Source organism: Arhodomonas sp. AD133, assembly GCF_051195215.1.
Taxonomy (GTDB): Bacteria; Pseudomonadota; Gammaproteobacteria; order Nitrococcales; family Nitrococcaceae; genus Arhodomonas.
In genome coordinates this window covers 1-114,553 of record NZ_JBNAZM010000004.1, presented here as the reverse complement: position 1 = coordinate 114,553, position 114,553 = coordinate 1, and the positions used below count along the sequence as shown (strand labels likewise).

Here is a 114,553-nt window from a genome sequence, read left to right as displayed (position 1 = left end):
CAGCCGTGACGTTCTTCGCCTCCACGTAGGTCATGCTTCCGGCCCTGTCGGCGAGGCGGAAATCGGCACGCATGTGCTCGTCCGGCACCGACACCTCCCTTCGGACCGCGGCGGGCTCGCCGAGTTCAGGAAACCAGCCCGCCCGGATGGCTTCCTCGACTACATCGTTGGTTCTGCCGGTGTGAATACCGACGCGCGCGCCCCCATCCGCGGTCACCTGCTCCCAGGTCCACGGATACTTGCGCCCGGGCCGATCGGAGTGGCTGAGCCACACGCCCGCCCCCTCGGTCGTACAGCCAAGCATGGAGCCCGTGTTGGGGCAGTGAGCGGTAAGCGACTCGCCATCGTCGCAGACGACGTCCGCGAGAAAGCGTTTGTAGCGCCTGATCAGGCGGCCCCTGCGCAGCGGGCCGGGATAATTCATGCCAACCCCTTCGGTTTTGCCGCCCACGCGCCGGTGCTATAGTGGCGCCTCGAAAACAGGGAGTCAGTTTCTATGCGGAGCACGACGATTTCCTTGCTCCTTCTTCTGGTTGTCGCGTCCACTCCCGCGGCCGCGGACACGCTGCTCGTGGACAAGGTGAAAGCCGGAGAAGGCGCTGAGCCGGTCAACGGCACGGCAATGTCGACGGTCGAGAGCCGCTACGGTGAACCCGAATCGCGCGAGGGCCCGGTCGGCGACCCGCCGATCACGCGCTGGGATTATGCGGAATTCAGCGTCTACTTCGAACACGATAGCGTCATTCACACCGTGGTCCGGCGCTGAGTGCGTCACCGCCGGAACCCGCGGGCGAACGCTTCGGCATAACCGGCGAGCCCGGTGACATCGTAACCGCCTTCCAGCAGGATGAGAACGCGTTCGCGCCGGCGCGCGAGGCGAGCGCCCATCGCCTCGAAACCAGGGGCATCGAGCCCCACCGGCGCATCCTGAATACCATCCGTCGCGGCGGTATCGAATCCCAGTGACAGCACGATGGTGTCGGCCGCCACCGTGTCGACGCGGGCAAGGACATCGTCCAGCAACGCGAGATAGCCGTCGCGGCCCACACCCGCCGGCAGATCGGTGAGATCCACGTGCGGGCGCCGGTAGCCGTCCCAGCGCGCGTCCAGGTGCGGATAGTTGGCCCACGGGTCGGCGTGCAGGGAAAAGTATGGGGCCTGCTCGCTCGCGAACTCGACGCTGCCGTCGCCGAGGTGGTAATCCACGTCCAGCACGGCGCAGCGGCCGCCACCGGCGCTCAGCACCGAGGCGGCAACGTAGGCGTTGTTGAAGAAGCAATACCCACCGTAACGCCGCCGGCCGGCGTGATGGCCCGGCGGACGGCACAGCGCCACCGCGTCCTCGCCGCTTGCGCGCATCCACTCGGCAGCACGACGGGCTGCCTCGGCGGAATTGAGCGCCGCGGCGATGGTCGCTGGCGTAATGGGTGTCCCGATTTCCGCGGTGAACATGCCGCCACGAAAGCGCACCGTTGCCTTGCTCAAATCGCCGTGGAAGATGGACGGGATGTACTCTTCGTCGGGCTGCAGGGCGGCAGTGATGTCACCGAGGAACTCGCGGTAGTCGGCATCGTGGAGGCCGGCCACGGCGTCTTCGGCTTCCGCGGTCACCCGCTCCACCGTGAGCTCCCAACCCCGCTCGAAGCCGGCCATGACCGCAGCTACCCGAGCGGGAACCTCCGGGTACTCGATGGGGGGATACCCATCCGAGAAGTCCCACCGCGGTCGATGATCCTCATGGGCAACGGGCAGGAACGCCCGCAATGGGCTACTCATAGTCCACCTCCGTCTGACTGCCGCCTGCGGCACGCTCGCGGTAGCCATGACGCAGCCCCCACCGTGAAATCATCTTCTGACTGAGCTTGGCGGCGACCATGTCGGACACACAGCTCGGCTCGGGAATGAGCTCCATGATGTCGCACCCTCTGAGATCCACCGCCGGGTTGTCGATCACCGCCTCGACCAACTCGAGCACCCGGTACCAGTCAAGTCCGCCGGGCTGCGGCGTACCCACACCGCCGACCTCGGCCGGGGTGAACACGTCCATGTCCACGGTGAGCCAAACCGGTCCTTCGAGCCCCTGAAGCGTCTCCAGCAGCGTCTGCCAGCGATCCGGGCGGCGCAGCTCCCGGTCGCGATAGCATTCGATCCCCGGATCCGCGTCGACGCGTCGGGCCTCGTCCTCGTAGAGCGACCGCACCCCCGCCATCACCAGTCGGTGCCCGGCACGACGGACGTGATGCATGGGGCAGGCGTGACTGTACTCGCTGCCCTCGAACCGCTCGCGCAAATCCGCATGGGCATCGAGCACGACCACCGTACCCGGCATGGACATCCGGCCGGCGACGAGCGAGGCGGTAACGGAATGCTCGCCGCCCACAGCCAGCAGCAGCGCGCTGGACGGCAGCTCACCGGCGACACGGGTCAGCCTCTGGTGGTAATCGCCCGCGTTTTCGTAGAGCTGCTTTTCCAGAGGCGGCAACACGGCTACGCCCATGTGCAGGAACGGCGACCAGTCCGCGTCCTCGTCGTAGTACTCGAGCTGGGAACTGGCGTCGAGCAACGCCTCCGGGCCATTACGGGTGCCGGGTTTATAGGAGACCGTGAGCTCGTGGGGCACAGGCAGCACCAGGACGTCGGCCTCGTCACGCGGGCGGTTGGGCAGCAGTTGATATTGCAGGTCGCTCATGAGAATTATCGGTTAGTGGACTGTTATGACAAGATTTTTTCCCGAATCGAATGAGGTATGGCGAAGGCGGCTGCAAGGCTGGCAGCGCCCGTGCCGGGAAGATCGAGCCCCCGCGCCAGCGCACGCGTGTGGAAGGTCTCCAGCGGCGGCTCCCCCGTGTTGGGCAGGGGTGCATCCGAGGCCAGCACGAAGCTCCACAGATGATAAAAGCTCGGGACCACGGCGGCATAGCTCGTCACCTCCGCGAACGCCTCGCCCAGGGTACGGCGAACTCGCCGGTGACCGGCCACGCTGGTCGCGGTCAGGCCGCCGGTCTGGGTCGCGACGATGGCACGCTCGTTCAGGCGCCGGCGCAGCCGCGTATACAGATCCTGGCTGTAGAGAGCGGCAGCCGGATCGTCCTCGTCACTGAAGTCGACCAGATCGCCGATGACGACATCGAACCCCGCCCCGGCCTCCTCCAGGTACGCGTTGATGTCTCGGCACTGAACGTCCAGCCGGGTATCGGCAAAGGCGCGCGCGTTCCAGCTCGCCAGATGGCGCCGGCAGAGATCGACGAACGCCGCATCGATATCCACCATGACCACCTCTTCCACGCTCGGATGGCGCAGCGCTTCACGCGCAGTGGCACCCTCGCCCCCGCCCATGATGAGCACGCGCCTCGGCCGCGGATGCAGCAGCATGGCCGGATGCACCAACGCCTCGTGATAGAGGGCCTCGTCCACCTCACAGGACTGCACGTCGCCATCCAGTGCCACGCATACGCCCTGCGAGGGTGAACGGAAGAACACATACGATTGGTACTCGGTGCGCCCCTGGGCGATGACCTCGTCAACCGAATGCTCCAGGCGGTCGCCGTCTTCACTGATCTGGCGATAGCTCAGCATCACTCACCCTCACCTGATACGGAATGCGCCGGCATTGCGCGGCGAGCCTGGGATCATCCGCGCGCACGCCGTAGCCGTCGATGAACATGTGCCTGACGAGCGCCGCCGCCCGGGTGCCGGGCACGTTTGCCGGCCACTCGCCACGTGGCAGGAACATGAGCGACATGGGCTGAGTCCCCATGGCGCAGTCATAATGCGGAACGCGGTAGTCCAGCGCCAGGGGGCGGAAACCACAACGCCGGTACAGTCGCGCCGGCCGAGGCTCTGCCTCGACGTACAGGCCGTCGGCGCGCTCGTCGCGGCGAAACCGTGCCACGGCGGCGAGTACCAGCCGCTCGCCCAGGCCCCGCCCCCGCCAGTCACCGGCAACCGCGACGAACGTCACCACCGCGGCCCGCACCTCGGTGACGAAGTCGACGATGGCGAACCCGATGACTCCGCCGCCGGCATCGAGCAGCACGTCGCCACCGTAGCGCCCGCTGGCGAGCCGGGCGAGCACCTGTTCCGTCGGCTCGCGCTCCCAGGCCGGGAAGACGGTCTCGTAGAGCGACCGCAGCCCCACCTCGCGGCGACCGTCATATGGCAGCAACGCCGGAGCGTCGATCACCGCTCTCCCGCCTCGGCGACAGTCTCGACCATCACGCGTGTGAGCGTATCGAGGTCCGAGTCCTCCATGACGTAGGCGGGCATCACGTAAAGCAGACGGCCGAACGGCCGCACCCATACCCCCCGCTCCACGAGCCGCGGCTGCATCCAGGCCATGTCCGCCGGCTCGTGCATCTCGATCACGCCGATTCCACCGAATACGCGCACGTCACGCACGTTCGCGAGCTCCCGCGCCGGCGCGAGGCCGCGCTCCAGCGCGCGGCCGAGTCCGGCAACCCGCTCCTGCCAGGGCCCGGCGAGCAGCAGGTCGATGCTCGCGTTGGCGACCGCACATGCCAGCGGATTGCCCATGAACGTGGGGCCGTGCATAAGGACACCCCGAGCGGAGATGCCCCGGGCCACATCGGGTGTGCACAGCGTCGCCGCGAGCGTCATATAGCCGCCCGTGAGTGCCTTGCCCACGCTGAGAATGTCCGGGGTGACGCCGGCCGCGTCGCTGGCGAACAGCGAGCCGGTGCGACCGAAGCCGGTGGCGATCTCGTCGAAGATCAACAGCACGCCATGCTCGTCACAGAGCCGGCGCAACGCCCTCAGATAGGCGCCGCAGTAGAAATGCATGCCGCCGGCGCCCTGCACCAAGGGCTCGGCGATCACGGCTGCGATCTCGTCGCCATGGGTTGCGAGCAGCTCGCGCATCGGCGCGATATCCGCGTCCGTGAAGTCTTCGTCGCGGCGGCACTCGGGGCGTGGCGCGAAGAGCTGCTCCGGTATCAATCCACTGAACAAGCGATGCATGCCGTTGACCGGATCGCAAACGGACATGGCGCCGAGGGTATCGCCGTGATAACCGCCACGCAGGCTCACCAGCCGCGGTCGATGCTCGCCGCGCCCCTGCCAATACTGCAGGGCCATTTTGATGGCCACCTCGATGGATACCGACCCGGAGTCCGCCAGGAACACATGCTCGAGGCCTGTCGGCGTGATGCTCACCAGGCGTTCGGCAAGGCGCGTGGCCGGCTCATTCGTTAGCCCGCCGAACATGACGTGGCTCATCCGGTCGAGCTGCTCGGTTGCCGCCGCATTGAGTGTGGGGTGGTTATAGCCATGGATGGCGCACCACCAGGAAGCCATGCCGTCGATGAGCTCGCGACCATCGGCAAGACGCAGCCGTACGCCTTCCGCGCTCTCCACGGGGAACACGGGCGCCGGTTCCGTAACCGACGCATAGGGATGCCAGACATGGGCGTGATCGAGGTCGAGCCACGGCGGTTGCGTCTGGTCACTCATGAGATCAAGTGTCCTACTGCGCTGAGTGTCGAAAGGCGCGCCTACCGGCCATGGGCGCCGTTGACGACGCACACGCCGGATGCAGCGCACCCGGAAACTGTACAACAGGCCCTGCACCGGAGGCCGCGCATTCTAGCAGGGCTCAGCCGGAAATTTGCACGCGTTCCGCCAGAACCGGGGTCGTGAGCCCTGCCGGGGCAGCAGCGACGAAGACCACCGTGGACGCCAGCACTCTCCAATGCTTCCACCCACGCTCACCCTTTGAGTACACTCACCGTCCGCGAGCCACCATGGCCGTACCCTGCCGCAGCCCGTTACAGCGAGCATGCCGACGAATCATTACAGTCCGCTTGAACCCCAGTTGCCCACCCGTTCCGGCGAGCGCCGGGAGTGGCACGACCTTGCCGGCGACAGCGCGGCGCTTGCGATGGCGAGTGCGGCCGCGCACCACGGTGGCTTGACGCTCATCGTCACCGCGACCGCCCACGAGGCCCAGATGCTGGATGCGGCGATACGCTTCTTCGCCGTCGACGGGCTACCGGTGCATACGCTGCCGGACTGGGAGACACTACCGTACGACGTCTTCTCCCCGCATCAGGACATCATCTCCGAGCGTCTGCGCACCCTCCATGCACTCCCCCGTACCGAGCGTGGCGTTCTGCTGGTGCCGGGGGCGACGCTCATGCAGCGCATCGCCCCACCGAGCTTTCTCGAAGGCACCACGCTGCTACTCGCCGAAGGCGACCGCCTGGACCTCGGTGCCATGCGCGAGCGCCTGGAACGGGCCGGCTACCGCTGCGTCTCCGAGGTCATGGAACACGGCGAGTTCGCCGTGCGCGGCTCGATCCTCGACCTCTTTCCCATGGGCAGCGACGCGCCCTACCGCATCGATCTCTTCGACGACGAGGTCGACACCATCCGTCGCTTCGACCCGGAGAGCCAGCGCAGCAGCGGCCGCGTGGAGCGCATCGAGCTGCTCCCGGCCCGGGAGTTCCCCACCGGCGAGGACGGCGTCAAGCGCTTTCGGCGCAACTGGCGCGCCCACTTCGAAGGCGACCCCACTGCCAGCCTGGTCTACCGCGAGGTAAGCGACGGGCATCTGCCCAACGGCGTGGAATACTACCTGCCGCTGTTCTTCGACGAGACGGCGACACTTTTCGACTACCTGCCCGGCGACACCCTGATCCTGCGCACCGACGGGCTCGACAGTGCGCTGGACGCGGACTGGGAGCACATCGCCACGCGCTACGAACAGCGGCGCCACGACCGCGAACGCCCGCTGCTGCCGCCGCAAGCGCTCTATCTGCGCCCGGACGAGCTGCGCGAAAGGCTGAATGCCCTGCCCCAGGCCTCGGTATCCGGCAGTGCACCGGCGAGCGAGCGTGCCGCCACTGTACGCCACAACGTCGAGCCTTTGCCGGCACTGCGCAGCGTCCCCGCCGCCGAACGGCCGCTCGCGGCCCTGGAGGCGTTCGTCGCCGAGCACGAAGGCCGCATTCTGTTCGTCGCCGAGACGGCCGGCCGCCGCGAACGGCTCATGGAACACCTCGCACCGCTGAACATAAAGCCGCGGGTGGCCAACGGCTGGCAGACGTTCCTCGCCGGCGCGGATCTGCGCGCGATCACCACGGGTCCGCTGGAGGCAGGCTTCGTACTGGCTGATAACCCGCCGGTGGCCGTGATCCCGGAAGCGGCCCTGTTCGCCGATCGGGCGAGCCAGAAGCGCCGCCGCCAGCGTGCGGAACGCGACCCGGACGCCATCATCCGCGACCTCACCGACCTCCACATTGACGCTCCGGTGGTCCACGAGGACCACGGCGTGGGCCGCTACAAAGGGCTCCAGACCCTGGAGGTCGGCGGAGTCGCCACGGAATTCCTGACGCTCGAGTACAGCGGCGGCGACAAGCTCTACGTCCCGGTATCGTCGCTGCACCTTGTCACCCGCTACACGGGCATGGACAGCGATCATGCGCCCATGCACCGCCTCGGCGGCGAGCAATGGGACCGGGCCAAGCGCAAGGCGGCGGAACGCGCCCGGGACGTGGCCGCCGAGCTCCTGGACATCTACGCGCGCCGGGCCGCGCGCAAGGGGCACGCCTATCGCTACGAGCACGACGAATACCGCCGCTTCGCCGAGCAGTTCCCCTTCGAGGAGACGCCGGACCAGGAAACGGCCATTGCCGCGGTGATCCGTGACCTGGAGTCGGAGCAGCCCATGGACCGTGTCGTCTGCGGCGACGTGGGCTTCGGCAAGACCGAAGTGGCCATGCGCGCGGCGTTCGTCGGCGTGCAGGAAGGCCACCAGGTGGCCGTACTGGTGCCCACGACGCTGCTGGCCCAGCAGCACTACCAGAATTTCATCGACCGTTTCGCCGACTGGCCGGTGCGCATCGAGCTGCTTTCGCGCTTTCGCTCGCAGAAGGAACAGTCGGCAACGCTCCGCGACCTCGCCGATGGCAAGGTGGACATCGTCATCGGCACCCACAAGCTGCTCCAACCCAGCGTCAAGTTCCGCGAGCTCGGTCTGGTGATCATGGACGAGGAGCACCGGTTCGGCGTGCGCCAGAAAGAGCGGCTCAAGGCGCTGCGGGCACAGGTCGATGTGCTCACGCTCACCGCCACGCCCATTCCTCGGACGCTCAACATGTCGCTCGCGGGCATGCGCGATCTATCCATCATCGCCACGCCGCCGGCACGGCGGCTGGCCGTGCGCACCTTCGTCAACGAGTGGAACGACGCCCTGGTCCAGGAGGCGTGCCTGCGCGAGCTCCACCGCGGCGGCCAGGTGTACTTCCTGCACAACGACGTGGACTCCATCGACCGGATCGCCCGCGACGTGGAGGCGCTCGTGCCCGAAGCACGCGTTCGCATCGCCCACGGGCAAATGCCGGAGCGAGAGCTCGAGCGCGTGATGCTCGATTTCTATCACCAGCGCTTCAATGTCCTGGTTTGTACGACGATCATCGAAAGCGGCATCGACGTACCCTCCGCGAACACCATCGTGATCAACCGCGCTGACCGCCTGGGCCTCGCCCAGCTCCATCAGCTTCGCGGCCGAGTCGGCCGCTCGCACCACCGCGCCTATGCCTACCTGATCGCACCGCCACGGCGCAGCATGACCAGCGACGCAGCCAAACGGCTGGACGCCATCGCCGCCCACGAGGACCTGGGCGTGGGCTTCACGCTGGCCAGCCACGACCTCGAGATCCGGGGCGCCGGCGAGCTCCTCGGCGAGGATCAGAGCGGACAGATCCAGGAGGTAGGCTTCACGCTCTACACGGAGCTTCTCGAGCGCGCGGTGCGGGACATCAAGACGGGCAAGGAGCCCGAGCTGGACCGGCCCCTGCATCACGGTACCGAAGTGGACCTGCGCATCCCGGCCCTGCTGCCGCACGACTACCTTCCCGACGTCCACACCCGGCTGGTGCAGTACAAGCGCATCGCCAACGCCACGAACACGGAAGCGCTGCGCGAGCTGCAGGTGGAGATGATCGACCGTTTCGGCCTGTTGCCGGAGCCGGCCAAGAACCTCTTCCGTCTGACCGAGCTCAAACTGACTGCCCAGCAGCTCGGCATCCGCCGGGTCGAGGCCGGCCCCGGCGGCGGTATGCTCGAATTCGGCGACGCCCCGCGGGTCGATCCCGCCGCTCTGGTCCGATTGGTTCAGGAACAGCCTGGCGTGTATCGTCTCGAAGGTCAGGAGAAACTGCGCTTCCGCGTGCCCACGGAAGACGCTGATAGCCGCCTGCAGCAGGTCGACCGCCTGCTGGATACGCTCGCAGCCTAGTGTCGTTCCACGGCACTAACCACCGGGAGAACTCCATGTCACTCGCGCGCACCAGCCTGCTCGTTGTCGTGATCGCGCTGATCGCGGTTCCCGGCATCGCCTCCGCCCGGGACTACGCGGTGGAGGTGGTGGTTTTCCGACAGTGGGAGCAAGGCGGCGCCGACAGCGAACGCTGGCCCGCCGATCCGCCGCCCCTGGAGCTGGACAGCCGTGCCGTTGCGCCGGGCGAAGGGGGCGTACGCCGTCTTTCACCGGACGCGTTCCAGCTGGGCGGGGTACGGGCGCGGCTCGAAAGCGCCGGTCAGTACCGGGTGATTGACCACTTCGGCTGGATCCAGGCGGGACGCCCGCGGTCGCAGTCCCCCTATGTGCTCGTGCCGGGAAGCTGGCGGGCGACCATGCCCCTGCCCGACACGGCCGGGCTCTATGGCGCCATCAAGCTGTACGCCGGCCGTTATCTGCACATCGCCGCGGACCTGCGCTACCGCCGGGAACACCAGGGCACGATCTACCCCATGCACAGCCAGCGACGCCTGAGAAGCGGGGAGCTGCACTACCTTGATCACCCTGTTCTGGGCATCATCGTCCAGGTCCGCGCTCGTTAGTGTCCGTCAACAGAAGTTCGTCGTATCTCTGAGGAACGCAGCGGCCCCAGGGCCAGGCCCGGCGAGACTCGCTCACTGAGAGAAATACGACGAAATTCCGAGACAGAACACCCGCAAAGCGTCCTCGCCCGTCGCTGCGGAGGTCGCTGTACGCCCCCGGGCCGGCTATATTTGGCACACGGATATCGCAGCCGAGGGCTTGCAGCCAGCCCTGTATCAGTGCCGCGGGGACGACGACAGAACACCTATGGCCGGTTCCTCCTCCGACAACGTTGCCGCCACGCGCGGCCCTCTCGTGGCGATCGGCGGTGCCGAGGACAAAACTTCGGAACTCGAAGTCCTCACGCGCGTATTCACGCTCGCCCCCGAGGGTGAAGAAGAGATTACGCTGATCGCCACCGCCAGCGGCGAGCCCGAGGAAGTACTGCCCGTCTACCAGGCAGCATTCGACCGGTTGGGTGCCGACCGGGTTCATGCGCTTGACATCCGCGAGCGCCAGGACGCCGCCAATGCCAGAAACGTGCGCCTGGTGCAGACAAGTGGCTGCATATTCTTTACCGGCGGTGACCAGCTCCGCCTGACCAACGTGCTCGGCGGATCCCCCATGCTGGGGGCGATACGTGAACGACTCGACGCAGGCGCCGTTGTCGCGGGCACCAGCGCCGGCGCGATGGCACTGACGGCGACGATGATCTATGACGGTGCGGCTGCCGACGCGTTGCACAAAGGCGCCGTGAAAATGACCGCCGGCCTCGGCCTGGTGGACGGGCTCATCATAGACAGCCATTTTCTGGAACGCGGGCGATTCACCCGACTCATGGAAGTGGGCGCGACCAACCCGGAGCATCTCGGCGTGGGCCTCGGCGAAGATGCCGCGGTCATCGTCCACGCCAACGGCACTCTCGAAGCCGTGGGTCCGGGGCACGTGATCATCATCGACAGCCGCGGAATGGCGAGCTCCAACGTGGCGGAGCTGTCGATGGGCGAACCCGTCGCAGTGGAGAACATGGTCATGCACGCATTGATCAGTGGCCACGGCTTCGACGTCGGAGCACGGCGTTACCTGGTTCCCGATGCCCTTCGCGACTATCTGGCCGATACCCCGTGAGAATCCTGGCACACCGTGCCCTTCGCGGTCCCAACTACTACAGTCGCTACCTCACGATCGTCATGCGGTTGGACATCGGCGCGCTCGAGCACCAACCGAGCAATACCGTAGAGGGCATCGCCGACCGTCTCGTGGCGCTACTGCCCGGCCTGGCCGAGCATCGCTGCTCCGTCGGCCGCCCCGGTGGTTTTCTCGAACGCTTGCGCCGCGGTACCTGGGCGGGCCACATAGTCGAGCACGTCTGCATCGAGCTGCAGAATACCATCGGTTTCTCAGTTGGCTTTGGCAAGACGATCGATACCGCCGAGGCCGGCGTCTACACGGTTGTCTATCGTTATCGCGACGAAGCGTGCGGGCTGGCCGCCAGAGACGAGGCCGTCGGCCTGGTCGCGCGAGTGTTCCGGGGCGAGGATGTCGACATGCCAGCCGTTCTCTCCCGGCTCAAAGCAGTGCGCGAAGCGCACATGCTGGGACCATCCACCGCCGCGATCGTCGACGCCGCCGGGCATCGCGATATTCCCTACATGCGCCTGAGCGAACCGAGCAGCTACCTGCAGCTCGGTCACGGCCACCTGCAGCAACGCATCCAGGCAACCGTAACGTGGCGCACCGGGCTACTGGGTAGCGGCATCGCCGATGACAAGGACTGGACCAAGCAACTGCTCGGCGATGCCGGTATCCCGGTGCCCGAGGGGCGGGTCTGTAGTTCGTTCGAAGAGGCGCTGGAAGCTGCACAGAGCCTCTCCTGCCCGGTGGCGGTCAAGCCCCTGGTGGGTAATCACGGCCGTGGCGTGAGCACCGGCGTGGCCGATCCGGAAGCGTTGCGCGAGGCGTACGACGCAGCTGCCGTTAGTCACGAGTCGGTCATAGTCGAGCGCCACATCGCCGGCGACGACCACCGCCTGCTCGTCATCGACGGCAAACTAATTGCTGCAGCACGGCGTCGCGCCGCCCATGTGGTCGGCGACGGTCGCTCCACGCTGCAGGCACTAATCGACAGGGAGAACCGCGACCCCCGCCGAGGCGTGGGCCACGAGAACCTGTTGACCCGAATCCGTACCGACGATCAGGCGCAACGGCTGATCGCGCAACAGGGATGGTCGCTCGACAGCTGCATCCCCTGTGGCGGGATCGTCTACCTCAAGTCCACCGCGAACCTGAGTACCGGCGGCACCGCAACGGATGTCACGGACGACGTTCATCCGGAGGTGCGCTACGCCGCCGAGCGCATCGCACGGTTGATCGGCCTCGATATCATCGGCATCGACCTGGTCGCCGAGACGCTCACGCGGGCGCTGGAAGATCAGGCAGCAGGTGTCGTCGAGGTCAACGCGGGGCCCGGCTTTCGCATGCACATAGCGCCCACGCACGGCCAGCCCCGGGACGTGGGCACGCCTGTCATCGACATGCTCTTCCCAGCCGGCGGCAACGCCCGCATCCCGATCACCGCTGTTACCGGCACCAACGGCAAGACGACTACCGTCCGGCTGATCGCGCACCTACTGCGCCACGCCGGCCGTCAGGTGGGCATGGCATGCACGGGCACCGTCGAGATCGATAACCACGTCATCATGCGTGGCGACTATTCCGGCCCGGAGGCCGCCGGTATCGTGCTGCGCGAGCCCACCGTGGAACACGCCGTGCTGGAAGCGGCGCGCGGCGGCATCATGCGCCGCGGTCTTGGCTTCGACGCCTGTGACGTCGGCGTGCTGCTGAACATCAGCAGCGACCACCTCGGCGAGTACGGCATCGAGACCCTCGATGACCTCGCCCGCTGCAAAACGGTGGTGATCGACGCCGTGCGCGAAAGCGGTACCGCAGTGCTCAACGCCGACGACCCGCGCGTGCTGGAAGCACGCGAATGGGGCCGGGGCGCGATCATCTTCTTCAGCCTCGACCCGAATTCGGCACCGGTTCGCGAACACGTGCGCGCCCAAGGCGTTGCCTTCACGGTGGCCGGTGAGCGCATTGTCATGCGTCAGGGCCATGTGGAGGCGGAGATTCTGCCCATCGCCAACGTGCCCATCGCTTTCGACGGACATGCGCGATTCAATCTGGCCAACGCCCTCGCGGCGAGCGCTGCGGCCCACGCGCTGGGGCTGAGCATCGCCGACATTCAGATGGGTCTGCAGACCTTCCATCCGACCCCGGGTCAGAACCCGGGACGGACCAATCTGATGGAGGCGTCGGGGCTGCACGTGCTCATCGATTACGCCCACAACGTTCCCGCCCTGCGCGCGCTGGACGAGCTCGTGCACAGCCTCCCCGCGCATCGCCGGATCGCTGTGGCCAGTGCTCCCGGCAACCGCCGCGACGAGGATCTCGTTGCGCTCGGTACCCAGCTCGCCCGCATGCACGACGTGTTGCTCATCTGCGAAACCCAGCCGCGGGGACGCCCGACCGGGCAGGCCGCGGAACTGCTCAGACGCGGCGCGGAAACGCTGCCCGGCGACCGGCACTGCCACGTCGAGATCATCATGGAAGAGGCACGCGCCATCGACCGGTCGTTCGATCAGGCGGTATCGGGAGATCTGCTGGTGCTCCTGGTCGACGATGTGGACGGCGCCATCGATCGACTCAAGGGCAGTCGCTTCTCCGCCCCCGGGGCCGAGACCGAATAGGGCCCGCCGATGCCGACCAGTCCCGATTCGGCCCCGCTCATAACGCTGCTGCGCGCGGGCCGCTTGTTCGCTCCGCAACCGCTCGCGGAAACGGATATTCTCATTGCCGACGGACGAATCGCGGCCCTCGGCAACGGGTTGGAGGTCCCGGCCGGCTGGCCACTGACAGTCGTCGATGCCGGTGCGCTCACCGCCGTGCCGGCTTTCATCGATCAGCACGTCCACGTCACCGGCGGCGGTGGCGAAGGCGGTTGGGGAACCCGCTGCCCCGGCATCAGCGCCGCCGAGATCGTCTCCATGGGAATCGCCACCGTGGTGGGCGTGCTCGGCACGGACAGCGTCAGCCGCTCGCCCGCCGACCTCCTTGCCGCCGTTCGCGGCCTGCGCGCCGACGGCGTCTGCGCCTACATGTACACTGGCGCCTACCGCGTTCCCCCGCCGACGCTCACCGGCGACCTCCAGCGCGACCTCGCCTGGATTCCCGAGATTATCGGCCTCGGCGAGATCGCGCTGTCGGACCACCGCTCGAGCCAGCCATCGCCGCAGGAGCTCGCGCGCCTGGTAAGCGACACGCGGGTAGGCGCCATGCTCGCGGGCAAGCGCGGCATCTGCCATTTCCACCTGGGCGACGGCGACTCCGGGCTGGAACCGTTGCGGCGCCTGCTGACGGATACGGAGATCCCCCCCGAGCAGGTAATCCCGACCCATGTCAACCGCAGCCCCGCGCTGCTCGACGACGCGGCCGACTACGCACGGACCTTCGACGCCTGTGTGGATGTCACTGCCTTCGAAGACCCCGGCGACGGCCTGGGTGCCTACGACGCCGTCGCCGCGCTGCTCGCGAGGGGCGTGCCGGCGGAACGAATCACCATGAGCTCGGACTGCAACGGCAGTCTCCCCGAGTTCGATGCCGCCGGCCGCTACCAGGGCATGCGCGTAGCAAGGAACACCGCTTTGATCGCCGACTGGCAGCGACTCGTGCAAGAAGCCGCGCTCCCCATGGAACAGGCGATCGGACTCATCAGCACCCGGGTAGCCTCCGTGCTCGGGCTCCAGGGCCGCAAAGGCCGGATCGCGGCCGGCTACGATGCCGACATCGCGCTCCTCGACGACGATCTGCAGCCGGTGAAAACCCTCGTCGCCGGCCGTTGCATCTTCGGCCCGGGCACCACCGGAGCGACCAGGTGACCGCGGAAACGACATCCAGGATGCCACCGCGTCGCGGGCCGTGTCCTATCGGTCAAATTCCACGGCGCCTGGATTGTTGGCTTGCCGAGTCCGCAAACTCAGCATTCATCAGAATGTCCCCGTGGACAGCCGCCTGCGAATTCACGACTGGAGTCTCGGGATCAACGCTCCGAGCACCTGCCGCACATCGGCCATGCCGTCCTTGAGAACGGCCTCGACGGCTTCCATGGAAATGGGCTTGCCGCCGTCCATGCCCGCCGCCCAGTTGGCCACCACGCCGCAGGTCGCGTACGGCAGCTCCAGCTCGCGGGCCAGCACGGCTTCGGGCATGCCCGTCATGCCGACCATGTCGCACCCGTCGCGGCGCATGCGCTCGATCTCGGCGGCGCTCTCCAGGCGCGGACCCTGGGTCGCGCCATAGCAACCGCCGTCGTGCATGCTTACGCCGCAATCGCGCGCGCCCTGGAGCATACGCTCGCGCAGGTCATCGTCGTAAGGCCGGCCGAACTCGACGTGGGTGACGTGGGTGAGGTCCTCCTCGAAGAACGTATTGGCCCTGCCCCACGTGTAGTCGATGATCTGGTCCGGTGCGACCAGGCGCCCGGGCGACAATACCGTGTTGATACCGCCGACTGCGGCCACGGCGAGCACGCACGTGGCACCAGCCTGGCGCAGTGCCCAGATGTTCGCGCGATAGTTGATACGGTGCGGCGGTATGGTATGCCCGTAACCGTGGCGGGCGAGGAATATCACCTGCTGGTCGTTGAGGTGGCCGTGGGTCAGCGGCCCGGAAGGCTCGCCGTAGGGGGTATGCACCATCTCGCGGCGGTCGATCTCGAGCCCCTGGAGTGAGGTCAGGCCGGTGCCACCGATAATCGCAAGCGTCATTCGTGCTCCCTTGTCTGTTTCACGTTGCCCGGGCACGCGCCCTGCGTTCAGGCGGACTCGTAGTCTGAATGCACCGCGTACACCCCCGCGAGATTGCGGAAGTAACCCCGGTAGTCCATGCCCGCGCCGAATACGTAGCGGTCGGTCACGTCCAGGCCCACGAAGTCCGCCTGCAGCCCTTCGTGGCGCCGGTCGTGGCGCTTGTTGAACAGCATCGCCGTGTAGACATCGTCGGCGCCCTCGGTGCGGCACTCTTCGATGATTCCCGCCAGCGTGTGCCCCTCGTCGAGGATGTCGTCCACTACCAGCACGGTGCGCCCCTTGAGCGGGGTCTGCGGACGTGCCAGCCAGACGACGTCCCGTCCCACGGTCGAGCCGTGATAGCGCGTGGCGTGAATGTAATCCACCTCTAGCGGGAACTGCAGGCGCGGCAGCAGGCGGCCGAGGGGTACGATGGCACCGGTCATCACGCCCAGTACCACTGGCATGGCACCCCCCAGGCGTGCTTCGATGTCTCCCGCCATACGGTCCAGCGCGCTCTCGACATCGGCATCGCTGTACAACAACTCGGCGGTGCTCAGGATCTCGTCGAGGTGCTGCGGTGTGACGGGGCTGTAGTCGCTCATCTTCGATGTCCCTGTCCCAGGAGTTCATTGCGCCGGAGCGCGCGATTATAGGCTCGCATGCCTTGGTCAACCACCAGCGGCGTGACCGGCTACTTCGTCAGCCTGGCTAGGGCCTCACGTGCCTGCTGCCACTCGCGGCTCGCGCGCAATTGCTCGAGCGGCGGCGCGGCGCGCCCGTGCAGACGCATGCGCCGCATGGCGGCGACCGGATCGCGTTCCCGCCAGGCCGGCAGCACCGGGTCCACGTCGCGGCCCTCGTTGCCAAGCACCGCAATATCGCAGCCGGCGTCGAGCGCCGTGCGCACACGCTCACCGATACTACCGGCGACTGCCGCCCCGGCCATGCCCAGGTCGTCGCTGAACACTGCGCCCTCGAATCCGAGCCGCCGGCGCACGATGCCCTGGATCCAGCGTGCCGACAAACTCGCCGGTGCGCTGTCCTCCCGCGGGAAAACGACGTGCGCCATCATCAGGCCTTCCAGGCCATTGATCATCAAGCGGCGAAACGGCAGCAGATCGGTCTCGTGGAGATCCTGGTAATCGCGGCCGTCCTCGGGAAGCGCCTCGTGGGAGTCCGGCGCGACACCGCCGTGGCCGGGAAAGTGCTTGGCGACGGCGGCCATGCCCCCGCGACGCAGACCCCGCGCGAGGGCGAGGCCGAGCTCGGCCACCGCCTGGGGACGATCGCCGAGCGCGCGATCACCGATGACCGCACTGACACCGTGATCGATGTCGAGCACCGGCCCCAAGCCCAGATCCACTCCCGCGCCGCGCAGCTCGGCGGCCACAAGCCAGCCGAATTGCTCGGCGAGCGCCGCCGCTGCACGGCGATCCCGCCGCCACCATGCACCCAGCGCCCTCGCGGGGGGAAGGGCCGTGAAACCGTCGCGAAAACGCTGCACACGACCACCTTCCTGGTCGGCGGCGATCAACAGTGGCGGGGTCCGAAGCGCGCGAATGGCCTCGGTCAGGGCCGCAAGCTGCTCGACATCGTGGAAGTTGCGCGCGAACAGAATGACCCCGCCCACTGCCGGATCCCGTAGCCGTTCACGCTCCTCGCCGGTGAGCTCGGGCCCGGCGATTCCGATCATCAGGGGCCCCAGGGTCATGCTTGCTTCTCCTCGGCAGCGCTCACGTGGCAGCCCGACCGCGTCATTCGATCAGTACCCGGGTGCCGACCGGCGTGCGCCCGAACAGCTCGATCACGTCATCGGGCCGCATGCGTATGCAACCGTGAGACACCGGCTGGCCGATGGGAGACTCCGGGGGCGCTCCGTGTATGTAGATATAGCGACGCATGGTATCCCGCGCACCGAGGCGATTGCGTCCGTGCTCCAGTCCGCTCAGCCAGAGTATGCGCGCCAGAATCCAGTCGCGCTGCGGATAGGCCGCGGCCAGGGCCCGGGAATAGCGCTCGCCGGTATCCCGCCGCCCCACGAATACGGTCTCCGCCGGCAGTCCGTCGCCCACGCGCGCGCGAACGACGTGCCAGCCTCGGGGCGTGCAACCACTGCCATTGATCTCGCCCAGACCGTTCCGCCCCGTGGAGACGGGCCAGGTTTCCAGCACGTCATCGTCGCAGCAAAGGCTGAGCCGTTGCGCCCGCGCATCCACCCGCAACCACACCCGGCTTCGGTTACTCGCCGGCACGTTCCGCCTCGCTCCAGTCCCGGTACGGGTAACCAACGAGGCAGACGTTGTAGTAGCGCGCCAGCCCCGAAACCTCCGCCCCGGCCCAGGGCGGCTTCTCGAACCGTTCGTCGGGATCGGCGAGCTCTACCTCGGCGACCACCAGTCCGGCGTTGGCGCCTTCGAAAACGTCCACCTCCCAGAAGTGGCCACTCACGGGCACACGGTAGCGGGTCTTTTCCACCAGCGGCTCACGGCAGAGCGTCTCCAGCATCTCCCGGGCATCGGCCAGCGGTATCTCGTATTCGTACTCCTGGCGTTCCACGCCCAGCGTGGCGCCCTTGATGTTCAGCCACGCCCGCTCGCCCGCCTGGCGTACCCGCACACTCGCGCCCTCGGCACGGCCCAGGTAGCCCTGGCGCATACGGGTCCCCCGATCGGCGTCGGCGCGCCAACGTTCGTCGGTGACCAGGAACTTGCGCTCGACCTCGCGCGCCATATCCGCCTCGCTCGCTTCGTTCTTCGAACCGCGATGGTAACCTACCGTGACGATCGGAATCAGAGTCGCCGCTCACGATGGGACTCGCCCGTCGCGGACGGCAAACCGACAAGGGAGGCCCGGTGAACCAGTCCATGGATGCCGAGACCCTGGCAGCGGCGCTGCACCGTCTCATTCCCCCGGCACGCGCCATGGAGGTGCGCGTCGCCGAGCTCACCGGCGCGGGCATCGTCCTGACCGCTCCGCTCGACGCCAACCACAACCATGCCGGCACCGGGTTCGCGGGCAGCCTCTACAGCCTCGCCGCGCTCGCCGGCTGGGGCTGGCTCTACGCGTTCTCACGCGGCTGCGGGCTCGAACCGGAGCTGCTGCTCGCCGAAGGACGCATGCGCTATCACCGGCCCTACGAGACGGAGCTTCGCGCATGTCTCACGGTTCCGCCGACGCTGGCCGGACGCCTTCACCAGCGCCTCGCCGGCGGTCGCCGCATGCGCGCTCGGCTTACCGTGCACCTGCCGGATGCCGATGCCCCGGCAGCGACGCTGGAAGGCGACTACGCAGCGGTTCCATGAGCCGGCGGCCAGCTTTGCTACACTGGCGCGCTCGCCACCATGACTACGCGGATTTAGGCCCTAGAGGTACAGCCAATGAAAAAACTCGTGCTCCTGCGTCACGGTCAGAGCGTATGGAACCTGGAGAACCGCTTCACCGGCTGGAAGGATGTCGACCTGAGCGACCGCGGGCGTGAGGAGGCCGGAGCCGCGGGCCGCATGCTGGCACGCCACGGATTTCAGTTCGATTGCATGTTCACGTCCGTGCTCAAGCGGGCGATCCGCACCGGCTGGATCGCACTCGACGAGCTCGATCAGATGTGGATTCCCGTGTTCAAGGACTGGCGGCTCAACGAGCGCCATTACGGCGCCCTCACCGGCCTCAACAAGGCGGAGACCGCCGAGGAATACGGTGACGAGCAGGTGCACGTGTGGCGGCGCAGCTACGCGACGCCGCCACCGGAGCTCGATGACGACGACCCGCGCCACCCACGTTTTGACCCGCGCTACGCGCGCCTCGCTGCCGCCGAGCTACCGGCCACGGAATCGCTCGCGACGACACTGCAGCGCGTTCTGCCATACTGGGACGCCGAGGTCGCGCCTACCCTGAAGACCGCGGAGACGGTGCTCATCGCCGCTCACGGCAACAGCCTGCGGGCGCTGATCAAGCATCTCGACGGAGTTTCCGACGAGGACATCACGAGTGTGGAAATCCCCACGGGCGAGCCCCTGGTCTACGAGCTGGACGACGCGCTCCAGGTCGTCGAGAGTTATTACCTGAAGGACCGCGACTGAACCACCGCCATGATCGAGCCCCAGCGCATCGCCGTCGTCACCGGAGCCAATCGCGGCATCGGCTTCGAGACCTGCCGCCAGCTGGCACGCGCCGGTATCAAGCCGATACTCACCAGCCGCGACGGTCTCCTCGGCAAGGCCGCCGCCGACAAGCTGCAAAGCGAGGGGCTCGAGGTCGCCTACCAGCCGCTGGATGTGACCCGGCCGGAGAGCATCCGGCGGCTGGCCGACTTCCTCGAGAACGGATTCGGTCGTGCCGACGTGCTGATCAACAACGCCGGCATCTTCCCCGAGCACACCGGACGCGACGGCGCGCCGACGCCCAGTGTCCTGGAGGTGGAAGACGCGGTGCTCGAACAGCATCTCGCCGTCAATGCCTACGGCCCCCTTCACCTCGCCCAGACGCTGGTGCCGCTGATGCGCCGGCACGGCTATGGCCGCATCGTCAACCTCACCTCCGGCTACGCGCAGTTTTCGCGAATGGGGCGGGGGTTTCCGGCTTACCGGTTTTCCAAGGCGGGCCTCAATGTCATCACGCGGTTGCTGGCCGCTGAAACCGATGGAGAGAACATCCTGGTCAATGCCGTGGACCCGGGATGGGTGCGAACCCGCATGGGCGGCGCACAGGCCAGCGCCTCACCGGCAGAGGCTGCCGGCCGAGTCGTCGAGCTCGCCCAGTTGGGCGACGACGCCCCCACCGGCCGACTGTTCCGCCATGGCGAAGTGGTGGACTGGTAACCGTCCCGGCGGGGAAGGCCACGTCACAGACACACGCTGGAGAGGGATCCCGTGAAGCGTCTTCTGCTACTGCTCATCGTTCTGATCGTGCTTGCGCCGCTGGTTGCGATCTTCTACTCGGGGGCTCCGCTGACCGCCAGTCCGGGGTTGTTCACGCGAGTGCACTATTATCTCACCGAGAACGAAGCCGCCACGGAGCAGGCCTCGGCCTGGCCCGAACGCGAACCGCTTCAGGCACGCCGCCCGCCGGAGCAGGTCTATCAGGCCGTTCGCGCGACCGTCAGCGCAATGGACTGGCAGGTCAGTGCCGAGAACCCCGGCGATTTCACCATTCATGCAGTCGCCAGCACGCCACTGCTGGCGTTCAAGGACGACGTCCGCATTCGTGTGGAGACGCTCGACGATGGTGGGACACTGGTCCACGTGTACTCGGCCTCGCGCGTTGGGAAGGTCGACTTCGGCAGGAACAGCGCCCGGCTGCTGCGCTTTCGCGAGGCCCTCGCACGCCGGTTGTGACTGCCGGCAAGCCGCCGAAGCACATGACACACGGATCGCCAACATCCACCAAGCCGCGAATTCCCCGTCACGACGAGCCGCCCGGAACACCTCCCGCCTTGGCAGCTCCCCGGTGACCTTGCCGTCCTGATGCCTTTCTATGCGTGCGGCGCCAGCACCCCGCTCTCTTACTGAGCCGTCCAGCCGCCGTCCACCGGCAGGGCCGTTCCAGTGATCTGCGAAGCCGCGTCCGTGCACAGGAATACCGCAAGGGCGCCGATCTGCTCAGGCTGGACGAATTGCCTGGACGGTTGCTTGTGGCGCACGAGCTCCACCTTCGCATCCTCGATGGACAGGCCCTGATCGTCGGCGATCTTTTGAATCTGCTGCTGGATAAGCGGCGTCTCCACCCACCCCGGACAGATCGCATTACAGGTAACGCCCTGGTCCGCGTTCTCCAGCGCGATCACCTTGGTGAGCCCCACCAGTCCGTGCTTCGCGGAAACATACGCCGCTTTCTGCACCGAGGCGACCAGCCCGTGCGCGGATGCCGTGTTGATAATGCGCCCCCAGCCCTGGTGCTTCATGTGCGGCAGCGCCGCGTGCGCTGCGTGGAAGGCCGAGGAGAGATTGATCGCGAGAATCGCGTCCCATTTCTCCCGTGGGAACTCCTCGGTGAGCGCGGTGTGCTGGATGCCCGCATTGTTGACCAGCACATCGATTCGGCCGTGCGCGTCCACGCAAGCGTTGACCAATGCCTCCACCTCATCCGGCCGGCTCATGTCCGCCGGCTCGAAGCGCACGTCGGTGGCGTGGGCGTCAGCGATTTCCGCGGCGATGCGATCGCCGTCCTCGCGAGATTCGATGCCGTTGATGATCACGCTCGCGCCGGCCGCTGCCAGCGCCTCGGCTACCGCCCGGCCGATACCGCTCGTCGAGCCGGTGACCACCGCTGCCTTGCTGTCTAGTGTCATGGGCTCACCCCTCCCTCGTGGTTTAACTAATCTTCCCAGAGACCAGGCAATGCGTCAGCCTGCCCGAACATCGCGGTAACGCTCTCGTGCGGGGGCGGCGATAGCCGCTCGGCCGACCCGAGACATCACGGCAGCTCCGGGAAGGTCGGTTACCGCTGCGCCAGCTGCCCTTGGCCGCGTGCGTACCCGGGCATTATGGCAGGCAACCGATGCTGCAGCGCAACTTCGCCCCTTTACGAATACGTAAAGAGTGCTGCTTGACGCTGTGGCGGTGCAACACTAACTTACTCGCGACCGGAGACAGCCATACGCTTTGGAGGAGAGCCTGGCTTCCTGTATGTGCCGCCTCGCGCGTTGCCGACACGTATCGGCATGATCGCGCGAACCGGCAGGCTGACCGGTCCTCGGCAATCCGCAGGCCAACAAGGACTCGAAACCTCATGAGCGCCGAATTCCCAATCGTCCGCGAGCCGTCCGACTATGAACTCCACCGCAGCAACATGGCGCAATACATGCGCTGGCTGGAGGAAAAGGGGTACGGCCATTTTCGCGACTACGCCGCCCTGCACCGCTGGTCCGTGGAGAACCTGGAGACATTCTGGGCCACCATCTGGGAATACACCGGTATCATCGCCTCTGAGCCCTATGAACGCGTTCTCGGCCGACGCGAAATGCCCGGGGCCGAGTGGTTCCCCGGCGCGAAGCTCAATTTCACCGAGAACCTGCTGCGCGAAGCCCTGCATGGCGACCGCAACAAGGTAGCCATTACCGAGGTCTCCGAGACACGGCCGCGCCAGCAACTCACCTACGGCGAGCTGCTCGAGGAAGTCGCGGCGTTGCAGCGTTTCCTGCGCGAGCAGGGCGTCGGCCCCGGTGATCGCGTCGCCGGCGTGGTCGCCAATACCGCCGAGACCGTCATCGCCATGCTCGCCACCGCCGGTATCGGCGCCATCTGGTCGTCGGCGTCCCCGGACTTCGGTGCCAACGGCATCCAAGACCGCTTCGGCCAGATCGAGCCCAAGGTGTTGATCGCCGTCAACGGCTACGGCTACAACGGCAAGACGTTCTCGCGCTTGGCGCAGGTCGAGGATCTTCAGCAGCGCATGCCGTCGATCCGCTGCGTGATCATGATCTCCAACCTGCCCGAAGAGCCGATCCCCGACAGCGACGGAATCGTCTCATGGGACGCGGCGCTCGCCGACGGCCGCGGTGCCGAGGCGCAATTCGAGCAGCTGCCGTTCGATCACCCGCTGTACATCCTCTACTCCTCTGGCACGACAGGGGTGCCCAAGTGCATCGTCCACGGGGCCGGCGGCACGCTCATCCAGCACAGCAAGGAGCTCATGCTCCACGGCGATATCAAGCGCGACGACACATTCTTCTACTTCACCACCACCGGCTGGATGATGTGGAACTGGCTCGCCTCGGGCCTGGTCACCGGTGCCGAGATCGTGCTCTTCGACGGCTCCCCCGGTTATCCGAGCCTCGATGTGCTCTGGGACATGGCCGAGCGCGAAGGTGTCACCCACTTCGGCACCAGCGCCAAGTTCATCGGCGGCTGCCGTAACAAGGGGCTCAAGCCCGGCGAGGAGCACGACCTCTCGGCGCTGCGCGTCATCTTCTCCACCGGATCACCGCTGTTGCCGGAGGATTACGACTACGTCTATGACCACATCAAGCGCGAGGTGCTCCTGGGGTCGATTTCCGGCGGCACGGACATCGTTTCCTGCTTCGTCGGCGCCTGCCCCATCGTGCCGGTTCGCCGCGGCGAGATTCAGTGCGCCATGCTCGGCATGGACGTCAAAGCGTTCAACGATGAGGGCGAGCCGGTGATCAACGAGCGCGGCGAGCTCGTGTGCACACAACCCGCCCCATCAATGCCCGTGATGTTCTGGAACGATCCGGACAACGCCCGCTACAAGGCGGCCTACTTCGACACCTTTCCCGGTGTCTGGGCGCATGGTGACTTCATCAGCTTCAGCGACACCGGTGGTTGCGTCATCCACGGCCGTTCCGACGCGACGCTCAACCCCGGTGGCGTGCGCATCGGCACCGCCGAGATCTACCGCCAGGTCGAGACCATTGGGGAAATCGCCGACAGCCTCGTCATCGGCCAGCCCTGGGAAGGCGACGTCCGTGTCGTGCTGCTGGTGGTCATGAACGAGGACGAAACCCTCACCGACGAGCTCAAGCGCAAGATCCGCCAGCGCGTGCGCGAGGGCGCGAGCCCACGCCACATGCCGGCGAAGATCGTGGCCGTCGATCAGATCCCCTATACCCGTAGTGGCAAGAAGGTGGAACTGGCGGTCACCAAGATCCTGCGCGGCGACAAGGTCGAGAACCGGGAAGCGCTGGCCAACCCGGAATCGCTGGACGAGATAGCCGCCATCCCGGAGCTCTTCGAGTAGCGGCCGGCGGGTGACCCGGTCGGGTCACCCGCTGCGTCACAGCGCAAAAAACAGCACCGCGGGAATTATCACCAGTGACAGGGCGTTGCCGATCGCCACGATGGGCGCGACCACGTGGGGTTCCTGGTGATAGTGCTCGGCGAGGATATAGTTGAGCACCGCCGGCGGCAGCGCGCCATAGATCAGCAGCAGCCCCGCCACCGGCTGGGGCGGCTGCACCACCAGCACCCAGGGCACGGCAATGGCCAGCCCCGTCAATGGCGCCAGCAGCCCACCGGCCACGCCCACTTTCCATTGGCCGAGATCCACCTCGGTCAGGCGGATTCCGAGTGCCACCAGCATCAACGGAATTGCCACATTGCCGAGCATTTCGATCCCCGGCAGTACGATCGCCGGCGCATGCCAGTCCAACACCATGGCAGCGAGCCCCAGCGCCGTGGCGATGACCATGGGGTTACCGAGAAGCTCTCGCAGGTCTACGCGGCGGGTGAGCAGCCACAGGCCGACGGTGAAGTGCAGTGAGTTCTCCACCACGAACATCACCACCGCGATAGGCAGCGCCGATTCGCCGAAGGCGAATACCGCCAGAGGCAGACCGAAGTTGCCGGAATTGTTGAACATCGCCGGCGGTACCACGGTACGCGTGTCCCACCCGGTTCGTCGCACGACAAGCCACGCCAGCGGCCCCGAGCCGAGGATGATGGCCGCCGCACCCAGCGCGGCACCGCCCAGAGCGAGATCACCGCTCATGCGCTCCGAGAGTACGAAGAAGATCAGTGCCGGTGTGAACAGATTGACGTTCAGGCGGTTGGCGGTGGACATGTCCGCCGGGCGAATGCGCCCATAGACATAACCGATCAGTACCAGACCGAATACCGGTACGACGATCTCGAGGATTCGCAGAATCACCGCACCTCCCCGCCATCACCGCCGTCGCCGCCTCCCTGGTCTTCCATATCCGCGAGCACACTGCGGGCGTGTCGAAAACCCTCCATCGCCGCCGGCATGCCCGCGTACACCGCCACCTGAATGAGCGCCTCGCGGATCTGCTCGGCGCTGCAACCATTGTTGAGCGCGCCGCGCACGTGCACCCGGAACTCGTCCATGCGCCCGAGTGCCGCCAGCATCGCGATGTTGAGCAGGCTCCGCGTCGAGCGTTCGAGACCTGGGCGCCCCCAGACATCCCCCCAGGCGGTGCGGGTGACGAACGCCTGGAATTCCCGGTCGAAATCGCTCGCCCGGGCGAGGGACCGGTCCACATGCTCATCGCCGAGCACTTCGCGACGAATCCGCTCGCCTCGGCGCAATCGTTCATCGGCCATCGACTATGCTCCTATGCAAACCCGGTGGGGAGTATATCCGCTTGTCATTGCTGTGACGCCGGGGTAGCGTCCTGCAGCAGAGGTGGCGAGACCCGCGACCGGCTCAGGTACGCACCAGTACGGGAATCAATGAGCGATCTGACGCACATCAACGAGCGCGGCGAGGCCCATGTCGTGGACGTGGGGGACAAACAGGCGACCCACCGCATCGCCGTCGCCACGGGCCGCATTCACATGTCCGTCGGGACCCTGCGCACACTCGCTGCCGGCGACCTGAAGAAAGGCGATGCACTGGCGACGGCGCGGATTGCCGGCATCATGGCCGCCAAGCGAACGGCCGAGGTGGTACCGCTGTGCCACCCGATTCCCCTCACCCACGTCGAGGTGCACCTGGAGCCGGACGAAGACGCGGCTTGCGTGCATTGCACGGTACGCACCGAAACCCGCGACCGCACCGGCGTCGAGATGGAAGCGCTGAACGCCGTTCAAGCCGCTTTGCTGACCGTCTACGACATGTGCAAAGCCCTCGACCGCGGCATGACGATCGAGGGCGTGGGGCTGAGCTTCAAAAGCGGCGGGCGTTCGGGGACGTGGCAGCGCGAGGGCGACGTCTGAACCCGGCGCCCCCGGGCATCCGGAATCGGAAAGGCGTTGTCGCCCCCCAGAGTCGCCGCATTCCCGGAATACAGCGAACCCCGGTCGACGCACGCTATACGAGCTGATCGATCTTCGCAGCCAGAATGAAGTCGTTCTCGTGGAGCCCATTGATCTTGTGGGTCCACACCTCGACCTCCACGTGTCCCCAACCGAAGTGAATCTCCGGGTGATGGCCCTCTTCCTCGGCCAGCTCGCCCACCCGGTTGACGAAATCCAGAGCCTTGCGGAAGTTCTTGAACCTGTAGGACCGCTCGAGGCGCATGGGTTCCTCGGCTATGTGCCACTCCGGCACCTGCTGGCGATGCTGCTCCGCGTCCTCGCGGCCCATCGGGGGCGTACCGCCCTGGCAAGGGGTGCAATGCTTCGCTGTGAGACTCATCAGTCGTTCCTCCCCGTGGTTCACCGAGGCCGCCGGTTGAGTCCGTTTGCGACCCGGTTTACATTGGTCAGACCAATCGCCTGAATGCGGAGACGGCCAGTCAATGACCGATACCAAAGCCAGTGACCGCCCCCGCGTCGGACTGTTCGCGACCTGTCTGGTCGACCTCTTCCGCCCCAACGTGGGCTTCGCCAGCGTGCGCCTGCTCGAGCAAGCCGGCTGTTCGGTCGAAGTCCCAAAGGGCCAGACGTGCTGCGGTCAGCCAGCCTACAACAACGGCGACCTCGACGATGCCCGTGGGCTGGCACGACAGACCATCGATGCCTTCCGCGACTGCGACTACCTGGTCGCGCCGTCTGGCTCCTGCCTGGGCCAGATCCGCAAGTATCCCGACCTGTTCGATGCCGACGAACCGCTGCGCGGGGACGCCGAACGGCTCGCCGCACGCAGCTGGGAGCTGTTCGCCTTTCTCGTCGATGTAAGAGGCATGGGAGCGGTGAGCGCGGAGTTCAAGCACACTGTCACCTATCACGACAGCTGCTCCGGCCTGCGCCAGCTCGGGGTACGCAGCCAGCCGCGCGCGCTGCTCGGCAGCGTCGAGGGGCTGAAGCTGACCGAGATGGAGGATACCGACGTGTGCTGCGGTTTCGGCGGCACCTTCTGCGTGAAATACCCCGACATCTCCCAACGACTGGTGGACGACAAGAGCGACCGCATCGCCGACAGCGGGGCGGATACCGTGCTCGCCGGTGATCTCGGTTGCCTGATGAACATCGCCGGTCGCCTGCGCCGGCGCGGCGTGCCGGTACGCGCCTACCATGCCGCCGAAGTGCTCGCCGGCATGACCGACGGGCCCGCGATCGGCGAGGAGGGCTGAGTCATGGAAGCCCGCACCCACACGTTCAAGGCCAATGCCCGCCAGGCCCTCGCCGACGACAACCTGCGCCGCGCGCTCGCCAAGGCCAAGGGCGGCTTCGTCGGCAAACGCGCCCAGGCCGTCTCCGGGTTTCCGGATTTCGAGGCCCTGCGCACCCGCGGCCAGGAGATCAAGGACCATACCCTTGCCCACCTGGACCATTACCTCGCCCGCTTCACCAGCGCGGTGGAAGAGCGTGGCGGTCAGGTGCATTTCGCCGGCGACGCGGCCAGCGCCCGCGAGACCATTCTCGGTATCTGCCGGGATGCCGGGGCGCGGCAAGTTATCAAGGCGAAGTCGATGGCCGGCGAGGAAATCGAGCTCAACGAGGCGCTCGAACGAGAGCTCGAGGTCGTGGAAAGCGACCTCGGCGAATACATCATCCAGCTCGCCAAGGAACCGCCCAGCCACATCATCGCGCCGGCCGTGCACAAGACCCGCGAAGACATCACCCGGCTGTTCGACGAGCACCACCACGGGCGCATCGACGGGCCGCTGCGGCCGGCGCCGGAGCTCGTCGCCGAAGCACGCCGCGTGTTGCGCGAGAAGTTCCTCGGTGCCGACGTGGGCATCAGCGGCGCCAACTTCCTGGTCGCCGACACCGGCAGCGTGACCCTGGTGACCAACGAGGGCAACGCCGATCTCGGCACCGCCCTGCCGCGGGTGCACATCGTCATCGCCGGCATCGAGAAGCTCGTCCCCGGTATGGACGAAGCGTCGGTGATGCTGCGCCTTCTCGCGCGCAGCGCGACCGGTCAGGAGATCAGCGCCTATACCACGTTCCTCACGGGCCCGCGCAGCGCCGACGAGCCCGACGGCCCCGAGGAGTACCACGTGGTGCTGCTGGACAACGGCCGCACGAGCATGCTGGGCAACGAATTCCGGCCCATGCTGCGGTGCATCCGCTGCGGCGCCTGCATGAACCACTGCCCCGTTTACTCTGCCGTCGGGGGGCACACTTACGGGTGGGTCTACCCCGGCCCGATGGGCCAGGTCCTGACCCCGATGTTCCGGGGTCTCGACAGCACCGTGGACCTACCCAACGCGTGCACCCTCAATGGCCGTTGCGGCAGTGTCTGCCCCGTACGAATACCGCTGCCGGACCTCATTCGCCGATTGCGGGACTGGCAGTTCGACGCTCATCTCGGCAGCCGCACCAGCCGCTGGGCGCTGCGCGCCTGGGGCTGGGTCGCCCGTCACCCCGGCCTCTATCATCCGCTCTCCAGACTGGGCGCGCGTGCGATCCGCCTGCTCGGCGGCCGCCGCGGCTCCGCCCGCAGCCTCCCCATGGCCGGTGGCTGGACGGGAAGCCGGGATCTGCCTCTGCCAACGGGAACCACCTTCCAGGCGGCCTGGCAACGGCAACGGAGACACGGACATGACTGACCGGACGGGACACATGCTCGCCACCATCCGCCAGGCACTCGGCCGCGAAACCGCCGAAGACCCCGAGCGCATCGAGCGCGAACGCGCCGCCATGATGGCGACGGCGGCGCCGAGACCGGTCTGGGACGACACCGATACCGGGCGCTTTCTCACACACCTGGAAAGCGCTGCCGGCACCTGGCAACGCCTCGAGAGCCCGGCGTCCATTCCCACGGCCGTGGCCGGATACCTTGGTACCGACACCCGGGCCAGCGTGCGCGTTGGCAGGCACGAGATTCTCGACGCCCTGACCTGGCCCGAGGGGCTCGACGTTGCCACCGACATCGACGGCGCGCGACACGCCACTGCAACGGTCACGGTGGCACACGCCGGCGTCGCCGAAACCGGCACGCTCGTCTTTGCCGGCAGCCCGGCAAGCCCCACCAGCTTCAACTTCCTCCCCGAGCACCACTTCGCCGTGCTTTATGCCCGCGATGTCGTGCCCTACATGGAAGACGCGTGGAAGCTTCTGCAAAGCCGGGGTACGCTGCCGCGCGCGGTGAACTTCATCACCGGCCCTTCACGCACCGGTGACGTGGAGCAGACCATCGAACTGGGGGCCCACGGGCCACGCAGCGTACACGTTTTCCTGATCGAGTAGCCACGCACTGTCCACATCGCCGCCCTAAGTAAACCTCCTTATGGGCGGTCACTCCACGCGCCGACTAGGGTGAAAGTACATGCGGCGCGGGAGGCGAGATGGTGCAGACACCCTGGCACCTGATGACCCTGGTCGTAGTGCTCCTGGCGAGTTTCACGCTTGCTGAAACCGCCTTGGCCGCACCACGGCGAGCGATGACGCAACCCGACGGCAGCACCTGCGCAGTCGCTTCAGGTGTCGTGTGCTGGAGCAAGGATGGCCACCACCTGTGGCAGGCGCTGCGCGGCGAACAGGTGCTGGCGCTCACCCCCGGCACCCCGCTGCTCGCGGCAGGCAGCCGCGGCGTAGCGGCCCTCGATCCCGACACTGGCGCCTTGCGATGGCGCCATGGCGGCGAGCGCGCATTCCCCCCCATCACCCATGCCGGTCGCGCCTGGTTCGGTACCCACAACGGCACGCTCTGGTGTGTGGCCACCGCCACCGGTGAGCCGTGTTGGCGGCGTAGCCTCGCCGCGGAATGGATATACACGCCCGCTCGCCTTGGGGAAACGCTGGTGAGCGTCGGACGCAACCGGACCGCCTGGGCGCTGGATGCCCGCGAGGGGACACTGCGTTGGACGCGCCCCCTGCCCCAGGAACCGGTGGGCGCCCCCCTCGCCCTGACGCCCACCTCCGCCCTGATTGCCACGTATGACGGGACGTTGCGTGCCCTCGACGCCGTCAGCGGCGAGTTCTTGTGGGCCTACGACGCCGATACCGTGGCAGCGGAATGGGCCGCAGAGACCGGAACGCTGGTCGTGCGCCTAATCGACGGCAGCGTCCTTGCCCTCGATGCCGATACCGGCAAGCGCTTGTGGCGGCACAACCTCCCCGGGGCCGAGCACCTCACCGTTCATCGGGAGCTGGTCTGGCTGGCGATCGGAAACCGTGTGAAGGCGTTCGCGCTGCCCACGGGTCGATTGGTCGCGCATCACCGCCTCCCGGCCCCCGCAGCCTCCCCGGTTACCGCCGACGGAAGGGTTCTGCTGCATGCACGAGCTCAGCGTCTTCATGCCCTGCGTCGCAGCAGCGATGCGTCAACGACGATCGATGACCCGCAATAGGAGGCCAAGACCATGCGTGTGAGACTACTTCGAATCGCACTCGTCACCGCCGCCGCACTACCGATGACAGCCATGACGGCCGACCAGTCCTTCGGCACCGACGCCGACGTGGCGTACTCGCAGCAGCTCTGGGAGGCCATGGCGGAACAGGGGCTCGTGGGCGAGGAAGCGCTAATGTCCACACCCTACGAGGGACAACACCCTCACGGTGCCGTACTGGATACCATCGATACCACCTTCACCCTCGACGACAATACCGGCGAGCTCATCATCAAACGCAACTACGGCGGTGAGGGCGTGAGCAAGACGGCAGTCGCCAACGAACCCGGAGAGTGGTTGCAGTCCGTCACCGTCATGTACCGTCGCGACGGCTACGATGCGGACAATGCCGACTGGTTCTGGGTCAAGTACCAGCCCGACGGCAGCCCGGCCACGAATCCCAAGGGCATGCCACTGGCCGGGCGCGTGGCCAAGGGCGCGGACCAGGGTTGCATCGCCTGCCATCAGGCGGCGCCCGGCGGCGATTACGTCTACAACCACGACCGTTTCTGACGCGGGACGACATGGATGCGGCCCGGACATCCCGCCGGGGCGTGTCCGTGTTCAATCGTGGCGCCCGCGGTCGCCGGTCTTGGCCCGCTGGTATGCGGCCTCGAGGGTGTCGAAATCGCACTCCTCGGGCCGCTGACCGGCGTCCGTGAGGACCGCCTCGAGGCCGCGAAAGCGGCGTTCAAACTTCGCATTGGCATCGCGCAGCGCCTGTTCCGGATCGACACCGAGATGCCGGCCCAGATTGGCGCAGGCAAACAGAAGATCGCCGTACTCTTCCGCCTCCCCGGCTCGATCCCGGTCGGCCATTGCCTCCTCGAGCTCGGCAAGTTCCTCGCGTATCTTTTCGACAACCGGTGCGGCATCGGGCCAGTCGAACCCCACCCGCGCAGCGCGTTTCTGCAGCTTCACGCTACGGGTCAATCCCGGCAGGGTACGCGGGACGTCGTCGAGCACGCTGACCGGACGCTCGCCCGCCTCTGCGCGTTCCGCCCGCTCCTCCGCCTTGATCGCCTCCCAGGCGTGGGTCTGGCTCTCCGCGTCCCGCTCCTCGGCATCGCCGAAGACGTGCGGATGCCGCCGCACGATCTTGTCGGCGATAGCCTGTGCGACGTCATGGAAATCGAAGCGGCCCTCTTCGCTGCCGAACTGGGCGTAATAGACGACCTGGAAGAGCAGATCGCCGAGCTCGTCACGAAGATGGTCGTAATCCGACCGCTCGATGGCATCGGCCACCTCGTACGCCTCTTCGATGGTATGTGGCACGATACTGCGCCAGTTCTGCTCCAGATCCCACGGGCAACCGCCCTCGGGCGCGCGTAGCGCGGCCATGATTGCGATCAGGCGATCGACAGGGTGCTGTGACATGGGCCGTGTCTCGTCCTTGCAGCGGAATGGAGGGGCCCATTGTACCCGGCGTCCGGCTGGGAGACCGCAAGTGACCCGTGACAAGGAGCAAGCGTCAGGCATCACCGGGAAAAGCGGCCAGTGGACGTCGCCATGGAAAGACCGCCAGAATGGCCTCGTGGGGTGGGCCCGCGCGGTGGTGCGGGCAGCGAAACATTCAAACGTCGACGATGAGGGTTAGGCAGTGGCCAAGACCGTCACGCCCGCTACCGCGCGGGGCGAGCGAACCCGCCAGAAGCTCCTGTCGGCCGCCGAGGAGGAGTTCGGCGAGAACGGCTTCTACAGCGCTTCCATCAGCAACATCACGCGCCGGGCGGGCGTCGCCCAGGGCACGTTCTATATCTACTTCGAATCGAAGGAGGAAATCCTGCGCGCCCTCGTGGCCCATATGAGCCGCGAGATGCGGCGGGCGCAAAGCGAGGCCACTGCTCACTGCAACAACCGCATCGAGGCCGAACGTGCCGGGTTCCGCCGCTTCCTGCGTTTCGCCCTGGAGCACCGCAACCTCTACCGCATCGTCATGCAGTCGCAGTTCGTCGACCGGGCCGTGCACCGCGACTACTACGACACCCTGCTGCGCGGCTACGAACGCCGCATCGCCGACGCACAAGGCCGGGGCGAAGTACGCGCCGGTGACCCCCGTGCCCTCGCCTGGGCACTGATCGGCATGGCGTACTTCTTCGGCATGCGTTACGCGAGCTGGGAAGGCCGCCTCCCCGACGAGGCGGCCATCGAAACGGTGCTCGACTTCATGGAGGCGGGCCTTCGCCCGGAGTCGCCTTGATTCGCCCCCTTTCCGGTCGACGCCCCGCAGCTCGGGGCCGCGGCGGGGCCGCTTACCCGTGCCGCGTGTACTGACCGCTGCCGAACAACAGCCGCCGGGCCTCTTCGTCGAAACCTTCCTGGCGCTGTGCAGCGAGCACCTCGACCCCTCGCTGCACGGCGGGGCGATCGGCGATGCGCTCGAACCACGCCTTGAGCTTGGGATAGTCGGCGAGGTCCTGGCCCTGGCTCTCGTGCGAACGGATCCAGGGGAACGCCGCGATATCCGCGATGCTGTACTCGTCGCCGGCGAGATAGGCATGATCGGCGAGGTGTCGATCCAGCACCGCGTAGAGCCGACTCGCTTCCCGGGTGTACCGCTCGTAGGCGTAGTCGATGCGCTCCGGCGCATACTTGCGGAAGTGATGGGCCTGCCCGAGCAACGGGCCGAGCCCGCCCATCTGGAACATCAGCCACTCCATGACGCGATAGCGCGCCGCACCGTCCGCCGGCATCAACCGTCCCGTCTTCTCGGCGAGATAGAACAGAATCGCGCCGGACTCGAACAGGCTAATGGACTCACCACCCGGGCCGTCCCGGTCGATGATCGCGGGAATCTTGTTGTTGGGGCTGATGGCGAGGAACTCCGGGTCGAACTGCTCCCCCTTGCCGATGTTGACACCGTGCACACGATAGTCGAGCCCGAGCTCCTCGAGCGCGATATGCACTTTGTGCCCGTTGGGCGTCGCCCAGCTGTAGACGTCAATCATAACGCTCCCTCGGTCGGGTCCGGCGCCGGGCACTCTCCCTCGGCATCCGGACCGGCCATGAACAACTCCCGGAGACAAGTCAGAAGCCGCCGCGTCTCGCGCCCGGCGCGATCATCGGCAGGCAGATCCCGACGGGCGCCGGCGAGTGCCCGCCAGGCAAGGCGAATCTGCACCAATCCCAGGTTGTGACGGGCCCGGGCGAGCTCCGGATCCGCCTCCAGCGCGGCGTAGTACGCCGCCTCGGCCGCCCGCAACTCTCCCAGGCGTGCCTCGGCATTGCCGAGTCGATACCATGCATGCGGGTCGGAAGGGACACTTTCAACGTATCGACGATAGTCACGGGCCGCCGCGCCCCAGCGTTCGCTCTGGTACGCGCCGTTGGCACGCGCTTTCACCGCGGCAGCGTCGCTCATTTGCAACGGCAGGCCCGCACAGCCGCCGATCAGCATGGCCATGGCCGCCAGCAGCGTCATGTTCATCGTTCGGCCTCTGCCCGTGGCGGCAGAATGCTTTATCATGGGCACTCCTCAAGCGAACATTCCATCAGCGCGATCCCTTATGCCCGATCATCCGGAAAACCGCCGCCAGAGCGTACCCGTGAATGTCGGCGGCGTCACCGTCGGCGGCCCCGCCCCGGTGGTCGTCCAGTCGATGACCAACACCGACACCGCCGATGAGGTCGCCACCGCGGTCCAGGTTGCCGATCTCGCCCGCGCCGGTTCGGAGCTGGTGCGCATCACGGTCAACTCCGAGGAAGCTGCCGCGACGGTGCCCGCCATCCGCCGGCGACTGGACGACATGGGCGTCGCCGTGCCCCTGGTCGGGGATTTCCACTTCAACGGGCACAAGCTGCTCAGCCGCTACCCCGACTGTGCGGCAGCGCTAGCGAAATTCCGGATCAACCCGGGCAACGTGGGCAAGGGCAAGCGCCGGGACCCCCAGTTCGCGACCATGATCGACATCGCGCGGGATCTGGACAAGCCGGTTCGCATCGGGGTCAACTGGGGCAGCCTCGACCAGGAGCTGCTCGCGCGCATGATGGACGACAACGCGCGGTTGCCGGAGCCGGCGGACCCTGCCCGGGTGATGAAGTCGGCGGTGGTGCGATCGGCGCTGGAGAGCGCGGAAAAGGCCGAGGAGCTCGGCCTGCCCCATGATCGCATCATCCTCTCGTGCAAGATGAGCGTGGTCCAGGACCTCATCACGGTCTATCGCGATCTCGCCGACCGCTGCGACTATCCACTACACCTCGGTCTCACCGAGGCCGGTATGGGCTCCAAGGGTATCGTCGCCTCGTCGGCGGCGCTGGCGGTGCTGTTGCAGGAAGGCATTGGCGATACGATCCGCATTTCCCTGACCCCGGAACCCGGGGAATCGAGGACCCGTGAAGTCGTGGTCGCCCAGGAGCTGCTCCAGACCATGGGCATGCGGGCATTCACGCCGCTGGTGACCGCCTGCCCCGGCTGTGGCCGTACCACCAGCACGTTCTTCCAGGAACTCGCCGAGCAGATTCAGCGCCACGTTCGCGAGCGCATGCCGCAATGGCGCAAGGAATATCCGGGCGTAGAGAACATGACGCTCGCCGTGATGGGCTGTGTCGTCAACGGCCCCGGCGAGAGCCGCCAGGCCAACATCGGCATCAGCCTGCCGGGCACCGGCGAGAAACCGGTCGCGCCGGTCTACGAAGACGGCGAGAAAACGGTGACGTTGAAAGGCGAGCACATCGCCGAGGATTTCAAGAACATCGTGGAGGATTACGTCGTCCGCCGGTACGGCAAGGCCACGGCGGCTCAGTCCTCGAGATAATCCAGTTTTTCACTCACCCCGGCCCAATCGTCGGCATCGGGCGGCGCCGGTTTGCGCTCGCTCAACACCGGCCAGCGCTGCGCCAGGCGGGCATTGAGATCGATGAAATGCTCCTGGCCCGCCGGCAGTCGATCGTCGGCGTAGATCGCGTCCACCGGGCACTCGAACTCGCACAACGCGCAGTCGATGCAGACTTCCGGGTCGATGACGAGAAAGTTCGGCCCCTCGTGGAAGCAGTCCACCGGGCAGACTTCGACGCAATCCGTATACTTGCAGCGGATGCAGGCCTCCGTGACCACATAGGTCATGGACGCAGCTCCCCCACGCCGGGCGAGCGCCGCTGCGCAAGCGCGCCGCAGACGTCACACCGCCACTGGCCGCCCTGGTACTGACGCGAGATCGCCTCACGGATCTGCGGCCGTTGCACGAAGTCGGCAAGGCTCAGACCGTCCACGTAGGCATCCAGACGCTCACCGAGCCGCTGCCAGATGATCCGGCTCAATACGCTGCCACCCCGTGGCTCGCCGCGCCGGCCCGCCTCCATCACGCGAATGACCTCGCCGACGCTGATGTCAGCGGCCGGGCGTGTGAGCCGGTAACCGCCCCGCGGCCCGGGCACACCGCGCACCAGGTCGGCACCCCGTAGCCTCGTGAAGATCTGGTCGACATACGACACCGAAATGCCCTGACACACCGAAATCTCGGCCAGCCGGACAGGCGCCTCGCCGCCGTGAATGGCCAGGTGCATCAAAGCGCTCACCGCATAACGGCTCTTTGCCGAGAGCCGGATCATGCTCCGCCTCCATCGAAAGGAGCGACCGTGTGCTGATGGTTCACGGGCCCATGACCGGCACCCAGCGGTCGCGCGGTCTCCAGGGCGCGCTGCAGATAGCGACGTGCCCGCCGCACCGCCGCATCCATCGCGAGCCCCTGGGCCAGGCCGGTGGCAATCGCCGAAGCGAGCGTGCACCCGGTCCCATGACTGTTGCGTGTGTCGATACGCGGATAGACCAGGCGCACCACCTCATCCCGCGTCGCCAGAATGTCGGTCACTGTATCGGTGGCCGCGGCGTGCCCGCCCTTGAGCAACACCGCCCGGCAACCGATGTCGAGCAGCGCCTCCGCCGCCGCCTCCTGCGCGGCCGCGCCGACGATGTCCCGGCCCAGCAACACTTCGGCCTCCGGCAGGTTCGGCGTGATCACCGTTGCCCGCGCCAGCAGCCGTTGCTTCAAGGCAGTCACCGCATCCTCCTGCAGGAGCCGGTCCCCGCTTTGGGCGATCATCACCGGGTCGACGACGAGGGGCGCATCCGGCGCCCCCGCCGCGAGCCCGTCCGCGACCGTATCGATCACCTCGGCATCGTGCAGCATGCCGGTCTTCACACAGTCCGCACCAATGTCGTCCAGCACGGAGCGCATCTGCGCCGCTATGAAATCGGCGGGTACCGGCCAGACGCCCTGCACGCCCAGCGTGTTCTGGGCGGTGAGCGCTGTGACCGCCGTCGCCGCGTAGCCGCTCAGGGCGCTCACGGCCTTGATATCCGCCTGAATGCCGGCGCCGCCGCCGGAGTCGGAACCGGCAACGATGAGAACCCGTGCCTGTGTCATGTCTCCTTCGCTCCACTGAATCCCGGTGCTGCACCGCCATGCCGCCGGCGCAGCGCTTCGCGATCGATTTTGCCCGCCCCTGTCAGCGGCAGCTCATCGACTACATGGTAACGTCTCGGGCGCTTGAAGCGGGCGAGCCGCCCCTCGAGCCACGCATCGAGCGCCTCGGCATCCGGCGCAGACGCCCCCGCGGACGCCACTACCACGGCCGCCGGCACGGTCCCCCAGTGAGCATCCGGGCTCGCATACACCGCCACCTGCGCAATGCGCGGATGTGCCAGCAGCACCCGCTCGATCTCCTCCGGCGCGATGTTCTCACCGCCACTGACGAACATGTTGTCCACGCGGCCGACGATATACACGCGGCCACCCTCATCGGCCCGCGCCAGATCCCCCGTGTGCACCCAGCCGTCGGCATCGAGAACCTGCCGGGACCGCTCGGGATCGCCGACGTAGCCTTCGAAGGCGTGCGGGCTGCGCAACCACAGCTCACCCACCTCCCCCGCCGGCAACGCGCAGCCCGATTCGCCGACAATTCGGTAGTCACAGTGCAGGAAGCTCGTTCCCACGCTCTGGGAGAACCGCTCGAGCGCCCCGGGGTCGTCCTCACGGCCGAGGTGGATGAAGTTCGACGGACCGGCTTCGGTCTGGCCGTAGGACTGGCCAACGGCGACACCGCGCGCCCGGAAAGGCGCCATGGCCGCATCGCTACAGGGTGCTCCCGCTGTCGTGATGGCCGCAAGGGAGCTCAGGTCGCTCTGCGCGAACGTCTCGTGGGCGCTCAGAGCATGCAGCATGGTCTCCACCGCCCCGAAGTGGTTGACCGACTCGGCCGCTATCGCCGCCAGAACGGCGGCAGGGTCGAATGCCGGCAGCAGCACGACGCACCCGCCGGCATGGAAAACCGGCGTCACGGTGTTCCAGCCACCGATGTGGTAGAGGGGGAACAACACGAGCTCGCGCCGGGCGCCCAGTCCGTCGACACTGGAGGCGATCAGCTCCACGGAGTTCCACACCATCTGTCGGTGGGAAATTTCGCAGAGCTTGGGAGTGCCGGTGCTGCCGCCCGTATGCACGTAGAGAAACGGATCTTCCAGGGCAAGCGGCCGGTTGCACTCCGCTACCGAGGCACCCCCGACCCGCGCTTCCCACTCCGCGTCCATCGGGACCACGGCGGTACCCGCGGATAGGCCCGCCAGCGGCGCCTCGCCGAGCGCCGGGTCCAAAAGAACCGCGCGAGCGCCGCTACGCTCGGTGAGCTCGGCGATGTCGCCGGCGGTGAGGCGGTGACTCAACGGCACGAGAACCACGCCGAGCTTGCCGCAGGCGAGATACACTGCCACGGCCTCGGGCACGTTCCGGGCGATGAGCGCCACACGTTCACCGGGCGCGATACCCAGGGTATCGGTCAGCCAGTTGCCAAGGCGACACGCCCATGCGTCCAGCTCCGCATAACGCCAGCGCCGGCCGCCCACCACGTCGACGAGCGCCTCGCGCGCCGGCGTGAGTGCTGCACGTCGGCCCGACCAGTTACCGACCCAGTCCATCGGCAGGCGGTTCCAGTCAATATCGCTGCGTGTCATGGCTTCCCCAGTATCGGCTTCCTTCGTACCATGCCCCGATCATCGACAACCGGAGGCGTGAATGGAACCGCTAAGCCCGCTGGTCGACATCGGGGTCAACCTCACCCATCGACGCTTCGCGCAGGACCGCGAGGCGGTCGCCGAGCGCGCCCGCGAGGCCGGCGTCGTACACATGATACTCACCGGCGTCGATCTGGCGGGGTCTCGCGCCGCTGCCGATTACGCGAGCGCCGCCTCGGGATGCAGCAGCACTGCGGGAGTCCATCCACACCATGCCGCGGACTGGTCCGCCGAGGTCGACGGCGACCTGCGCGAGCTCCAGCGACACGGGGCGGTGGTCGCCATCGGCGAAACCGGCCTCGACTTCAACCGCGACTTCTCCCCGCGGCCGGCACAGGAACGCGCATTCGCCGCCCAGCTCGAGATCGCCGCCGAGCACGGGTTGCCGGTCTTTCTCCACCAGCGGGATGCCGCCGAGCGGTTCACCGCCATTCTCGCCGACTACCGGGATTCACTGGTCGATGCCGTCGTGCACTGTTTCACCGACGGCCGCGAAGTTCTCTGGCCCCTGCTCGATCTCGACTGCCATATCGGCGTGACTGGCTGGATCTGCGACGAGCGCCGCGGTGACGCCCTGCGCGCCTGCATCGCGGACATCCCCCCCGAGCGGCTACTGATAGAAACCGACGCGCCCTTTCTGCCGCCACGCGATCTCAAACCGAAACCGGCCGGCGGCCGCAACGAGCCCGCTTTTCTGCCCCACATCGCCAGGCGCCTGGCGGAGCTCCGCGGCGAGGACCCTGCTGCCCTGGCAGAGCGCACCACGGCGAACGCGCGGCGCTTCTTCCGGTTGGGCTAGACGCTCAACGTCACCGGCCCTTCAGGCACTCGCCGGCATCGCCGGGACGGCAACGTGCTCGAGGGCCTCGGCGATGACATCGACGCCGGCATCACGCCGCGGCCCGTACTCACTCAAATGGCGACGCCAGGCGCGCGCGCCCGGCAGCCCCTGAAACAGCCCGACCAGATGGCGGCTCATGCGGGACAGCCGGACGCCCGCCTCGAGCTCGCGGGCGACGTAATCCATGTACTGCCGGGCCACCGCCTCCCGTGCCGGCGCCGGTGCGGACAACCCGAAAATGCGACGATCCGCCTCAGCGAGGAGGTACGGCGTCTGATAACCCGCGCGGCCGATCATCACGCCATCGAAGCGCTCCAACAGCGTTTCCGCCTCGTCCAGCGTCTTCACGCCGCCGTTGAGCACGATCTCGAGCTCCGGGAAATCATCCTTCAGCCTTGCGACGCGCTCATAATCCAGGGGCGGAATGTCCCGGTTCTCCTTGGGGCTGAGACCGTGCAGCCAGGCCTTACGCGCGTGGATAGTGAACGACCGACAGCCCGCCCCCGCCACCGTCTCCACGAAACGCGCCAGGTGACGGTACTCGTCGAGATCGTCGATGCCGATGCGCGTCTTCACGGTCACCGGCAGCGACGTCCCCCCGCGCATGGCAGCCACCAGCTCCGCCACCAGGGCCGGCTCCGCCATCAGGCACGCGCCGAAACGCCCCGACTGCACCCGATCACTCGGGCAGCCGCAGTTGAGATTGATCTCATCATAGCCCCAGGCCGCCCCCAGCTCGGCCCCGTAGGCGAGCTGTGCAGGATCGGACCCGCCGAGCTGCAGCGCCACCGGATGCTCCGCCGCATCAAAAGCCAGAAAGCGCTCGGCCTTGCCATGCCACAGTGCCTGCGCGGGCACCATCTCGGTATACAGAAGCGTCCGGCGGCTTATCAGACGCAGCAGATAGCGCGCGTGACGGTCGGTCCAGTCCATCATCGGCGCGATGGAAAGACGCCGGTCCGGCGCATGCCCCGGTTCCTGCTCAGAGCTGCCCGTCAAGCCAGGCGCTCGCGAAGCTGTAATCGTATCCACTTCCTGCATCACCGAACGCGTTCGCGCTGCCACGCCATCGCTACGCTTTCTCGACACGCAGCAACATTCAAGTGTCCGCGCGGACAACACCGTTCCCGCGCGAGGCCCACGCCCCCCCCCCCAATGGGCGCGCCGTTGCGAGGGCGAGCTTGGCAACGAGTACTCGTCAACGCAAGCCCGCACGTCGCCCGCACCGTCCACTCCCCCTGATCAACGACGCATTGGCCATGAGGTCGACGGGCAGGACATCGCAGTACGCGCACGATACCCACTCCCCGGAGTCGTCGGGGTTGCCAAGTCGCATCGCGTCCCATCGGCGACCACATTTGAGCCTCGGAAGCGACCTTCATTAGGATGTCGATAGGCCACATCCGCGGGGGCGGCCTGGAGGAGGCGACGCGCGCGGTTGCAGTACGCACCCGATCCCCGCATTCTTGTGCTGCCCTAACGCATGCATCCGCGCGGATGCGGACTGACATAATAATATCCGACTGGATAATATCCGACTGGGAGATACAGCGATGGACGCGGAGACGGACACTGCCAGGCAGGGGGACGGGGACGCGCTCCAGCCGCCGGCACCGCCGGCCAAGGTCGCGCCGGAGGAGGCCGAGCACAAGGTGCCCGTCGCCGAAGGGCGCCAGCAGGAGCTCGCCGAGCGCGCCACCGAATTCGTGGACGCGATAGTCGCCGCCGAACCCGAGAGCGACGCTTTCAAGGGAGCGGTTCAGAGCGCCCACCAGATGGGCAACGATTACATCCGCGAGGCGGCCAACGTCTCCAACCGCCTGCTGGACAAGCCGGTCAAGGCGATGGACCAGGGCGCGCTTTCGGGTGACAGCGACGTCTCCAAGTCCTTGCTCGAGCTGCGCAGTGTCGTCGAGGAGCTGGACCCGTCGACACGCGGTAACCTCTTCGAGCCCAAGAAGCTGTTCGGATTCATTCCCTGGGGCAACAAGCTGCGCGACTACTTCCGCGAATACCAGTCCGCTCAGAGCCATATCGACGCCATCATCCAGTCGCTGTACCACGGGCGCGATGAGCTCCAACGCGACAACGCCTCCATCGAGGAAGAGAAGCGCCACCTCTGGGAGGTCATGCAAAAGCTCGAGGAGTACGTCTACCTGGGCAGGCAGATCGATGCCGCGCTGGAGAAACGGGTCGCGGAGATCGAGAGCCAGAACGCGCAGAAGGCCAAGGCCGTGCGCGAAGAGCTGCTGTTCTACACCCGCCAGAAGGTCCAGGATCTGCAGAGCCAGCTCGCGGTATCCATCCAGGGCTACATGGCGCTGGACATGATCCGGAAGAACAATCTGGAGCTCATCAAGGGTGTAGAGCGGGCCACCAGTGTCACCATCTCGGCGTTGCGCACGGCGACGATCGTCGCCCAGGCTCTCACCAACCAGCGCCTCGTGCTCGAGCAGATCCAGGCGCTGAACCAGACGACGAGCGATCTGATCCAGGGCACCAGTGAGCTCATGAAGGAACAATCGGCCCAGATCCACGAGCAGGCCGCGGGCTCGACCCTGGATATGGACAAGCTAAGCGCCGCTTTCACCAACATCTACGCCGCGATGGACGAGATGTCCGACTACAAGACCCGGGCGCTGGCAAGCATGAAGCAGACCGTCGAAACCCTTGAGGGCGAGATCGGCGAGGCACGCGAACGCCTCGACCGGGTGCAGCGCGAAGAGGCGCGCGAAACCGTAAGCACCAGCGATGCGGCGGCGGCTGCACGCCTCGACATCTGACGCCGAACGACCGCAATGAATCCGAAGCGCTATTTCGGGCTTGCCCTCGTGCTCATCGCCGTGGTCGCCGCGCTCGGTCTGGACTATGCCGGGCGCGACCATTATCCGCGCCGCTATACGGTGGATTTCGCCAGCGGCACCAGCCTGTCCGAAACCGGCGAACGCCAGGTCGACCAAATCGCCGCGATCATGGCCCGCCAGCCGGCTTACGACGCCGTCGTCATCGGCCACACGGGCACCCGTGGCGACCCCGAAGCCAACCAGGCTCTCGGGCTCGATCGCGCCGAAGCGGTCGCACAGACGCTGCGTGATGCCGGCATCGCCACCGACCGCCTGGAGACGCACTCCATGGGCGGTGCCGAACCGCTCGAGCAACGCGGGGGTGAAGGCGAACGCGGTTACCAGCGCCGCCTGAGTCGCGCCGAGGTTCGGCTCAACCCCTGACCCGTTTCCACACCCAGGAGTCGTCCATGCATTTGCGAACCACGTTTGCCATGGCTGCGGCGCTCGCTATCAGCGCGGTACACGCTGCGCCGGAGCAACCGCTCGCCGATAAGGTCGACGCGAGCGTGCGCGCGTGCCGTTCCAGCGACACGTTGCGCGTGCCGCTACGCAGCTCCGGCGTCGACCTCGTCCCGCTCTACGGCAACGGCTACACGCTCGAGACCGACGGCGGCAGCCCTTTCGACCAGCAGGACCTTGACGTCGAGCTCTGGCGCGAGAACGATCTTGCCGGCCAACTCGATGCCTACCTGAGCTGCGAGAGCCCCGTTCTGCGCGGCACCCAGGCGCAGCTGCAGATGGCGGCAGCGGTCACCGAAGCCGATGAGCGCACCGCGATGGTGGTGATCTATCAGCACGGTTGGTCCACGGGCGCTGACGCGCTGGTCGCCCGCGACCGGATCGACGACCTCGCCGATCTCTCCGGAGCCACGATCGTGCTGGAAGCTCATGGGCCCCAGACGGACCTGCTCGCGAGCGTTCTCGCCGCGGCGAAAAAGCAAGTGAGCGACGCCGGCGACTCGTGGCAGCAGCCGACGCTCGTTTACACCGACGCGCAAACCGGGTTCGGGGATGCGACGCCCGGCGGACACTTCTACCGCGACGACGGCATCGATGCGGCGCTGGTCTTCCGCCCCGACGCCAACGTGCTCACCAGTGGCGGCGAAACCGGGACCGGCGCCGAAGGTTCGGTCAAGGGTGCGGAGATCCTGTTCTCGACACAAGCCGCCAACCGGGCCGTCTCGGAAGTCTACGCGGTGCGTTCGGACTACCTCGAAGCGAACCCAGAACAGGTGAAGCGATTCGTCTCCGCGCTGTTCCGTGCCGAGGAACAGGCCCGTGAGGACGTGAAGAAACTGATCGTCGACTGGGAGGCGGTGGCAACGCACCTGCTCGGCGACAGCTCGGCCACCGAGGCGGCGAAAACGATGTGGTCGACGGTGGAGACGTCGGGCATGCAGGGCAACGTGGACTGGGCCCGGGATGATCACCCGCGCTCGTTCCGCAACGTCAACGCGGACATCGCCAACGTCCTGGTGCCGCTCGGCGTGCTCGACAGTGCACACGAGATCGAGATGGCGGGCTACGACTACGCGGCCCTGGCCGAGGGTGTCTTCGACAAGCGCCGCGTGGAGCTGCCCTCGTTCGACCAGAACGAAGCCGCGAAGATGGTCAGCGAGCAACGCAAGCAGGGACAGCTCGACCGCAAGACGATCGCCTCGTTCGAGATCCATTTCAAACCGAACCAGTCGAGCTTCCCGATCTCCGAATACCGCGAGGAGTTCACGACCATCGTGGAAGCCGCGTCGAAGTATGGCGGCGCGATCTTCACCGTGGAGGGCCATGCCGACCCCCTGTCTTATCTCAAGAAGAAGAAAAAGGGCGCCAGCCTGAGCACGCTGCGCTCCATCCGGCAGGCCGCACGTAACCTGAGCCGCAGCCGTGCGGTTTCGGTTCGGGATACGGTCATCGAGTTCGCCGAATCCCAGGGCGTGCAAATGGACCGGTCCCAGTTCGTGACCGAAGGCCTGGGCTTCTCCGATCCCAAGACCGGCATCTGCGGCGGCGACCCCTGCCCCCCGAAAACGGAAGCGCAGTGGCTATCCAACATGAGGGTGACCTTCCGTGCCATTCGCGTCGAGGCCGAGAGCTCGACGTTCACACCACCGAACTCGTGGTGAGGGAGGGAACCCGATGACACGATTGACGACGGCAACAGTCGCGAGGACGTTGATGACCCTGCTCGTCGGCGTCGCCGGGTTGAGCGCGCTGGCCGCGTGCGACCGCTCCCAACCCGACGTCGACACCGGCAAGTGGTCCGCGATCACGGACCGGAACTGGCCGTCCGGCGACATGCCCGATGACGCCAGGCTCGATGCGAACCCGCAGCGCACCAACGTGGTCGTGGTCCTCGATATGTCCGGCTCGATGGGCAATGAGGCCTGTTCCGGTCAGTATCACTCCAAGGCACAGGCCGCCCGCGCCGCACTGGCTACCTGGACGGATTCGGTACCCCACGACGCCAACCTGGGGCTCATCGCGTTCACCAGCGGCCGCATCGAGACTCTGGTGCCGCTTGGCACCGACAACCGCGACGCCTTCATCGCCGCCGCCGACAAGGTTCACCCCGGCGGTGGCACACCGCTGCGATCCGCCATGCAGGCCGCTCACGAGCTGCTCGCCGATCGCGCCCGCTACCAGCTCGGCTATGGCCGATACCAGATCGTGATGATCACCGACGGCGAACACTCCGACGGCGAGAACCCGCTACCGGAAGTCGAGCGGATCCTGCGCAATCCGGCCAATCCGGTGGAGATCCACACGATCGGCTTCTGCATCGACGACAGCGCGCTGCGCCAGCCGGGACTCGTCCACTACCAGTCGGCGAACGACCCGGACCAGCTTGCCCAGGGGCTGTCGAGCGTACTGGCCGAATCGTCCTCGTTCGAGCCCGTGGAGAATTTCGATGAACAGTAACAATACCGTCTCTCGCCGTGCGGGCCGGATGCTTCTCGCGGCGATTCTCGCCCTGTCCGTTTCCCTCCCGGCCACCGGGCGTACGAATGCGCCCGACGTCCGCATCGGCTGGACTGCGTGGTCGGACGCCGAAGTCATCAGCAAGATGGTCGCGCTCGTGCTCTCCCGGGTGGGCCTCGACGTCGAGCTGACCCTCGCCGATGTGTCCGTGCAGTACCGCGGACTCGCGGAAAACGATCTCGACGTCATGCTGATGTCATGGCAACCGAAGACTCACGCGAAGTACCTGCGCGAGTACGGTAACCGCCTCGAAGACCTGGGCACGCTTTACGAGGGTGCGAACCTGGGCCTCGCCGTGCCCGCCTACGTCGACGCGTCGATTCAATCCATCGACGACCTCGCCGCCAATGCCGACATGTTCGACGGCGAGATCGAGGGCATCGGCGAATCGGCCGGAATCACGGGCCTGACGAAAGACGCGATGCAAACCTACGGTCTCGATGCGTATTCGCTGAAAGCATCGAGCGGACCGGCGATGGCGCAGCGTCTGGGCAAAGCCGTCGCGGAGAAGCGCCCCATCGTCGTCACCGCGTGGCGACCGCACTGGAAATGGGCGGCGTACGATCTGCGTTACCTCGACGACCCCAAAGGCGTCTACGAGGGCGAAGAGTCGGTCCATGCCATGGCACGCAAGGGATTCGCCTCGGACAACCCGAAGGTCGCCGCGTTCCTCGAGCGCATGCATTTCGAGTTGAACGACCTCGAGACGCTCATGGCAGCGGCCCGTGAGAAAGGCCACCGTCGCGCGCTTCGGGACTGGCTCAACGCCAATAGCGACCGGGTGCGGCGCTGGCTCGAGGGCGACTGACATGCAGGCGTTGCGGCCATACGAGGTCGTACGGGAAACGGTCGCCGGCGGCGTCGCCGCCGCCGGCTTCCTGACCTGCCACTACGCCCTGACATTTCCCCACTGGCAGGTACCCGGGCTTGCCACGGCCCTGGAGATCGGGGTGGCCGCGACAGCCTACGCGGGCGTTCACCTGGCCTGGGCCGATCGACCCGGCCTCATCGAGCGCTGGCTTGGCCTGGAGGTAGCCCTGCGGCCGGCCCTGCCGGACAACGATCCGGAATCACTGCGCGCGGCCCTGCTATTCACCGTTGACGCGGTACGACCGCGGCTGACGCCGCCGGTACAACACGAGCTCGACCGCATCGTCGAAGCGGTGGAGGCTGTGCTCGCGGTGCGCGGCGAATCCGACGCCGGCCGCGAAGCCGCCTACACCCTCCGCGCCACGGTGACTCAGTATCTGCCGGACACTCTGGAACGGTATCTCAAGCTCCCCCGGCGCTTTGCGACACAACGCAAGGTTCGTAATGGCCAGACCGCCCGGGACCTGGTCACACAGCAACTCCGCATCCTGGCCGAGGAGCTGGAGTCCATCGCCGAGGAGGTGTATCAGGGCAATGCTGCGGACCTCGCCGCCCACGGGCGGTTTCTCGACGAGCGGTTCAGCCGGCAGGATCCTCTCAAGCACCGGGGCTGACTACCGCATCCCGAGGCGCTGCAAGCAGTTCCCTCCCCATCTCGACACGCCTCGCGCCCCCCGCCCCAGAAAATCTGGCTAGCGCATCACACGCCATTGTGCTAAATATTTCCCATAAGGATTTTGCATGGAGTGTGCAGAAAAAACTGTCAAATAATTTTACACTCGTAGTTATAACAGGGGATCGGGGCAATGAGTCAACAATCATCCAGGCGTGAATTCCTCAGGAAAACAACCTACGTGGTTCCGGCAATTCTCACGTTCACGGCCATGCCGGCATTCGCAAAGAACGGTTCGAGCGGGGGACATGTCCGCCGCGGCAGAGGCCCTGGCAATGCACTGGGATCCTCGCGGAGTCGCGTTCCATCCCATGTACAGAGCAAACGCGGTCCGGGCACGTTACTGGGGAATCCGGGCCCCTTCGATTCGGAACAGAAGTAGCTCACCGGCAGGGCAACGTAACCGATTGACGCGTTGGTGCGGAGGCTGCCTCTGCATGGGGGAATGCGTGTCGATATGGATGTGTTTTTCCTATCCATAGCCGGTGTGCGTATCCGGGTGGACAGCCATTGTCCCACGGCGACACGGTGGCTCGAATATCTCTATCAATCGATGATGGGGCCACCCGGTGAATTCCATCTCCGGTATCACATTCGCCGGCGCCCGGGCGGAACACTTCAATGCGTGCGCCACGGGCAGCGTTTCGTGGCATGCAGCAAGGCGGAATTCGTCTACGAATTCGAAAAGGCGCTCACGATCAGCCTGGAGCGGCTGCGCTACGAGCTTTTATTCCTGCACGCGGCCGTCGTGATCAGGGAGGGCCACGCGCATATCATCTGCGGGGCGTCGGGCTCGGGCAAATCCACCACGACGTGGGCACTGCTGCGTCACGGTTTCGGGTACGCCAGTGACGAGCTCGCCCCCATTGATCTGGCCCGGATGCGCGTTCTCGCTTACCCGCACGCGCTCTGCCTGAAGTGGAGGCCGCCTCCGCCGTATTCGCTTCCGGCGTCGTCGCTGGAAACCGAACGCACGATACACGTGGCAATTCCGCACAGTCACGGCCTCAATGGCGCGTTGCGCGCCCCTCTCCCCGTCGGCTCGATCGGTTTTCTCCAAAACTCGGCAGACGAGCCGGCCCCGTCGATACGACGAATACCGGCGAGCGAAGCCGCCGTAAGGCTTTACACGAATACCCTGAACGCCCTGGCTCACGGCAATGATGGGCTGAACGCCGTGGTGACGCTGGCATCCCGATGCGACCACCTGTACATCATCAACCGCGGCGGGCTGCCGGAAACCTGTGAGCTGCTGGCGGATTTCACGTCGAATCTCGCGACGGCAGCAGACCGACGTGTATCGCAGGCCCCCGGTTTCGAGCCCCCCGGCGCAGGCCCTCAACGACGGTCGACGGGATGATGATGACGCGGTCCATGACGAATCGCCCACACCGCCATTCGCCCGCCGGGGACGTCGGCTCAGTCGCCCGTATCGAGCAATCCGGCAGCGATGAACGACTCGATCACGTCGTTCACATCGCGGTGTGCCCGCTCCCGGGATACGTCATAGGCCTCGCAGAGCGCGTCGACAATTTCATCGACCCGGCGCTCACCGTCGATGAGCGTCCAGACGAAACCGGCGGTTTCGTTCAATTGATGGACCCGCTCGCCATCTCGGTCGAGAATGATGTAATCGTCGCCGATCGCCTCGCCACGGAGATTCGGCCGTCGCCGCGGTCGGGAATCCGTCATCTGAGCTCCCTTTACCAACGGTGCCCGTCGCCTGGTAATCGCTCTTTTCGGGCTGCACCGTATACAAACGTAGCAGGGGTGAGCCCATGAAGGCATCCCTGCTGACCGATCTGCTTCTTCGCGCCGCTGGCGAGTCTCCCCGCCATGCTCTGGAGACCATCCCGGACGAAGCCGTGGACGGCCTCCTGGAATCCGGAATCGGCCCTCTGCTGTTTCATCTCGTGCCGGAGCTATCCCAGCGCATCTCACCCGCGGCGCTGGAGCGGGTCCAGGCCGCGCGACTGACTGCCGAATTCATTACACGCGAACGCTTTGATGCGCTGCGTGATCTCCTCGTTGCACTGCGAGGCCGATGCCACCTACGACCGGTACTGCTCAAAGGCATCGCGGTCGCTTCGGCGTACTACCCGGCGCGCAGTCTCCGCACGATGGCGGACACGGACCTGCTCCTGGCGCCCCCGGACGTGCCGGCGGCGGAGGCCACGCTCGCCGGGCTCGGCTACTGCCCGCGATCCACACGTCCGGCGGGGCACTACCGGACGCATCATCATGGTATGCCGATGCGCCACCGCGAAACCGGCCTGTGGGTGGAGGTGCACACGGCACTGAGCCCACCCCATTCACCGTTCTCGCAGGTCCGCCCGCTCGATATGCAGACGATGCGCGCCAACTGCCGGCCCTGGGAGATCGACGGATCTCCGGTCGCTCGGTTGGCGCCGGAGCTTGAGCTCGTCTATATCGCCTGCCATTGGGCGGCGGAATGGCGTCGTCCCGGCAGCGTCTCGGCACTCTTTGATGCTGTCTTCCTTCTGCGTCAATGCGGCAAGGCATTCGACTGGTCGAAATTTCTGGCCTTCGCCAGCGCCACACACGTCCAGCCGTGCGTGAGAACGCTACTCGGTGGTCTGGCACGGCGCAACGTGATTCGGGTACCGGAGACGATTGAGCACTGGCTGGCCGCCCGCGGTCTTGCGGACGCCCTGCTCGTCAGCGCACGGGACCGGCTGTTCGATCGCTACGTGCTGGCACAGCGGCCACCGGGGCGATTCGTGACGGAATCGAATCTGCGCCTGATGTGGGGCACGCTGCATGGCCCCGGGACGCCATCTCGTCGGCTGGCTCTGGTGCCCTGGCATCTGCAGTTTCCGCCACAGCGAACAGACCGCTTCCGGCCGGGATTCCACGTTCGCCGCCTCCGACGGGCACTGGCCCGACACCGATGATGGTGACAGGTAATGACTGCCGAGAGACTGCTTGGATTCCGAAGGTACGCGAGCTACTAATCCGATCACAGGTAATGCCACGTGTCAGAGCGCTCGTGCGGCCCGGCTGCAAGGCGCGCGAGCGAAAGCGTGGCAAGGCTCGCGCGAGTTCTTCAGCGTTTCCCCAGGCGACTGACACAACGCGGGAAACCGTCGGGCGGGTCAGTCGATCAATTTCCGGGATGAGGGGGCACACCCATGCTACGCAGCAGATTGTTGTCGATTATCGGCGGTGGCGTCCTTCTGCCACTGTCCATGGGCGCGATGGCGCAAGGGTTGGTGGAGAATCCGGGCAACGGCAGTACCATCAGCGGTATTGGTATCGTCTCAGGCTGGTACTGTGACGCCGAAACCATCGAGCTCCGGTTCGATAACGGCCCTCCGGTGGAGGCAGCCTACGGAACACCGCGAGGCGATACCGCTCGCGTCTGCGGCGACAGCGATAACGGCTACGCACTGCTGCTCAACTACAACCTGTTCGGCGAAGGTACCCACACCGTGCGCGCCTATGCCGACGGCGAGCAGTTCGACAGCGCCAGGTTCGAAGTGGTGACGCTGGGGGAGAGCTTCCAGCGGGGGGTAGACGCCACCGTCGTCCTCGAGGATTTTCCGAGCGCGGGAAAAGGCATCACATTGAAATGGCGACAGAGCATTCAGAATTTCGCCATATCCCAAGTCCACGACGGTGTCACGAAACTGGACGGCACCTACGAGCTCACCCGCGGATCATTACAACTCGCGGATCAATCGGTGATCGACAGCAGACAGCCCGGCGTCGATGTCTCCGGGCGCATGACGATCGACGGGAACGCCCTCGACCAGACGCTGACCCTCACCATTGACGGTGTGCCGTCGACGGTATCGCTGTCGGCGACCTGCAGTTTCTCCGACGCTGCATTCCAATGCACCACGACGGGCGGCGCGCTCAGCACCGGCGTGCTGGTCACCACCGGCGCCCGACTGGTGACCTCCGTCCTCTCGGCCGGGTCGTCGGGCGTATTCAATGAGCTCGATTACTGGCAAAAAGTCTCGCCGGATGCAAATGGCGAGAGCGTACAACGGCTGGGCGTGAGCGGCGACCCGGCGTTGGAGGCGCCAGTCGGCGGGCTCGGTAACGCGGCCTACGAGCGACTGCCGGTGAAGAGGCCATCATCCAGCTACTAGCCGCGCGGCGATGACACAGTGCAGGCGGGCTCGCCCGCATTGCGTCATGCTCGATCACCAGGTCATCACCACAAGGAATCCGGTAGAAACCAGCTCAAGAAAGAAAAAGCCGACGCACAGTAACGCGGCACGCGCATTGACAGCGATATAGCAACGCTTGGACACGCATCACGGCGCCGGGAATACGAGTGCCGACGCCAACAGCCGGAACGGAATCGCCACGCTCCGTTCACCCGATGCGTCGGTCCACGCCGGCGGTGAAACTGTGGCAAACTCTGCCATCGACGGGGAAACGCTGAACGATTCCCCGAGACGGGGCACCACGACAATCACGGAACTCATGGCGCGTATCTCCAGGCTGGAACTCTACACGACCGACGGCTGCCGTCTGTGCGACGAGGCTGAGCGAATCCTCGATCCTGTCATCCGCCGGCTCGGTATCGAGCTGGAAGCCCGGGACGTCCTCGACGACGAAGGCTGGGAAACAGCCTACGCCGAGCGTATTCCGGTGGTGCGCCGGCCGGATACGGGCGCGGAGCTCGGCTGGCCCTTCGATACCGACAGCCTCTATCGATTTCTACTATGAGCCTACGACCCATGCGCATAGTCCGCGGGCTCGTGGCCATGATGCTCCTGGCCTTCGCGTTGCCGATCGCTGCCGCCAACCCCTGGGTGCTCATCGACACGGAATCGGACACCGCACAGGTACGCAACGGCGATAACGTCATCGAGACGCTGGAGAACCTTTCGTTCGGCCGCGGCGGCATCTCCGACCTGCACCTCTTCGGCGACGAGACCACGCCGCGCGGCGAATACCGCATCACCCGGATCGACCGCAGCAGCCGCTTTCATGTTTTCGTGGAGCTCGACTACCCGACCCTGTCCCATCTCGACCTGGCCCACCGGCGCGGTGTGGTCGACGACGAGCGCTATCAGGCGCTGCTCGACAGGAGCATCGAGCGCGGACGGGTGCCACAGAACACGCGCCTCGGTGGCTATATCGGTCTGCACGGGCTGGGCAAGGCGGACACGGACATCCACGAACGCCTGCACTGGACCGAGGGCTGCGTAGCAATGACGGACGCCCAGATCGAGCGCCTCCTGCGCCACATTCGCCTCGGCAGCCGTGTCGTCATCCGGTAACAATGCGGCGCGAGTTGGCAAAATCGTCCCCGCACCGGGGCTGCGTAACCGACTGGCCGTCGTGGCACGCTTGCAACGCTACGTACGAACCGTAATATGGCAGCGACGATTGTCGCCGCGCGCAACAACGGACGCGGGAATCGTTCACGGTTACCCAATAGAGTGAAGAACAAGGAGTCGCTTCATGTCCCACACTCTCAAGACCCTGCTTAAGCTTTCCGTCGCGGCGGCCTCCCTGAGCGTGATGGTCGGCTGCGCGTCACAGGCCCGTGAGGAAATGAACGCCCGCATCGACGAGGCACTGACGACCGCGGAAGAGGCCCAGGCCACCGCGAACGACGCCCAGGCTTCCGCCGACGCGGCGCTGGACGCGGCCGACGAGGCGCAGGCCACTGCCGATGAGGCGCATGAGCTGGCCGAGTCCGCTCAGTACACCGCCGATCAGAACAGCAAGAAGATCGACCGCATGTTCAAGAAGGCGATGTACAAGTAAGCATCGCCTCGCTCCCATGCGAAGGGCCCGGCCGAATGGCCGGGCTTTTTTTCGTCCGGGAGACGGCGCCGCAAGGCATGGCGCAGCCCGGCGTGTTGCGCCCGGGCAACGCGCCGGACGGCACGCCGCCGATCATGTCACGGTCACGCCATCGTTCACCGGCAAGCACTCCGTCGCTCATTCCGAACGGCTGATGAGCAGCGGTATGCCGTTGGGCGTGCGCGATGCCGCGCGCAGGCGCTCGTAGTCCACGCGCCCCGGTCCTCGGCCGGCCGCCGCCCCCACCGCCGCCAGCGCCTGATCGAGGCTCGGCGCTCTACCCTCGCCACCCTCCTCGTCCAGCACCGGATGCACTTCCACGTAAAGCTGACCGGCCACCCACCCAGCCTTGACCGGCTGGTTGACGATGCGCACGGGGGTATTCACGCCCAAGCGGGGAAAGAGCTGCTCGATGTCTTCCGGGAGCATGCGCACACAGCCGTGAGTCACCCGCATGCCCACCCCCCAGGGGCGATTGGTGCCGTGAATCAGATATCCCGGGATGCCCAGGCGCATCTTGAACCGCCCGAGGGGGTTATTCGGCCCGGGCGGCACCACATCCGGTACATGCCGGCCCTCGGCGGCCGCTTCGCGGCGGATGGACTCCGGGGGATACCACGCCGGATTGCGCACCTTGTCGATAATGCGCGTCTCGCCAAGGGGGGTATTCCAATCCATGCGGCCGATCGCCACGGGGTAGGTTTCGACGGTGCGCGCCTGCCCTGAGCCGGCGTCGGGATAATAATAAAGCCGCATCTCGGCGACATTGAGCACCACCCCTTCCCTCGGCGCATCCGGCAGCACGAAGCGCTTGGGCAGCATGACCTCCGTTCCCTCTCCCGGCACCCACAGATCCACACCGGGGTTGGCGATGCGCATTTCCTCATAGCCGAGGCCATGGCGCCGGCCGATGTCCAGTAACGTCTCGTCCGCCGACGCGCGTTCCACCTCCAGGTGGCCCACGACGTCCACATCGGTCGGCGGCAGCGGGAACGTCACGGCGTGGGTCGACGACATGACGCCCACCACGAGCGCAACCACCAGAGACAACCTCGCAATCATTCAGCATCCCCTCGTTGAGATGTCGGCTTCTGCTCGCTGTGACCGAGATCCACTTCCGGGGCGATACGATCACGCACCAGTCGCTTGAGCTCCGCGGACTCCGGAAAGCGACCGGCATCGGCGCGCGAAAACACGCATTCGCCATCCACCGCCACCTCGAAGACCCCGCCCTCGCCGGGAACCAATGCGACCTCCCCCAGACGATCGCCGAGGGAGAACAGCAGCTCCTGGGCCAGCCATCCGGCGCGCAGCACGAACCGGCAACGGCGACAGTAACGAATCGAGACACGGGGCAAAGCGGTCGTTTCACTCATTCGGACAATTCTACGGTGACCGGCGCACGGACCCAATCTCCGCCCTCGCCCCCTGGGAGCCGCGGGCGTCAGTCGGTATGATCGGCGGCTCATGAATCATTCGGGGGACCGGGGCATGTCGCTGCGCGATCGCATTGGACGTCTTTCAACTCGCCGCCACGCCCGAGCCGGCCAGCGCACCATGAAACGCCGCTACATCGCGGGCCCCGCCGGCATCGCCGTGGCCGTGATCGTCATCGTGCTCGTCGGCCTCGGCTGGTACTGGAGCCGTTCCCCGGAACCCTTCGAGGTGATCGCCAAAGCCCGCGACACGGTGCCCGGCGATACCGACCCCGCCACCATCCCCGGCAGCGTCACGGTTTCCGCGCTCATGGGCGTCGCCAGCACCCTGCTCGACAAGCCAGGCGGCTATCTCGGCAACGACGTCACGCCACCTAGCGTGCTCCTCGACAACATGCCGCGCTGGGAATTCGGTGCGCTGGTACAGGTACGCGATCTGGCCCAGGCACTGCGCAATGACATGAGCCGTTCACGCTCGCAATCGTCCGAGGATACGGACCTCGCGATCGCAGAGCCGCAGTTCAACTTCCCCGCCGACTCCTGGATGTTTCCGGCCTCCGAATCGGAATACCGCAAGGGCATCAAGGCGCTGGATCGCTACCTCACCCGGCTGGCCAACCCCGACGACAGCAACACGCAGTTCTACGCCCGCGCCGACAACCTCAACGAATGGCTCGGCGTGGTGAACAAACGCCTCGGCAGCCTCGCCCAGCGCCTGAGCGCCAGCGTCGGCGAGTACCGGTTCAACGTCGACCTCGCCGGTGATCCGAGTGCCAGGCAGTCGACACCGAAACACTCGCAGCAGATCCGCACGGAAACACCGTGGCTCGAGATCGACGATGTCTTCTACGAGGCACGCGGCAGCACCTGGGCGCTGGTGCATTTCCTGCGCGCCGCACGAGTGGATTTCCGCGATGTGCTCGAGGACAAGAACGCCGAGGCGAGCCTCGACCAGATCATCCAGGCCCTGGAACAGACACAGCGGCCGCTGTGGAGCCCGACGGTGCTCAATGGTGACGGTTACGGCGTACTCGCCAACCACTCGCTCACCATCGCCTCGTACATCGCACGGGCGAACGCCGCGATCATCGAGCTGCAGCAACTGCTCACCCGCGGCTAGCGCGCGGCGGGCTACGGCCGCTGCCCCGCGATCCGGCCCTCCAGCGGCGTGCCGAGTCGCGGATGGCGGACGAGCAAGGGATCGATGCCACCGGCCGCATTCACCCGCCGGGGGAAACCACCCTCGAAGACCACCATCGTGCCCGGGTCGATGCGCGTCCAGCGCTCATTGTCCGTCAACGGATGGGTGGCGATCACGGTGACCACATCATGTGGGGTGGTGACTTCGGCGAAGTCCACGCTGACCTCCGAATCCTTGAGCTGAGCCTCGCCAAAAGGGGCACAGCGGGTCAGCCAGTGCAAATGCGTGCTGCAATAGGTGTAGAGCACACGGCCGTCGGAGAGCAGCATGTTGAACGTCCCGGCGTCGTGGAGGTGCGCGGCGAGCTGGCGGACATAGCGCCAGACGGTCTCCCGCCGGCGTGGCGGCCTCGGGAAACGCTCACGCAACTCCCCCATCATCCAGCAGAAGGCGTATTCGCTGTCGGTATTGCCGATGGGCCGGTAATGGCGCAGACGCCAGCGGCGTACGCCGCGAAGCTTGCCATTGTGCGCGAACACCCATGGACGCCCCCAGAGCTCACGCTGAAAGGGATGGGTGTTCTCCAGCGACACATGCCCGTGCGTGGCCTGGCGGATGTGGCAAATGACATTACAGCTCTTGATCGAGTAGCGCTGGATCAGCCGCGCCACCTCCGAGTCGACGCTCGGCCGCGGGTCGTGGAACGTACGGCAGCCGCCGTCCTCATAGAACGCGATACCCCAGCCGTCGCGATGCGGGCCGGTACCGCCGCCGCGCTGCATCAGTCCCGTGAAGCTGAAGCAGATGTCCGTAGGCACATTGGCGCTCATGCCAAGAAGCTCACACATCGATATCGATCATCCGGTTCAGGGCGTCAGTGGCGCATCCGGCTGATCCGCGAGCAGCCGGTAGAGATCCCGCAGAATGGCCGCAGTCGCGCCCCAGATGTAGTAGTCACCATAGGGGATGGCGCACAGTCGGTAACGGCGCCCACCACGATCCAGCGAATGCGGGCGGTGGTTCGCCGGGTCCAGCACGAACGCCAGCGGCACCTCGAAAATCTCCGCCACCTCGCCGGGGTCGGGCACCAGCGTAACCGACGGGGCGATGATGCCCACCCAGGGATCGATCCGAAAGCCCGTGCCCGTCGGGTACACCGGCAACCGTCCCACCAGCTCCACGGCCTCGGGCACCAGGCCGACCTCTTCCTCGGCCTCGCGCAGCGCTGCCGCCAGGCTCGATTCATCATGAGCCTCGATGCGGCCACCGGGGAAGCTAATCTGGCCCGCGTGGGCACGCAGATGCGCCGTGCGTCGCGTGAGTACCACATTGAGCCCGGACTCGCGCTCCACCAAGGGCACCAGAACGGCTGCTGGATGGAGACTGGCGCCGGCGGGCACGGCAGGTCTCGCCGGCATACGCGCCTGCTGAAAACGCCAGTGTATCCATCGACGGTCTACAGCGAACTCCATACTTCGCGATCGTTGAGATGACACGTGGATTATACCGGCAACCAGCGGGGAATACGCATGCGCCCCGGATGTCCGGAGATATATACTTATATCAACCGGTTAACAGCGCTTGTTCATTGAGATCGAAAACCGCCGCTACGCTCACCGCCGCGAAATGAGCCAAGGCGGCCAGGGCCGACGGTGTCCGGGCGTGCTCTTTGCTTGGCACATTCCAACGCGGACTCGTACGCGTGTGTCACCAATGCGACGACCCGTTGGCAATTTACAACCAAGGGGGTGCCATCCTGGCTCGTCATCGGCCATAATGTAGGGCAACCGATATCCTTGTACCGTAGACTGCGATGCCGTTAAGAGTAGCCGCCATCACGTTGAGCGCCCTGGTTTTCTCTCTGCCGGCAATGGCGGAGGACACCTGGCGTAGCCCGTTGCGCCCCGGTCTCGAGCTCACCACCGAGCTCAGTGAGGCACTGGACGTGCGTTTCGGTGTCAATGCCTCGTCCGAAAGCGACAGCGGCTGGCGTGGCGATGTCCAGACGCAACCCGGCAGTCTGGGCGCCTCGGCGCTGGTGGACTGGCAGTTCTCCGGCAACAGTGGCATGCGGCTGACCGGCGGTGCCCTCTACGGAGACACGAGCTGGAGCTGGCAGAAAGGCTGGCAACCCGGCGGAGAAAGCGAGCGCCTCGGTGTCCGGCTCGATGAGGACGCGTCATTGACACCGTACGTCGGTTTCGGCTGGGACCAGCAATTCGGTGAGGGACAACGCTTCGGCCTGCAGCTCGACCTCGGCGTCATGTTCGAGGGGGTCGGCGATCTCGACAGTGGCACCAGCGAGCTACGCGAACTCCGCGAAGAGACACAGCTCGGCGAGCGCTTCGAGAGTTTCCGTTACGTACCCATGTTCTCGGCGGGCGTCGAGTACCGCTTCTGACCCGTGTCCATGCCCCTGGGTGAAGGGGCATGGAAGACTCCTCCTCGCTCGCGCGAGCCGCCATAGCGGCACGAGGTCGGCGCACGGGTCAGGTGTATCCGCTATGCGCCGGAGACCAACAGGTTGTCGACGTGGGCGGCGAGATCGGACGCATCGAACTTCGCGAGAAAATCGTCTGCCCCCACCTTTTTCACCATCGCCTCATTGAATACGCCCGACAGGGAACTGTGCAGAAGCACCTTGATGCCTTTCAACTGCTCGTCGGCGCGAATCCGGGTAGTAAGCGTATAGCCGTCCATGCGTGGCATCTCGATGTCCGAGATCACCAACGCAAGCGTGTCGATCCCGCCATCTGCCGCCGCCTCGCGAAGCCAGGCGAGCGCATCCTCGCCATCTTTCGCCACTGCTACCCGCCAGCCCAGCGGCTCCAGAGAGCGCCGGATCTGGTTACGGGCGACGCTGGAGTCATCCACCACGAGCAGTTGATCCCGAGAGGACTGGACACCGGCCGACACCCCTTCACGTACGGTCTGATCCGCCGGGTCGCCGAGCACGTCCACCAGCACCTTCTCCACATCGATGATCTGCACGAGGACACCGTCCACCCGTGTCACGGCCGTAACGTAGCCACGGTCCGCAACGTGGGCCGGCGGCGGGAGCACGTGTTCCCAGCTGATGTTGACGATGCGGTCCACCCCATCCACCAGAAACCCCTGCACGGTGCGGTTGTACTCGGTGACCACGACCGATTCACCCACCCCGGCATCACGGACGCCGATGGTTTCGCCGAGGCTGATAATGGGTACCGTCTGGCCGCGTACGTGGGCGACACCGCGAATCCCCGCGCGGGAATCCGGCATGACGGTCAGGCGCGGCGCGCGGATCACTTCCCGGATCTTGAAAACGTTGATGCCGAAGTTGCGCTTGCCGAGCTGGAACAGCAGCATCTCGAACCGATTGTGTCCGGCAAGCTGCGTGCGCTGGTCCACGCTACCCATCGTAGTCGCCATGTCCGTTCCATCCCGCCGCGTTTGCATTTCCCCTGCCGCCTGTAACGGCCGGCTCCCGCCAAACTGTAGCCCACGGCTCGTCGTCGAACGCGCACACGCGATACCCTCGTTGTGAATACAATCACAATTTCACTGGCATGATGGTCATTGCCGATAACGACGGAAACGGGGGGTGGCAACCGTGAACGGGGCTCGAAGTCGATTCAGTGACACGATGTCTGGCTCGTCCGGTGGTCAGGTACGGCAAGCGCGTTTCGACACAGCCCGGCTGCCGGAGTACGAACGATTGGACGCCAGGCAGACCATACGGCCCCCCCACCTTCGGATCACTCCAGCCCGGAATGCGGCCGGCGACTGCGCCGCAACGGCCGACGCCTGGCGACTGGGCGACTGCGCCCTGGGCGTGTCACGGTTCACTGCGCAGACGGTAATCCGTGACCGGCATCTCGTCTCACGGCACGCGCTGGAATGCTACAACGTGCTGGTCCCGCTTCAGGGTATTATCGATACCGAAACCGAAGGTCGGCGAACCCGGCTGCATCCCGGTGACATCCTCGTCGAGGATACGCGACGCACCAAGCAGTCGTTCTATCACGGCGGAACGCTGTTGTTGTTCCGCGTCCCGCATTACAGGCTTGTCGGCACCGCTACACCCACCGACCTGCACGGCCGTGTGTTGCGGGCAGCGATGCCGCAAACCGCCCTGCTGCGCGAGCACCTTGTCGCATTGCACGAGGAATGCCGCCTGCTCCACGAGCACGATATCCCCGCCGTCATTCACGCTACCACCAGACTCATCGCCGCCGCAGTGGCACCGGCAGGACCCGAGCCGACCCAGCCGATGTCACTGAGAGAACGCCTGGAACGCTACATTCACACGCATCTGTCGGACCCGGCGCTCGACGCCGACGCGCTGCAGCGACAGTTCAATGTCTCGCGAACCCGCCTCTACGAGCTCTTCCGTACCGAGGGCGGGATCAGCAAGTACATTCGCGTACGACGACTCGATCAGGCAGCGTCGTGGCTGACCGACCCGACGCGGGCGGCACACACCATTCAGCAAATCGCCTTCGAAGCCGGATTCCGCAACGAACGTCAATTCCAGCGCGCGTTCCGGCAGCGCTTCGGCGTGACTGCCCAGGCCATTCGCAACGCGCCCGCCGCACGCATTCGCCAGCTGTCGTCCTCCCCGAGCCCCGCCGACGAGGTCGCGGGAAACCCTCCCTGAGATCGGGCATCCTGAGTGTCATTGCCGGGAAGCGTTCGATGACACTTCCCGGTCGCCCCCCGATTCCAATCTGGCGCAGCCCTGAGCGGTGCCAGCGCCCATGGCCGCCCTGTCACCGTCGCCCTCGCCCTCTCCGAACGAATTGTCGCCAATCGTGGGACAGATCGTCGTAAATCACTGCCGTCACTAAGGCACCGTTAGTCGACGACAGACCGCAGCGGCCCGGGACGCGGGATCGGGAGCCCCACAGCGTCGCACCCCCGGCATTTGCGTTGCCTGCGCGGGACGCGAGCCGGTGCCGGACCACTGCCAGCACAACCATGACACATACGGTGAGCGGCGCGATCGCCCCCGTCCCCTCGGGCGGGTTCGGGCGGGTACGGCCGCGTCGGTGCCAACGCTCACCAACACGCCAAGGACCCAGTTCGATGTCTGATGCGGCGCGACCCAAGACGACCACCATCCTGATTGCGGCTGCGACCCTGGCCATCGCCCCGGCCGCAGCGCAGGCGGAGACGCTCCACGTAAACGCCAACGCCGGCGGCGCCAACGACGGCTCCAGCTGGTCCGATGCCTACACCGCCCTGCAGGACGCCTTCGACGAGGTCAACGCCAATCCCGCCACGGACTACGAGATCTGGATCGCCGCCGGCACCTACCACCCGGACCGTGACAGTGACGGCGACCACACCAGCGGCGACCGCGGTGAGCGCTTCCAGCTCGACCGTGACGGCGTGGCCATCTACGGCGGCTTCGCGGGCAGCGAAAGCCGCCGTTCCCAGCGCGAAGTGGCGGGCAACGACCCGGTCGTTCTCAGTGGCGACCTCCAGGGCGACGACCAGGACACCAACGGCGACGGCGTTGCGGACACCAACATCGGCGACAACAGCTCCACCGTCATCCATTTCGACGGCACCAGCACTGATATCACCAACGCCACCATCGTGGACGGCGTGACCATTACCGCCGGTGACGCCGACCAGGACGGCGGCGGCATGTACTGCAACGGTACCCGTGGCGGCACCTGCAACCCGACACTCGTCAACGTAACGTTCACCGACAACCGCGCCAGCGACGGCGGCGGCGCCGTCTACAACAACGGCGGCGACGGCACAAGCAGCCCCGTGTTCGTGAACGCCGTATTCACCGACAATCGCGCCGGCGGCGCCGGCGGGGCGATGTACAACGACGGCGGTCGTAACAACGGCGGCGTGAGCAGCCCCACGATCGTCAACGCCGCATTCATCGGCAATCGCGCCGGCGAGCACGGTGGCGCGATCTACAACGACACGTACACGCTTTTCTCCGGCGGCACCGGTCACAGCAGCCCGGAGATCGTCAACGCCACCTTCGCCGACAATGTCGCTGCCGCCGGCAATGGCGGCGCCATGCACAGCCACGGCGTCTGGGGCGGGACCAGCAACCCGGTGATCACCAACGCTACGTTTACCGGCAACCGGGCCCACCCAGACGGCAGGCATTACGGCCAGGGCGGCGCGTTGTACAACAATGGCGGCGGCGACGGCGGCGACAGCACGGCGGTGATCACCAACACCATTGTGTACGGCAATTCCGCCGACGAGGGCGGCGACGAAATCTACTATCGCAAGACGCCGCCGACCGTGGCACACAGCCTGATACAAGGCGGGCTCGACGGCGACGGCGTGGACTCCGCCTACCGCAACCCGCCCCCCAACGACGGCGGCGGCAACATCGATGGCAACCCCGACTTCACCGATGCCGGTGACCCGGATGGTCTGGATGATATCCCCGGCACCGAGGACGACGGGTTGATGCCGCAACCCAATGCCGCCGTGCTGGACGCGGGTGACACCAGCGCGCTGCCCGCAGACACCGCCGACCTGGACGGCGACGGCGACACTTCCGAGCCCCTGCCCGTGGACCTCACCGGTGCAGCCCGCGTCCAGGAAGGGGCGGTGGAAATCGGCGCTTACGAAATCGACGAGCTCGCCGGCCAGCGCCCCACGGCTCGCGCCGACACGGTGAGCACCGCCGAGGATACATCCCTGTCCGGCAACGTGCTCGCCGACAATGGTGCCGGTGCCGACGACGATCCCAACGGCGACGCCCTGAGCGTCACCACCACCCCCGTCAGCCCACCCGGGTCGGGGAGTGTCAGCCTGAGCACCGATGGCACTTTCGACTACACACCGCCGGCGGACTTCAATGGCCGCGACGACTTCACCTACGAGGTCTGCGATGCCGGCGGCCTGTGCGACACCGCCCGCGTGCGCGTCAGCGTCACAGCGATCAACGACCCGCCGGTAGCCAGCGACTCGGGCATCAGCACCGACGAAGACACCCCCACCGGCATCAGCCTGCAAGGCACCGACCCGGACGGCGACGCTCTCGACTTCGCCGTGACCGCGGCACCATCGGCCGGCAGCCTCTCCGGCAACGCTCCGGAGGTCACCTATACGCCGGACGCCGAGTTCAACGGCAACGACAGCTTCACGTTCGAGACCTGCGACCCGGACGGGCTGTGCGATACCGCTACCGTCGCCATCACCGTAGCCGCCGTCGATGACAGCCCCACTGCCGACGCCCAGAGCGTGAGCACGCCTGAGGAGACACCGGTGAGTGTCACGCTGACCGGCGACTCTCCCGACAACGAGGCGCTCACGTTCAGCGTCACCGGATCCGGTCCCGCTCACGGCACCATCACCGGCAACGCCCCGGCTCTCACCTACGTGCCGGCGACCGGCTTCCAGGGAGCGGACAGCTTCGGGTTCCAGGTTTGCGATCCGGGCGGCCGCTGCGGCAGCGCCACGGTCGACATCACCGTCACCGACGCCAATGACGCGCCCACGGCCGACGCCCGGACGGTCTCCACGGCAGAGGATACCGAGCTGCCCATCACCCTGACCGGCAGCGATCCCGACGGCGACGCGCTCACCTTCAGTCTCGACGGCAACGGTCCGCAACACGGCACGGTCACGGGCGCGCCGCCGAGTCTCACCTACACCCCGAACGCCGGTTTCGACGGAGACGACCGCTTCACCGTGCGCGCCATCGACACGGTCGACGCCACCGCCGAAGCACGCCTTACGGTGGAGGCGCAGACCATCACCACCGCGAACGGCGAGATCCCCACGGTCTCGGTGGCCGCCACCGCACCGGATAACAGCCCGTTGACGCTGAGCGTGGACGGCAGCGGCCCGTCCGGGGGCACCGTCACCACCAGCGGCGGCGGCGCCCTCACGTACACCCCGACGGCGGACTTCGACGGCGACGACCGCTTCACGGTGGCGGCGACCGACGGCGCCGGGGGATCCCCGCGCGGCTCGGTGACAGTGGCGATCAGTGCGGCATTCTCCGCAGACGGCATCTCCGTGAGCGTCACGCTCACGGGTAGCACACCAGACGCCCATGCCCTCGCCTTCAGCGCCGTCGGCGCCGGCCCGTCCGAGGGCTCGATCACCAGCACGCCGCCGGCGCTAACGTATACCCCGTCGCCGGATTTCAACGGCACCGATACCTTCGGCTTCCGCGTGAGCGACGGTCGTGGCGCCACCGACCGGGCGACGGTGACCGTCGAGGTGGACGCCATCAACGACGCCCCGGATGCCGCCGACGACCGCTTCACCACTGCCGAGGACACGTCCGTCAGCGGCAACCTGCTCGACGACAACGGCAACGGCGCCGACCGCGACCCCGAGGGCGACGCCCTCACAGTGGCCCGGGTGCCCGACACCGTGCGCACGGCCGCGGCGAGCCGCGGCTCCCTGGCCCTGAACAGCGACGGCTCGTTCACGTACACGCCAGCGCCGGATTTCAACGGCACGTACGCATTCGACTACCGCGTCTGCGATACCCGGCAGGCATGCACGACGGCCACCGCGCAGATCACGGTGACGGCGGTCAACGATGCCCCCGACGCGGTCCGGCGGACTGTGGCCACGCCTGCCGACACGCCGGTGGCCCTGACCCTGGCGGCCACGGACCCCGACGACGACACACTCGCGTTCACCCTGACGGGCAGCCCCGACCACGGCCGTCTCCAGGGCACACCGCCGGCGCTGACGTACATCCCGGAAAGCGGCTTCGAAGGCGACGACCGCTTCACCTTCCGGGTGAGCGACGACAGCGGCGCGACCGCCCGCGGCGCCGTCACTGTCGCGGTCAATGGCAGCAACCAACCACCGGTGGCCGCCAATGACCGGTTCACGGTGAACCCGGGTACGGCGGTCACGGGCAACTTGCTCGCCGATAACCAGGCCGGCCGCGACCGTGACCCCGACGGTGACACCCTGCGAGTAGCGACCACTCCAGTGACCGCCCCCGCCGAAGGGTCGTTGACGCTGCGTGCCGACGGCGGCTTCACCTATACCCCGCCAGCACCGCTCGACGGCCCCGTGCGCTTCGTCTACCGCGTCTGCGATCCGGGCGGTCTCTGTGACACCGCGACTGTCACCGTGGGCACCGGCGCCACCGCGGACACACGCAAGGTACCCGCTCTGGGCGGCTGGGGATTCGCCATCCTGTCACTGCTCATGGGCTGGATCGCCGTTCGCTTCCGGCGGAACATCTCCTGACGAACCTTCCGGGGAATCCCCCCGGGGCTCGCAGTGGGGCCCCCGGGGGGGATTCATCCGATTCGGCGACGACCGAACACATTGTCGCCTTCGCCGAAACCGCGTGACCTATAGTCCAGTCAGGAAACGCCCATCATGGCGGCGGCGTTGCGGCCCCTGAGCCGCACCCGCCGCCAGCAACGCGCCCGCGACGACAGTGGCCAGCACAGGAGGTTCTGCCATGTCCTCACATTCCTCCGGCGATCGCGCCTCCCGGACCGCCTCCAAGCAACAGCGCTTCGAGAACTTCCGCAAGGCCCTGTTGCGGCAGGCCAGCCGCCACCTCTCCGACCGGCGTGCCGAACGCCTGCACGCCGAAGAACCGCCCAAGGCCACGTTCGCGGCCGAACCGCGCCGCACCCGCTCAGATGTGTCGGTAGGTATCGTCGGCGGCGGCATGGCGGGGCTCTACGCCGGCCTGTTGCTGGACGAGCTGGGCATTCACTACCACATCTTCGAGGCCTCCGGTGAGCGGCTCGGCGGGCGCGTGCGCTCCTACTACTTCGACGACCGCCCGCACCAGTACGCCGAGCTCGGTGCCATGCGCTTCCCCGACAACTTCATGCAAAGCCGCCTGTTCGCCACCTGGCAGTACCTCAACGAGACCGCCGCCTCGGTGCCCGGCGCCCGCGAAATCCCGAAAATCCCGTACTACATGCACGACCCGACATCGACGCCGGACGCGGGCAACCTCCTGGCGTTCAACGGCTGCCGGCCGGTCACCCGCAACGAGGCGGCTGCCGACAACACCCTGCTCGGTTTCGACCAGTTCTTCGAAGGGCCGGAGTGGGATCACTTCAAGCGCGACGGCAAATTGAAGCCCGCCCAGGAGCTGCTGGACAACGCCATCAATCCGTTCGTGGAGATGTTCGAGGACGAAGGCGTCGACGAGGCCTGGGAAACGATGCTCAAGTACGACGGATTCTCGGCGCGCGGCTATCTCCAAACCGTGGGCGACGGCGTCGCGCCCTATCCCGCGCGCATCGTCGATTACATCGAGAGCGTGCTCAGCTACACGGGTATCTTCGATCTTTCGCTCATCGAGATCGTTCTCGATCAGTTCAGCTTCGCCGCCACCGAGCAGTGGTACACCATGGACGGCGGCGTCAGCCGCATCACCGACGAGCTGGCCAACCGCGTTCCCGGCGAACGCGTCACCATGAACGCCCGGGTATCCGAGCTCCGCGGCGACGAGGATGGTGCCGAGCTCGCCTACCGGCCGGAGGGTGGCCTGCGCCCGCGGCGGCATCGCTTCGACCGCATCATCAGCACCCTCCCGTTCAGCGTGCTCAAGACCGTGGACACCCCCGTGTGGCAGGCGGGCAAACGCGAAGCGATGCGCACGCTGAAAATGACCAATGCGGTGAAAATCGCTCTCGGCTTCCGGTCGCGCTTCTGGGAAACGGAGGGCCCTTACAGCAAAGGCATGAAGGGCGGCCAGTCGGACACCGATCTGAACGTGCGCAGCATCGTCTATCCCTCATTCGGGATCGGCGAGCCGGGACCCGCTTACATCCTGGGCAGCTATTCCTGGCAAAACGATGCCGACAAGTTCAGCCACCTCAGTGAGTCCGATCTGCTGGACATCGCCCTGCGCGATGTCGCCAAGCTCCACGGCGAGGACGTGGTAATGCGGGAATACCTGGGCCACGGCGCCTCCATCGTGTGGAACCGGGAGCCCCACGCCGGCGGCGGGTTCGCGTTCTTCGCCCAGGGCCAGTTCGGCGAGCTCTTCGTCGATGCCTGTGAGCCCGAAGGGCGCTTCCACTTCGCCGGCGAACACCTGGACATGGTGCACTACTGGATCGCCGGCGCCTTCAACTCGGCCCTCCGCACCGTCTGGGAAGTCCTGATCCTGGAAGGGCTGGATAGCCGCGAGAACCTGGACATTCTGTTCAATGCCCTCGGCGGCGGCGACATCCTGCCGTCCATGATCCCCCACCTCACCACGGAATCATCGGCGGTCGCCGAGCAGCTCGTGGGTTAATCGGCCAATGCCGGCAGTCATGGCCCATCCGGCGATTCGGGAATAGGAGTCTCGACATGCGCAAAACCGCCATTGAGCTATACCAGTTCACGCTCAACACGCTGCCGGGCGATCGCCCGGCGACCGCGGCCTCGCCGACCCGCGAGGATGAACACACCGCATTCATCTACCAGTTCCTGGAGCAGGATCGCCAGTACGGCAGCGACGAATACCCCGGCAGCGGCACGTTCTCGGCCACCACGAGCCCGTGGCTTGCCGCTGCGTCCACCATCCCGCTGAGCTGGAGCTGGACGCTGGCGGACACCGAGGCACAGGCGAAACGAACCGCCGAGGTGAATGCCGAGAACGCGACTATTCAGGAACACGTGCCCAAGCAGCATTACAGCGGGTCCGCGGTGGAGCAGGTTCACCAGCGATACACGCGGGGCATGTGGGATCCGTCGGTGTTCACGAGCACGACCATCGACACCCTTACCGGGCACTGGATCAACGACGATGCCGAATTCGCCCGGCAACGTCTCGGCGGCGCCAATCCCAACGTCATCGCGCGCTACACCGGCAGCCACGACGACCTGGTGAAGCTCATCAACGACGCCGCCGGCGCCCACGACAAGTCCGCCCTGGCGAACACCCTCGGCAACGCGCTGAACAACAAGCAGCTCTTCGTCTGCGACTACCGTCCGGTGCTCGGCAACGTGATCGACAAGCAGTTCGTCCGCAAGGGCCAGCACCTCGCCGCTCCGCTGGCGTTCTTCACCGTCGAAGACAACGCTCTGATGCCCAAGGCCATCCAGATCGAAGCGCCGCAGAACGGTTACCTCTTCACCACCGCCGACGGCGACAACGCCTGGCTGCTGGCCAAGCTCTGGGTCGCCAACGCGGACGCACAGTGGTGGTTCAGCGGATCGCACCTGTTCAACACCCACAGCATCGACATGATCTTCGGCATCGCGGCGCTGGAGCGCATACAGACAGGGGCGCTCGCCGAAAACCATCCCATGCTGGTGCTGATGTATCCCCACCTGAAGAAGGTCTTCGACATCAACACGGCGGTCTACAACGCCACCGCTTACGACTCCGACGGCGGCGCGCCGGGCATCTACCAGAAGGGGCAGTTCTGCGACCAGTTCCTGCCCACCGGACGCATCGGCATCTACCAGATCATCAACAATCTCTATCAGGGTTACCGCTTCGACGACCAGGCGTTCGACCAGACCATTCAGGCCCGGGGCATCGACAAGAACGTACTGCCGGTATCCTTCCCCTACCGCGACGACGGCGGCCCGTGGTTCTCGGCGATCACCACGTTCGTGGGCGACATCGTCGATGCCAGCTATGACAGCGACGCCGCCGTGGAAAAGGACAGCGCCCTCAATGGCTGGCTGAACGCCGTGCAGCAGGCGTTCAACCACGACGGCAACGAACGGTTCACCTGGCAGCCGAAGAAGGCGCGGCTGAAGTCCGTATTCGCCAACCTCATGTTCCTGTGCACGGCGCAGCACACGGCGGTGAACGACACCATGTTCGACCAGTACGCGTTCCTGCCCAACGGCCCCTTCGCCATGACCGCGCCGCCGCCCAAAGGCGGCTCTGTCGGCGACGACGACCTGCTCGCCGCCCTGCCCGACCCCCAGGCCAAGACCAATGACAGCTACGCATGGCCGATCATGAACCAGATCGACTTCGTCATGAACGGCACCGCCCCTGTCTACGACGCCATGGCCGGCAACGGCCCCCACGACGCCGGCGCCCTGCACCGCATCTACCCCTACGACGCCGGCTCGGCCCAGTCCAAGGCCGTAGAGGCCTTCTACACGGCCCTGTGGGGAGGCAGTAGCGGCAACTCGTCCCTGATGGAGACGATCGCCAATAACCAGGCCGAGCGCGCGAAGCACTACCGCAACGACAACAGCGATGCCGAAACCGTGCCGAACAGCGTGCGCTACCCGTACCTGAGCGTGCCGTATGTGCTCGGCATCAATGCGCCGGTGATGAACAGCATCCAGATCTGACGGAGGGGAGACCATGCCGCGCAGCCACCTCATGGACCACGAGCGCTTCCTCCGGGAATTCCGCACTCCCGAGCACGTGGTCGAGCCGGAAACGGGCGCCGTGCGCGCTGCGGCCGGCGACGTAACCGACGTCGCCGACACCGGCACGGAGACCGTGTCGGCGTATCTCAACAAGCGCCTGCGCGAAATCGGCGTGGGCCACGTGATGGCCATACCCGGGGACTACATCAGCGAATGGGTCGAATCCCTGGACGGCGAGTCGAGCGCAGGCCTCAAGCGGGTGCACCCCAACAACGAGATGCTCGCCACCTATGCCGCCGACGGCTACGGCCGGGCGGTGGGCGACAGCGTCGGCTGCGTCGCCGTCACCTACGGCGTCGGTGCACTCAATGCCGTGCAAGCCGTAGCCGGCGCGTACGTGGAAAACGTGCCGCTGGTCATCGTCAACGGCACTCCGTCGCCGGCGCAGTTCAATTCCCAGCGCGACCAGGGCGTGCTCTGGCACCACATGTTCGACGGCTCATATACCGACCTGCGGGTTCTCCAGGAAGTCACCGCCCGCGCCGTGCGTATCGACAACCCGGCCTACGCACCCGAGCTCATCGACGCAGCACTCGCCACGTGCGTTACCGAAAGCCGCCCCGTCTACATCGAGATCGCCAACGGCATGGAAGGGTATCAATGCCAGGCGGTCTCGAGGCGGCAGGGACTGAAGCCCAGTCCCGTGCCACAGAGCGCACGATCCCTCGAAGAGGCGGTGGACGCCGTGGTCGAGGTGCTGAAGTCGTCTCAGCGACTCGTGATCCTCGGCGGCATCGAGCTCTCGCGGTACAGTCTGCAGGACAAGCTGGTCGCCCTCGCCAAGCGGCTGCAGGCGCCCTACGTCTCGAGCCTGCTCGGCAAGAGCGCGCTGAGTGAGTTCCGCGAGGACATCCGCTTCTCCGGCGTCTACAACGGCCGCAATTCCCAGGCCAACGTGCAAAAGCTGATAAGCGATGCCGACGTGGTGCTGCAGCTAGGCGTGCTGGAGACGGATTTCAACTTCAGCGGGGTCGCCACCGCGGACTTCGACCCCAATACGGCGCCGGGCCTGCCCCTGGCCGGCCAGATCGACGTCCGTCAGGGCGCGGTGAAAATCAACACCGCCGCCAACCCGGCACAAACCGGCGAGCTCTACTGGGGCGACGTCTCCCTGGACGCCTTCCTCGGGGCGCTCGCGGAGGCCATCGACGAGCATTTCGGTGGCAAACCGCCCGGCGCCCCTTATCCGGGCCTGGATTCGGGAACGCCCTGGGAAATCCCCGCCCCCGGTGAGTATCCCGGCAACGACCAGGTGACCTGGGACAGCTTCAAGTCGTACCTGCAACACCACTATCTGTCGCAATTCCAGGAGAGCAACCAACCCGTATTGCTGGCGGACACCGGTCTCACGTTCTACGCCCTCAACAACCTCAAGGTTCCCGAGGGCGGCTACATCGCCCAGCTCTCCTGGGGGGCTATCGGTTACACGGTGGGCGCGAACTACGGCGTCAAGCTCGCCCACGATGCGGTCAGCCACGGCAGCGGCCGGCGTGTGGTCAGCGTCTGCGGCGACGGCGCATTCGCCGAGAGCGTCAACGCCCTGGGCACCATCGCGCAGCTCGGTCTGGATTCCATCGTCTTCGTCATGGCCAACGGCGTCTTCGCCATCGAGCAGTTCCTCATCGATGCCGACGCTTACTGCAACGATGCCCCGCCGCCGCAGTTCGCCGCGCTTGCCGATGTGCCGCAAACGGCGATCTGGGACTGGGCCAAGCTCGCCGAAGGTTTCGGCGGCGTCGGCTACACGGTGACCACCAACGCGGAGCTCGCCGAGGTGCTGGGCAAGCTCGAGGAACCGCCCACCCATGCGGCAACCGGCAAACCCACGTTCACGCTGGTCGCGGTGCACAACAAGCGCAAGGATCTGCCCTCCAACACCCGCTGGAAGATGCACTGCGGCAACGGCTGACGGACATCACACGAACCCACCTGGGTAGCCACCGGCGGGCCGAGACCGCCGGTGGCACGACCCTGGGATCGCGGCCACCGCCTATGCCGCGAGGCATTACCCGGCGTCGGTGCCCCAGGTCTCCCGCACCAGCGTGTCAGCGTGACGGAAAAGCCTCACGGCATCCCACGCACCGCCGGCCGTCGCATAGACCTCGGCGCTTCGGCGGATCTCCCGCGCGCTCGTTCCGTAGAGGCTGCGCAGCGCCCGCTGGCACTGTGTCTCGGAGCGGAACCCCGCCTCCAGTGCCAGCACCGAAACACCGAGATGACGGCGGTCGCGATCGAGCAGCAACTCGGCGGCTCGTTCGGCCCGGCGGCGTCTGAGGTATGCGGCCAGGCCGCCATCGTCGCGAAACAACCGGTAAAGCTGCGAGCGGGAGATCCGGAAGCGCCGCTGCACCGTCGCGGCGTTCACGTCGGGATCACCGAGGTGATGCTCGACGAACGTTTCGATCGCACGCCGGACACCCTGTTGCACGTAGCCACGTATATCCTCGCGCTCACCCAGCGAAGGCTCGATTGCGGCGGCCACCAGCGCATGGGTGGCACGTTGCAACTCGGCCATGTGCCCGGGGTCCATGTCCCCGATTCGCTGGAAGTAGTGCAACAGGTGAGAGCGCAGCAGCCGCGTCTGCGGCCGTTTCCCCGACAGCTTCACCCCATGTAGATCGCGGCCGGGGAACATGCCTTCGACAATGGCGCGTGGCACGGAAAAGGTCAGTATCGCGCCACCTCCCGAAGTGGTGTGCTTGGGCCGGCCGAGATCGTCGATGATGATGTCCCCGGCCTCCACCACCGTCTCGTTCCCGTCACTGTCGGTGGGAACGCGCCCACGCATGTGCAGCATGATGTGGTAGAGATCGGGCGCATGGGCGGCAACGAGCCGTCGATCGCGAATGGCCCGCTGGGCCCGGAATTCGGTCACGGCGAGAATGTGCTCGCCGACCAGCCACGCATCGATACTGCCGGCGAGCCCCCTGGACCCGTTGCGTAACGGTGCCACGGTAATCTGCGGATGCAGGATCTCGCACCAGGCACCGGTCTGACGCGCCGGCGGTAGCCAACGGCTGTCGAAACGTACGTGCTGCACCCCGTCGGCATGCACCTCCGCCCTGAGCGCACTTGCAGCGTCCTCACTCGCGGCCATGGTTCCCCCATTCCCTGACGGTTGTTCTTCTGATTGCCCGGGCGGCGGTGGGCCTGCCGCCCCGTCCCCCCGGTATGCCCTCACGCTGACGGATCGGCGCCGCCGCCACCCGAAAACGTGAGGTTCATCACACCGACCCCCGGCGTGCGGGAAACCATACCGGGAACACGATGGCACGGGAAGTGCCGACACACCTAGCGGCGACACGGATCCAAGTTGCGTTCCCGGTCATATAAGGTCCTGTCATTCCTCCCTTTCCGTACCTGTCACAACGCCCCGCCACGGTGGGCCGGTACCGCCGACGGCAATGCTTCGGCGGACATAGTGTCGCCAATCACGAAACAAAACGTCCTATGCCGATTCCGTTAACTAGGCATGCTTGCCGCGTCTTGATTCCGGGGTGACCCGTCGCCGCCGTTGCGGTGACCCGCCGACGCGTATCACTCGACCCGTGCGCTGTCACGGCGGCGGATCACCCCGGCCCTGCCCCGCCACCCCAGGGCACCGGCGCGTGCGCTCGTTCGGGAGGCGCCTGGGCCGTTTGGCGGGAATCGTCGCCGTGGTGACGGAGAGCAACACATTATGAGACCCAGCACATTATCGATTCCCCGGTCGCAACGGGGCTTCACCCTGGTGGAAATGGCCGTGGTGCTCGCCGTGATCGGGCTCGTGCTCGGCGCGGTGATGATCGGCAAGGACGTTCAGCGCAACGCCGAATACACCAAGATCAAGCAAAAGTTCGTCGATCAGTGGGCGGTGGCCTACAACGCCTATTACCAGCGCACCGGAGTACCGGTAGGCGACAGCCAGGTCCAGCCGCAGCTCATGGTCAACGGCCAGGGCTGGCTCGCCGATACCAACAACACCGCCTCCGGTGGCGACATGACCAACGCCAGCTCACCGGGTGAGGTCTGCGCCGACACGCAGACCGTGAATCTCCGCGACCTCATGCTGCACGCCGGCGTCGAGATGCCCCCGGGCCGTGCCGAGGGCTTCGAGGATCGCTACGTCTACCTGGACAGCAACGGCAACCCCCAGGAAATCAAGGTCTGTTTCCGGTGGAACCCGCCGGGCACCGATTCCGGCGCCGGCAACGTCATGGTCATCTCGGGCCTGACGCCGGATCTCGCGCGCTTTCTCGACCAGAGCGTGGACGGTCAGGCGGACGCCCAGGAAGGCGTGTTCCGGGAGGCCGGCATCACCGCCAGCGGCGACAACCAGCCGGGCACTCAGTGGGGCGCCAACAACACCTACGCGATGGACGCGAGCAACGCCACCGGAACCGGTGACGGGTCGGCCCTGGACGAGAGCCAGATCGTCACCGTCACCGCCCACTACAAGATGAACCAGTAAGCACCGCAGGCAATGCCACGAGAGAAACCAGCCATGCATACACCCATGCGCCGGCCCCGCCGGCAATCCGGCTTCACCCTGGTGGAGATGGCGGTGGTGCTCGCCATAGTGGGACTCATCCTCGGCGCCCTAGCGGTCGCCAAGGACGTCCAGCGCAACGCCGAATACACCAAGATCGCGAACAAGTTCCTCTACCAGTGGAAGCAGGCCTACGACCAGCACTACCAGCGCACCGGCGTCGTACTCGGCGACTGCCAGCAAGCGCCGACGTACATGGTCAACGGCGCGCAGACCCAATTCGGCGGTACCGGCAAAGGCGACGTGTGCCAGCGCCAGAGTGCCTGGGGCGGCGGCTCCGGTGGCGCGGGCATTCCCGCCAACTTCAGCAACACGGGGCTGAGGATCTGCAACGGCCAGGGCTATGCCAGCGGCGCCGTGGGTGCTGGCGATCCGGGGCTCGCCACTGAGAACCTGCGCGCCCTGATGCTGCGTGCCGGCGTCGCCATGCCGCCGGGTCGCGGCGAAGGCTTCGAGGACCGTTTTCTCTACGAGGACACCAACGGCAACGCCGCGGAGCTGCAGGTGTGCTTCCAGTGGAACCCCGACGGTCAGCGCTCGGGCGCCGGCAACGTGATGGTCGTGCGGGGGCTCACCCCGGACCTGGCGCGCTTCGTCGACCAGCTCGTCGACGGCCAGGCGGACGCCCGCGAGGGACGCTTCCGCATCCAGGACGCGCGCGAGCACCAGTCCACCGACCAGGCCAACGCGCCAGGTGATCAGTGGGCGGCGAACAACACCTTCGAGCAGGTGACGCAGAACCCGACCGCCGGCGGCATCGACCCGAGCAACGCTACCGGCGATGGCCGGACCCTCGACGAGGATCGCGTGGCACTGGTGACAGCGCACTGGCGCATGGAGCAGTAGGCCGTGGTGTGGCGGGTCAAGATCGTCCTCTACGTGGCATTGCTGGCGGCACTGGCGGCCAGCGCGTACTACGCCCAGGGCGGTATCGCGGCACTCACCGGTGCCCGACAGCACGCCGCCCTGGCGAGTGCCAGGCTGCATGCACTGAAGCAACAGCTAGCGACGCTGGACCAACGCCAGGCCCATGAACGCGACGTCCGCGTCGTGCTCGACCGTGCCGCACGGCTGGGCCTCGACGTCCCCGACCGCTGGCACGAACGCCGGGTGCTTCACCGCAGCGACACACTCACCCGCGACCGCGTGATCGCCACGCTGGACGAAGCGCTGGGCGGCCCGGGGACCGCGTTCGTGCCAACGGCGTTCCAGGTCAGCGTGCTGGCGCCGCGGTTCGGGCTGTTCCGCTCACCCGCAGAGGATGACCCCGGTGTGCGTTTCCAGCTCGAGGGCTCGCTGCACTTCCCGATCGAGGACGAGACGCCATGACCAGCGACACGATCCTCACCGCCACAGGACGCTGGCGACTGCTCGGGCGTGACGGGCATCTGCGTTCGATTCCGCCCTACGGCCGGGTCGACCGCAGCGTGCGCGTGATCACCGATTTCGAGGACGCACACATCGGCGTGCTGCGCTTCGAAGGCAAGCCCCAATACGCCCGCGCCATCATCGAACGCCACGTTCGCGACGCCGGCTGGGTCGAGGGCCCGAGCCACGTGATCATCCACCGTCTGAACCGGCATCACGGTGGCGGGCAGGCATTCTTCACCGCGGTCACGCTGGCCGTCTGGCAGCGCACGCTCGACTGGGCGCGGCTGCAACGCAGGCACTGCCTGATACTCCCGCTCGGTGCGTTGCTCGCCGGCCCCGGGGGACCTCGGGCTCGCATCCTCCACCTGGGGCCGCGACTGCGCTGCTTTGCCGACACCGATCAGGGCATGCGCTTCGAGGACGTCTTCGCCGGCGGCGGCGGCACGGACGCACAGCGACGTGCTGCGCGCACACTGGGCACCTCCCTCGCTGCGCTGAAGCCGGCAGGCAACGACACCGCCGCGACGTTTCCGCACATCGAGTGGCTGGCGGCGGACACCGACAGCCCTGCCCGGGAAGAGGCGCTCGCCGATGAAGTGCGTGCCGTCGCCGGCGCGACGGTCACCGTATCGGCCGCGCGCCCCTTCCGGGACCCCGAGGGCTCGCACGGTGACGACGGCATCCATAGCGCACTGCCGGCGCACGTCGAACGCCTGGGTGCCGGCGCAGCCGTCAATCCCATCGTCGAGCGCATTGCCTGGTGGAGCGAAGCCTGGGCCATGCCCGTCGTCGCCGGCGTCGCCGCGCTCGCCCTCGGGCTCGCGGTAGCCGGCCACTATGCCCGCACCCTAGCCGATGACGAAGTCGCGCGGGCGCGCGCGCTGGACGACCGCATCGCCCAGCGCGAGAGCGCCCTCGAAGCCGCCCGTCGGCCCGACGCCGACGACCGCCTGCGGCGGGTGAGTGAATTCGTCACCGCGCTCGCCCGGGGTATCGCCTATTCACCGGCCGTGGTCCTGCGCGACGTCCGTGATGCGGCAGCGCCGCCGCTTGCCATTCATCGCGTTCGCATCAAACGCGACCGCCAGGGCCGCTACCACCTGCGCGTCGACGGCATCGACCGCTCCCGCGACGCCAGCGCCGCAGTGCGCGCGTTCCTCACCGCGCTGCGCCGGCGCGGCTGGCAGTCACAGCCGCTGGAACCGGCCTCATCGGCCCCCGGCAGTTTTTCATACCGCCTCACCCGGCAGGAGCGGGAGGCATGAAATACCTGTTCGCCGTCTTCAACCTCGTCGCCGTCGCCTGCATCGGCTGGGTGCTCACCGAGCTCCCCGGCGCCGCGGGCGCCACGAGCCCCACCCCGGTCGGCACCGACGGCGGCGCGCGCATCGCACCGGTGACCGAGAAGCAGCGTGCCCGCGTGGCACGCCTCGGCCGGGCACTCGACACCGTCGAGACCGCGCTCTCCGCGTCCAGCGGGAAGGCCGCGCAGGCCCTGATCGCACCGGCGCCACGTCCCGAACCGGAGCCGGCCTCCACGGCAGTGGCCCGCACGGCTGCCCTGTCCGAGCGCAACCTCCGCCTGGTACTGGACGCCGAGACCCCCATGGCGGTGATCGACGGGGAGCTGGTAGGGGCCGGCGACACCCTGCCCAACGGTGGCCGCGTGGAAGCGATCGATGGCGCCCGGGTCGTCGTACGCGAAGCCGACGGCCGGCGGCAACGGCTCACCGTACCGGCGGCGCGCCTGGGCGTCGGCACCCTGCGCCGCAACCCGCCGGCAGCCCACGTGAACTGACCGGAGCGCAACCGGAGGCCCACGTTGAACCGACAAGCCCTCTACGGATTCCTCATCGGTGCCGCCGTGCTCGGCGTCGTGCTGCTGTGGTTCCAGACCGTGGTGATGCCCGATCGGACAGCGCGACCCCGCGTCGATCTGCCGAGCGCGCGCACGAACGACGCCCTTCCAGAGCCGGAAGTCGCGCAACCGCCCGCTGCGAGTGACGACACTGCGCTGTTCGGAACGAAAGAGGTACCGCCGCTGTTCGACCGGACACGCCGCCACGCAGAGCCACCGGAGACCGGGGGCGGACCCACGCCCCCTGGCGTCGAGCTCTCGCGCACGCAGCAGCGGACAATCGCGCGCATCCAGCGCGAGCTCGCCGCCGTGAGCCGGCCCGGAACCAATGCCTCGCCGGCGCAGGTGGGGCGGCTGCTGCGCGGCCTGCGGGAGGCCATCGGCAGCGACCGGGTCGGCGGTGTCGACCTCGAAGCGCTGGAAGACACCGTCGACCGCGCCGGACGCATTCAGTCCCTGGCCCGGGAAATGGAAAGCATCGCCGAAAACCCGGGCAAAGGCGACGAGCAGCGGTTGCAGACGTTGATGACGCGGATCCGCAACCTGCAGCAGGGAATGCCCGAATCCGTCAGCACCGACGAATCCTCGTGAACCGATTGCCGGGCACCCCCCGATACCGGCCGTGCGCGGGCTACACCGCCGTGGAGCTCGCGGTGGCCCTGGCAGTGGTGGGGGTGCTGCTTTGGACCGTGGGGAGCAGCTACGTGAACGTGGACACCACCCGAGAGCGACAGACCGCCGTGGTTCGCGGCGAGCACGTGCGCGACGCCATTCGCGCCTTTGCGCTCGCCAATGCCCGCCTGCCGTGCCCGGACGCCGCCGGCGACGGCTGGGAGGACACCGCCGGCGGCGACTGCCCGGCGGAGCTCGACACCGGTTTCGTGCCCTACCGCAGCCTGGGACTCACGCTGCCCGACGACGCCTGGCACGCCCAATACGGCGTCTACCGCCGGCCGGCGTCGAATCGCCGCGACGACGCGGACCTGGCGGTGGTGGCCGAGCGCGGGGGCAGCGGCGTATCACGCCTGCTCCACGGCCTGGACAACGCCGCCGGCGACGGCCTCGACGCGGGCCGCATTCACCTCACCGGCGACGGCGGCCCGGCGGGCGCGATCGACTGTGGCGGCAACCGCCGGCGCCATGTCGCGTACTTCCTGGTGATCCCCCTGCGCGACCGTGACGGTGACGGCAGCCGTTTCGATTCCGTGAACGCACCGTCGGCACCGGCGCGCTGCGCTTATGCGCCGGGCACCGGCCGCGCCCATGACCGCGACGACGTCGTGATCGCCGAAGGGTTCACTGCCCTCGCCGGCTGGCTCGGCGGGCGATGAGCGAGTGAAACCGGTCGCCGGCATTCCAACACCCAGAATCGAGAGTCGAAGGATGAGTTTCACCGATAAACGCGCCACCGCTGCCGCCCTCTCGGCATCGGTGCTCCTGCTGGCCGGCTGCGCCACCCAGCCGCCGCGAAGCCTCGACAACCTCGACGGGGTGGACGACACCGCCCCGCGCGAGCTCGCCTCGCGGGTCGCCGCCGAGTCGCACAAGCTCACGGGCACGATGGATGCGCTCAGCGACAAGTTGGAGCAGCGCAGCGAGCCGCCCGAGCTCGAACCGGTCGCACCGCGTTTCGATCCCCTGGAGGCGGAGACCGTCTCCCTCACGCTCTCCGGTGCACGCATCGACCAGGCCTTGCAGGCCCTCGGCGCCAGCTCCTCGCTCAATCTCCTCATCGACCCGCGGGTGGTGGCCCTGACCCAGCGGGCCACGCTGTCGCTGGAGGACGTGAGCGTGCGCGAGGCCATCGACCACATCCTCGCCCTCTACAACGTCCACGGCGAGCGCAAGGGCAACACCCTGCGCGTGTCGCTCACACGGGAGAAGGTCTACGCCCTGGATTTCCTCAACAGCGCCAGCGGCCTGCAGCTTCGCGCCGGCGGCAACGTCTTCGGCGCCGCCGCGCCGGGTGGCGAGGGCGGCGGCAGCAACGCCCTGCGCGGAGACGTGTCCCTGACCGCCAAGGGCGGCGTCGAAAGCGACCCCTACGCCCTGGTGGAGGAAAACCTGCGCGCCATGCTCCTGGACGAGGACGACGCGGCTACCGACGAAGAGGAACGCGCCCGGGAAGGCAGCCGCAAGACCGTGGTCTCGGTGGACCGCGTGGCGGGCACACTCTACGTCAAGGGCCGTCCGGACAAGGTGAAAGCGGCCAGCCGCTACGTGGCCCGCCTGGAGAAGACGCTCTCGCGGCAGGTGTTCATCGAGGCGCAACTCATCGACGTCCGCCTCAGCGACGGCTTCGAGTTCGGCATCGACTGGACCGTGCTGCGGGACAACTTCGGCGGCGTCGTCACTTCAGCCGCCACCAGCCTGAGCGGGGCGGAGCTGACACTGCCGAACGACGGCGGCGCGCTGCCGGGGAGCATCCTGCGCATCCCCGAGCGCAGCCTCACCGACAGCAACGGCAAAGGCCTGGGCGTCGCCTACCGGGACGGCAACTTCGGCGCGGTGCTCCAGGCGCTGGATTCCTTCGGCAACGTCTCCGTGCTCTCCAACCCGAACATCCTCGCCCGCAACGGCACCCCGGCGATGCTCAGCGTCGGCACCACCTCGCGCTTCGTCTCCAGCAGCTCGGTCACCGAGACCGCGCCCGGCGGCGGTGCCTCCACCACCACCGCCGACGTGGAGACGGATACCGTGTTCTCCGGCGTGATGGTGGGCGTGGTGCCGTTCATCCGCGACAACGGCTCCGTGGAGCTGCTGATCCGGCCCATCCAGACCGAGGTCGACGAGCGCAGCCTCCGGCTCGTGGACGTGGGCGGTGAGACCCGGGTCTCGCTCCCCAGTGTGAACCTCAAGGGTCTCACCACCACCCTGCGCCTCAACGATGGCGACCTGGCACTCATCGGCGGGCTCATCGACCAGTCCGCCAACAAGTCCGACGAAGGCGTTCCGGGCCTGTCGTCCCTGCCGCTGGTCGGCCGGCTGTTCGGCCAGCGCCGGCAGCTGAGCGCCACCCGGGAGCTGGTCATCGCGCTGCGGGTACGCGTGCTATGAGCCGGATCCGCCGTGCCCTCCCCGACCTCGACCGCCGGCCGGGCCGCAGCGTGCAACGCCGCGGGCCGACCGGAAACCAACGGCATCGGTGGCAGGTGCGCCTGGCAGTGGCCGCCGGCGCCTTCGTCATGGCCGTGGTGTCGTCACCGCTGCCGGCCGCCCCCGCGTCCGCGGCGCCGCCCCGTGACACGCAAACGCCGGATGGCGCGGATACGGGCGCTGCGGCGACCGCCACCGGAGAAGGCCGCAGCGGCGTGCACACCCGCACCTCCGTGGAAGCGGCCCGGGCCCTGCACCGCAGGCTCGTCAAGCAGGTCGCCGATGAGGATTGGCCGGGCGCGAGGGCGACGCTGGCCCGCGCCCGCCGGCAGCTGCCCGACGGGCATCCGCTGCGTCTTCGCCTGACCGGCTGGTACGCCCTCCGGCACGGCGATCGCGAGCGTGCCCGGCGCCTCTACGAGCGGCTGCTCGGCCGCCTTCCCGGCGACGTCGAAGCCGCCATCAACCTCGCCGGCATTCACCTGACCGCCGGACGCCCCGCGGCGGCCCGGCGTGTGCTGGCGCGCGCCCGGCATCACGCCAAGGACGCCGACGCCCTGCGGGACGGCCTTCGCCGACTCCGGGAGTGACCCCACGGGCGCGCTGAACGCGCAGTGAATGAGGATGCGGAGCCAAGCCAACATGCTCGAATTCACGAACCCACGCCGACAGCCCGACGCGGATGCCGGCAGCACACCCGGAGCGGGAGACACGCCAATGCGTGTCGGCGAACGCCTGCTCCACAAGGGCGTCATCGGCCCGGCCGAGCTCGACTACGTGTTGCAGAAGCAGGCCGTCGAGGGCGGTCGCCTCGGCAACCTGCTGGTCAACCACGGCCTCGCCACGCAGAAGGACGTGGCCCTCGCCCTCGCCGAACAACACGGCGAGGCGGTGACGTTCGTCAGCCTGGACACGCTGCCCGAGCCCGATATCGAGGCGACGCGACCGTTCAACCAGGCGCTGTGTCTGGCGCAGGGGTTTCTGCCACTGCGCCTCGACGACGACACCCTGACGGTGGTGCTCGGCGACAGCGCGCCCGATGCCGTGGCCGAGGTGGTCCGCCGCCGCACCGGCTGGCGGGTGCGTTGCCTGCAGGGCGAGTTCACGCGGGTCACCCAGGCAATCCGGCAGCACTACTACTTCGCCGAGCACCCGCCGGAGGCGGTCATCCAGCGTGAGCTCCGGCTGCTGGAGCAGGACGTGGACCGGGTCCACAGCCCCGAGCGTCTGCTCGAACACATCCTCAACCTCGCGGTGCGCGAGCGCGCCACCGACATCCACCTGGCGCCGACCCGCGACAGCCGCCACGTGCTTTTTCGCATCGACGGGGTGCTGCGGCCCATGTTCGCGCTCTCCCCGGCCCTCGACCGGCTCAACGGCTTCATCAAGCTGTACGCGGAAATGGACGTCGCCGAGCAGCGTCTGCCCCAGGACGGCAGCTTCAACCGCGAAGTGCTCGACCAGCCGTTCACCGTGCGGGTGTCCTCGCTCATCGCCGAGCACGGCGAGCGCATGGTGTTACGCCTGCTGCCCGAGCGCAGCGACCTGGACAAGCTCGAGGATCTGGGCTTCCACGGCGACGACGTAGCCACCTTCGCGCGCCTGTTCGCCCGCCCCCACGGGTTGGTTCTGCTCACCGGCCCCACCGGATCCGGCAAGAGCACCACCCTGCACGCCGCCCTGCGCATGCAGGCGCTGATCGAGCGCAACGTGCTCACCGTCGAGGATCCGGTGGAGTACCGGGTGCCCGCCGTTGGACAGACGGAGGTCAACGAGCGCGCCGGTTATGGCTTCTCCAACGCCCTGCGCTACTTCCTCCGCCACGACCCGGACGTGATCCTGGTCGGTGAGATCCGCGACGCCGAAACCGCCCGTGCGGCCCTGGACGCCGCCTCCACCGGTCACCTGGTGCTCTCGACGCTGCACGTGGGCAGCATCTTCGGCGTGGTGCCGCGCCTGAAGCTACTGGGCCTGGACGTGGAGACCGTCGCCGAGAACCTGATCGGCGTGGTCAACCAGCGCCTGGTCCGCCGTGTGTGCCCCCACTGCCGCACGGCCGTCACCCCCGCACCGGCCGAACGCGAGTGGCTGCGGCTCGCCCCCGGCGAGCCGGTATACGAAGGTGCCGGCTGCCGGCACTGCCGCGGCAGCGGCTTTCTCGGCCGGCTGCCGGTCTACGAGCTGTTGCTCCCGGACCGGGCCGTCGCCGACGCCATCGCCGTGGACTGCCCGCGCGGCGAGCTACGGCACATCGCCGAGGCAAGCGGCATGCGCTCCATCCACGCCGTCGCCCGCCAACGAGTCCGTGCCGGCGAGACCACGGTCGGCGAAGTCCACCGCGCGGTGGGGGCGCCGTGACCGTGAGCCGGCTGAAGACTTACTACTACCGCATTCTCATGCCCCACGGCCGGCTGCGTACCGGCTTCTACCGCCTCGCCGTGGAGCGGGACTTCTCGGTACGGGTCCGGCTGGAGCGGGAATACGACGCCACGGTGGTGACCCTGTGGCCCCTGCCGGGACCACTGACGGGGGCCTACGCCCTCGTCGCCCGCCTCTTCCGCCGCGACGTCCGCCCCGAGGAGCTCGCCGGTTTTCTGCGGGATCTCGGCGTAATGCTGCGCGCCGGCGTGCCGGCCCTGGAGGCGCTGCGGACCATCATTCAGGAAGGGCGTACTGCCGGCGCTGCCGGCATCGCCCACATCGCCCGCCAGCTCCATGACGATCTGGATGCCGGCGTGTCCGTCACCGAGGCGTTCGCCCGGCGGCCGGACATATTCCCGGAGACCGTGCGCAACCTGGTCGCCATCGGCGACCGCTCCGGCAACCTCGAGCGCATGCTCATCGAGGGCGCCGAGCACACCGAGCGGATGATGAACATCCGCCGCGACATCCGCACCGCGCTGATCTATCCGCTGTTCGTGTTCTCGGCCATTTTCGCCGTGGCCGCGTTCTGGATCACCTACGTCGTGCCCACCATGGCGGAGCTCTTCCGCCAGCTCGACGCCGAGCTGCCGGCAATCACCCGCGGCCTCATCGCGCTCTCCGGCGCGGTCGCCGGCCACCTGCCGGTGGCCGCCGCGATCCTTGCGGGCGTGACCGTCGGCGGGCGCTGGCTGCTGCGCTACCACATACCGGCGCGCCAGGCATTTCACGAGGCCGCTCATCGTCTGCCGGTGGTGCGGGCACTGGTCACCGCCTCCGGCATGGCGAGTCTCACCGAGCATCTCGCCATCCTCGTGCGCTCCGGGCTGGATCTCGCCAGCAGCCTCGACGTGCTCACCCGCGCCACCGGCGACCTCCACTACCGTGCCCGCCTGGCCCGGGTCCGTGACGCCGTGCTCCGGGGCGAGCGCGTCGCCGCCGCCATGCGCCGGGTCGGCGGCTTCCCCGCCATGGCGGTGCGGATGATCAGCGTCGGCGAGGAAAGCGGCTCCATGGAGGAGCAGCTCCGCCACCTCTCCGGGGAATACCGCAAGCGCCTGGACGTGCTCGTGCGCTCCCTCGCCGAGGTGATCAAGCCCGCGATCATCCTCGTCGCCGGGGCGGTGTTCTTCGTGCTCGTGCTCGGCCTGCTGGTGCCGATCTACGACCTCATCCGCCAGTCGCTGGCCATCAGCACGGGAGGCGCCTGACCATGCGCGGTCGATCGAGCCTTTCGCGGCAGCACCAACGCGGCTTCGGCCTGCTGGAAGCGCTGCTCGTCACTCTGCTCCTGGGCGGCACGCTCATCGCCGGCTTTCTCTGGCTGCACGTCCGTCACGCCACGAACGCGGCGACCGACCAGATCGCCGCACTGCGTCACGCCGACGCCGCCGTGGCGGGATTCGCCGCCGCGCACTACCGCCTGCCCTGCCCGGACACCGACGATGACGGGCTGGAGGACTGCGGCGCCGGTGGCGAACGCGGCAGCCTGCCCTGGCGCACGCTGCGCGTTGCCGACCCGGCGCTGCGTGCGCGTATCGCCCAGCTCGACTACGTCATCGACCGCACCGGCAGGGATCTCGCCGTCAGCGCGAACGCATTCCGGCCAGGCAAGCTCGGCACCGCCGAGTTCAGGCAGATCACCGGAGACGGGCTGATCGACGATGCGGACGCCGGTGCGGGCGAATTCCATGCCCTCGACAACGTGGGCAGCGTCGATTTCTGCGTGATGCTGGGCACGAGCGCGTCCGCCGGCGGCCCCGAGATCGCGGGTGGCGGCGGCCCCTTCGCCTACGCCGTCGTCGATCCGGGGGTCGTGGATGCCGACGGCGATGGCGATCCGTTCGACGCCGCCAACGCAGCCGGCGGCACCACCGTCGAATCCCCGCAGCGCGGCACCGGCGCCGACTACGACGATCGCGTACTCGCCCGCGGTCACGCCAATCTCTCCACAGCGCTCAATTGCCCGGGCCTGGCCTTGTCCCTGGACTCGGTAGCCCTCGCCCAGAGTGTCGTCCACGAGGTGGACAGCCAGCTCAAATGGCTCACCGCCAGCGCCAGCGTTGCCACCGCCGCGAACGGCGTGCGCGTGGGTATCCAGATCAAGAAACTCGCCGATTCCATCACCCTGCTCAGCACGGCGAGCACCGAGCTCGGACTGGCGAGCAGCGCGCTCGCCGCCGCCATCGGCAGTTGCGTGGTCATCGTCGGCTGCGCCGAGATCCCCCACGCCGCCGCATGGACTGCCGCGGCCGCCGTCGCCGTGGCAGCGGCCAGCGTCGCCGTCTCTGCCAACGTCACCGCCATCGCCTTTCACGCGGCGGCCACGGCGACGACGCTGAGCGCGGCCATTCTCGCGGGCACGTCCATCGACGAGACAGGCGGCAGCATCGATCTCTCCGAACTGCGCGAAACCGCCCAGGACGGCTACGAGAAGGCCGTTGAGCAGCGCGACGAGGCCGAAGAGAACCTGCAGGACGCCCGGGACGAGGAAGCCGACTCCCTCGCCGACCTGCGCCAGGCCCGCGCCGGTCTTTACGACGGTGCACGCATGCTGGTGGAAGAGCGCAACGAGAAATCCGACTACTCCGACTACCCACTGGACCACCTGGATCCCTACCTGGACGACGTGCGTACCACCGCGCGGGACCTCCAGAAAGCGTACACGGCGGAGGAAGAAGCCAAGGAAGCATTCGAAAACGCCCTCGACGCCAGCTCCGAGAACGACGACGCCGATCCCGACGAGCTCGATGGCGCCATGGACCGAGCCAGGGAGGAGCTCCGCGAAGAGATCGCCAACGAGGACGATCCCGACAGACGCGCCGAGCTGGAGGCCGCCCTGGCGACGCTGGAGGACAACGTCAACACCAGCAACGACGAGCAGGCCGACAAGCTGCGTGCGTCCATCGCCGACATCGACGCCCGGATCGACGAGCTCGACGAGACCATCGCCGAGGAGGACGACCCGGACCGGCGCGACGACCTCAAAGCGCGCCGCGACGACCTGGTCGACGCCAGACGGCGCCTGGAGGACCAGCTCGACGACATTCAGCCCGACCTGGACGCCAAGGTCCAGGCGGTGGAAGACGCCGTGGCCGCCACCGAGGCCGCCGAAAGCGACTATGCCGACGCCCGCCAGGACGCCATCGACGCCGCCCGGATGCACTACTGGCGCTGCGACGAGGACGACCAGGGCAACTGTCACTGGTCCTACGAGACCCATGACGGCCGCGGCGTCATCAAGATGCTCATCGACAACTACGCCGACGCCCTCGAGGACTGGTGGGTGCGCGGCCAGGAAGTCGCAGTCGCCGAACACCAGCTCGCCGAAGCCCGCGAAGCCGTCACCCGCGCGGAGCAGGCCCGCGACGCCCTCGCCGACGTGAGCTACAGCGGCGACGACGCCAACGCCATCGTGGTGTGGGACAAGACCGACGAAGCACTTCGCGCCGCGGACCGCAAGGGAGGCACGCAATGACACGAATCAGCCGCGGATTCTCGCTGGTGGAGCTGGCGGTCGCGCTGGCCGTCGCCGGCGCCCTGGGGCTGGTGGCCTGGCGGCTGGTGCCCCTGGCCCTGGATATCGGAGACGGGCCAGCGAACCGCACTGCCGTGTTGCGGGGGGAGCAGGAAGCCCTGGAGGGGTTCGCCCGCCAGCAACTGCGCCTGCCCTGCCCCGACGCCGACGGTGATGGCCACGAGGACTGCAGCGCGGGCGACCGCGGCACACTGCCCTGGGCCACGCTGGGCATCTCCCGGCCGGCCTCTCCCGTGCGCTACGCCGTCCACCGTGGCGGCCAGGCCGATCTCGCCGTCGCCACGCCTCAACGCTATCAGCCACATCTGCCCCCGGGCAGCGACAGCGACGTCCACAATGGTCTGGATCTCTGCCGGCGAGTGCTTCGCGCCACCTCCGGTGCCGGCCTGCACGTCGGCACCGGTGCACAGCGCACCGCTGCCGCATACGTCCTCGCTCACCCCGGTGGCGATCGCCGCTTCGGGTTCGACGACGGCACGTTTCCCCTTCCCGGCGACCACAGTGCCGGTGACGACATCGTCATCGCCGCCGGCGCCGGCGCGCTCGCCGGCCGGCTCGGCTGCGTGGCGCGACTTCCGCGTGCCCGCGGCAGCGCCCGTGCCGCCTATGCGGCCTACGACCTGGAACGCGTGGCCGCGCTCTACGAGCGTTTCCGCGCATTCGCCTACGACGTGCGCAAGACCAACGTCGCCATGGCCGAGGCCGCCGTCGCCCTGGCGAGCCTCGATCTCGCCAACGCCATCGGCAGCACTGCCAGTGCCATCGCGCTCACCGCGCTCACCAAGGGCGTGAGCAGCGCGAGCATCGCCGGTGCCGTGGCCAGCATCACCGCCGCGGTGGGCTCGCTCGCCGTCGCCGGCACCAAGCTGGGACTCGCCAACGCCGCTCTGGACAGGGCGGAAACCCGTTACGACAACGCCCGGCCTTACCACCAGCGTGTACGCATCACCCGCGACCGGCGCATCGACACCGCCGTCGGCACCGACCAGACAGGGTTGCGGCCATGAGCACGCGCAGGCAAGTGGGCTACTCCCTGATCGAGCTCAGCATCGCCCTGGCGGTTCTGGGTCTGCTCAGCGTCGGTCTGGTGAGCTACTGGGCCGCTGCCGATGCCACGCGGGTGGCGGACGCCCAACGCGACCGGATGGTGAGCGCGGAGCAGGCGCTGCTCGGATTCCTGTACGCCGAGCACCGCCTGCCATGCCCGGCGAGCGACGACGACGGTGTGGAGGACTGCGGCGGCGGGCGACAGAAAGGCTTCCTCCCCTGGCGAACCCTTGGCCTGCCGGACGCCGCCGCCGGCCGGCTGCGCTATGGCGTTTACCGGGACGCCGCCGCCGGGCTGGACCTGGCGGTACGTGCCGACCGGTATGCGCCGCTCGTCGCCACCCGTAACCGCGGCGCCGACGAGCAGTTGCTCGACGGCGGCACCGCCAACCTCCTGGACGTCTGCTACGCGCTCAACGACGCCGGGAGACAGGCGGGCGACGATGCCGGGCGGCTGCACGTGCTCGACGACGGTGAACGGCGCGCCATGGCCTATGCGCTGGCCGCCCCCGGCAGCGGCGACGCCGACGGCGACGGCCGCGCGTTCGACGGCAACCAGAGTGCCGCGGCCCCTGCATTCGACACGCCCGCGCGGGCACGCGCGGCGGACTATGACGACCGCGTCACCGCGGCGGCCTTCCCGGCGATCTTCGGCTACCTCGGCTGCGGCGAGGCGCTCGGGGCCATCGGCCATACCCATTTCAATGCCGGCATCGGCGCGCGCTTCATGGCCATCGCCCTGGACAACTACCAGGAGGTGCTGGTCGCCCAGCTGGTGCTCGCCGAGGCCGGCGTGCTGTCGGCCACCGCCGGTCTCGCCTCGGCCACCGGCGGCCTCGCCAGCGCCGTGGGTGAGACCGCCCTGGCAGTCGCCCAGGCCATCGGCTCCTACGGCGCGCTCTCGCCCATCATCGCCGCGGGGGCCGCCTCCATCGTCGCCAACACCAGCGCCACGATCACCGCCGCGGCCAGCCTGGGTGTGGCCATCGCCGGCTCCGTGGAGGCGGGGCTGCGCGTCGACGAGGTCGCGCCGCTGGTCACCGAATCCGCCAATCTCGCCGACGAGACCGAAAGCAATGCCAAAGACGCCGATGCCCGCGGCCTTTGATCCGACGCCGCCGCGCCCAGCCCGGGGTACGGGACGAACCGGTGGCTTCACCCTCGTGGAGATGGCGGTGGTGCTCGCGGTGATCGGGATCATCATCGCCGCGGTCACCATCGGGCGGGATCTTCATCGCAATGCCACCTACCAGCGCATTGCCTCGACCTTCGTGCAAGGCTGGCAGGTGGCCTATGACGCCTACACCGCCGGCACCGGCATCGTGCCCGGCGACCATGCCGCCAACCCGTCCGGCCGCATCAACGGCGACGGCAGCAGGCTTTGCAACCAGGGCAACGCCCTGCTCGACACCTTTCTCGCCGCCGGCATCCGGCTGCCCCAGGGGCGGGCGGAGGGTCACAACGATCGTTACGTCTACGAGGACTCCAACGGCATCCCCCAGTCCGTGCAGGTCTGCTTCGATTCGGTGGCCTGGGCCGACCCCGGGGCCAGCGCCGGCACCTACGTCATCCGGCAGCGCAACGTCATGGTGCTACGGAATCTCACACCGGCGCTGGCGCGCTTCCTCGATGCCCGCCTCGACGGTGCCACGGACGCCCGCTTCGGCCGTTTTCGCGAAGATGTCCAGGCCGCTCGCACCACCACCGCCAGCGCCGCCTGGAGCGTGGACGAGCGGGTTGCGTTCGGCGAGAACACGGCGACGGCGCGGGACGAAGACCAGGTCGCGGTGGTCACCGCGTTCTTCCGCATGAACCGCTGAGAAGCCAAGAACAACACAACCGGTAACAACGATGAATTTCGGAAAATTCGCATCGATCATCGCGTTGGGGCTGAGCGTCACCGCCAACGCGGCCGTCTACTCGGGATCCGGCTCGGGCACCAGCGCCGCCCCCCTACGTCATCACCAGCGCCGCGCAACTGGTCGAAGTGGGCAATTTCCTCAACGATGCGGACGTTCACTTCGCGCTGGGCAGCGACATCGATCTGTCGTCGTATTCGGACTGGGGTCCGCTGGGGGACGATACCAACGCATTCGGCGGCCACTTCGACGGCCGGGGGCACGCCATCGGTGGCCTGCAGATCGCCCCCGATCCCGGCCCCATTCCGCGCCAGTTCGTCGGCCTGTTCGCGCGGTCGACCGGCGCGATCGAGAACCTCACTCTGGCCTCGGTGGCCGTGAACGCCAGTTCCGCGTACTACGTCGGCAGCCTCGTGGGCAGGGTGGAGGCCGGTGGCAGCCTTCGCAACGTCTTCGTATCCGGGTCCGTCGCCGGCAGGGGGAGTGTCGGCGGCCTGGCAGGCGAGAGCCTGGGGACCATCGAAACGTCCTCGGCGGATCTCCGGGTATCCGATTTCGAAAGTCATGGCGGCGGCCTGGTCGGTCAGCTGGGCGCCAATGCCACCGCCGGTCACGTTATCGATTCCCATGCCACCGGGGCCGTTACCGGCGGCGACACCGCCGGAGGACTGGTGGGCCGAGTCGTCGAGGGCAGCGTCACCCGATCCTATGCCACCGGGCGCGTCACCGGCAGCCTGACCGCCGGCGGACTGGTGGCGGAAATCATCGCGGGGACCGTGAGCCAGTCCTTCGCGACGGGCACCGTCGACGCCTCCTACGATGTCGGTGGCCTGGTGGGCATCAATGGCGGCGGGGTTATCCAGTCGTATGCCGTCGGCGATGTAACGGCCACTCAGCCACGCGTCGGTGGTCTGATCGGTACCAACGCCAGCGGGGCGACGGTCACCGAGTCCTATTCGGCGGGGTTCGTGAAAGGCAACGAAGTCAAGGGCGACCGGGGCGGTCTCATCGGCCGTAACGATGCCTCTCCGGGCGCCGTTGCCCGCTCGTTCTGGGACACCACCGCCTCGGGATACACCACCAGTGCCGGTGGCACGGGCGAGGCGACCGGGGCGATGGCCGATCGTGCCATTTACGATGCGGCTGGCTGGGACGACACCGTATGGAGCTGGGTGGACGGCCGTTACCCCGCCCTGAAAGCCATTACCTACGATGACGGCCTGGACTGGGCCGCCCCGGCGGCCCCGGCCGCCGATCCGCTTGGCGGGCTGTACAACGCCGACCAGACCGTCACGCTTACCGGCGAAGCCGGCGCGTCCCTGTACTTCACCCGGGACGGAACCGCGCCCTCGCCCGCCAGCAACGCCTATACCGGCCCCATTACGGTCACCGCCACCACGACGGTAAAGGCGATTGCCGTCGATACCGCGGGCAACCAATCCGAAGTGCTGAGCGAGACGTACACCATCGACAAGACGGCGCCGGCGAAGCCGACCGTCGATTTGCCCGGTGGCATCTACAGCAGCGACCAGTCCGTGACGCTCAGCGGTGAAAGCGGCACGAGCCTGTATTACACCCTGGACGGCACGGCCCCTACGTCGTCGAGCACGCTGTATTCCAGCCCCATCACCATTACGGACTCCACGACACTGAACGCCATTGCCGTGGACGCGGCGGGCAACGCCTCCGGTGTGCGCACGGCAACGTACACCATCGAGAAAGGCTTTGCCGGTGGCGACGGCTCGGCAGCGGACCCCTGGCGCATCGCCACGCCGGAGCAGCTGAACCATGTGCGGACCTACGTGGGCAACGCCCACGCCGGCCGGCATTTCCGGCTGGTGAACGATATCGATCTGGCCGCGTACCTGGCGCCAGGCGGCGCCGGATACGCCCAGTGGGGGGACGCCGGGTGGCGGCCCATCGGTGATAGCGGGACGTCCGCATTCGCCGGCGTCTTCGACGGCAACGGCCATGTCATCTCCGGACTCGTCATCGACCGACCCTCTCGCGACCACGCCGGCTTGTTCGGGGCGGTCTCCGGCGAGATCACGGATGTCGGTATAGCGAGTGCCACGCTGACTGCGCGATCGAGGGCCGGCGCTCTGGCCGGGACCATCGCCGGCACCGGTGCTTTGGTCTCGCAGGCGTGGGCTTCCGGGACCATCAACACCGCAGACGGTTACGCCGGTGGACTCGTCGGCCATCTGGACAGAGGGGCGCTCGAGCGGAGCTTCAGTACCGCCTCCGTGAGCGGCTCCAACTATGTTGGTGGACTGATCGGGCGCACCACGAGTCACGCGTCCGGATCCACGATCGACCGTGCCGCTGTCAGGAATGCCTATAGCACCGGCGACGTGAGCGGTGAGCGATACGTCGGCGGCCTCGCCGGCGCCAACGACGGTGCGCTCCAGCGCACCTACAGCACCGGGCATGTCAACGGCGACACCGATACCGGTGGCCTGATCGGATCGCATGACAGCTTCGCACAGTACGACGGCACCAGCTTCTGGAACACCGGGACCAGCGGCCTGGCAACCTCATCCGGCGGTGCCCCGGTCATGGGGATCGAAACCGCGGCCATGAGACGGGCGGCGACCTTCTCCGGCTGGGACTTCCCGGCCACCTGGCGGATCATCGAGGCCGGTTCCTTTCCCACCCTGACGGATACCCCGCAAGACCCGCTCCCAGGGCTGGTCGCCCCGGACACCGACAACATCCTTTACGTGGACGAGAACGTGAACAGCACGACCCAGGGCGGCGGGAGCTGGTCCGAGGCCATCCCCGAGCTGGCCGACGCCCTGCGCTGGGCCCGTGCTCGGCACGACAGCGGCGAGGGCTGGGACCGTAGCAACCCCCTGCGGATTCACGTCGCCGCAAGCCGCTACGAGCCACATTACCGGGCGGCGGACTCGACCACGGACGGCAATCCCACTAATGCACGGGACAACGCCTTCGTGCTGGTCCCCAACGTTCGCATTCGCGGTGGTTTCAATCCGGGTGACGACGTCAGCGTCGGTCTGCCCGCGACCACGACACTCAGCGGCGATCTCGGCACCCGGGGCGAGGACAGCGACAATGCCTACCATGTGATCGTCGCCGCCGGAGACCTCGGCGGCGCCCGCCTGGACGGGGTGCGCATCACCGGCGGACAGGCCAACGGCTCCGGCGCCGTCAGCGTCGACGGTCACCGTATCCCGCGGGATGCCGGCGGCGGCCTGTATCTCGCCTCGAGCGCTCTGCCCCTGAGCAACGTCGCGATCACCGGTAATGCAGCCAGGGACGACGGCGGCGGCATCCACACCCAGGCCGGCTCACCCGCCGTCGTGAACGCGACGATAACGGCCAATTCCGTATCGGGTGGTCACGGCGGTGGCATCCACATCGCAAACGGCGGCACGGTGTCCGTGACCAACACGATCGTGCGGGGTAACCGTCGGGGCAGCGGCAGCCCGGACAACCTCTACGCCGCCGGCAGCACGCTGAACGTCCGCCATTCGTTGCTGGAAGGCGATCCGGGGAGCTGGCACTGGGGGATGGATCGCACCGGCAATGATGGCGGTGGCAACATCATTACCCCCGTTTCGCCCTTCGCCGACGAAGCCGGCGGCGACGTCCGCCTGCGCCCCGGCTCGGCAGCCGTCTTCGCCGGCACGCCCGCGCCTTACCGCACCGGCGGGGCCGCCGAAGACGTCACTACCGATGTGTCCGGGAATCCGAGACGGGTGGACGGCTACATCGACCTGGGCGCCCATCAGAGCCCCGGCTTCGTCGTGTCCCTGGACCCGGACGCGCAACAGGCAGCGCTGGGCAGCGCCTACGCCCCCATCGGCGTGACCGTCGCCGCCCGCACCGATACCGGATTCGACCACCCCGAACGCTACCCGCTAGCCGGCGGCAGCGCATTGGTCCGCTACCCGACATCCGGTGCCACCGCCACCTTCGGCGGGGCGCCCGGGAACCCTTACGCGCTGACCCTCGATGGCGCCGGTCAGGCCGCCACGCCCGGCGCTGTGGCCAGCGGGAACGCCGGCCCCTTCGCCGTCACGGTCGCGCTCAATGGCGCGGACGCCGCAACCGCACGGATGCGCAACATCGACGTCCACGGCGTGACCGCCGCCGTGTCCGGAAACGGCAGCATCACGCCGGCGCAGCAGAAAGTCGTCCACGGCGGGGCCGCCACCTTCGACGTAGTGCCGGACACCGGGTGGCAACTGGTCGCCGTCGGCGGCGATACCTGTGACCCGGTCGCCAATGGCGACGGCACCTGGACGGCCGCGAACATCACGAAGGACTGCGCCGTGGAGGCGGCCTTCACGACGATCATGCATACGGTCACCGCCTCCGCGGGACCCAACGGCACGGTCACGCCCGATCGACGCGACGCCGCCCACGGCGCGACGACGTCGTTCACCGTCACTCCCGAGCGTGGCTACAACGCGAATTTTGGCGGTGACTGCCCGATGGGCACCCAGACCGGCGACCGCTATACCACCGGCCCCATCACGGGGGATTGCCAGGTGGCTGTGACGTTCATGCCCAGCCACCCCGAACGCGTGGAAGTCACCGGCGGCGACCGGCAGAACGCCCCACCCGGCGAGGCCTTCCGGACACCGCTCACGGTGCGGGTACTCGACACCGAGGGACAGCCGCTAGGCGGCGTCACCGTGACCTTCCGGGTAGTCTCCGGGGACGCCACGCTCTCGCAGCGCCCGCGCCACGCCGGGTCCGGATTCACGCTGGGACTGATCAGCACGGCAAACGCACAGGCCGCAGGAGTCACCACGGTGGCGGTCACCACCGACACCAAGGGGCGTGCGGCGGTCTACGCCACCGCCGGGCAAGGCAGGGGGGAAGTCGTCGTCACCGCCGAAGTGGCGGGCGCGAGTGCCCCGGCTCGATTCACCCTGCGCAACGCGGCAGACACCGCGCCAACCGCCGTGCCGGCTACCGGTATTCCGGCGCTGGCGGCGCTCTCGCTGCTGCTCTGGGCGGCGGGGGCGATCACGACGGGTCGCGGTCCCAGCGCCACCGCCGCCCGCCGACGGCGGTAACGCGTTCTGGCGTATCGGGCGGGGTGCCGGTCACGGCTGACACCCCGCCGGCTTCGCTCTGGCTACTCGCCCAGGTAGCGTTCGCGGTCGAACGTCGCCAGCCACTCCGGCCGATACACCACCAGCGGCGAGATCACCATGCCGTTGATGACGCCTTCCGGCAGCGCGGTGAGCAGGATCACGGTCCCCCATTGGTCCAGCGCGGCCACCGCCTGCGGCGTCCCGCCCAGCGCGAGCACCGCACCCAGGGCGCTCCGCCCCACGCCCCCCGCGAGCACCCCGCCGAAGAAGGCGCCGCCGAGCATGTAGACGAACGGATTGGCCGGCAGCCGCGCGGCGAGTATACGCACGTTGGCGTGGCTGATCAGCGCCGGCACGACACCGAGCAGCAGGCCTTCCACCAGGCCCATGGGCCAGGTTTCCAGTCCCATGACCACGGCGCCGAGCACGGCCACGAAAACGGCGAGCACCGCGAGCGGCCAGCCGAGCATCATCGTCGCCGCGGTGACGCCGAGGAAGTGGACGTCCGGCCCGTCCGGAAGTCCGCCGCGCAGCCACCACAGGAGCATGAGCGCCAGCGCGCAGCCATAGCTCAGGTGCTGCGCCCGGGAGCGCGCCCAGAGCAGGCCCCACGGCGCCTTCGCGAGCGCCGCCGCCAGCGCCACGACATACACGGCGCCGATTGCCCAGAGCCAGGGCGTGGTAACGGGCGACGACAAAACTTCCATGACGCTCCGATTGTCGGGTATGTCCCGTACGGCCACAACCACGCGCGGTGGGAGGCATGCGGCAGATCCGCCACGCGACGTTGCAGCAGGCCCTAGCCGGGTTCCGCCACGGCTTCTCTCGATGCGCCGCGATTGCCGGCATCCGGTACCGGACGGGAACCCGCCGCGACCACGTCCTCGCCCAGGAACCCACCCGACTGCCGTTCCCACAGCCCGGCGTACAATCCACCGTGTCTCAGGAGCGCCTCGTGGGTGCCGCTCTCGACGACCCGGCCCTCGTCAATAACCAGCAAACGGTCCAACGCTGCGATAGTCGAGAGACGATGGGCGATGGCAATGACGGTCTTGCCTTCCATCAGGTCGTAGAGCTGCTCCTGGATCGCCGCCTCCACCTCGGAATCCAGCGCCGAGGTGGCCTCGTCGAGAATGAGAATGGGGGCGTCCTGGAGGAGAATGCGGGCAATGGCGATGCGCTGACGCTGCCCGCCGGAGAGCTTCACCCCGCGCTCGCCGACGTGGGCATCGTAGCCCGCGCGACCGTGCACGTCCGTGAGATCGCGGATGAATCCGTCGGCATGAGCCCGGCGGGCCGCCTCGACGACTTCCTCGTCCGTCGCCTCGGGCCGGCCATAGCGGATGTTGTCGCGGATGGAGCGATGCAGCAGCGAAGTGTCCTGGGTGACCATGCCGATATGCCGGCGCAGTGACTCCTGGGCGACGCCGGCGATGTTCTGGCCGTCGATGGTAATCGCGCCGCCCTCCACATCGTGGAACCGCAGCAGCAGGTTGACCAGCGTGGACTTGCCCGCGCCGGAGCGCCCGATCAACCCCACACGTTCCCCGGAGCGCACAGCGAGGGAGAGATCGTCGATGACCGGCGTCGGCCGACCATAACCGAAGCGTACCCGCTCGAAGCGGATCTCTCCCCGCGTGACGGTGAGCTCGGGGGCGTCGGCACGGTCCTGCACGGCCGGCTCCCGGGCGATGGTGTTGATGCCGTCCTGCACCGTGCCCAGGTGCTCGAACAGACCGGCCACCTCCCACAGGATCCAGTCGGACATGGAGCGGATCCGCAGCACCAGGGTGATCGCCACCGCGATGGCGCCCATTCCGATCGTCGCCTGCTGCCAGGCGTAAACGGCGATGCCGGCGATACCGGCGAGCAGCAGCGCGTTGCTGGTCTGCAGGCACAGCGTCAGCAGCGTCACAAGGCGCATCTGGCGGTAAACCGTCTGCATGAAGCCGCTCATGGCCTCGCGCGCGTAGTTCTGCTCCCGCAGCGTATGGGCGAACAGCTTTACGGTCTGGATGTTGGTGTAGCTGTCCACCACCCGTCCGGTCATGCTCGCGCGCGCGTCAGCCTGCGCCATGGACACCCGACGCAGGCGTGGCACGAACGCGACCATGATGGCGGCATACGCCACCAGCCAGAGCACCAACGGCACCATGAGCCAGGCATCGGCCCGCCCCACCAGGAACATGGCCCCGGTGAAGTACACGACGATGTAGACGAAAACGTCCATGAGCTTCATGACGGTTTCGCGGATGGCCAACGCCGTCTGCATCACCTTCTGCGAGACGCGCCCGGCGAACTCGTCCTGGAAGAACGCCATGCTCTGGCGCAGCAGATAGCGGTGTGCCAGCCAGCGCACGATCATCGGATAGTTGCCGAAAATACTCTGGTGAATCACCAGCGACTGCAGCAGCACCAGCACGGGGAACCCCACCACCACGAGCGCGGCCATGCCCGCCAGCGTCCAGCCATGCTCGGCGAAGAATGTCGCCCGCTCGCTCGCCTGCAGCCAGTCCACCAGTGAGCCCAGGAAGCTCAGGAACGTGAGCTCGACGACGGAGATCGCCGCCGTCAGCACGGACATGAGCACGAGCCACGGCAGCACGGGCCGGGTGTAGTGGTAGACGAACGCGAGCAGCCCGCGCGGCGGTGTGCCCGGGCTGCTGTCCGGGAACGGATCCACCAGAGTCTCGAAGAAGCGGAACATGAAAACCTCGTCGGTATGAGCCCGTGCAGTTGCGACCTGTGCTGTTGTAACGCGGAACGCGAGTTTGAGTGCTCAAGTGCACTCGAGGTCAAGCACATGCGTGCCAACGGCAACAAAAACCCTCTATATGGATTTGACAGGTTAATCCGGCGCCTGCTCAAATCTAACCTCCTTTCTATTATTCAGAGGTTACAAAATGACAACCACAAGTCACTTTGCCGGCGCCCGGATGGTGACGATCTCCTTTCTGGTACTGATGGGGGCGTTCGGGCTGAACCTCTCCGCCGGGCAGTTCTTCGCGCCACTGCACGACGCTCACGGCTGGCCACTGTCGACGCTGAGCATCGCCGTTTCGGTGAACATGCTCGTGTGGGGCGTTCTTCAGCCCTTTCTCGGCCGGCTGGTGGACCGTATCGGGCCGCGCCCGGTCATCGCCGCCTCCGCCGCGTTGATGGGCGTGGCATTCCTGCTGTCGGCGACCATCGAATATCGCTGGCAGTTCTTTCTCTACTATGGCGTGCTGACCGCCGTGGGATTCGCCGGCTGCGGCTCCATGGCCAACGCGGTCCTGGTGTCGCGCTGGTACGTCGCCGGGCGTGCGAAGATGCTCGCGCGAAGCTCCATGGGCATCAACATCGGCCAGCTCCTGCTCCTGCCCCTGGCCGGATGGCTCATCTTCGTGGGCGGTACCGAAACTGCGTTCGCGGTGCTCGGCGCCGCCATGCTGGTCGTCGTGGTCCCTGCCGTAATCGTCGGTGTGCGGAACGACCCCGGTGACGTGGGTCAGACACCCGACGGGGGCGGACACACCGCCGACGGCGCCAAGGGCACTAGTGCCTCCTTCGGCGAGGCCATGCAGTCACTGGACTTCTGGTGCGCCACCCTCGGTTTCGTGACCTGCGGTTACTCCCTGTATATGGTGGCTATACACCTGCCCGGCTTCGCCGTCGATCTCGGCGGCAGCAAGGCCCTGGGCGGCACCCTTCTGGGAATCGCCGCCGGCGCCAGCGCCGTGAGCATGTGGGTGCTGGGACAGCTCGCTCCCCGGTCCGGCAAGAAAGCCCCGCTGATCGGTCTGTACGTGGTTCGGGCGGGCGCGCTGGCCTGGCTTGCCGGTGCCCACGAGATCTGGCAGCTCTACGTCTTCGCGCTGGTCTACGGTGCTGCCTCGATTCCCATCATTCCGCTGAAGACCGGTTTGATCGGGGATCGGTTCGGCGCCGGCGGCCTGGGAGCGATCCTCGGCACCGCCTGGTTCGTCCACCAGATATTCGCCGCCGTGGGCGTTTACGTGGGCGGCGCGGTGCGCGAGTCGGCTGGCACGTACGGCCCGGCATTTGCGTCGGCGGCTGTGCTGCTGGTGATTGGCGCCGCGGCGACTGTCGCCTTCCGTGGGGTTCGTGCGGCGGGCCCGGTTACACAGACGAGCCGGGCCTGATGGCGTCTTGTCCGTAACGACGAGGCGGGGCGCATCGCGCCCCGCCTCGGGAAGTGCCAATACGGTCGGCAGACCGCAACGCAACGCCCGGTTTCAAGCGCCGGGTGAACACCTGCGCGCTAACGCGGAACCAGTGCCACCTCCGCGTCGGTGCGCAGCACTGCCCACCAGCGATTGCCGTGGTTGCTGTCGTATCCGGCGAGCACCTCGTGCGCACATGCCGCGGGTCGGGCCGGCGGCTGGGTGAGCCAGGCCGGGTTGTATGGGCCGTCCACCATGCAACGGTCTTTGGCAATTGGCCGCCATACGCCATCGCCGCGTTTCACGCCCAGCGTGTGCGATTCTGCATCGATGCCGTCGTGGGCAGTGAACTCAACCACATACGCGTCAGAAACGGCGTCAGCGAGATCCCAACGCTTGGTAGCGCCTGCCGGCAACGTCACCGGTGCTTTGGCCGTCCCATCGGGCTGGCTGCCTTCCAGGCCCACGTCCGCCTCGATGTCCTTCGCCGCACCATAAGCACCGCTGAATGTGCCCGTCTGCTGCTGCGTGCCGCTAACGATGAGCACGTCGGTTGCCGTGCCTTGCTCCTGGCGTTGCCAGCTCAGCGTGAGGTGTTCTTTCAGATCGATCGTCGTCTCCGGGATATCCACCTCGTACTGCGTCTCTTCGTTGGGCACGATGCGCTCGGCGCCGTTGAGATTCGGCGTCCACGGCTGATTGAGCTGAAAAAGGTACTGGTAGGCAAGTCGCATGAGGCCGTTCTGGCTTTCGGCGCGACTGAACCCCGGTGTCCACTCAAGGCTTCGAGTACGGCTTTCGACTCGGTTGAACGTGTCGTTCATGCCGCCGATCAGGCGAGCGGTCGAACCGTCGCCGGCGAAGCACTCGTTGGTCCGGTACTGCGGATCCAGCACCATGACGGGACGGGTTCCTGGCGGTATGGAGTTCGGGTAGACAATGCGCTCACAGCGGTCGGTGGTGCGCGAAAAGCGATCCAGCAGATGCCAGTCCGGCTCACGAAGCTCCTTGGGGCCGTCCTCGTTCGCCCTGATGGCTTGGACTCATTGAGCGTCGGAGAGGTGCCCCCGCTCAAAGGGGATTGCGAAGCGTCTTCCTCTTCGTCGTCCTAGTCCTCTACGAGGGCTTACGGTTCAGGTTGGATTCCGGCTAGCCGACGATGTCAACGCGGCTGCCATCAACGTCCAGGAGGTGTTCGGAGTAAATCCGAACGGAACATTCGATATTGATGTTCACCCGTAATCGCCGGGTGGCGGCGACCGCGTCCAGATGGGTGACAGTGGCCGGCGCCCCCTCTAAGCTTTTCAACAAGCCGCCTATTCTCCGGTGAGAGAAACTTCGAACACAGAAGGGGCACTACCGCGGGAGCCGCGATGTCGCAACTACATATACTGCTGGTCTCCGATCAACTACTGGGCAATATCATCCCCACGCTCATGGATCGTCCCGACGAGGCCGCTCTGATCGTGACCCCCTCCATGACCGAACAGGCCAAGCGTCTCACTGAGATCCTTGAAGCTTCCGAGATTGAGGTTCATCGCTTCGATGGCGCCCCCGACGTCGAACTCCCGAAACTCGAAGAATTCGCCTTGGACGTCGTCTCGCAACTGACGCACGACTCCCGCACCTTGGTGCTTAACCTCACCGGCGGCACCAAGCTGATGGCCATCGGATTTCTGGAAGTGCTACGTAGCGAAGTCGACTGTTGCATATACACCGATACCGCTCACGGCCGCCTAGAGATGCTGCCGACGGCCGGGCAGCGCAGCGCTTCCCGGCCCGTATCCCCCGTGCTGGACGTGCGCACCCACCTGCTGGCTCAGGGGTTTCGCGTCCGCAAGGCGACATCCGACGATAGCAGCTGGCAAGAGGTTGTTCGCGAGAGAAAACGCGTCTGCAAGCAGCTCGCCAAGCATGCCGAAGAGTGGGCCGGATTTCTCGGTGCCTTGAACGCCCTGGCCAGCCAGGCGATGAGCGGCGACGAACTCATTGAGGCGGAACAATCCTTTGACGAAACGCCTCGGCGCCGATGGGCCACAGCCATGGACTGGCTGCGCGCAGAGGGCATGCTCGACTGGGACGGCGGCGCTGCAGTGATGTTCCTTGACGAGGATAGAACGCGTTTCCTCAACGGGGGTTGGCTGGAGGAATACGTCTACCATTGGCTAGTGGATGAGGGCGTCGATGACGTCGCGCTAGGCGTGACTGGCACCTGGGATGGAACCAACGGGGCACGTAATGAGTTCGACGTGGTGGCGGTGCATGCCAACCGACTGCTGGTCGTGGAGTGCAAGACAAACCGTCACGGTCGAGACGAGGCCTCGGACGATCGCCAGCTCTACAAGCTCGACAGTCTCAGCAAGGCAGTACGCGGCTTGTTCGGCCACACGTGGTTTGTCACCGCGCGCGAGCCCGCGAAAGCGATGACCAAGCGCGCGACCCAGCACGGTATCGAACTGCTCGGACCATCACAGCTGCCACGGCTGCGGGAGGATGTTCAGCGCTGGCTTGGCTAGGTAACGCCTGGGAGTGACTAGGTCCGACGATCGCCGGGTTGCCCTACCGGCAACAGTGAAGTTGCCCCGCTTCTGGTGGACGGTTTCGGGCTTTCGCAGGAATCTCCGGTTTGGCAAGCCTCCTCTCGTAGTTGATCGGTGAGTGGTAGCCGATGGCGGAATGGCGCCGGTGCGGGTTGTACCAACCCTCGATGAATTCGAAGACCGCTCGGCGGGCCTCAGCCTGGTCGCGGAAGCGATGACGGGCGAGCAGCTCGCACTCGAGGGTAGCGAAAAAGCTCTCGGCCATGGCGTTGTCGTAGCAGTCGCCGACCGAGCCCATCGAGGGGCGCACGCCAGCCGCCCGGCAGCGCTCGCCGAAGGCCAGCGAGGTGTACTGGCAGCCCTGGTCCGAGTGATGGATCACCCCCTCGGGTCGGCGCTGCATGAGCGCCATCTCCAGGGCATCCACGACGAGCTCGGTGCGCAGGTGCGTGGCCATCGCCCAGCCCACCACCCGCCGGGTGCAGGTATCCAGCACCGCGGCGAGGTACAGGAAGCCCGCCCAGGTCGGGACGTAGGTGATATCAGCGACGTACACCTCGTCAGGGCGCTCGGCGGCAAACTCCCGCGCCTCGCGCAGCCGCTTGACCTCCTGGCGCAGGCGCCGCAGCTCCTCTTGCTCCGCACTGCTTGGGCCGTCACTGCGTCGGCCGCTGTCGCGGTCAGCCTGCGTGACCCAGTTGCGAATGGTCTGCGCCGAAGGCTCGAACGCCCGGGCGAGCGCTTCAGGCGTGCGTCCGGCACGCACCAGGTCGATCATCTGCTCCCGGAAGGCTGCCGGGTATGGGGGTCGGGATACTGGGATCGTGAACTCCGATTGCTTCACAAAGCCTCGGATGTCCACCAAGGCGGGTCAACTCCAACAGGTCACGGCGCTGAAAGTTTGCCGGCCCCCCACAGTAGGACTTGGACACGCTAGTCTGCCGGCATCACTACACGGGCGCACTAGCGCACTAGAAGAACATGCCTATGTCGTATCGTGACATCTTGCTCTGCGTGACGGGCCTGACTCCTCAAGTCGTGACCGAGACGCTCTATGCGCTCATCCAGGAGCAAACCGAGGGGGCCGACGCCCGGGTCCCGGAGCGCGTTGAAGTCATCACCACGACGGCGGGGCAGCGTCGCATCATGCTGTCCCTCTTTTCGCAATCGGGCGGGCAAGGCTACTTCGATCAACTGTGCGATCACTACGGCATTCAGCGCGGCGATATCGTCTTCGATGCCACCTGTATTCACGTCATCCACGATCGCGATGGCCGCCCGCTGGCCGACATCGTCAATGGCCAGGACAACGCTGCAGCCGCGGATCTGATCAACGAGCGCATCCGAGCGCTCACCGGTGATAATGACGTCCGCCTTCACGTATCGCTCGCCGGCGGGCGCAAGACGATGGGCTTCTACGCCGGCTACGCACTCTCGCTCTACGCACGACCACAAGACCGCCTATCCCACGTTCTCGTCAATGCCCCGTTCGAGTCGCACCCTGCTTTCTTCTATCCACCGCCGCAGCCCAACACCCTCGTGCTGCCGGGCAACAAGGATCTGGCCAGCACGGCGGCTGCGCAGGTGCAGCTTGCGGATATTCCCTTTGTTCGCCTCCGCAACGAGCTCGATACCTCTCTGCTCCAGGGCGATTTGAGCTTCAGCGACGTGGTGGCGCGCGCTCAACAGATCCTCGAGCGTCCGGATTTGCGAATCGACGTTGGCGAGCGGCGCGTGTGGCTTCAAGGGCAGCGTGTGGATCTTTCGACTACACATTTCATCTGGTTGACGTGGTTCGCGCTTCGCGCCCGCAACGGCGAGCCGCCGGTGGGATTCGACGAGGACGCGGTGCGGGCGCTCAGCGCGGTCATGGACTGGCTGGAGGGCGATGGTCCCTCCCCGGTCAAGGACGGCCTCGCGTCCGCCCTGGACGAGTTCCGTGACACGGGCAAGGCGAACTACTTCGACCGGACGCGTTCACGCCTCAATAGCGCGCTGGCTGAGCGAAGCGGCCTGCACCCCATGGTCGTGGAGCGCTACCAGATCCACTCGCGGGGTAACCGCCCCCACACCGTATACAGCCTCAACTTGCCACCAGAGCAAATCCTCATCGAGGGCGAGCCATGATCGCGCAAGTTTTCCGCCGAGCCGCCCACGGCTGCGGGCCGGTTAGCCTGCTCGCAGCGATGGAGCTGACACCATGAGCATGGAACAAAGACAGTACACGATATCGTTTCTCTCGCCGGCCTTCCTCGGGGATGCCCACCAGCGCGGTGTGTGGCGAACCCCGCCTTTCAAGGCCGAGCTACGCCGGTGGTGGCGCATGGCCATGGCCGCGCGCCCTGACACAACGCTGCAAGCACTGCGTCGCACCGAGGGCCAGCTCTTCGGTGACGCGGCGGGGCACCAAGGGCGCAAAAGCAGGGTCCGCCTGCGCCTCCGTGGCGCCCGTGCCTGGCACGCCGGCACCCTCGTGGAGTGGTCGCCGAAGGGCGGGTCCAAGTCGCTGATGGTAACAAGCGGGAAGACGGCGGTCCCCGCCGATCTGTACCTGGGATACGGGCCGATCGAGAACCGGCCCCGCGTCGGGCCGGGCCTGCGCAACGCCCCTGCCATCGATGCCGGGGAATCGGCCACGCTCGCCCTTGCCTGGCCCACGGGCAATGCCGGTGCGGACGCATTGGACGAAGCCCTGGGCTTGATGAGCGTCCTGGGCTGCGTTGGCGGTCGAAGCCGCAATGGTTGGGGATCCTACGTGCTCGAGTCCTCACCGACGATTGACTTGTCGCGGTATGCCCATGACTGGCGCACGGCCATCGATGCGAGTCAGTGGCCACAGTACATCGGTCGCGACGAGCACGGTCTGCTGCTGTGGCGCTCGGCCCCGAGCGCTGGGTGGGAGCCCTTGATCCATAAGCTCGGTGAGATTCGCAAGACGTTGTGCACCAAGGCGGGGCCGCTGCGCCCCCTGATGTCTTATCCGGTCACCAATAAAACTCAGCAGGGTTGGACGAACACCGACCGCGTGCCGAACAGCCTGCGTTTCAAGATCGTCATCGACGACGATGGGCAGTTGCGTGCCCAGGTCGTGCATCTACCGCACCGGCCTGCCGATGAATTGTGGAACCGGTTGGATTCCACGGTGAAGCAGCAATTCCCGGCCCTGTGGCAGGACGCTCATGAGCGCCTCGACGACGAACTCGAGCGGGTGTCACGATGACGCGGGAGAGGAACGCCATGGACGACACGCTGGCTCAGACCAAGCTCTACGCCCGTTTGCACGATCCCGCGGAGAAGGCGCTGGTTCTGCTCCGGGACCCTGCCGGCCATGAAGGCGGCAGTACCCGCAGCCTGTTGGCGGATCTCTTCGGTAATGCCCTCCCCCTGGACGCCAAACACTGGGTGAAAAAGGCCGACTGGTGGGCATCCGCAGCCGACCGACCGCAGTTCCCTAGAGCCAAGCGCGACGGGCGCTTCCCGCGGTGGGCGCAGGTTCAATTCGCGGACAAGCCGGTTATCAAGCATCCGCTGACAGGCGAGGAGCTCAATCTCCACGACAGTGGCGGCCTCGCGGATACCGATATTGCCGAGATCAAAGCGCAAAGCCTCCGTCACTTCCGGTCACTGACGCAGACAAGCGAGTCGGGTGACATCGACTGGCAGCGTACGTTGCTGGCCTACTGGCGCTTTGGACCCGAGCACCGCCTGAGCGACGATACCACGGCACTCGGCGAACTCTGGCGGCGCTTGCCCGCCGATACGCGCATCCCGGATCACACCATCTGGGATCACGTGGATCTCGCCTCGGCGTTCGCCGGCGCGTTCCAGGCGGACGGCAACGGCCGGTGTGCCCTGCTCCATGTTGCCCTGGGTCCCGTCCAGGAGTTCATCGCCACCGCCCGGTCCACCTCGGACCTCTGGGCCGGCTCGCATCTGTTGGCCCGCCTGTCCTGGGAAGCCATGCGCGTTGTCTGCGACCGCCTCGGTCCTGACGCGATCCTCTTTCCCAACCTCCGCGGTGTACCGCAGGTCGACCTTTGGCTGATCGAATCGGGTCTTGCGCCGTCTCTCTTCGACTACGAGGACTGGAAGCGACGCGTCGCCACGGATGCCAATCCGCTATTCAGCGCATCATTGCCCAACCGGTTCCTCGCCATCGTGCCGGAGGATCAGGCCAAGGCGATTGCCGAGGCCATCCAATCTCACGTTCGCACCTGGATGCACCAAACCGGCCGCCGTGTGGTCACCGAGCTGCTCAGCATCGCGGCGCTGCCGGGAGGCGAGGACGTGCCGGCGTTCGCTCAGCTCGACGAACAGCTGGCGGGTTTCCCGGAGGTGTATTGGAGCGCGGTGGACTATGACGCGCTCACGGCGGACAGCTCGGACGATGGCGCCGTCGACAGTGATGCCCTTCACGAAGCCTTGCTCACGATCCAGGGCAGCGCGTCGGGGACGCCGGGGTTCCTCGGCAGCGCGGCCTGGCGCGTCCTGCAACGCCCGGTGGACCTCTCGGATCCTGAGCACGGCGAAGCCGCCGTGTTCTATCGCCCCAACCCCGGGGTGCTGTTCCCGGCGGCCTATGAGCTCGGCGAGCGCATCATGGGCGCCACCAAGGCGGTGCGGCCCTTCGACAGCCTGTCACAGCATGGCTACCGGTGTTCGCTCACGGGCGAGACGGAATGGCTCACTCATGACCGCGACCATCTCGTCCTGCCGCCCGGGCAGCGCGAGCAAGCCAACACCCTCTGGACCCGCGTAGGCCGTGAGCGTCCCGCCCTGGCGCGCAAGGGAGAGCACCTAGGCGCGCTCGCCGCGATCAAACGCCTGTGGCCGACGCTCTTCTGCCAGGATATCCGTGACGTGCTCGGCACCGAGCGTGCGCCGCAGCGATTCGTCGTCTCCACGCACACCATGGCGCTGAGCACCTCGTTGCTGAATGGCTCGGTGAACACGGATGCGCTTTCTGACGCGGTGAAGCACGACATCGCGGCAGAAGCGCCCGCGGCCCTCCCCCACAGTCTCGCCGCTCAATTGCGCGACCGCCCAGATAGGGACATCCTCCACCGCCTCCCGACGTGGCTGGATCGCCAACGCGACGAAGACGACGACGCGGAGCGTACGCGCCGAACCGCGGAGGCTGTGCTGGGCAAGAACCCGGAAGCGTACTACGCCCTGGTACTCATGGACGGTGACAGCATGGGCAAGTGGCTCTCGGGTGACCCGGCGTTCGCGATACCCTACGGGCGCGCGTTCCACCCGGATATCCGCAAGCAGCTCGCCGACCGGTTCGCTGGCAACCAGGCCCTGCAGGATTATCTCTCGTCACCGCGCGCCGTCTCCCCGGGCCGGCACATCGCCATCTCGAGCGCGCTCAACGACTTCGCCACCGTCATCGCTCGGTGGATTGTCGAGGAGCGGCATGCCGGTCGCATTCTCTACGCCGGCGGCGACGACCTCATGGCGATGCTGCCGACCGCCGATGTTCTCTCCGCGATGCGGGAGCTGCGGATGGCGTATTCCGGCCACGCCCCGGAGTCCCTCCAGGACGATGGCGCAGATTGGCTCGGCGCCGGCTTCGTGCGCCGCAAGGGCCGCATTCACCTGTGCATGGGAAGCGGGGCCACCGCCTCTATGGGGGCGGTGGTGGCGCACCACCAAGCACCCCTGCTGGCCGTCCTGCAGGAGCTCAAGGCTGCGGAACAGCGTGCCAAGCGCGATGGCGACCGTAACGCCTTCTCGGTCTCCGTTCTGAAGCGCTCCGGTGGCGCGCTGCGCTATACCGGCCGGTGGTCGACGATGGTGGAGAGCGGCACCGACGAGATGACCACGCTTCGCGAGTTCGCCCATGCCCTGTGGTCGAAGCCCGAAGCCTCACGGCGCGCCGCGTACCACGTCAATGATTGGCTCACTGACCTGCCCGAACCGGCCTCACTGCCACCGACCGATGGCATGCAGGCGTACCTGGCGTCGGTGTTGCACTACCAGTTCCAGCGCCAGGGCCTGGAAAAGGCGGATGCGCCCATTCACTCCCGACGCCTGGCCGCACTCGCGCAGTACTCGGCGAGCGGTGAACCGCTCACCCACGCCACGCCCATTCGCGAACGCCTCAGCAACCTCGTCGGCGTCGCCGAATTCTTCGCACGCGAGTCACGGAGGCCGACATGACCGAATACCGGTTCATCGAACCCTTCGACGTTCTGCACTTTCGGGGCAACCCGCTCTTCGGCGACGGTGGTGCCGCAGGCAGCGCTCAGATGCCCCCCTGGCCCTCCGTATTCGCGGGCGCGCTGCGCAGCCTGATGCTGACAAGCGCCGGCATTGACCCGGCGGCTTACGCTCAAGGCCGTGCAACGGCGGATGGCGACGTACCCACGGCTTTGGGCACCCCGGATGCCCCGGGCGCCTTCACGCTGGAGACGCTCACGCTGGCGCAGCGACGTGGTGAGCGCATCGACCCGCTCTTCCCGTTGCCCGCCGATCTGCAGGTCTTCAACGGTCGAGGCGATGGGGCCCGTATCGAGCTCCAGCCCCTCGAGCCGACCGTGCTACCCGCGGGTATTGCAAGCAGCGCGCCCCTGCCGCAGACGCCGCTGCTTCGCAGCGATACCCGGGCCAAGCCACTTAGCGGCTACTGGCTAACCGCTGAAGGATGGCAACAGCACCTGCTCGGACGCCTTCCGGCTGTCGAGCAGTGTGTCCCTTCAAGCGCACTCTGGCAGCTGGAGCATCGCCTTGGCATCGCCCTGGATCGCGAGCGCCGCAGCACGATCGAGGGACAGCTCTACACGAGCGATGCCATCCGCCTAGGGGGGAGCACGCGTAGCGTGGGGTTTCTCGTCGGCGTTGGCGGGGTGTCGGAGGGCGCTCTGCCTCACAGCGGTGTGTTGCGCCTAGGCGGTGATGGGCGCGCTGCCTCCTTGAGCCAAGCGGACGAACCCGGGCTACAAGCACCCGACTTTGATGCGATTCGCACCGCTGGGCGTTTTCGGATCGTTCTCACAAGCCCCGGCATCTTTCCGGAGGGGTGGCGCCTGCCTGGCCTCAACGACGACAACGTCTGGCACTTCGACGGCGGACACGCCCGGCTTGTCTGCGCCGCCGTGCCCCGCGGCGGCATCGTCAGCGGTTGGGACCTCGCAAAGCGTCAGCCGAAGACCGCCGAGCGCGTTGCCCCCACGGGCTCGGTTTACTGGTTCGAGGGCTTTGAGGGCGACGTGGAAGCCCTTCGAAAACTTGCCAAGACCGGCCTATGGGGGCTGAGCCCCGATAATGACGACGCGATGCGCCGAGCCGAGGGGTTCAACCGCTTCGCCATCGCCAACGCGTGAAGGACGACACCATGTTCGAGAAGACAGCCGCCCTCTTTCTCTACTGCGTCAGCCCCGTGCACATGGGTGCCGGATCCGCCACCGGTGTGATCGACAACCCCATTCAACGTGAAGCGCATACCGGCCACCCGAGCTTCGCGGGGTCCGGCATCAAGGGGGCGGTACGCCACGGGTTCGCTGCCCTGGGCGGGGATCCCGCAAAGGAGACTCAGCTCTTCGGCCCGACACCACAGCGATCGGAGCTCCACGCCGGCGCCGTAAGCTTTGGGGATGCACAGCTTGTGGCATTCCCCGTGCGATCTCGCCGCCAAGGCTACGTGTACGCCACCTGCCCCATGGCGCTCTCTCGGCTCAGCAGACTGCTGATGATGGCCGGCATTCAGGCTGGATGGCCCCAGGCGGCCGTCGACGAGGGTTACTGCCTGACTACCGCGGACGGTATGGAAGCGCTGACGGACACTGGGGACAAGCTCCATCTGGAGGTTTTCGAGTATCAGGCAAAGGCGGATCCCGCCGCCGAGCAAGTCGCCAACTGGCTGTCCACCAACGCGTTGCGTGACAGCGAAGGCTTCGCCTATTTCCGGGATAAACTGGCCCGTGATCTCGTTGTGCTCTCGGATACGGACTTCAACTACTTCACCCACAACGCAACGCTCGTCGAGCCACACGTGCGCATCAACCCGGAGACGGGCACCGCCGACGACGGCGGTCTGTTTTACGCCGAGAATCTCCCGCCGGAGGCGATTCTGGTCGCGCCGCTACTGGCCTCGGGCGAGCGCACCGGCGAGGCCACCATGAACGGCGACGCCGTGATGGGGCAGGTGCGCACCGCCCTCAACGGTCATCGGCTGCTCCAGATCGGCGGCAATGCCACCACCGGTCGCGGCCTGGTGATGACCCAACTCGTGGAGGGTGAGTGATGACAATGAGCCTGGAGCAGCGCCGCGCAGCCGACGCCTGGTCGGTCTGTGAGGACTGCGACAAGTCCTTTGTTGCCCTCGCCAAGGGGGTTCCGGCCCTAATCATGAACAGTGGCCTCATGCAGACGCTTGCCTTCCTCGAGAGCAAGGGTGAAGCGCACCACAAGGACCTGGCCCGGCGACTGCGACTGTGGCTTGTCGGACAGTTCCCCGATCGCTTCGCGGCGAACCCGTCGCGTTCCAGCGATCCCGGGTATGCCGCATTCATGGAAGCGCTCATGAACGCCGAGCCCCGCGAGTTTCAGGCGCTGACGGGCGAGGCGATGGCCTGGCTGCGCTGGGTTCGCCAGATCGCGCCCACGCGGCAGACACAGGAGTCGTAGTCTGATGGCTGGCCCGATTAACACTGCCCGCGCGGCCGTTCCCGCCTATCTGGGCAACGATTTCCGTGACGCCGCGCCGGGCCATCGCTTTTTCATGTACCTCCGGCTCTGGGACAGGGAGTGGAACAAGCTCCAGGGTGCTGCCAGCGATGAGTTGGTGCAGCTCACGCATGACGATCGCGCCCGCATGAAGGCGCTCGCCAATCGTCAGCGTTGCCTCGCCGAAGAGGCTGAAATGTCGACTTGGACCGATATCCTGTCCATCCCGGCGCGCAGCCACTCCCCCTTCACCACGGGTCTCGGCCTTGAGCACCCCCTGGAGAACGGCTTTACGTTTCTCACACCGTACGGTCTGCCCTACCTTCCTGGCAGCTCGGTCAAGGGGGTGCTGCGGCAGGCCGCACGGGAACTCGATGAGGGCAGCAACTTCGAGCTGACCGACAAAGACTGGCACCGCGCCGACATAGACGCGTTATTCGGCAGTGCCGGCAAGGCAGAAGACCCATCCGCCGAGCTGGACCGACGCCGCGGTGCGCTGGCGTTCTGGGACGTCATTCCAGTGATCCCCGATGGCGCCAACCTTCAATGGGAGGTGATGACACCCCACCACGGGGCCTACTACCGTGACCCTGACGGCGGCACGCCGCCGCATGAGAATACGCCGCCGCTGCCGATCTCGTTTCTCACAATACCCGTTGGCAGCCAGTTTCGTTTCGTGGTGCAGTGCAACCGAGCGCTGCTCCGCGACACCGCCCCCCACCTGCTCACCGACGACCACTGGCAGACGGTCACTCAGGCGCTCATGGCGCACGCGTTCTCCTGGCTCGGCTTCGGTGCCAAGACCGCCGTTGGCTACGGCGAAATGGCGATTGACGAGCAGGCCCGGGAGGAGCAAATCCGCCGCAGACAGAAAGCCGAGGACGAGCGCAAAAAGCAAGCCGCGCGTGCCGCGATGGCACCGGGGGAGCGTCTTGCCGCCGACTTCCTGGAGCACAAGTCGGATCCGGGTCAGGCGGAATACCGCTACCTCCTGGAGCGGCTGGATGCCGGCGAGGTGCCTGCGCACACGGTGCCTGAATTCGCCGACGTCGTTCTGCGCTGCCTCGATCAACGTCGATCGAAGGTGAAAGGGCTCAAGAACAAGAAAAAGCGGGAGAAGCTCCTGGAAGAGCTCGACCGCCACGAGCAGCGATTGAACGCCTATGCCCGAGGCGACGGGCACCACTGAATCGCGACCGCCAAGGGGGCGCCGCATGGACGGCCTACCTGTCCACGGCAAGGTCGATTACTCGATCCGCCATGAGGCGACAATGTTGGACGTCGATGTCATGCAGACAGACAGCGAGGACCGGCGCATCACCTACACCCCCCTGTCGTGGAACAGCCACGAGCCAAACGTCATAGTGCTGGACTGCTCCAAAGGACCGACGCAGGCCGCGGTGGGAACGGCTTTTGGGGCCGACAGTCGTGACATGAGCCGGCCATGATTCGCGTGCTGCCGTTGAAGCTGACCTTTGAGGCGGAGTCGACGCTTCGCTTGCCCGACTATCCAGGCGCTCTGTGGCGCAGCGCTTTTGGCGCTCGTCTTCGCCGTGATGCGTGCATTACCGGTGCCGCTAGTTGCGACGGCTGCGCGGTGCGCCAGCGCTGCGCTTACGGCGCGGTGTTCGAACCAGCCCCGACAAGCCGATCCCTGGGGCTGCTCCAGCAGTTCCAGGACCTTCCGCGTCCCTACGTCATCTCACCGCGTCACCGCGGTGGTGAGTATGGCGCAGGCCATCGTCTACCGCTCGATCTCATTTTGACCGAGTCGGCGCTGCCCCACTTCAAGGCCGCCGAGACCGCCTTCTCGCGGCTTGAACTCCACGGTACCTGCATGCGCATCATCGACGTCGCGGTCTGCCCGCCAACGGAGGACACACAACCGGCTGCAACGACAGCCGCCGGCTCGACGGGCTACCCCATCGATGCGCCGCCGGCTCCCGGCACGGCGCGAATCGTGCTCGAACACCCACTTCGACTGCGACAGGACAAACGTGAAGTAGACGCCTCCCGTTTCACCGTCGCGGTGTTCGTCAGCAGCCTGCTACGCCGCATCTCGAGTCTGCACGATGCCACTGCCGCTGCTCCCATGCAGGCAAACTACCGAGCGCTCATCCACCATGCGAGTGAGCGCGTCCACCTGACTGATGTCCGTCTGTCTTGGGTGCACGCCGAACGCCGTTCGGCTCGTCAGCAGCGTCGCGTCCCTATGGGTGGTTTGATCGGATGCTTCACCATCGAGGGCGATCTCGAGCCCCTGTGGCCATGGCTCTGGGCCGGCCAGTGGGCGCATGTTGGCAAAGGTGCGGTCATGGGTCTCGGGCGATACCGAATAGATCACTTTGATCGATGACAACGTGGATCGTCTCGCGGCACCCCGGGGCCATCGAGTGGCTGCGTCGACGCGGCTATCGTGACGCCCACCATCTTGCCCACTTGCAGTGGCGTCGCGTTGCGCCCGGTGACGTCGTCATTGGCAATTTGCCGATCTCCCTTGTTGCCGAACTCGGGCGACGCGGGATTGCCTACTACCACCTTACCGTCCCCTTACCCCATGAACGTCGAGGTCGCGAGCTATCGGCCGATGAGCTCGAGCAACTAGGCGCGTGCCTCCAGCGCTACCAGGCGACGAAGCCCCGCGACTAGAGCGCCACGGCAAACTTCCCATCCACGCCACCGCTTCTCCGAGCCGCTAGGGTGTCTGCACGGTTCGCGCACGGAGACGCTCATGCCGAGGAAGCTCTATTTGGCCGCCTACGATGTCCGCGATCCAGGGCGTCTGCGAGCGGCGCTGACGGTCATCAAAGGTTACGCCAGCGGTGGCCAGAAGTCGGCTTACGAGTGCTGGCTCACGCACGATGAGCACCAGGCCTTGCACCGAGCGATGGACTTCGTGCTCAACCTCCATGAGGACAGCTTCATGGCTATTCCGCTCGAACCCCGCAAGCCGATCGCGACACTCGGCGTCGCGGTCAAACCCGTGGACCCCGACTACTTCTACTTCGGGTGAGCTAACCGTGGGCACACTGTATCTCGACCGTCGCGGCACCCGGCTGGACTTCGATCGAGGCGCGCTGGTGGTTCGCGAGCCTGAGGCCCCACCGCGGTCCGTTCCGGTATCCATGCTGGAACGCGTGATCATCATTGGCGGCGCCAGTGTGTCGGCCAACCTACTGACACACCTTGCGGAGCAGGGGACGAGCGTGACGATCATGCCGGGTCGGGGCCATCGTCGCAGCACCTTTCTCCATGGGCTCGGACACGGCGACGTCGCCCGGCGCCTTGGACAGTATCGTCTCGTGACAGAAGGGAAGCTCAAGGCGCTGTGGGCCCAGCGCATCGTGTGGCTGCGCATGGCGGGACAGCGCCGGCTACTCAGTGCCGCCTTACAGTACCGTCAGGATCGTCGGCGGCCGCTCTTCTCGGCCATACACGAGCTTCGGCAGGCCATGGTTGCAACGCGCGTGCAGGGCCTTTCGGTCGAACGCCTACGAGGCCATGAGGGCGCGGCGACGGCCGCCTTCTTTCGCGGATATCAGACACTATTCCCGGCTGAACTCGGCTTTACGCAGCGCAATCGACGCCCTCCCCGGGACCCGGTGAACGCCGCGCTCTCGCTGGCCTACACGTTGGTTCATGGTGATGCGCTCAGGGCCATTGCCGCCAGCGGCCTCGAGCCCATGATGGGGGTTCTCCACGAGCCCTCGTATGGTCGCGAATCCCTGGCATGTGATCTGACCGAGATTGCCAGGTGCCGCGCAGAGCGCCTCGTCTGGCGGCTGTTCGCGGAGCGAACCCTGGAAGGGCACGACTTCGTGCGCGCGCAACGCGCCGTCATGCTTGGCAAATCCGGGCGGGGCGTGTTCTTTCGGGCGTATGAGCATGCCGCTGTCGTCCACCGACGCTGGCTGTTTCGTACAGCCCAACGGTTCGCACGTGAATGCAGTGCGTTGTCCGACATCAGCGACCATCCGCGGGAGTGATCGAGTGCGCCGTCAGCAGGCCAAGACGCTTTACGTTGACGTCCGTTCAAGCGACATGGCGCTGGACGGTAATGCCCTTCGCATCACGACGGACCAAAGGGCGCCCGTGTCGGTCCCCGTGACTCGAGTGGGACGGGCGGTCATTCACGGAATCCCCGGGGGTTTGTTGGAAGCCTGCCTGGAAATCGTCGGCCATGGCGGTACGGTGCACTTCGAGACCGGTTCCGGCAAGTTGGCGGCCGTGCTGCGCAACGTCGACCCGGCCGGCAGCGATAGCGCCACTGATCTCGCCCAGGTGATCGAAGCGCACGGCGGTTTAGGGCCATTTCATTGGTGGCGCGACGCCCAGCTTCGCCACGCATGGAGTCTGGTGTTTCGCCGGGGGCTTCGCGGGGATTTCGTCAGCGCTCGCCACAAGTTCGCCCTGTACCTCAACTACTTTGCTCCCGAAGTGGCGGTCCACCACGAGCTGGGTAGGCTGGATTCGAAGCTGCATGCCTGGCTCCAGGCCGAGATCAATGACCAAGGGCTGCACCCGATTGTGCGCGCACTGGCTGCACGAGGCGGTGATATCGTCACTGTTCTCCGCGAATGCCTCGGGCTCACCAGTAGCTGGGCCTACGTGCGCTGGCGGCGACAACAACTCCAGCCTCTCACCGACGGCGAACAGACGCGGTTCTTCGAGCTGCACGCGGCGAACGCACTCCCTGAGCAACTACAGCGACACCTGCGTGCGTTGGCGAGCGAATACCATACTAGCTGGCATCGTCTTCGGGCGCCGCACTTCGAGGACTGACGTTGGCCAAGCAACGCTACGCCGACTACATCGTCTGTTACGACATACGGGACGACAAACGCCTGCGGGCCGTCCATGACTGCATGCGCCAGTGGGGCATTCCCCTGCAGTACAGCGTCTTCTACTGCCGGCTCTCGAAAAACCTGCGCAAACGGCTAATTCAGGAGCTGCGTGTCCGCATCGACGAACGGGTGGATGACGTCCGCGTCTATACTATGCAAGCGAGTGGAACGATACACTTCCAAGGTAAGGCGCCGGTTGCCAATGACTTGATCGGTTCCGAGCTGGTAGCGACCTCCGATGCGAATCACTCTCAACTTTTCACGGGTACAGCTAGCCGGAAAGACCATGTGTAACGCTATGACTGAAGTACGTTTTTTCGGCCAAGCAGTCGGAGAGGTGCCCCCGCTCAAAGGGGATTACGACCTTCTTCCGCTCTTCTTTCGTCTTCTGGGCGAGGTCGGAGAGGTGCCCCCGCTCAAAGGGGATTACGACGGCGGCGGCCGGGTCCCGCTCGCCCGAATAACTGTGTCGGAGAGGTGCCCCCGCTCAAAGGGGATTACGACACATCAACCGCGTCGAAGTCACCCTCGAACTTTAGTCGGAGAGGTGCCCCCGCTCAAAGGGGATTACGACTCTATCGGCCACCTCGTCGAGGATCTCAATCGTGTCGGAGAGGTGCCCCCGCTCAAAGGGGATTACGACCTCTGTTAAGGAAACCGAATTGCAGTACCGAGCGCGTCGGAGAGGTGCCCCCGCTCAAAGGGGATTACGACCTCTGTTAAGGAAACCGAATTGCAGTACCGAGCGGTCGGAGAGGTGCCCCCGCTCAAAGGGGATTACGACCTCTGTTAAGGAAACCGAATTGCAGTACCGAGCGGTCGGAG

Annotated in this window: 104 protein-coding genes, 2 pseudogenes and 1 CRISPR repeat array (1 of these 107 cut by a window edge); of the genes and pseudogenes, 71 read left to right on the top strand and 35 right to left on the bottom strand. The window is 66.8% G+C overall.

Annotated elements, in window-relative coordinates; all coding sequences use genetic code 11:
• A protein-coding gene (sfsA, locus tag ACPEES_RS04095) for a DNA/RNA nuclease SfsA (RefSeq protein WP_435101311.1) crosses the window boundary here: on the bottom strand, positions 1–424 show its 5' portion. 287 nt of this gene lie to the left of the window's left edge; 424 of the gene's 711 nt are visible here — the first part of the coding sequence; the start codon lies at positions 422–424; the stop codon falls past the left edge of the window.
• Positions 425–496: 72 nt separating this feature from the next.
• On the opposite strand from sfsA, the gene ACPEES_RS04090 reads away from it, so the two are divergent.
• On the top strand, positions 497–766 hold the full coding sequence (locus tag ACPEES_RS04090; RefSeq protein ID WP_435101309.1) for a hypothetical protein: 270 nt from the start codon (positions 497–499) through the stop codon (positions 764–766).
• 5 nt (positions 767–771) lie between these two features.
• Here ACPEES_RS04090 and ACPEES_RS04085 read toward each other — a convergent pair whose 3' ends face one another.
• Genes ACPEES_RS04085 through bioA form a run of 5 tightly spaced genes read right to left on the bottom strand, consistent with a single transcriptional unit; the run spans position 772 to position 5,469 of the window.
• Complete coding sequence (locus ACPEES_RS04085) at positions 772–1,776, bottom strand: acetylpolyamine aminohydrolase (protein WP_435101307.1); 1,005 nt, start codon at positions 1,774–1,776, stop codon at positions 772–774.
• Positions 1,769–2,689 (bottom strand): agmatinase, encoded by a 921-nt coding sequence (gene speB / locus ACPEES_RS04080; protein ID WP_435101305.1) that lies wholly within the window; start codon positions 2,687–2,689, stop codon positions 1,769–1,771. Before speB ends, ACPEES_RS04085 begins: the two co-directional genes overlap by 8 nt.
• Positions 2,690–2,712: 23 nt before the next feature.
• Positions 2,713–3,576, bottom strand: a complete 864-nt coding sequence (locus ACPEES_RS04075; protein WP_435101434.1) for a methyltransferase domain-containing protein — start codon at positions 3,574–3,576, stop codon at positions 2,713–2,715.
• Positions 3,551–4,183, bottom strand: coding sequence for a GNAT family N-acetyltransferase (locus ACPEES_RS04070; protein WP_435101303.1), 633 nt, complete (start codon positions 4,181–4,183; stop codon positions 3,551–3,553). Before ACPEES_RS04070 ends, ACPEES_RS04075 begins: the two co-directional genes overlap by 26 nt.
• Positions 4,180–5,469: an adenosylmethionine--8-amino-7-oxononanoate transaminase gene (gene bioA, locus ACPEES_RS04065; protein WP_435101301.1), complete on the bottom strand. Its 1,290-nt coding sequence runs from the start codon at positions 5,467–5,469 to the stop codon at positions 4,180–4,182. Before bioA ends, ACPEES_RS04070 begins: the two co-directional genes overlap by 4 nt.
• A 325-nt stretch (positions 5,470–5,794) precedes the next feature.
• On the opposite strand from bioA, the gene mfd reads away from it, so the two are divergent.
• The 5 genes from mfd to iadA all read left to right on the top strand — a co-directional run bounded on the left by mfd (position 5,795) and on the right by iadA (position 14,778).
• Positions 5,795–9,256 carry a transcription-repair coupling factor gene (gene mfd / locus ACPEES_RS04060; RefSeq protein WP_435101299.1) on the top strand — a complete coding sequence of 1,154 codons (3,462 nt, stop codon included), beginning with the start codon at positions 5,795–5,797 and terminating at the stop codon, positions 9,254–9,256.
• Positions 9,257–9,291: 35 nt separating this feature from the next.
• A complete protein-coding gene (locus ACPEES_RS04055; RefSeq protein ID WP_435101297.1) occupies positions 9,292–9,861 on the top strand; it encodes a CsiV family protein in 570 nt (189 codons plus the stop codon).
• A gap of 247 nt (positions 9,862–10,108) precedes the next feature.
• Entirely contained in the window at positions 10,109–10,969 is an 861-nt protein-coding gene (locus tag ACPEES_RS04050) for a cyanophycinase (RefSeq protein ID WP_435101295.1), read from the top strand.
• A complete protein-coding gene (cphA, locus tag ACPEES_RS04045) occupies positions 10,966–13,590 on the top strand; it encodes a cyanophycin synthetase (RefSeq protein ID WP_435101293.1) in 2,625 nt (874 codons plus the stop codon). The genes ACPEES_RS04050 and cphA overlap by 4 nt, the downstream gene beginning before the upstream one ends.
• Positions 13,591–13,599: 9 nt before the next feature.
• Positions 13,600–14,778, top strand: a complete 1,179-nt coding sequence (gene iadA, locus ACPEES_RS04040) for a beta-aspartyl-peptidase (RefSeq protein ID WP_435101290.1) — start codon at positions 13,600–13,602, stop codon at positions 14,776–14,778.
• A gap of 141 nt (positions 14,779–14,919) precedes the next feature.
• Here the strand turns inward: iadA and ACPEES_RS04035 are convergent, their stop codons facing one another.
• From ACPEES_RS04035 to ACPEES_RS04015, 5 genes are all read right to left on the bottom strand, one after another.
• Positions 14,920–15,666, bottom strand: a complete 747-nt coding sequence (locus ACPEES_RS04035; protein ID WP_435101288.1) for an S-methyl-5'-thioinosine phosphorylase — start codon at positions 15,664–15,666, stop codon at positions 14,920–14,922.
• 47 nt (positions 15,667–15,713) lie between these two features.
• Positions 15,714–16,292, bottom strand: coding sequence for a hypoxanthine-guanine phosphoribosyltransferase (locus ACPEES_RS04030; protein ID WP_435101286.1), 579 nt, complete (start codon positions 16,290–16,292; stop codon positions 15,714–15,716).
• A gap of 89 nt (positions 16,293–16,381) precedes the next feature.
• Positions 16,382–17,401 carry a beta-N-acetylhexosaminidase gene (gene nagZ / locus ACPEES_RS04025; protein ID WP_435101284.1) on the bottom strand — a complete coding sequence of 340 codons (1,020 nt, stop codon included), beginning with the start codon at positions 17,399–17,401 and terminating at the stop codon, positions 16,382–16,384.
• A 43-nt stretch (positions 17,402–17,444) separates the two neighbouring features.
• Positions 17,445–17,942 (bottom strand): L,D-transpeptidase family protein, encoded by a 498-nt coding sequence (locus ACPEES_RS04020; protein WP_435101282.1) that lies wholly within the window; start codon positions 17,940–17,942, stop codon positions 17,445–17,447.
• On the bottom strand, positions 17,929–18,420 hold the full coding sequence (locus tag ACPEES_RS04015) for a CYTH domain-containing protein (protein ID WP_435101280.1): 492 nt from the start codon (positions 18,418–18,420) through the stop codon (positions 17,929–17,931). Before ACPEES_RS04015 ends, ACPEES_RS04020 begins: the two co-directional genes overlap by 14 nt.
• Before the next feature lie 122 nt (positions 18,421–18,542).
• Here ACPEES_RS04015 and ACPEES_RS04010 point away from each other — a divergent pair, with 122 nt between their 5' ends.
• The 4 genes from ACPEES_RS04010 to ACPEES_RS03995 all read left to right on the top strand — a co-directional run bounded on the left by ACPEES_RS04010 (position 18,543) and on the right by ACPEES_RS03995 (position 21,020).
• Entirely contained in the window at positions 18,543–18,992 is a 450-nt protein-coding gene (locus tag ACPEES_RS04010; protein ID WP_435101278.1) for a YiiD C-terminal domain-containing protein, read from the top strand.
• Between the two features lie 75 nt (positions 18,993–19,067).
• Complete coding sequence (gene gpmA, locus ACPEES_RS04005) at positions 19,068–19,766, top strand: 2,3-diphosphoglycerate-dependent phosphoglycerate mutase (RefSeq protein WP_435101276.1); 699 nt, start codon at positions 19,068–19,070, stop codon at positions 19,764–19,766.
• Between the two features lie 9 nt (positions 19,767–19,775).
• The gene (locus tag ACPEES_RS04000) at positions 19,776–20,504 is read left to right on the top strand and encodes an SDR family NAD(P)-dependent oxidoreductase (RefSeq protein WP_435101274.1); all 729 of its coding nucleotides are present in this window, start codon (positions 19,776–19,778) and stop codon (positions 20,502–20,504) included.
• Between the two features lie 51 nt (positions 20,505–20,555).
• Positions 20,556–21,020, top strand: coding sequence for a DUF1499 domain-containing protein (locus tag ACPEES_RS03995; protein WP_435101272.1), 465 nt, complete (start codon positions 20,556–20,558; stop codon positions 21,018–21,020).
• A 167-nt stretch (positions 21,021–21,187) separates the two neighbouring features.
• Here ACPEES_RS03995 and ACPEES_RS03990 read toward each other — a convergent pair whose 3' ends face one another.
• Positions 21,188–21,973 carry a 3-hydroxybutyrate dehydrogenase gene (locus ACPEES_RS03990; RefSeq protein WP_435101270.1) on the bottom strand — a complete coding sequence of 262 codons (786 nt, stop codon included), beginning with the start codon at positions 21,971–21,973 and terminating at the stop codon, positions 21,188–21,190.
• A 440-nt stretch (positions 21,974–22,413) separates the two neighbouring features.
• On the opposite strand from ACPEES_RS03990, the gene ACPEES_RS03985 reads away from it, so the two are divergent.
• Positions 22,414–24,381, top strand: a complete 1,968-nt coding sequence (locus ACPEES_RS03985; RefSeq protein ID WP_435101268.1) for an acetoacetate--CoA ligase — start codon at positions 22,414–22,416, stop codon at positions 24,379–24,381.
• A gap of 36 nt (positions 24,382–24,417) precedes the next feature.
• On the opposite strand, the gene ACPEES_RS03980 is transcribed toward ACPEES_RS03985, so the two are convergent.
• Entirely contained in the window at positions 24,418–25,290 is an 873-nt protein-coding gene (locus ACPEES_RS03980) for an AEC family transporter (RefSeq protein ID WP_435101266.1), read from the bottom strand.
• Entirely contained in the window at positions 25,287–25,703 is a 417-nt protein-coding gene (gene pcaC, locus ACPEES_RS03975) for a 4-carboxymuconolactone decarboxylase (RefSeq protein ID WP_435101264.1), read from the bottom strand. The genes ACPEES_RS03980 and pcaC overlap by 4 nt, the downstream gene beginning before the upstream one ends.
• Before the next feature lie 129 nt (positions 25,704–25,832).
• Between pcaC and moaC the strand changes: the two genes are divergently transcribed.
• Positions 25,833–26,318: a cyclic pyranopterin monophosphate synthase MoaC gene (gene moaC / locus ACPEES_RS03970; RefSeq protein ID WP_435101262.1), complete on the top strand. Its 486-nt coding sequence runs from the start codon at positions 25,833–25,835 to the stop codon at positions 26,316–26,318.
• 94 nt (positions 26,319–26,412) lie between these two features.
• Here moaC and ACPEES_RS03965 read toward each other — a convergent pair whose 3' ends face one another.
• Positions 26,413–26,739: a 4a-hydroxytetrahydrobiopterin dehydratase gene (locus ACPEES_RS03965; RefSeq protein WP_435101260.1), complete on the bottom strand. Its 327-nt coding sequence runs from the start codon at positions 26,737–26,739 to the stop codon at positions 26,413–26,415.
• Positions 26,740–26,842: 103 nt separating this feature from the next.
• On the opposite strand from ACPEES_RS03965, the gene ACPEES_RS03960 reads away from it, so the two are divergent.
• The 5 genes from ACPEES_RS03960 to ACPEES_RS03940 all read left to right on the top strand — a co-directional run bounded on the left by ACPEES_RS03960 (position 26,843) and on the right by ACPEES_RS03940 (position 31,336).
• Entirely contained in the window at positions 26,843–27,616 is a 774-nt protein-coding gene (locus ACPEES_RS03960; RefSeq protein ID WP_435101258.1) for a (Fe-S)-binding protein, read from the top strand.
• A 3-nt stretch (positions 27,617–27,619) separates the two neighbouring features.
• Positions 27,620–29,041: a LutB/LldF family L-lactate oxidation iron-sulfur protein gene (locus ACPEES_RS03955; RefSeq protein ID WP_435101256.1), complete on the top strand. Its 1,422-nt coding sequence runs from the start codon at positions 27,620–27,622 to the stop codon at positions 29,039–29,041.
• Positions 29,034–29,681, top strand: a complete 648-nt coding sequence (locus tag ACPEES_RS03950) for a LutC/YkgG family protein (RefSeq protein ID WP_435101254.1) — start codon at positions 29,034–29,036, stop codon at positions 29,679–29,681. Before ACPEES_RS03955 ends, ACPEES_RS03950 begins: the two co-directional genes overlap by 8 nt.
• Positions 29,682–29,779: 98 nt before the next feature.
• Positions 29,780–30,784 carry a PQQ-binding-like beta-propeller repeat protein gene (locus ACPEES_RS03945; RefSeq protein WP_435101252.1) on the top strand — a complete coding sequence of 335 codons (1,005 nt, stop codon included), beginning with the start codon at positions 29,780–29,782 and terminating at the stop codon, positions 30,782–30,784.
• A 12-nt stretch (positions 30,785–30,796) separates the two neighbouring features.
• On the top strand, positions 30,797–31,336 hold the full coding sequence (locus ACPEES_RS03940) for a cytochrome P460 family protein (protein ID WP_435101251.1): 540 nt from the start codon (positions 30,797–30,799) through the stop codon (positions 31,334–31,336).
• Between the two features lie 51 nt (positions 31,337–31,387).
• Here the strand turns inward: ACPEES_RS03940 and mazG are convergent, their stop codons facing one another.
• A complete protein-coding gene (gene mazG, locus ACPEES_RS03935; RefSeq protein WP_435101249.1) occupies positions 31,388–32,200 on the bottom strand; it encodes a nucleoside triphosphate pyrophosphohydrolase in 813 nt (270 codons plus the stop codon).
• 223 nt (positions 32,201–32,423) lie between these two features.
• Here mazG and ACPEES_RS03930 point away from each other — a divergent pair, with 223 nt between their 5' ends.
• On the top strand, positions 32,424–33,023 hold the full coding sequence (locus ACPEES_RS03930; protein ID WP_435101247.1) for a TetR/AcrR family transcriptional regulator: 600 nt from the start codon (positions 32,424–32,426) through the stop codon (positions 33,021–33,023).
• A 52-nt stretch (positions 33,024–33,075) separates the two neighbouring features.
• Here ACPEES_RS03930 and ACPEES_RS03925 read toward each other — a convergent pair whose 3' ends face one another.
• Both ACPEES_RS03925 and ACPEES_RS03920 read right to left on the bottom strand, forming a co-directional pair.
• Positions 33,076–33,771: a glutathione S-transferase family protein gene (locus ACPEES_RS03925; protein WP_435101245.1), complete on the bottom strand. Its 696-nt coding sequence runs from the start codon at positions 33,769–33,771 to the stop codon at positions 33,076–33,078.
• Positions 33,768–34,289, bottom strand: a complete 522-nt coding sequence (locus tag ACPEES_RS03920) for a tetratricopeptide repeat protein (RefSeq protein ID WP_435101243.1) — start codon at positions 34,287–34,289, stop codon at positions 33,768–33,770. Before ACPEES_RS03920 ends, ACPEES_RS03925 begins: the two co-directional genes overlap by 4 nt.
• A gap of 40 nt (positions 34,290–34,329) precedes the next feature.
• On the opposite strand from ACPEES_RS03920, the gene ispG reads away from it, so the two are divergent.
• Positions 34,330–35,577: a flavodoxin-dependent (E)-4-hydroxy-3-methylbut-2-enyl-diphosphate synthase gene (gene ispG, locus ACPEES_RS03915; protein WP_435101241.1), complete on the top strand. Its 1,248-nt coding sequence runs from the start codon at positions 34,330–34,332 to the stop codon at positions 35,575–35,577.
• Here the strand turns inward: ispG and fdxA are convergent.
• Genes fdxA through ACPEES_RS03895 form a run of 4 tightly spaced genes read right to left on the bottom strand, consistent with a single transcriptional unit; the run spans position 35,562 to position 38,768 of the window.
• The gene (gene fdxA / locus ACPEES_RS03910; protein ID WP_435101239.1) at positions 35,562–35,885 is read right to left on the bottom strand and encodes a ferredoxin FdxA; all 324 of its coding nucleotides are present in this window, start codon (positions 35,883–35,885) and stop codon (positions 35,562–35,564) included. The two genes, ispG and fdxA, sit on opposite strands and share 16 nt — an antisense overlap.
• Positions 35,882–36,370 carry an RrF2 family transcriptional regulator gene (locus tag ACPEES_RS03905; protein WP_435101237.1) on the bottom strand — a complete coding sequence of 163 codons (489 nt, stop codon included), beginning with the start codon at positions 36,368–36,370 and terminating at the stop codon, positions 35,882–35,884. Before ACPEES_RS03905 ends, fdxA begins: the two co-directional genes overlap by 4 nt.
• Positions 36,367–37,185 carry a bifunctional hydroxymethylpyrimidine kinase/phosphomethylpyrimidine kinase gene (gene thiD, locus ACPEES_RS03900; protein WP_435101235.1) on the bottom strand — a complete coding sequence of 273 codons (819 nt, stop codon included), beginning with the start codon at positions 37,183–37,185 and terminating at the stop codon, positions 36,367–36,369. Before thiD ends, ACPEES_RS03905 begins: the two co-directional genes overlap by 4 nt.
• A complete protein-coding gene (locus ACPEES_RS03895) occupies positions 37,182–38,768 on the bottom strand; it encodes a class I adenylate-forming enzyme family protein (protein WP_435101233.1) in 1,587 nt (528 codons plus the stop codon). Before ACPEES_RS03895 ends, thiD begins: the two co-directional genes overlap by 4 nt.
• A 61-nt stretch (positions 38,769–38,829) precedes the next feature.
• On the opposite strand from ACPEES_RS03895, the gene ACPEES_RS03890 reads away from it, so the two are divergent.
• Positions 38,830–39,627, top strand: a complete 798-nt coding sequence (locus tag ACPEES_RS03890) for a TatD family hydrolase (RefSeq protein WP_435101231.1) — start codon at positions 38,830–38,832, stop codon at positions 39,625–39,627.
• A 21-nt stretch (positions 39,628–39,648) separates the two neighbouring features.
• Here the strand turns inward: ACPEES_RS03890 and dusA are convergent, their stop codons facing one another.
• On the bottom strand, positions 39,649–40,668 hold the full coding sequence (dusA, locus tag ACPEES_RS03885) for a tRNA dihydrouridine(20/20a) synthase DusA (protein WP_435101229.1): 1,020 nt from the start codon (positions 40,666–40,668) through the stop codon (positions 39,649–39,651).
• Between the two features lie 554 nt (positions 40,669–41,222).
• On the opposite strand from dusA, the gene ACPEES_RS03880 reads away from it, so the two are divergent.
• The 7 genes from ACPEES_RS03880 (at position 41,223) to ACPEES_RS03850 (ending at position 48,394) form a co-directional block, all read left to right on the top strand.
• The gene (locus ACPEES_RS03880; protein ID WP_435101227.1) at positions 41,223–42,452 is read left to right on the top strand and encodes a toxic anion resistance protein; all 1,230 of its coding nucleotides are present in this window, start codon (positions 41,223–41,225) and stop codon (positions 42,450–42,452) included.
• Positions 42,453–42,467: 15 nt separating this feature from the next.
• A complete protein-coding gene (locus ACPEES_RS03875) occupies positions 42,468–42,896 on the top strand; it encodes an OmpA family protein (RefSeq protein ID WP_435101225.1) in 429 nt (142 codons plus the stop codon).
• A gap of 26 nt (positions 42,897–42,922) precedes the next feature.
• Positions 42,923–44,635: a hypothetical protein gene (locus tag ACPEES_RS03870; RefSeq protein ID WP_435101223.1), complete on the top strand. Its 1,713-nt coding sequence runs from the start codon at positions 42,923–42,925 to the stop codon at positions 44,633–44,635.
• Positions 44,636–44,648: 13 nt separating this feature from the next.
• Positions 44,649–45,431: a vWA domain-containing protein gene (locus tag ACPEES_RS03865; RefSeq protein WP_435101221.1), complete on the top strand. Its 783-nt coding sequence runs from the start codon at positions 44,649–44,651 to the stop codon at positions 45,429–45,431.
• Positions 45,421–46,299, top strand: a complete 879-nt coding sequence (locus ACPEES_RS03860) for a glycine betaine ABC transporter substrate-binding protein (RefSeq protein WP_435101219.1) — start codon at positions 45,421–45,423, stop codon at positions 46,297–46,299. Before ACPEES_RS03865 ends, ACPEES_RS03860 begins: the two co-directional genes overlap by 11 nt.
• A 1-nt stretch (position 46,300) precedes the next feature.
• A complete protein-coding gene (locus ACPEES_RS03855) occupies positions 46,301–46,975 on the top strand; it encodes a hypothetical protein (RefSeq protein ID WP_435101217.1) in 675 nt (224 codons plus the stop codon).
• A 516-nt stretch (positions 46,976–47,491) separates the two neighbouring features.
• Positions 47,492–48,394 carry a hypothetical protein gene (locus tag ACPEES_RS03850; RefSeq protein ID WP_435101215.1) on the top strand — a complete coding sequence of 301 codons (903 nt, stop codon included), beginning with the start codon at positions 47,492–47,494 and terminating at the stop codon, positions 48,392–48,394.
• Between the two features lie 59 nt (positions 48,395–48,453).
• Here ACPEES_RS03850 and ACPEES_RS03845 read toward each other — a convergent pair whose 3' ends face one another.
• Positions 48,454–48,726: a PqqD family protein gene (locus ACPEES_RS03845; RefSeq protein ID WP_435101213.1), complete on the bottom strand. Its 273-nt coding sequence runs from the start codon at positions 48,724–48,726 to the stop codon at positions 48,454–48,456.
• Positions 48,727–48,812: 86 nt separating this feature from the next.
• Between ACPEES_RS03845 and ACPEES_RS03840 the strand changes: the two genes are divergently transcribed.
• The 5 genes from ACPEES_RS03840 to ACPEES_RS03820 all read left to right on the top strand — a co-directional run bounded on the left by ACPEES_RS03840 (position 48,813) and on the right by ACPEES_RS03820 (position 52,788).
• Positions 48,813–49,949 carry a nucleotidyltransferase family protein gene (locus ACPEES_RS03840; protein ID WP_435101211.1) on the top strand — a complete coding sequence of 379 codons (1,137 nt, stop codon included), beginning with the start codon at positions 48,813–48,815 and terminating at the stop codon, positions 49,947–49,949.
• A gap of 237 nt (positions 49,950–50,186) precedes the next feature.
• Positions 50,187–51,152: a hypothetical protein gene (locus tag ACPEES_RS03835; protein WP_435101209.1), complete on the top strand. Its 966-nt coding sequence runs from the start codon at positions 50,187–50,189 to the stop codon at positions 51,150–51,152.
• A gap of 265 nt (positions 51,153–51,417) precedes the next feature.
• The gene (locus tag ACPEES_RS03830; RefSeq protein WP_435101207.1) at positions 51,418–51,738 is read left to right on the top strand and encodes a glutaredoxin family protein; all 321 of its coding nucleotides are present in this window, start codon (positions 51,418–51,420) and stop codon (positions 51,736–51,738) included.
• Between the two features lie 11 nt (positions 51,739–51,749).
• Positions 51,750–52,295, top strand: a complete 546-nt coding sequence (locus ACPEES_RS03825) for a L,D-transpeptidase family protein (RefSeq protein WP_435101205.1) — start codon at positions 51,750–51,752, stop codon at positions 52,293–52,295.
• 184 nt (positions 52,296–52,479) lie between these two features.
• The gene (locus ACPEES_RS03820; RefSeq protein WP_435101203.1) at positions 52,480–52,788 is read left to right on the top strand and encodes an Lpp/OprI family alanine-zipper lipoprotein; all 309 of its coding nucleotides are present in this window, start codon (positions 52,480–52,482) and stop codon (positions 52,786–52,788) included.
• A 177-nt stretch (positions 52,789–52,965) separates the two neighbouring features.
• On the opposite strand, the gene ACPEES_RS03815 is transcribed toward ACPEES_RS03820, so the two are convergent.
• On the bottom strand, positions 52,966–53,889 hold the full coding sequence (locus ACPEES_RS03815) for a L,D-transpeptidase family protein (RefSeq protein WP_435101201.1): 924 nt from the start codon (positions 53,887–53,889) through the stop codon (positions 52,966–52,968).
• On the bottom strand, positions 53,886–54,203 hold the full coding sequence (locus tag ACPEES_RS03810; RefSeq protein WP_435101199.1) for a SelT/SelW/SelH family protein: 318 nt from the start codon (positions 54,201–54,203) through the stop codon (positions 53,886–53,888). The genes ACPEES_RS03815 and ACPEES_RS03810 overlap by 4 nt, the downstream gene beginning before the upstream one ends.
• 181 nt (positions 54,204–54,384) lie before the next feature.
• On the opposite strand from ACPEES_RS03810, the gene ACPEES_RS03805 reads away from it, so the two are divergent.
• On the top strand, positions 54,385–55,383 hold the full coding sequence (locus ACPEES_RS03805; RefSeq protein ID WP_435101197.1) for a DUF2333 family protein: 999 nt from the start codon (positions 54,385–54,387) through the stop codon (positions 55,381–55,383).
• 11 nt (positions 55,384–55,394) lie between these two features.
• Here ACPEES_RS03805 and ACPEES_RS03800 read toward each other — a convergent pair whose 3' ends face one another.
• Together ACPEES_RS03800 and ACPEES_RS03795 are read right to left on the bottom strand one after the other, a co-directional pair.
• Positions 55,395–56,252, bottom strand: a complete 858-nt coding sequence (locus tag ACPEES_RS03800) for a class II glutamine amidotransferase (protein WP_435101195.1) — start codon at positions 56,250–56,252, stop codon at positions 55,395–55,397.
• An 18-nt stretch (positions 56,253–56,270) separates the two neighbouring features.
• The gene (locus tag ACPEES_RS03795; RefSeq protein ID WP_435101193.1) at positions 56,271–56,822 is read right to left on the bottom strand and encodes a CoA pyrophosphatase; all 552 of its coding nucleotides are present in this window, start codon (positions 56,820–56,822) and stop codon (positions 56,271–56,273) included.
• Between the two features lie 395 nt (positions 56,823–57,217).
• On the opposite strand from ACPEES_RS03795, the gene ACPEES_RS03790 reads away from it, so the two are divergent.
• On the top strand, positions 57,218–57,805 hold the full coding sequence (locus ACPEES_RS03790) for a hypothetical protein (protein WP_435101191.1): 588 nt from the start codon (positions 57,218–57,220) through the stop codon (positions 57,803–57,805).
• Between the two features lie 101 nt (positions 57,806–57,906).
• Here ACPEES_RS03790 and ACPEES_RS03785 read toward each other — a convergent pair whose 3' ends face one another.
• The gene (locus ACPEES_RS03785) at positions 57,907–58,815 is read right to left on the bottom strand and encodes a chemotaxis protein (RefSeq protein WP_435101189.1); all 909 of its coding nucleotides are present in this window, start codon (positions 58,813–58,815) and stop codon (positions 57,907–57,909) included.
• Positions 58,816–59,029: 214 nt separating this feature from the next.
• Between ACPEES_RS03785 and ACPEES_RS03780 the strand changes: the two genes are divergently transcribed.
• From ACPEES_RS03780 to ACPEES_RS03760, 5 genes are all read left to right on the top strand, one after another.
• Entirely contained in the window at positions 59,030–60,043 is a 1,014-nt protein-coding gene (locus tag ACPEES_RS03780; RefSeq protein ID WP_435101187.1) for an AraC family transcriptional regulator, read from the top strand.
• 428 nt (positions 60,044–60,471) lie between these two features.
• Positions 60,472–64,599 (top strand): Ig-like domain-containing protein, encoded by a 4,128-nt coding sequence (locus tag ACPEES_RS03775; protein WP_435101185.1) that lies wholly within the window; start codon positions 60,472–60,474, stop codon positions 64,597–64,599.
• Between the two features lie 220 nt (positions 64,600–64,819).
• On the top strand, positions 64,820–66,625 hold the full coding sequence (locus ACPEES_RS03770; protein ID WP_435101184.1) for a flavin monoamine oxidase family protein: 1,806 nt from the start codon (positions 64,820–64,822) through the stop codon (positions 66,623–66,625).
• A gap of 56 nt (positions 66,626–66,681) precedes the next feature.
• Positions 66,682–68,637 carry a lipoxygenase family protein gene (locus tag ACPEES_RS03765; RefSeq protein WP_435101183.1) on the top strand — a complete coding sequence of 652 codons (1,956 nt, stop codon included), beginning with the start codon at positions 66,682–66,684 and terminating at the stop codon, positions 68,635–68,637.
• Positions 68,638–68,650: 13 nt separating this feature from the next.
• Positions 68,651–70,627, top strand: coding sequence for a thiamine pyrophosphate-binding protein (locus ACPEES_RS03760; protein WP_435101182.1), 1,977 nt, complete (start codon positions 68,651–68,653; stop codon positions 70,625–70,627).
• A 96-nt stretch (positions 70,628–70,723) separates the two neighbouring features.
• Here the strand turns inward: ACPEES_RS03760 and ACPEES_RS03755 are convergent, their stop codons facing one another.
• On the bottom strand, positions 70,724–71,815 hold the full coding sequence (locus tag ACPEES_RS03755; RefSeq protein ID WP_435101181.1) for a helix-turn-helix domain-containing protein: 1,092 nt from the start codon (positions 71,813–71,815) through the stop codon (positions 70,724–70,726).
• A 582-nt stretch (positions 71,816–72,397) separates the two neighbouring features.
• Here ACPEES_RS03755 and ACPEES_RS03750 point away from each other — a divergent pair.
• The 16 genes from ACPEES_RS03750 to ACPEES_RS03675 all read left to right on the top strand — a co-directional run bounded on the left by ACPEES_RS03750 (position 72,398) and on the right by ACPEES_RS03675 (position 93,487).
• Positions 72,398–73,168 carry a type II secretion system protein gene (locus ACPEES_RS03750; protein WP_435101180.1) on the top strand — a complete coding sequence of 257 codons (771 nt, stop codon included), beginning with the start codon at positions 72,398–72,400 and terminating at the stop codon, positions 73,166–73,168.
• Between the two features lie 33 nt (positions 73,169–73,201).
• The gene (locus ACPEES_RS03745; protein WP_435101179.1) at positions 73,202–74,092 is read left to right on the top strand and encodes a type II secretion system protein; all 891 of its coding nucleotides are present in this window, start codon (positions 73,202–73,204) and stop codon (positions 74,090–74,092) included.
• Positions 74,093–74,095: 3 nt separating this feature from the next.
• A complete protein-coding gene (locus ACPEES_RS03740; protein ID WP_435101178.1) occupies positions 74,096–74,575 on the top strand; it encodes a hypothetical protein in 480 nt (159 codons plus the stop codon).
• Positions 74,572–75,882, top strand: coding sequence for a hypothetical protein (locus tag ACPEES_RS03735; protein WP_435101177.1), 1,311 nt, complete (start codon positions 74,572–74,574; stop codon positions 75,880–75,882). Before ACPEES_RS03740 ends, ACPEES_RS03735 begins: the two co-directional genes overlap by 4 nt.
• On the top strand, positions 75,879–76,415 hold the full coding sequence (locus ACPEES_RS03730) for a hypothetical protein (RefSeq protein WP_435101176.1): 537 nt from the start codon (positions 75,879–75,881) through the stop codon (positions 76,413–76,415). The genes ACPEES_RS03735 and ACPEES_RS03730 overlap by 4 nt, the downstream gene beginning before the upstream one ends.
• 24 nt (positions 76,416–76,439) lie before the next feature.
• Positions 76,440–77,066, top strand: coding sequence for a hypothetical protein (locus ACPEES_RS03725; protein ID WP_435101175.1), 627 nt, complete (start codon positions 76,440–76,442; stop codon positions 77,064–77,066).
• Positions 77,063–77,806, top strand: coding sequence for a type II secretion system protein (locus tag ACPEES_RS03720; protein WP_435101174.1), 744 nt, complete (start codon positions 77,063–77,065; stop codon positions 77,804–77,806). The genes ACPEES_RS03725 and ACPEES_RS03720 overlap by 4 nt, the downstream gene beginning before the upstream one ends.
• 52 nt (positions 77,807–77,858) lie before the next feature.
• Positions 77,859–79,532, top strand: coding sequence for a pilus (MSHA type) biogenesis protein MshL (gene mshL / locus ACPEES_RS03715; protein WP_435101173.1), 1,674 nt, complete (start codon positions 77,859–77,861; stop codon positions 79,530–79,532).
• Positions 79,529–80,161 carry a tetratricopeptide repeat protein gene (locus ACPEES_RS03710; protein ID WP_435101172.1) on the top strand — a complete coding sequence of 211 codons (633 nt, stop codon included), beginning with the start codon at positions 79,529–79,531 and terminating at the stop codon, positions 80,159–80,161. Before mshL ends, ACPEES_RS03710 begins: the two co-directional genes overlap by 4 nt.
• Positions 80,162–80,213: 52 nt before the next feature.
• Positions 80,214–81,929, top strand: coding sequence for a GspE/PulE family protein (locus ACPEES_RS03705; protein ID WP_435101171.1), 1,716 nt, complete (start codon positions 80,214–80,216; stop codon positions 81,927–81,929).
• A complete protein-coding gene (locus ACPEES_RS03700; protein WP_435101170.1) occupies positions 81,926–83,203 on the top strand; it encodes a type II secretion system F family protein in 1,278 nt (425 codons plus the stop codon). Before ACPEES_RS03705 ends, ACPEES_RS03700 begins: the two co-directional genes overlap by 4 nt.
• A 2-nt stretch (positions 83,204–83,205) precedes the next feature.
• Positions 83,206–85,470, top strand: a complete 2,265-nt coding sequence (locus ACPEES_RS03695; protein WP_435101169.1) for a hypothetical protein — start codon at positions 83,206–83,208, stop codon at positions 85,468–85,470.
• A complete protein-coding gene (locus ACPEES_RS03690; protein ID WP_435101168.1) occupies positions 85,467–86,537 on the top strand; it encodes a prepilin-type N-terminal cleavage/methylation domain-containing protein in 1,071 nt (356 codons plus the stop codon). The genes ACPEES_RS03695 and ACPEES_RS03690 overlap by 4 nt, the downstream gene beginning before the upstream one ends.
• The gene (locus ACPEES_RS03685) at positions 86,534–87,685 is read left to right on the top strand and encodes a type II secretion system protein (protein WP_435101167.1); all 1,152 of its coding nucleotides are present in this window, start codon (positions 86,534–86,536) and stop codon (positions 87,683–87,685) included. Before ACPEES_RS03690 ends, ACPEES_RS03685 begins: the two co-directional genes overlap by 4 nt.
• Complete coding sequence (locus ACPEES_RS03680) at positions 87,654–88,397, top strand: type II secretion system protein (protein ID WP_435101166.1); 744 nt, start codon at positions 87,654–87,656, stop codon at positions 88,395–88,397. The genes ACPEES_RS03685 and ACPEES_RS03680 overlap by 32 nt, the downstream gene beginning before the upstream one ends.
• A 167-nt stretch (positions 88,398–88,564) precedes the next feature.
• Entirely contained in the window at positions 88,565–93,487 is a 4,923-nt protein-coding gene (locus ACPEES_RS03675) for a chitobiase/beta-hexosaminidase C-terminal domain-containing protein (protein ID WP_435101165.1), read from the top strand.
• Positions 93,488–93,549: 62 nt separating this feature from the next.
• On the opposite strand, the gene ACPEES_RS03670 is transcribed toward ACPEES_RS03675, so the two are convergent.
• Together ACPEES_RS03670 and ACPEES_RS03665 are read right to left on the bottom strand one after the other, a co-directional pair.
• Positions 93,550–94,215 (bottom strand): energy-coupling factor ABC transporter permease, encoded by a 666-nt coding sequence (locus ACPEES_RS03670; RefSeq protein WP_435101164.1) that lies wholly within the window; start codon positions 94,213–94,215, stop codon positions 93,550–93,552.
• Between the two features lie 92 nt (positions 94,216–94,307).
• On the bottom strand, positions 94,308–96,215 hold the full coding sequence (locus ACPEES_RS03665; RefSeq protein ID WP_435101163.1) for an ABC transporter ATP-binding protein: 1,908 nt from the start codon (positions 96,213–96,215) through the stop codon (positions 94,308–94,310).
• A 196-nt stretch (positions 96,216–96,411) separates the two neighbouring features.
• Between ACPEES_RS03665 and ACPEES_RS03660 the strand changes: the two genes are divergently transcribed.
• Positions 96,412–97,653, top strand: coding sequence for an MFS transporter (locus ACPEES_RS03660; protein ID WP_435101162.1), 1,242 nt, complete (start codon positions 96,412–96,414; stop codon positions 97,651–97,653).
• A 119-nt stretch (positions 97,654–97,772) separates the two neighbouring features.
• On the opposite strand, the gene ACPEES_RS03655 is transcribed toward ACPEES_RS03660, so the two are convergent.
• The gene (locus tag ACPEES_RS03655) at positions 97,773–98,573 is read right to left on the bottom strand and encodes a hypothetical protein (protein ID WP_435101161.1); all 801 of its coding nucleotides are present in this window, start codon (positions 98,571–98,573) and stop codon (positions 97,773–97,775) included.
• 474 nt (positions 98,574–99,047) lie between these two features.
• Here ACPEES_RS03655 and ACPEES_RS03650 point away from each other — a divergent pair, with 474 nt between their 5' ends.
• On the top strand, positions 99,048–100,190 hold the full coding sequence (locus tag ACPEES_RS03650; protein WP_435101160.1) for a Card1-like endonuclease domain-containing protein: 1,143 nt from the start codon (positions 99,048–99,050) through the stop codon (positions 100,188–100,190).
• A gap of 43 nt (positions 100,191–100,233) precedes the next feature.
• Here ACPEES_RS03650 and ACPEES_RS03645 read toward each other — a convergent pair.
• Positions 100,234–100,800: pseudogene (locus ACPEES_RS03645) on the bottom strand (IS3 family transposase); the annotation flags it as partial.
• Positions 100,801–100,830: 30 nt separating this feature from the next.
• A pseudogene (locus ACPEES_RS03640) lies at positions 100,831–101,058 on the bottom strand (transposase); the annotation flags it as partial.
• A gap of 143 nt (positions 101,059–101,201) precedes the next feature.
• Here ACPEES_RS03640 and csm6 point away from each other — a divergent pair.
• The 14 genes from csm6 (at position 101,202) to cas2 (ending at position 114,022) form a co-directional block, all read left to right on the top strand.
• Positions 101,202–102,341: a CRISPR-associated ring nuclease Csm6 gene (gene csm6, locus ACPEES_RS03635; protein ID WP_435101159.1), complete on the top strand. Its 1,140-nt coding sequence runs from the start codon at positions 101,202–101,204 to the stop codon at positions 102,339–102,341.
• Positions 102,342–102,414: 73 nt separating this feature from the next.
• Positions 102,415–103,434, top strand: a complete 1,020-nt coding sequence (locus ACPEES_RS03630) for an RAMP superfamily CRISPR-associated protein (protein WP_435101158.1) — start codon at positions 102,415–102,417, stop codon at positions 103,432–103,434.
• 17 nt (positions 103,435–103,451) lie between these two features.
• Complete coding sequence (gene cas10, locus ACPEES_RS03625) at positions 103,452–106,379, top strand: type III-B CRISPR-associated protein Cas10/Cmr2 (protein WP_435101157.1); 2,928 nt, start codon at positions 103,452–103,454, stop codon at positions 106,377–106,379.
• Complete coding sequence (locus tag ACPEES_RS03620) at positions 106,376–107,542, top strand: type III-B CRISPR module-associated Cmr3 family protein (protein WP_435101156.1); 1,167 nt, start codon at positions 106,376–106,378, stop codon at positions 107,540–107,542. The genes cas10 and ACPEES_RS03620 overlap by 4 nt, the downstream gene beginning before the upstream one ends.
• Positions 107,543–107,553: 11 nt before the next feature.
• Positions 107,554–108,462 (top strand): type III-B CRISPR module RAMP protein Cmr4, encoded by a 909-nt coding sequence (cmr4, locus tag ACPEES_RS03615; protein ID WP_435101154.1) that lies wholly within the window; start codon positions 107,554–107,556, stop codon positions 108,460–108,462.
• Positions 108,462–108,845: a type III-B CRISPR module-associated protein Cmr5 gene (gene cmr5, locus ACPEES_RS03610; RefSeq protein ID WP_435101153.1), complete on the top strand. Its 384-nt coding sequence runs from the start codon at positions 108,462–108,464 to the stop codon at positions 108,843–108,845. Before cmr4 ends, cmr5 begins: the two co-directional genes overlap by 1 nt.
• 4 nt (positions 108,846–108,849) lie before the next feature.
• Positions 108,850–110,073, top strand: a complete 1,224-nt coding sequence (gene cmr6 / locus ACPEES_RS03605) for a type III-B CRISPR module RAMP protein Cmr6 (protein ID WP_435101152.1) — start codon at positions 108,850–108,852, stop codon at positions 110,071–110,073.
• 25 nt (positions 110,074–110,098) lie between these two features.
• Positions 110,099–110,332 carry a hypothetical protein gene (locus tag ACPEES_RS03600; protein WP_435101151.1) on the top strand — a complete coding sequence of 78 codons (234 nt, stop codon included), beginning with the start codon at positions 110,099–110,101 and terminating at the stop codon, positions 110,330–110,332.
• Positions 110,329–111,240 carry a CRISPR system precrRNA processing endoribonuclease RAMP protein Cas6 gene (gene cas6, locus ACPEES_RS03595; RefSeq protein ID WP_435101150.1) on the top strand — a complete coding sequence of 304 codons (912 nt, stop codon included), beginning with the start codon at positions 110,329–110,331 and terminating at the stop codon, positions 111,238–111,240. The genes ACPEES_RS03600 and cas6 overlap by 4 nt, the downstream gene beginning before the upstream one ends.
• Complete coding sequence (gene csx16, locus ACPEES_RS03590) at positions 111,237–111,533, top strand: CRISPR-associated protein Csx16 (RefSeq protein ID WP_435101149.1); 297 nt, start codon at positions 111,237–111,239, stop codon at positions 111,531–111,533. The genes cas6 and csx16 overlap by 4 nt, the downstream gene beginning before the upstream one ends.
• Positions 111,534–111,615: 82 nt before the next feature.
• Positions 111,616–111,897: a CRISPR-associated endonuclease Cas2 gene (locus ACPEES_RS03585; protein WP_435101148.1), complete on the top strand. Its 282-nt coding sequence runs from the start codon at positions 111,616–111,618 to the stop codon at positions 111,895–111,897.
• A gap of 7 nt (positions 111,898–111,904) precedes the next feature.
• Complete coding sequence (gene cas1 / locus ACPEES_RS03580) at positions 111,905–112,870, top strand: CRISPR-associated endonuclease Cas1 (RefSeq protein ID WP_435101147.1); 966 nt, start codon at positions 111,905–111,907, stop codon at positions 112,868–112,870.
• A 4-nt stretch (positions 112,871–112,874) separates the two neighbouring features.
• Positions 112,875–113,666: a hypothetical protein gene (locus ACPEES_RS03575; protein WP_435101146.1), complete on the top strand. Its 792-nt coding sequence runs from the start codon at positions 112,875–112,877 to the stop codon at positions 113,664–113,666.
• A gap of 2 nt (positions 113,667–113,668) precedes the next feature.
• Entirely contained in the window at positions 113,669–114,022 is a 354-nt protein-coding gene (gene cas2, locus ACPEES_RS03570; RefSeq protein WP_435101145.1) for a CRISPR-associated endonuclease Cas2, read from the top strand.
• Positions 114,023–114,056: 34 nt separating this feature from the next.
• Positions 114,057–114,512: a CRISPR direct-repeat array (repeat unit 36 nt; unit sequence GTCGGAGAGGTGCCCCCGCTCAAAGGGGATTACGAC).
• Between the last annotated feature and the right edge of the window lie 41 nt (positions 114,513–114,553).

What these genes read in the sequence shown, in the direction of transcription:
- ACPEES_RS04090 (WP_435101309.1), top strand. Translation starts at nt 497, where the DNA reads ATGCGGAGCACGACGATTTCCTTGCTCCTTCTTCTGGTTGTCGCGTCC.
- ACPEES_RS04085 (WP_435101307.1), bottom strand. Translation starts at nt 1,776, where the DNA reads ATGAGTAGCCCATTGCGGGCGTTCCTGCCCGTTGCCCATGAGGATCAT.
- speB (WP_435101305.1), bottom strand. Translation starts at nt 2,689, where the DNA reads ATGAGCGACCTGCAATATCAACTGCTGCCCAACCGCCCGCGTGACGAG.
- ACPEES_RS04075 (WP_435101434.1), bottom strand. Translation starts at nt 3,576, where the DNA reads ATGCTGAGCTATCGCCAGATCAGTGAAGACGGCGACCGCCTGGAGCAT.
- bioA (WP_435101301.1), bottom strand. Translation starts at nt 5,469, where the DNA reads ATGAGTGACCAGACGCAACCGCCGTGGCTCGACCTCGATCACGCCCAT.
- mfd (WP_435101299.1), top strand. Translation starts at nt 5,795, where the DNA reads ATGCCGACGAATCATTACAGTCCGCTTGAACCCCAGTTGCCCACCCGT.
- ACPEES_RS04055 (WP_435101297.1), top strand. Translation starts at nt 9,292, where the DNA reads ATGTCACTCGCGCGCACCAGCCTGCTCGTTGTCGTGATCGCGCTGATC.
- ACPEES_RS04050 (WP_435101295.1), top strand. Translation starts at nt 10,109, where the DNA reads ATGGCCGGTTCCTCCTCCGACAACGTTGCCGCCACGCGCGGCCCTCTC.
- iadA (WP_435101290.1), top strand. Translation starts at nt 13,600, where the DNA reads ATGCCGACCAGTCCCGATTCGGCCCCGCTCATAACGCTGCTGCGCGCG.
- ACPEES_RS04035 (WP_435101288.1), bottom strand. Translation starts at nt 15,666, where the DNA reads ATGACGCTTGCGATTATCGGTGGCACCGGCCTGACCTCACTCCAGGGG.
- ACPEES_RS04030 (WP_435101286.1), bottom strand. Translation starts at nt 16,292, where the DNA reads ATGAGCGACTACAGCCCCGTCACACCGCAGCACCTCGACGAGATCCTG.
- nagZ (WP_435101284.1), bottom strand. Translation starts at nt 17,401, where the DNA reads ATGACCCTGGGGCCCCTGATGATCGGAATCGCCGGGCCCGAGCTCACC.
- ACPEES_RS04015 (WP_435101280.1), bottom strand. Translation starts at nt 18,420, where the DNA reads ATGGCGCGCGAGGTCGAGCGCAAGTTCCTGGTCACCGACGAACGTTGG.
- gpmA (WP_435101276.1), top strand. Translation starts at nt 19,068, where the DNA reads ATGAAAAAACTCGTGCTCCTGCGTCACGGTCAGAGCGTATGGAACCTG.
- ACPEES_RS04000 (WP_435101274.1), top strand. Translation starts at nt 19,776, where the DNA reads ATGATCGAGCCCCAGCGCATCGCCGTCGTCACCGGAGCCAATCGCGGC.
- ACPEES_RS03990 (WP_435101270.1), bottom strand. Translation starts at nt 21,973, where the DNA reads ATGACACTAGACAGCAAGGCAGCGGTGGTCACCGGCTCGACGAGCGGT.
- ACPEES_RS03985 (WP_435101268.1), top strand. Translation starts at nt 22,414, where the DNA reads ATGAGCGCCGAATTCCCAATCGTCCGCGAGCCGTCCGACTATGAACTC.
- pcaC (WP_435101264.1), bottom strand. Translation starts at nt 25,703, where the DNA reads ATGGCCGATGAACGATTGCGCCGAGGCGAGCGGATTCGTCGCGAAGTG.
- moaC (WP_435101262.1), top strand. Translation starts at nt 25,833, where the DNA reads ATGAGCGATCTGACGCACATCAACGAGCGCGGCGAGGCCCATGTCGTG.
- ACPEES_RS03965 (WP_435101260.1), bottom strand. Translation starts at nt 26,739, where the DNA reads ATGAGTCTCACAGCGAAGCATTGCACCCCTTGCCAGGGCGGTACGCCC.
- ACPEES_RS03960 (WP_435101258.1), top strand. Translation starts at nt 26,843, where the DNA reads ATGACCGATACCAAAGCCAGTGACCGCCCCCGCGTCGGACTGTTCGCG.
- ACPEES_RS03955 (WP_435101256.1), top strand. Translation starts at nt 27,620, where the DNA reads ATGGAAGCCCGCACCCACACGTTCAAGGCCAATGCCCGCCAGGCCCTC.
- ACPEES_RS03950 (WP_435101254.1), top strand. Translation starts at nt 29,034, where the DNA reads ATGACTGACCGGACGGGACACATGCTCGCCACCATCCGCCAGGCACTC.
- ACPEES_RS03945 (WP_435101252.1), top strand. Translation starts at nt 29,780, where the DNA reads ATGGTGCAGACACCCTGGCACCTGATGACCCTGGTCGTAGTGCTCCTG.
- ACPEES_RS03940 (WP_435101251.1), top strand. Translation starts at nt 30,797, where the DNA reads ATGCGTGTGAGACTACTTCGAATCGCACTCGTCACCGCCGCCGCACTA.
- mazG (WP_435101249.1), bottom strand. Translation starts at nt 32,200, where the DNA reads ATGTCACAGCACCCTGTCGATCGCCTGATCGCAATCATGGCCGCGCTA.
- ACPEES_RS03925 (WP_435101245.1), bottom strand. Translation starts at nt 33,771, where the DNA reads ATGATTGACGTCTACAGCTGGGCGACGCCCAACGGGCACAAAGTGCAT.
- ACPEES_RS03920 (WP_435101243.1), bottom strand. Translation starts at nt 34,289, where the DNA reads ATGATAAAGCATTCTGCCGCCACGGGCAGAGGCCGAACGATGAACATG.
- ispG (WP_435101241.1), top strand. Translation starts at nt 34,330, where the DNA reads ATGCCCGATCATCCGGAAAACCGCCGCCAGAGCGTACCCGTGAATGTC.
- fdxA (WP_435101239.1), bottom strand. Translation starts at nt 35,885, where the DNA reads ATGACCTATGTGGTCACGGAGGCCTGCATCCGCTGCAAGTATACGGAT.
- ACPEES_RS03905 (WP_435101237.1), bottom strand. Translation starts at nt 36,370, where the DNA reads ATGATCCGGCTCTCGGCAAAGAGCCGTTATGCGGTGAGCGCTTTGATG.
- thiD (WP_435101235.1), bottom strand. Translation starts at nt 37,185, where the DNA reads ATGACACAGGCACGGGTTCTCATCGTTGCCGGTTCCGACTCCGGCGGC.
- ACPEES_RS03895 (WP_435101233.1), bottom strand. Translation starts at nt 38,768, where the DNA reads ATGACACGCAGCGATATTGACTGGAACCGCCTGCCGATGGACTGGGTC.
- ACPEES_RS03890 (WP_435101231.1), top strand. Translation starts at nt 38,830, where the DNA reads ATGGAACCGCTAAGCCCGCTGGTCGACATCGGGGTCAACCTCACCCAT.
- ACPEES_RS03880 (WP_435101227.1), top strand. Translation starts at nt 41,223, where the DNA reads ATGGACGCGGAGACGGACACTGCCAGGCAGGGGGACGGGGACGCGCTC.
- ACPEES_RS03875 (WP_435101225.1), top strand. Translation starts at nt 42,468, where the DNA reads ATGAATCCGAAGCGCTATTTCGGGCTTGCCCTCGTGCTCATCGCCGTG.
- ACPEES_RS03870 (WP_435101223.1), top strand. Translation starts at nt 42,923, where the DNA reads ATGCATTTGCGAACCACGTTTGCCATGGCTGCGGCGCTCGCTATCAGC.
- ACPEES_RS03865 (WP_435101221.1), top strand. Translation starts at nt 44,649, where the DNA reads ATGACACGATTGACGACGGCAACAGTCGCGAGGACGTTGATGACCCTG.
- ACPEES_RS03860 (WP_435101219.1), top strand. Translation starts at nt 45,421, where the DNA reads ATGAACAGTAACAATACCGTCTCTCGCCGTGCGGGCCGGATGCTTCTC.
- ACPEES_RS03855 (WP_435101217.1), top strand. Translation starts at nt 46,301, where the DNA reads ATGCAGGCGTTGCGGCCATACGAGGTCGTACGGGAAACGGTCGCCGGC.
- ACPEES_RS03850 (WP_435101215.1), top strand. Translation starts at nt 47,492, where the DNA reads ATGGATGTGTTTTTCCTATCCATAGCCGGTGTGCGTATCCGGGTGGAC.
- ACPEES_RS03845 (WP_435101213.1), bottom strand. Translation starts at nt 48,726, where the DNA reads ATGACGGATTCCCGACCGCGGCGACGGCCGAATCTCCGTGGCGAGGCG.
- ACPEES_RS03840 (WP_435101211.1), top strand. Translation starts at nt 48,813, where the DNA reads ATGAAGGCATCCCTGCTGACCGATCTGCTTCTTCGCGCCGCTGGCGAG.
- ACPEES_RS03835 (WP_435101209.1), top strand. Translation starts at nt 50,187, where the DNA reads ATGCTACGCAGCAGATTGTTGTCGATTATCGGCGGTGGCGTCCTTCTG.
- ACPEES_RS03825 (WP_435101205.1), top strand. Translation starts at nt 51,750, where the DNA reads ATGCGCATAGTCCGCGGGCTCGTGGCCATGATGCTCCTGGCCTTCGCG.
- ACPEES_RS03820 (WP_435101203.1), top strand. Translation starts at nt 52,480, where the DNA reads ATGTCCCACACTCTCAAGACCCTGCTTAAGCTTTCCGTCGCGGCGGCC.
- ACPEES_RS03815 (WP_435101201.1), bottom strand. Translation starts at nt 53,889, where the DNA reads ATGATTGCGAGGTTGTCTCTGGTGGTTGCGCTCGTGGTGGGCGTCATG.
- ACPEES_RS03810 (WP_435101199.1), bottom strand. Translation starts at nt 54,203, where the DNA reads ATGAGTGAAACGACCGCTTTGCCCCGTGTCTCGATTCGTTACTGTCGC.
- ACPEES_RS03805 (WP_435101197.1), top strand. Translation starts at nt 54,385, where the DNA reads ATGAAACGCCGCTACATCGCGGGCCCCGCCGGCATCGCCGTGGCCGTG.
- ACPEES_RS03800 (WP_435101195.1), bottom strand. Translation starts at nt 56,252, where the DNA reads ATGTGTGAGCTTCTTGGCATGAGCGCCAATGTGCCTACGGACATCTGC.
- ACPEES_RS03795 (WP_435101193.1), bottom strand. Translation starts at nt 56,822, where the DNA reads ATGCCGGCGAGACCTGCCGTGCCCGCCGGCGCCAGTCTCCATCCAGCA.
- ACPEES_RS03790 (WP_435101191.1), top strand. Translation starts at nt 57,218, where the DNA reads ATGCCGTTAAGAGTAGCCGCCATCACGTTGAGCGCCCTGGTTTTCTCT.
- ACPEES_RS03785 (WP_435101189.1), bottom strand. Translation starts at nt 58,815, where the DNA reads ATGGCGACTACGATGGGTAGCGTGGACCAGCGCACGCAGCTTGCCGGA.
- ACPEES_RS03780 (WP_435101187.1), top strand. Translation starts at nt 59,030, where the DNA reads ATGTCTGGCTCGTCCGGTGGTCAGGTACGGCAAGCGCGTTTCGACACA.
- ACPEES_RS03775 (WP_435101185.1), top strand. Translation starts at nt 60,472, where the DNA reads ATGTCTGATGCGGCGCGACCCAAGACGACCACCATCCTGATTGCGGCT.
- ACPEES_RS03770 (WP_435101184.1), top strand. Translation starts at nt 64,820, where the DNA reads ATGTCCTCACATTCCTCCGGCGATCGCGCCTCCCGGACCGCCTCCAAG.
- ACPEES_RS03765 (WP_435101183.1), top strand. Translation starts at nt 66,682, where the DNA reads ATGCGCAAAACCGCCATTGAGCTATACCAGTTCACGCTCAACACGCTG.
- ACPEES_RS03760 (WP_435101182.1), top strand. Translation starts at nt 68,651, where the DNA reads ATGCCGCGCAGCCACCTCATGGACCACGAGCGCTTCCTCCGGGAATTC.
- ACPEES_RS03755 (WP_435101181.1), bottom strand. Translation starts at nt 71,815, where the DNA reads ATGGCCGCGAGTGAGGACGCTGCAAGTGCGCTCAGGGCGGAGGTGCAT.
- ACPEES_RS03750 (WP_435101180.1), top strand. Translation starts at nt 72,398, where the DNA reads ATGAGACCCAGCACATTATCGATTCCCCGGTCGCAACGGGGCTTCACC.
- ACPEES_RS03745 (WP_435101179.1), top strand. Translation starts at nt 73,202, where the DNA reads ATGCATACACCCATGCGCCGGCCCCGCCGGCAATCCGGCTTCACCCTG.
- ACPEES_RS03735 (WP_435101177.1), top strand. Translation starts at nt 74,572, where the DNA reads ATGACCAGCGACACGATCCTCACCGCCACAGGACGCTGGCGACTGCTC.
- ACPEES_RS03730 (WP_435101176.1), top strand. Translation starts at nt 75,879, where the DNA reads ATGAAATACCTGTTCGCCGTCTTCAACCTCGTCGCCGTCGCCTGCATC.
- mshL (WP_435101173.1), top strand. Translation starts at nt 77,859, where the DNA reads ATGAGTTTCACCGATAAACGCGCCACCGCTGCCGCCCTCTCGGCATCG.
- ACPEES_RS03710 (WP_435101172.1), top strand. Translation starts at nt 79,529, where the DNA reads ATGAGCCGGATCCGCCGTGCCCTCCCCGACCTCGACCGCCGGCCGGGC.
- ACPEES_RS03705 (WP_435101171.1), top strand. Translation starts at nt 80,214, where the DNA reads ATGCTCGAATTCACGAACCCACGCCGACAGCCCGACGCGGATGCCGGC.
- ACPEES_RS03695 (WP_435101169.1), top strand. Translation starts at nt 83,206, where the DNA reads ATGCGCGGTCGATCGAGCCTTTCGCGGCAGCACCAACGCGGCTTCGGC.
- ACPEES_RS03690 (WP_435101168.1), top strand. Translation starts at nt 85,467, where the DNA reads ATGACACGAATCAGCCGCGGATTCTCGCTGGTGGAGCTGGCGGTCGCG.
- ACPEES_RS03685 (WP_435101167.1), top strand. Translation starts at nt 86,534, where the DNA reads ATGAGCACGCGCAGGCAAGTGGGCTACTCCCTGATCGAGCTCAGCATC.
- ACPEES_RS03680 (WP_435101166.1), top strand. Translation starts at nt 87,654, where the DNA reads ATGCCAAAGACGCCGATGCCCGCGGCCTTTGATCCGACGCCGCCGCGC.
- ACPEES_RS03670 (WP_435101164.1), bottom strand. Translation starts at nt 94,215, where the DNA reads ATGGAAGTTTTGTCGTCGCCCGTTACCACGCCCTGGCTCTGGGCAATC.
- ACPEES_RS03665 (WP_435101163.1), bottom strand. Translation starts at nt 96,215, where the DNA reads ATGTTCCGCTTCTTCGAGACTCTGGTGGATCCGTTCCCGGACAGCAGC.
- ACPEES_RS03660 (WP_435101162.1), top strand. Translation starts at nt 96,412, where the DNA reads ATGACAACCACAAGTCACTTTGCCGGCGCCCGGATGGTGACGATCTCC.
- ACPEES_RS03655 (WP_435101161.1), bottom strand. Translation starts at nt 98,573, where the DNA reads ATGGTGCTGGATCCGCAGTACCGGACCAACGAGTGCTTCGCCGGCGAC.
- ACPEES_RS03650 (WP_435101160.1), top strand. Translation starts at nt 99,048, where the DNA reads ATGTCGCAACTACATATACTGCTGGTCTCCGATCAACTACTGGGCAAT.
- csm6 (WP_435101159.1), top strand. Translation starts at nt 101,202, where the DNA reads ATGTCGTATCGTGACATCTTGCTCTGCGTGACGGGCCTGACTCCTCAA.
- ACPEES_RS03630 (WP_435101158.1), top strand. Translation starts at nt 102,415, where the DNA reads ATGAGCATGGAACAAAGACAGTACACGATATCGTTTCTCTCGCCGGCC.
- cas10 (WP_435101157.1), top strand. Translation starts at nt 103,452, where the DNA reads ATGGACGACACGCTGGCTCAGACCAAGCTCTACGCCCGTTTGCACGAT.
- ACPEES_RS03620 (WP_435101156.1), top strand. Translation starts at nt 106,376, where the DNA reads ATGACCGAATACCGGTTCATCGAACCCTTCGACGTTCTGCACTTTCGG.
- cmr4 (WP_435101154.1), top strand. Translation starts at nt 107,554, where the DNA reads ATGTTCGAGAAGACAGCCGCCCTCTTTCTCTACTGCGTCAGCCCCGTG.
- cmr5 (WP_435101153.1), top strand. Translation starts at nt 108,462, where the DNA reads ATGACAATGAGCCTGGAGCAGCGCCGCGCAGCCGACGCCTGGTCGGTC.
- cmr6 (WP_435101152.1), top strand. Translation starts at nt 108,850, where the DNA reads ATGGCTGGCCCGATTAACACTGCCCGCGCGGCCGTTCCCGCCTATCTG.
- ACPEES_RS03600 (WP_435101151.1), top strand. Translation starts at nt 110,099, where the DNA reads ATGGACGGCCTACCTGTCCACGGCAAGGTCGATTACTCGATCCGCCAT.
- cas6 (WP_435101150.1), top strand. Translation starts at nt 110,329, where the DNA reads ATGATTCGCGTGCTGCCGTTGAAGCTGACCTTTGAGGCGGAGTCGACG.
- csx16 (WP_435101149.1), top strand. Translation starts at nt 111,237, where the DNA reads ATGACAACGTGGATCGTCTCGCGGCACCCCGGGGCCATCGAGTGGCTG.
- ACPEES_RS03585 (WP_435101148.1), top strand. Translation starts at nt 111,616, where the DNA reads ATGCCGAGGAAGCTCTATTTGGCCGCCTACGATGTCCGCGATCCAGGG.